The 114052-nt window shown below is 70.8% G+C and carries 98 protein-coding genes, 1 other RNA gene, 3 pseudogenes and 1 riboswitch (2 of these 103 cut by a window edge); of the genes and pseudogenes, 55 read left to right on the forward strand and 47 right to left on the reverse strand.

The genetic code is table 11. The features are described 5' to 3' along the window. The 4 genes in view from efeO to ACIGXX_RS11595 are tightly spaced (at most 21 nt apart) and all read left to right on the forward strand, a layout consistent with a single transcriptional unit that may run on beyond the window. Window positions 1-479: the end of an iron uptake system protein EfeO gene (efeO, locus tag ACIGXX_RS11580; RefSeq protein WP_351159765.1), read on the forward strand. The gene continues 685 nt to the left of window position 1, outside the view; only the last 479 of its 1164 coding nucleotides appear in the window; its start codon lies off the left edge, out of view; its stop codon occupies window positions 477-479. Between the two features lie 21 nt (window positions 480-500). Next, entirely contained in the window at window positions 501-1781 is a 1281-nt protein-coding gene (efeB, locus tag ACIGXX_RS11585) for an iron uptake transporter deferrochelatase/peroxidase subunit (RefSeq protein ID WP_351159767.1), read from the forward strand. A 16-nt stretch (window positions 1782-1797) separates the two neighbouring features. Further along, window positions 1798-2796, forward strand: coding sequence for an iron uptake transporter permease EfeU (gene efeU / locus ACIGXX_RS11590; RefSeq protein WP_361462804.1), 999 nt, complete (start codon window positions 1798-1800; stop codon window positions 2794-2796). Continuing rightward, the gene (locus tag ACIGXX_RS11595) at window positions 2699-3637 is read left to right on the forward strand and encodes a hypothetical protein (RefSeq protein WP_351160664.1); all 939 of its coding nucleotides are present in this window, start codon (window positions 2699-2701) and stop codon (window positions 3635-3637) included. The genes efeU and ACIGXX_RS11595 overlap by 98 nt, the downstream gene beginning before the upstream one ends. Before the next feature lie 38 nt (window positions 3638-3675). Here ACIGXX_RS11595 and ACIGXX_RS11600 read toward each other — a convergent pair whose 3' ends face one another. Beyond that, the gene (locus tag ACIGXX_RS11600) at window positions 3676-4419 is read right to left on the reverse strand and encodes a bifunctional DNA primase/polymerase (protein WP_351159771.1); all 744 of its coding nucleotides are present in this window, start codon (window positions 4417-4419) and stop codon (window positions 3676-3678) included. A gap of 170 nt (window positions 4420-4589) precedes the next feature. On the opposite strand from ACIGXX_RS11600, the gene ACIGXX_RS11605 reads away from it, so the two are divergent. Next, window positions 4590-5489, forward strand: a complete 900-nt coding sequence (locus tag ACIGXX_RS11605; RefSeq protein ID WP_351159773.1) for a glycerophosphodiester phosphodiesterase family protein — start codon at window positions 4590-4592, stop codon at window positions 5487-5489. 29 nt (window positions 5490-5518) lie between these two features. Here ACIGXX_RS11605 and ACIGXX_RS11610 read toward each other — a convergent pair whose 3' ends face one another. Then, window positions 5519-6151 (reverse strand): TetR/AcrR family transcriptional regulator, encoded by a 633-nt coding sequence (locus ACIGXX_RS11610; RefSeq protein ID WP_351159775.1) that lies wholly within the window; start codon window positions 6149-6151, stop codon window positions 5519-5521. 136 nt (window positions 6152-6287) lie between these two features. On the opposite strand from ACIGXX_RS11610, the gene ACIGXX_RS11615 reads away from it, so the two are divergent. Then, window positions 6288-6470, forward strand: coding sequence for a DUF6243 family protein (locus ACIGXX_RS11615; protein WP_351159777.1), 183 nt, complete (start codon window positions 6288-6290; stop codon window positions 6468-6470). Between the two features lie 163 nt (window positions 6471-6633). After that, window positions 6634-7458 (forward strand): dimethylargininase, encoded by an 825-nt coding sequence (ddaH, locus tag ACIGXX_RS11620; RefSeq protein ID WP_399974861.1) that lies wholly within the window; start codon window positions 6634-6636, stop codon window positions 7456-7458. On the opposite strand, the gene ACIGXX_RS11625 is transcribed toward ddaH, so the two are convergent. From ACIGXX_RS11625 to ACIGXX_RS11635, 3 genes are all read right to left on the reverse strand, one after another. Beyond that, window positions 7447-8466 (reverse strand): small ribosomal subunit Rsm22 family protein, encoded by a 1020-nt coding sequence (locus ACIGXX_RS11625; protein WP_383818442.1) that lies wholly within the window; start codon window positions 8464-8466, stop codon window positions 7447-7449. The two genes, ddaH and ACIGXX_RS11625, sit on opposite strands and share 12 nt — an antisense overlap. A 78-nt stretch (window positions 8467-8544) precedes the next feature. After that, window positions 8545-9723, reverse strand: a complete 1179-nt coding sequence (locus tag ACIGXX_RS11630) for a serine hydrolase domain-containing protein (RefSeq protein ID WP_399974864.1) — start codon at window positions 9721-9723, stop codon at window positions 8545-8547. Continuing rightward, window positions 9669-11024: a Bcr/CflA family multidrug efflux MFS transporter gene (locus ACIGXX_RS11635; protein WP_399974867.1), complete on the reverse strand. Its 1356-nt coding sequence runs from the start codon at window positions 11022-11024 to the stop codon at window positions 9669-9671. The genes ACIGXX_RS11630 and ACIGXX_RS11635 overlap by 55 nt, the downstream gene beginning before the upstream one ends. Before the next feature lie 127 nt (window positions 11025-11151). Between ACIGXX_RS11635 and ACIGXX_RS11640 the strand changes: the two genes are divergently transcribed. After that, a complete protein-coding gene (locus tag ACIGXX_RS11640; RefSeq protein WP_399975207.1) occupies window positions 11152-12132 on the forward strand; it encodes a Gfo/Idh/MocA family protein in 981 nt (326 codons plus the stop codon). A 21-nt stretch (window positions 12133-12153) separates the two neighbouring features. Here the strand turns inward: ACIGXX_RS11640 and ACIGXX_RS11645 are convergent, their stop codons facing one another. Beyond that, window positions 12154-13788: an alkaline phosphatase D family protein gene (locus tag ACIGXX_RS11645; RefSeq protein WP_351159786.1), complete on the reverse strand. Its 1635-nt coding sequence runs from the start codon at window positions 13786-13788 to the stop codon at window positions 12154-12156. 133 nt (window positions 13789-13921) lie between these two features. Between ACIGXX_RS11645 and ACIGXX_RS11650 the strand changes: the two genes are divergently transcribed. From ACIGXX_RS11650 to ACIGXX_RS11660, 3 genes are all read left to right on the forward strand, one after another. After that, window positions 13922-14773 (forward strand): SDR family oxidoreductase, encoded by an 852-nt coding sequence (locus ACIGXX_RS11650; RefSeq protein WP_351159788.1) that lies wholly within the window; start codon window positions 13922-13924, stop codon window positions 14771-14773. A 173-nt stretch (window positions 14774-14946) separates the two neighbouring features. Continuing rightward, window positions 14947-15414 carry a lamin tail domain-containing protein gene (locus ACIGXX_RS11655; protein WP_351159790.1) on the forward strand — a complete coding sequence of 156 codons (468 nt, stop codon included), beginning with the start codon at window positions 14947-14949 and terminating at the stop codon, window positions 15412-15414. A 58-nt stretch (window positions 15415-15472) separates the two neighbouring features. Further along, complete coding sequence (locus ACIGXX_RS11660) at window positions 15473-16381, forward strand: PhzF family phenazine biosynthesis protein (protein WP_399974871.1); 909 nt, start codon at window positions 15473-15475, stop codon at window positions 16379-16381. On the opposite strand, the gene ACIGXX_RS11665 is transcribed toward ACIGXX_RS11660, so the two are convergent. Continuing rightward, the gene (locus ACIGXX_RS11665; RefSeq protein ID WP_399974874.1) at window positions 16378-17373 is read right to left on the reverse strand and encodes an aldo/keto reductase; all 996 of its coding nucleotides are present in this window, start codon (window positions 17371-17373) and stop codon (window positions 16378-16380) included. The genes ACIGXX_RS11660 and ACIGXX_RS11665 overlap by 4 nt on opposite strands. Window positions 17374-17492: 119 nt before the next feature. Next, window positions 17493-17816 carry a nuclear transport factor 2 family protein gene (locus ACIGXX_RS11670; RefSeq protein WP_361462785.1) on the reverse strand — a complete coding sequence of 108 codons (324 nt, stop codon included), beginning with the start codon at window positions 17814-17816 and terminating at the stop codon, window positions 17493-17495. A gap of 222 nt (window positions 17817-18038) precedes the next feature. Here ACIGXX_RS11670 and ACIGXX_RS11675 point away from each other — a divergent pair, with 222 nt between their 5' ends. The 3 genes from ACIGXX_RS11675 (at window position 18039) to ACIGXX_RS11685 (ending at window position 19981) form a co-directional block, all read left to right on the forward strand. Beyond that, on the forward strand, window positions 18039-18590 hold the full coding sequence (locus ACIGXX_RS11675) for a DoxX family protein (protein ID WP_351159799.1): 552 nt from the start codon (window positions 18039-18041) through the stop codon (window positions 18588-18590). Window positions 18591-18663: 73 nt separating this feature from the next. Further along, the gene (locus tag ACIGXX_RS11680; RefSeq protein WP_399974879.1) at window positions 18664-19191 is read left to right on the forward strand and encodes an AAA family ATPase; all 528 of its coding nucleotides are present in this window, start codon (window positions 18664-18666) and stop codon (window positions 19189-19191) included. Window positions 19192-19210: 19 nt separating this feature from the next. After that, window positions 19211-19981, forward strand: coding sequence for an SAM-dependent methyltransferase (locus tag ACIGXX_RS11685; RefSeq protein ID WP_399974882.1), 771 nt, complete (start codon window positions 19211-19213; stop codon window positions 19979-19981). Here ACIGXX_RS11685 and ACIGXX_RS11690 read toward each other — a convergent pair. Continuing rightward, complete coding sequence (locus tag ACIGXX_RS11690; RefSeq protein WP_399974885.1) at window positions 19954-20955, reverse strand: aminoglycoside phosphotransferase family protein; 1002 nt, start codon at window positions 20953-20955, stop codon at window positions 19954-19956. The genes ACIGXX_RS11685 and ACIGXX_RS11690 overlap by 28 nt on opposite strands. A gap of 457 nt (window positions 20956-21412) precedes the next feature. On the opposite strand from ACIGXX_RS11690, the gene ACIGXX_RS11695 reads away from it, so the two are divergent. Then, window positions 21413-22174 (forward strand): hypothetical protein, encoded by a 762-nt coding sequence (locus ACIGXX_RS11695; protein WP_399974888.1) that lies wholly within the window; start codon window positions 21413-21415, stop codon window positions 22172-22174. A gap of 41 nt (window positions 22175-22215) precedes the next feature. Here ACIGXX_RS11695 and ACIGXX_RS11700 read toward each other — a convergent pair whose 3' ends face one another. Continuing rightward, window positions 22216-22722, reverse strand: coding sequence for a hypothetical protein (locus ACIGXX_RS11700; RefSeq protein WP_351159811.1), 507 nt, complete (start codon window positions 22720-22722; stop codon window positions 22216-22218). Window positions 22723-22963: 241 nt separating this feature from the next. Here ACIGXX_RS11700 and ACIGXX_RS11705 point away from each other — a divergent pair, with 241 nt between their 5' ends. The 5 genes from ACIGXX_RS11705 (at window position 22964) to ACIGXX_RS11725 (ending at window position 28684) form a co-directional block, all read left to right on the forward strand. Next, window positions 22964-23698, forward strand: a complete 735-nt coding sequence (locus tag ACIGXX_RS11705) for a FadR/GntR family transcriptional regulator (RefSeq protein WP_351159814.1) — start codon at window positions 22964-22966, stop codon at window positions 23696-23698. Continuing rightward, window positions 23695-25158, forward strand: coding sequence for an amino acid permease (locus tag ACIGXX_RS11710; protein WP_361462771.1), 1464 nt, complete (start codon window positions 23695-23697; stop codon window positions 25156-25158). Before ACIGXX_RS11705 ends, ACIGXX_RS11710 begins: the two co-directional genes overlap by 4 nt. An 89-nt stretch (window positions 25159-25247) precedes the next feature. Beyond that, the gene (locus tag ACIGXX_RS11715) at window positions 25248-26228 is read left to right on the forward strand and encodes an asparaginase (protein WP_366462114.1); all 981 of its coding nucleotides are present in this window, start codon (window positions 25248-25250) and stop codon (window positions 26226-26228) included. A gap of 80 nt (window positions 26229-26308) precedes the next feature. Next, on the forward strand, window positions 26309-27706 hold the full coding sequence (gene aspA / locus ACIGXX_RS11720; RefSeq protein WP_366462109.1) for an aspartate ammonia-lyase: 1398 nt from the start codon (window positions 26309-26311) through the stop codon (window positions 27704-27706). 42 nt (window positions 27707-27748) lie between these two features. Further along, window positions 27749-28684 (forward strand): glutaminase, encoded by a 936-nt coding sequence (locus ACIGXX_RS11725; protein ID WP_351159825.1) that lies wholly within the window; start codon window positions 27749-27751, stop codon window positions 28682-28684. A 556-nt stretch (window positions 28685-29240) separates the two neighbouring features. Here the strand turns inward: ACIGXX_RS11725 and ACIGXX_RS11730 are convergent. The 3 genes from ACIGXX_RS11730 to ACIGXX_RS11740 form a co-directional block, all read right to left on the reverse strand. Continuing rightward, window positions 29241-29861, reverse strand: coding sequence for a hypothetical protein (locus ACIGXX_RS11730; protein WP_399974894.1), 621 nt, complete (start codon window positions 29859-29861; stop codon window positions 29241-29243). A 173-nt stretch (window positions 29862-30034) separates the two neighbouring features. Next, complete coding sequence (locus tag ACIGXX_RS11735; RefSeq protein ID WP_399974897.1) at window positions 30035-31942, reverse strand: hypothetical protein; 1908 nt, start codon at window positions 31940-31942, stop codon at window positions 30035-30037. Window positions 31943-32079: 137 nt separating this feature from the next. Then, a complete protein-coding gene (locus tag ACIGXX_RS11740; RefSeq protein ID WP_399974900.1) occupies window positions 32080-32868 on the reverse strand; it encodes a hypothetical protein in 789 nt (262 codons plus the stop codon). 288 nt (window positions 32869-33156) lie between these two features. Here ACIGXX_RS11740 and ACIGXX_RS11745 point away from each other — a divergent pair, with 288 nt between their 5' ends. The 3 genes from ACIGXX_RS11745 (at window position 33157) to ACIGXX_RS11755 (ending at window position 38761) form a co-directional block, all read left to right on the forward strand. Then, window positions 33157-33651: a Pycsar system effector family protein gene (locus ACIGXX_RS11745; RefSeq protein WP_399974903.1), complete on the forward strand. Its 495-nt coding sequence runs from the start codon at window positions 33157-33159 to the stop codon at window positions 33649-33651. After that, complete coding sequence (locus tag ACIGXX_RS11750; protein WP_399974906.1) at window positions 33648-34373, forward strand: Crp/Fnr family transcriptional regulator; 726 nt, start codon at window positions 33648-33650, stop codon at window positions 34371-34373. Before ACIGXX_RS11745 ends, ACIGXX_RS11750 begins: the two co-directional genes overlap by 4 nt. Before the next feature lie 119 nt (window positions 34374-34492). Next, window positions 34493-38761 carry a tetratricopeptide repeat protein gene (locus ACIGXX_RS11755; protein ID WP_399974909.1) on the forward strand — a complete coding sequence of 1423 codons (4269 nt, stop codon included), beginning with the start codon at window positions 34493-34495 and terminating at the stop codon, window positions 38759-38761. 213 nt (window positions 38762-38974) lie between these two features. Here the strand turns inward: ACIGXX_RS11755 and ACIGXX_RS11760 are convergent, their stop codons facing one another. The 4 genes from ACIGXX_RS11760 to ACIGXX_RS11775 all read right to left on the reverse strand — a co-directional run bounded on the left by ACIGXX_RS11760 (window position 38975) and on the right by ACIGXX_RS11775 (window position 44633). Continuing rightward, window positions 38975-40873, reverse strand: a complete 1899-nt coding sequence (locus ACIGXX_RS11760; protein ID WP_399974912.1) for a UvrD-helicase domain-containing protein — start codon at window positions 40871-40873, stop codon at window positions 38975-38977. Window positions 40874-40876: 3 nt separating this feature from the next. Continuing rightward, the gene (locus ACIGXX_RS11765) at window positions 40877-42991 is read right to left on the reverse strand and encodes an ATP-dependent nuclease (RefSeq protein ID WP_399975211.1); all 2115 of its coding nucleotides are present in this window, start codon (window positions 42989-42991) and stop codon (window positions 40877-40879) included. Window positions 42992-43171: 180 nt separating this feature from the next. Beyond that, complete coding sequence (locus tag ACIGXX_RS11770) at window positions 43172-43681, reverse strand: helix-turn-helix domain-containing protein (protein ID WP_399974915.1); 510 nt, start codon at window positions 43679-43681, stop codon at window positions 43172-43174. Between the two features lie 619 nt (window positions 43682-44300). Beyond that, window positions 44301-44633, reverse strand: a complete 333-nt coding sequence (locus tag ACIGXX_RS11775; protein WP_399974918.1) for a hypothetical protein — start codon at window positions 44631-44633, stop codon at window positions 44301-44303. A 602-nt stretch (window positions 44634-45235) separates the two neighbouring features. On the opposite strand from ACIGXX_RS11775, the gene ACIGXX_RS11780 reads away from it, so the two are divergent. Continuing rightward, window positions 45236-46069, forward strand: coding sequence for a hypothetical protein (locus tag ACIGXX_RS11780; protein ID WP_399974921.1), 834 nt, complete (start codon window positions 45236-45238; stop codon window positions 46067-46069). Between the two features lie 278 nt (window positions 46070-46347). Here ACIGXX_RS11780 and rnpB read toward each other — a convergent pair. The 4 genes and pseudogenes from rnpB to ACIGXX_RS11800 form a co-directional block, all read right to left on the reverse strand. Then, window positions 46348-46755: RNase P RNA component class A (rnpB, locus tag ACIGXX_RS11785), an RNA gene on the reverse strand. Window positions 46756-46876: 121 nt separating this feature from the next. Further along, window positions 46877-47656 (reverse strand): annotated as a pseudogene (locus ACIGXX_RS11790) (DMT family transporter); the annotation flags it as partial. A gap of 10 nt (window positions 47657-47666) precedes the next feature. After that, window positions 47667-48632: an AraC family transcriptional regulator gene (locus tag ACIGXX_RS11795; RefSeq protein ID WP_399974924.1), complete on the reverse strand. Its 966-nt coding sequence runs from the start codon at window positions 48630-48632 to the stop codon at window positions 47667-47669. Window positions 48633-48747: 115 nt separating this feature from the next. After that, a pseudogene (locus ACIGXX_RS11800) lies at window positions 48748-49316 on the reverse strand (Uma2 family endonuclease). Window positions 49317-49554: 238 nt separating this feature from the next. On the opposite strand from ACIGXX_RS11800, the gene ACIGXX_RS11805 reads away from it, so the two are divergent. Further along, entirely contained in the window at window positions 49555-50385 is an 831-nt protein-coding gene (locus ACIGXX_RS11805; RefSeq protein ID WP_399975213.1) for a MerR family transcriptional regulator, read from the forward strand. Next, window positions 50382-51221, forward strand: coding sequence for a hypothetical protein (locus tag ACIGXX_RS11810; RefSeq protein ID WP_399974927.1), 840 nt, complete (start codon window positions 50382-50384; stop codon window positions 51219-51221). The genes ACIGXX_RS11805 and ACIGXX_RS11810 overlap by 4 nt, the downstream gene beginning before the upstream one ends. On the opposite strand, the gene ACIGXX_RS11815 is transcribed toward ACIGXX_RS11810, so the two are convergent. Next, window positions 51172-52614, reverse strand: a complete 1443-nt coding sequence (locus ACIGXX_RS11815; protein ID WP_399974930.1) for an RNB domain-containing ribonuclease — start codon at window positions 52612-52614, stop codon at window positions 51172-51174. The genes ACIGXX_RS11810 and ACIGXX_RS11815 overlap by 50 nt on opposite strands. 152 nt (window positions 52615-52766) lie before the next feature. Between ACIGXX_RS11815 and yaaA the strand changes: the two genes are divergently transcribed. Both yaaA and eda read left to right on the forward strand, forming a co-directional pair. Continuing rightward, a complete protein-coding gene (gene yaaA / locus ACIGXX_RS11820) occupies window positions 52767-53567 on the forward strand; it encodes a peroxide stress protein YaaA (RefSeq protein ID WP_351159833.1) in 801 nt (266 codons plus the stop codon). 81 nt (window positions 53568-53648) lie between these two features. Beyond that, complete coding sequence (gene eda / locus ACIGXX_RS11825) at window positions 53649-54275, forward strand: bifunctional 4-hydroxy-2-oxoglutarate aldolase/2-dehydro-3-deoxy-phosphogluconate aldolase (RefSeq protein ID WP_399974934.1); 627 nt, start codon at window positions 53649-53651, stop codon at window positions 54273-54275. 82 nt (window positions 54276-54357) lie between these two features. Here the strand turns inward: eda and ACIGXX_RS11830 are convergent, their stop codons facing one another. The 4 genes from ACIGXX_RS11830 to ACIGXX_RS11845 form a co-directional block, all read right to left on the reverse strand. Next, window positions 54358-55632 (reverse strand): bifunctional RNase H/acid phosphatase, encoded by a 1275-nt coding sequence (locus ACIGXX_RS11830; RefSeq protein ID WP_361462953.1) that lies wholly within the window; start codon window positions 55630-55632, stop codon window positions 54358-54360. A gap of 12 nt (window positions 55633-55644) precedes the next feature. Beyond that, window positions 55645-56388: a C4-type zinc ribbon domain-containing protein gene (locus ACIGXX_RS11835; RefSeq protein ID WP_351160675.1), complete on the reverse strand. Its 744-nt coding sequence runs from the start codon at window positions 56386-56388 to the stop codon at window positions 55645-55647. Further along, window positions 56385-57236 carry a Nif3-like dinuclear metal center hexameric protein gene (locus ACIGXX_RS11840; protein ID WP_399974938.1) on the reverse strand — a complete coding sequence of 284 codons (852 nt, stop codon included), beginning with the start codon at window positions 57234-57236 and terminating at the stop codon, window positions 56385-56387. The genes ACIGXX_RS11835 and ACIGXX_RS11840 overlap by 4 nt, the downstream gene beginning before the upstream one ends. A 77-nt stretch (window positions 57237-57313) precedes the next feature. Continuing rightward, the gene (locus ACIGXX_RS11845; RefSeq protein ID WP_399974941.1) at window positions 57314-58357 is read right to left on the reverse strand and encodes an ABC transporter substrate-binding protein; all 1044 of its coding nucleotides are present in this window, start codon (window positions 58355-58357) and stop codon (window positions 57314-57316) included. Window positions 58358-58578: 221 nt separating this feature from the next. Between ACIGXX_RS11845 and ACIGXX_RS11850 the strand changes: the two genes are divergently transcribed. Then, window positions 58579-59679 (forward strand): hypothetical protein, encoded by a 1101-nt coding sequence (locus tag ACIGXX_RS11850; protein WP_351159842.1) that lies wholly within the window; start codon window positions 58579-58581, stop codon window positions 59677-59679. A 405-nt stretch (window positions 59680-60084) separates the two neighbouring features. Here ACIGXX_RS11850 and ACIGXX_RS11855 read toward each other — a convergent pair whose 3' ends face one another. The 3 genes from ACIGXX_RS11855 to ACIGXX_RS11865 are packed head-to-tail and all read right to left on the reverse strand — an operon-like array spanning window position 60085 to window position 63030. Further along, the gene (locus tag ACIGXX_RS11855; RefSeq protein WP_351159844.1) at window positions 60085-61038 is read right to left on the reverse strand and encodes a 3-oxoacyl-ACP reductase; all 954 of its coding nucleotides are present in this window, start codon (window positions 61036-61038) and stop codon (window positions 60085-60087) included. 17 nt (window positions 61039-61055) lie between these two features. After that, window positions 61056-62132: a Zn-dependent alcohol dehydrogenase gene (locus ACIGXX_RS11860; RefSeq protein WP_351159846.1), complete on the reverse strand. Its 1077-nt coding sequence runs from the start codon at window positions 62130-62132 to the stop codon at window positions 61056-61058. Between the two features lie 43 nt (window positions 62133-62175). After that, window positions 62176-63030: a MaoC/PaaZ C-terminal domain-containing protein gene (locus ACIGXX_RS11865; RefSeq protein WP_383818479.1), complete on the reverse strand. Its 855-nt coding sequence runs from the start codon at window positions 63028-63030 to the stop codon at window positions 62176-62178. Window positions 63031-63391: 361 nt separating this feature from the next. On the opposite strand from ACIGXX_RS11865, the gene ACIGXX_RS11870 reads away from it, so the two are divergent. Next, window positions 63392-64621: a sensor histidine kinase gene (locus ACIGXX_RS11870; protein ID WP_399975219.1), complete on the forward strand. Its 1230-nt coding sequence runs from the start codon at window positions 63392-63394 to the stop codon at window positions 64619-64621. Continuing rightward, window positions 64618-65223, forward strand: a complete 606-nt coding sequence (locus ACIGXX_RS11875) for a response regulator (protein WP_399974947.1) — start codon at window positions 64618-64620, stop codon at window positions 65221-65223. The genes ACIGXX_RS11870 and ACIGXX_RS11875 overlap by 4 nt, the downstream gene beginning before the upstream one ends. Before the next feature lie 51 nt (window positions 65224-65274). Here the strand turns inward: ACIGXX_RS11875 and ACIGXX_RS11880 are convergent, their stop codons facing one another. The 3 genes from ACIGXX_RS11880 to ACIGXX_RS11890 form a co-directional block, all read right to left on the reverse strand. Continuing rightward, entirely contained in the window at window positions 65275-66711 is a 1437-nt protein-coding gene (locus ACIGXX_RS11880; protein ID WP_366462105.1) for an MFS transporter, read from the reverse strand. A gap of 127 nt (window positions 66712-66838) precedes the next feature. Further along, entirely contained in the window at window positions 66839-68029 is a 1191-nt protein-coding gene (locus ACIGXX_RS11885; protein WP_351159859.1) for a lipid-transfer protein, read from the reverse strand. A 23-nt stretch (window positions 68030-68052) separates the two neighbouring features. Continuing rightward, window positions 68053-70239 (reverse strand): acyl-CoA dehydrogenase, encoded by a 2187-nt coding sequence (locus tag ACIGXX_RS11890; RefSeq protein WP_399974951.1) that lies wholly within the window; start codon window positions 70237-70239, stop codon window positions 68053-68055. Window positions 70240-70477: 238 nt separating this feature from the next. Here ACIGXX_RS11890 and ACIGXX_RS11895 point away from each other — a divergent pair, with 238 nt between their 5' ends. From ACIGXX_RS11895 to ACIGXX_RS11915, 5 genes are all read left to right on the forward strand, one after another. After that, a complete protein-coding gene (locus ACIGXX_RS11895; protein ID WP_366462103.1) occupies window positions 70478-72211 on the forward strand; it encodes an MFS transporter in 1734 nt (577 codons plus the stop codon). Between the two features lie 259 nt (window positions 72212-72470). Beyond that, window positions 72471-73133 carry a class I SAM-dependent methyltransferase gene (locus ACIGXX_RS11900; RefSeq protein WP_351159864.1) on the forward strand — a complete coding sequence of 221 codons (663 nt, stop codon included), beginning with the start codon at window positions 72471-72473 and terminating at the stop codon, window positions 73131-73133. A gap of 22 nt (window positions 73134-73155) precedes the next feature. Further along, a complete protein-coding gene (locus ACIGXX_RS11905) occupies window positions 73156-74163 on the forward strand; it encodes an N-acetylmuramoyl-L-alanine amidase (protein ID WP_399974955.1) in 1008 nt (335 codons plus the stop codon). A 148-nt stretch (window positions 74164-74311) separates the two neighbouring features. Continuing rightward, entirely contained in the window at window positions 74312-75184 is an 873-nt protein-coding gene (locus ACIGXX_RS11910) for a hypothetical protein (RefSeq protein WP_383818487.1), read from the forward strand. A 109-nt stretch (window positions 75185-75293) separates the two neighbouring features. Then, entirely contained in the window at window positions 75294-76304 is a 1011-nt protein-coding gene (locus tag ACIGXX_RS11915) for an LLM class F420-dependent oxidoreductase (protein ID WP_383818932.1), read from the forward strand. A gap of 88 nt (window positions 76305-76392) precedes the next feature. Here the strand turns inward: ACIGXX_RS11915 and ACIGXX_RS11920 are convergent, their stop codons facing one another. Beyond that, on the reverse strand, window positions 76393-76938 hold the full coding sequence (locus tag ACIGXX_RS11920) for a hypothetical protein (RefSeq protein ID WP_351159872.1): 546 nt from the start codon (window positions 76936-76938) through the stop codon (window positions 76393-76395). A gap of 114 nt (window positions 76939-77052) precedes the next feature. Between ACIGXX_RS11920 and ACIGXX_RS11925 the strand changes: the two genes are divergently transcribed. Continuing rightward, on the forward strand, window positions 77053-77343 hold the full coding sequence (locus ACIGXX_RS11925; protein WP_344521026.1) for a hypothetical protein: 291 nt from the start codon (window positions 77053-77055) through the stop codon (window positions 77341-77343). 4 nt (window positions 77344-77347) lie between these two features. Here ACIGXX_RS11925 and ACIGXX_RS11930 read toward each other — a convergent pair whose 3' ends face one another. From ACIGXX_RS11930 to ACIGXX_RS11940, 3 genes are read right to left on the reverse strand one after another with little or no spacing between them, the layout of a single operon-like run. Continuing rightward, window positions 77348-78430 (reverse strand): prenyltransferase, encoded by a 1083-nt coding sequence (locus tag ACIGXX_RS11930; RefSeq protein ID WP_366462100.1) that lies wholly within the window; start codon window positions 78428-78430, stop codon window positions 77348-77350. Further along, complete coding sequence (locus ACIGXX_RS11935; RefSeq protein ID WP_351159880.1) at window positions 78427-79170, reverse strand: class I SAM-dependent methyltransferase; 744 nt, start codon at window positions 79168-79170, stop codon at window positions 78427-78429. The genes ACIGXX_RS11930 and ACIGXX_RS11935 overlap by 4 nt, the downstream gene beginning before the upstream one ends. Next, complete coding sequence (locus ACIGXX_RS11940; protein WP_399974961.1) at window positions 79170-80567, reverse strand: glycosyltransferase family 4 protein; 1398 nt, start codon at window positions 80565-80567, stop codon at window positions 79170-79172. Before ACIGXX_RS11940 ends, ACIGXX_RS11935 begins: the two co-directional genes overlap by 1 nt. Window positions 80568-80788: 221 nt before the next feature. Here ACIGXX_RS11940 and ACIGXX_RS11945 point away from each other — a divergent pair, with 221 nt between their 5' ends. Continuing rightward, window positions 80789-81424 (forward strand): TetR family transcriptional regulator, encoded by a 636-nt coding sequence (locus ACIGXX_RS11945; RefSeq protein WP_351159885.1) that lies wholly within the window; start codon window positions 80789-80791, stop codon window positions 81422-81424. 495 nt (window positions 81425-81919) lie between these two features. Further along, window positions 81920-82162 (forward strand): annotated as a pseudogene (locus tag ACIGXX_RS11950) (LuxR C-terminal-related transcriptional regulator); the annotation flags it as partial. On the opposite strand, the gene ACIGXX_RS11955 reads toward ACIGXX_RS11950, so the two are convergent. From ACIGXX_RS11955 to ACIGXX_RS11980, 6 genes are all read right to left on the reverse strand, one after another. Beyond that, window positions 82088-83977 (reverse strand): ATP-binding cassette domain-containing protein, encoded by a 1890-nt coding sequence (locus ACIGXX_RS11955; protein ID WP_399974964.1) that lies wholly within the window; start codon window positions 83975-83977, stop codon window positions 82088-82090. The pseudogene ACIGXX_RS11950 and the gene ACIGXX_RS11955 sit on opposite strands and share 75 nt — an antisense overlap. After that, the gene (locus ACIGXX_RS11960) at window positions 83974-85701 is read right to left on the reverse strand and encodes an ABC transporter ATP-binding protein (protein WP_351159889.1); all 1728 of its coding nucleotides are present in this window, start codon (window positions 85699-85701) and stop codon (window positions 83974-83976) included. The genes ACIGXX_RS11955 and ACIGXX_RS11960 overlap by 4 nt, the downstream gene beginning before the upstream one ends. A 155-nt stretch (window positions 85702-85856) precedes the next feature. Continuing rightward, a complete protein-coding gene (locus ACIGXX_RS11965; protein ID WP_351159892.1) occupies window positions 85857-85979 on the reverse strand; it encodes a SapB/AmfS family lanthipeptide in 123 nt (40 codons plus the stop codon). Between the two features lie 45 nt (window positions 85980-86024). Further along, window positions 86025-88652 (reverse strand): class III lanthionine synthetase LanKC, encoded by a 2628-nt coding sequence (gene lanKC, locus ACIGXX_RS11970; protein WP_351159894.1) that lies wholly within the window; start codon window positions 88650-88652, stop codon window positions 86025-86027. Window positions 88653-88858: 206 nt separating this feature from the next. After that, window positions 88859-89092 carry a ferredoxin gene (locus tag ACIGXX_RS11975; RefSeq protein WP_344521034.1) on the reverse strand — a complete coding sequence of 78 codons (234 nt, stop codon included), beginning with the start codon at window positions 89090-89092 and terminating at the stop codon, window positions 88859-88861. Further along, window positions 89092-90558 (reverse strand): aldehyde dehydrogenase, encoded by a 1467-nt coding sequence (locus ACIGXX_RS11980; protein WP_351159897.1) that lies wholly within the window; start codon window positions 90556-90558, stop codon window positions 89092-89094. The genes ACIGXX_RS11975 and ACIGXX_RS11980 overlap by 1 nt, the downstream gene beginning before the upstream one ends. 221 nt (window positions 90559-90779) lie before the next feature. Between ACIGXX_RS11980 and ACIGXX_RS11985 the strand changes: the two genes are divergently transcribed. The 7 genes from ACIGXX_RS11985 to ACIGXX_RS12015 all read left to right on the forward strand — a co-directional run bounded on the left by ACIGXX_RS11985 (window position 90780) and on the right by ACIGXX_RS12015 (window position 98570). After that, complete coding sequence (locus ACIGXX_RS11985; protein ID WP_351159900.1) at window positions 90780-91829, forward strand: MBL fold metallo-hydrolase; 1050 nt, start codon at window positions 90780-90782, stop codon at window positions 91827-91829. Window positions 91830-91910: 81 nt separating this feature from the next. Beyond that, window positions 91911-91990, forward strand: a riboswitch (cobalamin riboswitch). 144 nt (window positions 91991-92134) lie between these two features. Further along, on the forward strand, window positions 92135-93352 hold the full coding sequence (locus ACIGXX_RS11990) for a prenyltransferase/squalene oxidase repeat-containing protein (RefSeq protein ID WP_351159902.1): 1218 nt from the start codon (window positions 92135-92137) through the stop codon (window positions 93350-93352). Then, complete coding sequence (locus ACIGXX_RS11995) at window positions 93349-94029, forward strand: SCO2322 family protein (protein ID WP_399974971.1); 681 nt, start codon at window positions 93349-93351, stop codon at window positions 94027-94029. Before ACIGXX_RS11990 ends, ACIGXX_RS11995 begins: the two co-directional genes overlap by 4 nt. Window positions 94030-94037: 8 nt before the next feature. Continuing rightward, window positions 94038-95231 (forward strand): energy-coupling factor transporter transmembrane component T, encoded by a 1194-nt coding sequence (locus ACIGXX_RS12000; protein WP_351159907.1) that lies wholly within the window; start codon window positions 94038-94040, stop codon window positions 95229-95231. After that, window positions 95228-96919 (forward strand): ABC transporter ATP-binding protein, encoded by a 1692-nt coding sequence (locus ACIGXX_RS12005; RefSeq protein ID WP_399974974.1) that lies wholly within the window; start codon window positions 95228-95230, stop codon window positions 96917-96919. The genes ACIGXX_RS12000 and ACIGXX_RS12005 overlap by 4 nt, the downstream gene beginning before the upstream one ends. Further along, window positions 96916-97749 (forward strand): ECF transporter S component, encoded by an 834-nt coding sequence (locus ACIGXX_RS12010; protein ID WP_351159913.1) that lies wholly within the window; start codon window positions 96916-96918, stop codon window positions 97747-97749. The genes ACIGXX_RS12005 and ACIGXX_RS12010 overlap by 4 nt, the downstream gene beginning before the upstream one ends. 347 nt (window positions 97750-98096) lie before the next feature. Next, entirely contained in the window at window positions 98097-98570 is a 474-nt protein-coding gene (locus ACIGXX_RS12015; protein ID WP_399974979.1) for a transglycosylase SLT domain-containing protein, read from the forward strand. An 86-nt stretch (window positions 98571-98656) separates the two neighbouring features. On the opposite strand, the gene ACIGXX_RS12020 is transcribed toward ACIGXX_RS12015, so the two are convergent. Continuing rightward, window positions 98657-99826 (reverse strand): steroid 3-ketoacyl-CoA thiolase, encoded by a 1170-nt coding sequence (locus ACIGXX_RS12020; protein WP_344521044.1) that lies wholly within the window; start codon window positions 99824-99826, stop codon window positions 98657-98659. A 250-nt stretch (window positions 99827-100076) separates the two neighbouring features. Between ACIGXX_RS12020 and ACIGXX_RS12025 the strand changes: the two genes are divergently transcribed. Both ACIGXX_RS12025 and ACIGXX_RS12030 read left to right on the forward strand, forming a co-directional pair. Further along, the gene (locus ACIGXX_RS12025) at window positions 100077-101321 is read left to right on the forward strand and encodes a cytochrome P450 (protein WP_351159921.1); all 1245 of its coding nucleotides are present in this window, start codon (window positions 100077-100079) and stop codon (window positions 101319-101321) included. 161 nt (window positions 101322-101482) lie between these two features. Then, window positions 101483-103105 carry a hypothetical protein gene (locus tag ACIGXX_RS12030; protein WP_351159924.1) on the forward strand — a complete coding sequence of 541 codons (1623 nt, stop codon included), beginning with the start codon at window positions 101483-101485 and terminating at the stop codon, window positions 103103-103105. Here ACIGXX_RS12030 and ACIGXX_RS12035 read toward each other — a convergent pair. Then, window positions 103059-105119 carry a bifunctional glycosyltransferase 87/phosphatase PAP2 family protein gene (locus tag ACIGXX_RS12035; RefSeq protein WP_383818508.1) on the reverse strand — a complete coding sequence of 687 codons (2061 nt, stop codon included), beginning with the start codon at window positions 105117-105119 and terminating at the stop codon, window positions 103059-103061. The genes ACIGXX_RS12030 and ACIGXX_RS12035 overlap by 47 nt on opposite strands. A gap of 466 nt (window positions 105120-105585) precedes the next feature. Here ACIGXX_RS12035 and proP point away from each other — a divergent pair, with 466 nt between their 5' ends. Then, the gene (gene proP / locus ACIGXX_RS12040) at window positions 105586-107046 is read left to right on the forward strand and encodes a glycine betaine/L-proline transporter ProP (RefSeq protein ID WP_399974984.1); all 1461 of its coding nucleotides are present in this window, start codon (window positions 105586-105588) and stop codon (window positions 107044-107046) included. Window positions 107047-107163: 117 nt separating this feature from the next. On the opposite strand, the gene ACIGXX_RS12045 is transcribed toward proP, so the two are convergent. Further along, on the reverse strand, window positions 107164-108303 hold the full coding sequence (locus ACIGXX_RS12045; RefSeq protein ID WP_351159933.1) for a serpin family protein: 1140 nt from the start codon (window positions 108301-108303) through the stop codon (window positions 107164-107166). 134 nt (window positions 108304-108437) lie between these two features. On the opposite strand from ACIGXX_RS12045, the gene ACIGXX_RS12050 reads away from it, so the two are divergent. Continuing rightward, window positions 108438-109106 carry an O-methyltransferase gene (locus ACIGXX_RS12050; protein ID WP_399974987.1) on the forward strand — a complete coding sequence of 223 codons (669 nt, stop codon included), beginning with the start codon at window positions 108438-108440 and terminating at the stop codon, window positions 109104-109106. A 61-nt stretch (window positions 109107-109167) separates the two neighbouring features. Here the strand turns inward: ACIGXX_RS12050 and ACIGXX_RS12055 are convergent, their stop codons facing one another. Beyond that, window positions 109168-109560: a hypothetical protein gene (locus ACIGXX_RS12055; RefSeq protein WP_351159938.1), complete on the reverse strand. Its 393-nt coding sequence runs from the start codon at window positions 109558-109560 to the stop codon at window positions 109168-109170. Window positions 109561-109687: 127 nt separating this feature from the next. Between ACIGXX_RS12055 and ACIGXX_RS12060 the strand changes: the two genes are divergently transcribed. From ACIGXX_RS12060 to ACIGXX_RS12075, 4 genes are all read left to right on the forward strand, one after another. Beyond that, window positions 109688-110095, forward strand: a complete 408-nt coding sequence (locus ACIGXX_RS12060) for a DUF1992 domain-containing protein (protein ID WP_361462685.1) — start codon at window positions 109688-109690, stop codon at window positions 110093-110095. A 31-nt stretch (window positions 110096-110126) separates the two neighbouring features. After that, window positions 110127-110453 carry an antibiotic biosynthesis monooxygenase gene (locus ACIGXX_RS12065; RefSeq protein ID WP_351159944.1) on the forward strand — a complete coding sequence of 109 codons (327 nt, stop codon included), beginning with the start codon at window positions 110127-110129 and terminating at the stop codon, window positions 110451-110453. 100 nt (window positions 110454-110553) lie between these two features. Beyond that, window positions 110554-111195, forward strand: coding sequence for a LysE family translocator (locus tag ACIGXX_RS12070; protein WP_351159946.1), 642 nt, complete (start codon window positions 110554-110556; stop codon window positions 111193-111195). Window positions 111196-111254: 59 nt separating this feature from the next. Continuing rightward, entirely contained in the window at window positions 111255-111803 is a 549-nt protein-coding gene (locus ACIGXX_RS12075) for a GNAT family N-acetyltransferase (protein WP_361462682.1), read from the forward strand. A 39-nt stretch (window positions 111804-111842) separates the two neighbouring features. On the opposite strand, the gene ACIGXX_RS12080 is transcribed toward ACIGXX_RS12075, so the two are convergent. Beyond that, entirely contained in the window at window positions 111843-113912 is a 2070-nt protein-coding gene (locus ACIGXX_RS12080) for a DHA2 family efflux MFS transporter permease subunit (protein WP_399974993.1), read from the reverse strand. 133 nt (window positions 113913-114045) lie between these two features. Between ACIGXX_RS12080 and ACIGXX_RS12085 the strand changes: the two genes are divergently transcribed. Continuing rightward, window positions 114046-114052 carry the start of a peptidoglycan-binding protein gene (locus ACIGXX_RS12085; protein ID WP_399974996.1) on the forward strand. 1001 nt of this gene lie beyond the right edge of the window, so 7 of the gene's 1008 nt are visible here — the first part of the coding sequence; its start codon is at window positions 114046-114048; its stop codon lies beyond the right edge, outside the window.

Genomic DNA, 114052 nt, shown 5'->3' on the forward strand with positions numbered 1-114052 from the left:
GGAAGGACAAGAAGCTCGGGGAGCGCGACAAGGAGCTCGCCACCCGGCTGGACAAGGACCTCCTGGACTGGCAGAACCGCGTCGGCAAGGCGGAGATCACCCCGACCTCCATGGCCAACGGCGCCAAGGAGCTCCTCGACGAGGTCGCCACCGGCAAGGTCACCGGCGAGGAGGAGCGCTACTCGCACACCGACCTCGTCGACTTCAAGGCGAACGTCGAGGGCGCGGAGAAGGCGTACGGCCTGCTCAAGGCGGTCGCGTCGGAGAACGACCCGGCGCTCACCAAGGAGCTCGACAAGCAGTTCGCGGCCCTTGACGAGCTGCTCGGCAAGTACCGCAAGGGCGGCGGCGCGGACTCGTACACGTTCACGTCGTACGACAAGGTCGGCAAGGCGGACCGCAAGGAGCTCTCGGACGGCGTCAACGCGCTCGCGGAGCCGCTGTCGAAGCTGGCCGCCGCCGTCGTCACGACCAAGTAGCGGCAAGGGGGTTCCGGGACGATGACCGAGACCACGCGTGACACCGACACGGCCCGCGAGCCGGGCGATGAGCCCACATCCGGCTCCCCTTCCCGGCGTTCGCTCCTCGGCTGGGGCGGTGCGGGGCTCGCGCTCGGCGCCGCCGTCACCGGGGGCGCGGTGGCGGTGGCCAGGGCCGGGGACGAGGCGGTGCCCGCCGCGTCGGCGGGCGGCGCGGTCGCTTTCCGGGGCGAGCACCAGGCGGGGATCGCGACCCCCGTCCAGGACCGGCTGCACTTCGCCGCGTTCGACGTGAAGACGGACGACCGCGAGCAGTTCGTGCAGCTCCTGAAGGACTGGACGCGGGCCGCCGCGCGGATGACCGCCGGGCACCAGGTCGGCGAGGGTGCCTTCGGCGGTCTCTCCGAGGCGCCGCCGGACGACACCGGCGAGGCGCTCGGCCTCAAGCCGTCCCGGCTCACGCTCACCATCGGCTTCGGGCCGAGCCTCTTCGAGAAGTTCGGGCTCGGCGACCGGCGGCCGGAAGCACTCGTCGATCTGCCCAAGTTCCCCGGCGACAACCTGGACAAGTCCCGTGGTGGCGGCGACCTGTGCGTGCAGGCCTGCGCGGACGACCCACAGGTCGCCGTGCACGCCATCCGCAACCTCGCCCGCATCGGCTTCGGCAAGGTCGCGGTGCGCTGGTCGCAGCTCGGCTTCGGCAAGACCTCGTCGACGACTCCGGGGGCGCAGACGCCGCGCAACCTCTTCGGCTTCAAGGACGGCACCCGCAACATCTCGGGCGAGGACGGCTCCGCGCTCGCCGAGCACGTGTGGGTCGGCGAGAAGGACGGGCCCGGCTGGATGGTCGGCGGCTCCTACCTCGTCGCACGCCGCATCCGCATGAACGTCGAGACCTGGGACCGGACTCCGCTCGGCGAGCAGGAGGACATCTTCGGGCGCGACAAGGGCGAGGGCGCTCCGGTCGGCAAGGCCAAGGAGCACGACGAGCCGTTCCTGAAGGCGATGAAGCCGGACTCGCACGTCCGGCTCGCGCACCCGGACACCAACGACGGGGCGACCATCCTGCGCCGCGGCTACTCCTTCACGGACGGCACCGACGGCCTGGGCCGCCTGGACGCGGGGCTCTTCTTCCTCGCCTACCAGCGGGACGTCCGCACGGGCTTCATCCCGGTGCAGCGCAGCCTGGCGCGCGCCGACGTTCTCAACGAGTACATCCAGCACGTGGGTTCAGCGGTCTTCGCGATCCCGCCGGGCGTCCGCGACAAGGACGACTGGTGGGGCCGGGCACTGTTCGGCTGAGGGGGATCTGACAGACATGTTCGGCAACTACCTGATCGGCCTGCGCGAGGGCCTCGAGGCCAGCCTGGTCGTGTGCATCCTCATCGCCTATCTGGTGAAGACGGAGCGGCGCGACGCGCTCAAGCCCATCTGGATCGGCATCGGCGTCGCGTGCGCCCTCGCGTTCGGCTTCGGCTGCGCGCTGACCTTCGGTTCGCAGGAGCTGACGTTCAAGGCGCAGGAGGCGCTGGGCGGTTCGCTGTCCATCGTCGCCGTCGCCCTGGTGACGTGGATGGTCTTCTGGATGCGGCGTACGGCCCGTCATCTCAAGGCGGAGCTGCACGGCAAACTGGACGCGGCGCTGCAGATGGGCACGGCCGCCCTGGTCGCCACCGCGTTCCTCGCGGTGGGCCGGGAGGGCCTGGAGACGGCGCTGTTCGTCTGGGCCTCGGTCCGGGCGTCCAACGACGGCACGCCGGGCCCGCTGATCGGCGTGCTCCTTGGCCTGCTCACGGCGATCGCGCTGGGCTGGCTGTTCTACAAGGGCACGGTCCGCATCAACCTGGCGAAGTTCTTCACCTGGACCGGCGCCATGCTGGTGGTCGTGGCGGCGGGCGTCCTGGCGTACGGCGTCCATGACCTGCAGGAGGCGGAGTTCCTCGGCGGCCTCCAGAACAAGGCGTTCGACATCAGCGCGACGATCCCCCCGGACAGCTGGTACGGCACGCTCCTGAAGGGCATCTTCAACTTCCAGCCCGACCCGACGGTTGTCCAGGTCACGGTGTGGCTGCTGTACCTGGTCCCGACGCTCGCCTTCTTCTTCGCCCCGGTAGGGTTCGGGCCCGGGAAGGGGAAGGTGAACGCAACGCATGAGCAGGCTTCCAAGGCAGCGCACTCCGATGCGGCGGGGACGGTCTCGACGGCCGGTCCGGTTCGCGATGGCGGCGTCGACGGTGACCGTACTGACGGTGACGGCGAGCGGGTGCGTGACGGTGCACGGGGAGCGGGAGGTCGTCCCGTCGGCGACGAAGGCTGAGGCCGACCGCGCACTGAAGGACTTCCTCACCGCGTACAACAAGGCCGAGAAGGCGTACGACCCGGCCCTGGACGCGGCCCGGGTCACGGGCCCGCTGAGCGCCATCAACCAGGCGGGCCTGAAGTCGAAGGGCGCGCGGAACCCGGACGGCAACCCGAACCAGGTGCCGCTGGAGCTGACGGACGCGAAGTTCTCGATCCCCAAGAAGGCCGGCTGGCCCCGGTGGTTCGTCGCGGACACGAAGTCCAACCGCAGGGGCGACCTGCGCTGGCTGCTCGTCTTCACGAAGGGCAGCGCGGACCAGCTGTGGGAGGCGTCGTACCTGAACCTGGTGTCGCCCGACAAGATGCCCGAGCTGAAGAAGGACCAGGACGGCTGGGCCGAGCCGGTCGATGCGGGCTCCAAGGCCCTGGCGGTGGCGCCGAAGAACCTCGGCGAGCAGTACACGACGTATCTGAAGTCGGGCGGCGACACGTTCGCGCCGGGTGATCACACGTCGACGTGGAAGGCGTTCCGCGACAAGAACACCAAGCGTCGGGGCATCGCCGTCCAGTACATCGACGAGCCGAAGAACGACGGAGCGTTCGCGCCGGTGGGTCTGCGCACCCAGGACGGCGGGGCGATGGTCTTCTTCTCGACGCACCACTACGAGAAGCAGACCGCCGCGAAGGGCGTGAACCTCACCGTCGAACCCGAGGTGAAGCCTCTCCTGACGGGCGAGGTCAAACAGTCGGTGATGCTGGAGCGCGTCTCCAACCAGGTCGTCGTCGACCCGGCCGGCTCCGGCAAGGTGACCTTCCTGAGCCGCATCCAGGGACTGACGGGCGCGCAGGGCGAGTAGAGCGGCCGACAGCCACAGAACGCCTCGCGCGCGGGGCGTCAGCCTCTCAACGGCCAGGCGGCGACGTCGTGCTGGGGCTCGCCCGCGACACGGGCGCACTCGTCGGTGAGCGTCTCCAGCAGCGTCAGCGGGTCCGGCAGCGCGTGCTCGGGGCCCCGGATCCAGCTGACCGCCAGGTCACCGGGCAGCCGCGCGGGCGGCACCAGGACGTACGAACCACGGCAGTGCCAGCGGAAGCCCGGGTGTTCGTTCGTCGTCTCGGGGTGGCAGTCGAGCTCGCAGGGCCACCACTCGTCCTCGTCCTCGGGGGTGCCGCGCGTCAGCGTGAAGAAGAGCATCCGCCCCTCGTCCATGACGCCCTCGGACTCGGCTACGGGACCCACGTCGATGCCGTCGGCGAGCAGCCTGGCGAGCGCCTCGCGCCCGGCGGCGACCGGCACGTCGAGGACGTCGTGGACCATTCCCGTCGCGGTGATGAAGTTGGCCTGCGGCTGATGCCTGGCCCAGCGCTCGATCTGCCCGCGGTCGGTGGTGGACTGCGTCTGCCAGGCGAAGGAGATGGGGTGCCTGGCGGGGGTGGGACAGCCGATGCGGTCACAGGAACATCGGTACGCGGAGGGGTGCGCGGCCGGTGAGAGCGGCAGGCCCGCCGCCGCCGCGGCGACGAGCAAGGCTTCGCGGCCCGCCTCGTCACCTGCCGTGTCCTCCGGTCGGGGACGCCGGCGAAGCCACTGGGAAATCCTGCTCTGTCCGCCGGAACGGCGGCCGAACTCCGCGCCCATCTATCCCCTCACCTCGCATTTGTGCCGAGAAGCATGTCCCATGGTCGCACCATCCTGCTCCTCGGGGGGCCAGAGCCCACATCCGGGGTAGCTGGGGTGATGCAAGGCGCAGGGTGACATCGCGCGTCATTGCGTACTAACGGGGGATATACGCCCCTACCGTGTTCGCCATGGTCACCAGGACTGCGCTCACGGGACTCTCGGGGCTCATGAGCCTCACCACACTGGCCCTCGCGGCGCCCACCGGGGCCCTCGCCCCGATCGAGTGGGGCGGCGGCCCCCTGACGGTGGAGGCGCTCCCCTCCATCACGTACACCGCGCACCGCGGCGGCGCCCTGGAGGTGCCGGAGAACAGCATGTCCGGCCTGGTGGCGGCGTACGCACGCGGCACGGCCCAGGTCATCGACGTGGACACGCGGATACTGCGCGACGGCACGCTCGTGGCCATGCACGACGCGACCCTGGACCGCACGACGACGTCCAAGGGCCCGGTGCGCTCGCTCACCCTGCGCGAATGGAAGAACGTCAGGCTGCGGCCGAGCGCCGGGCTGCCCGGCAGCTGGCGCCCCGAGCGCCCGCCGACGGTCGCCGAGGTCCTTGACCGCTTCGGCGGGCGGATCGTGCTGATGCTGGAGGCGAAGGATCCGCGCAGCCTGCGCACGCTCGGCTCGCTGATCCGCGCGCGAGGTCTGACGCGCTCGGTCTTCGTGAACTCCAACGAGCCCGGTGTCGCGTGGCGCGCGCACCGGATGGGGCTGCTCGCGCAGCTGTGGCGCTCCAAGGCGCAGATGCGCACGGACCGGCCCGAGCGGTGGGCCGGGTTCGTGGACGTCCTGGACGTGGACCACAAGGCGCGGGACGCGGATCTCCTGCGGGCGGTCGGCTCCGGGGTCCCCCGGGTGTGGGCGCACACGGTGACCACGCCGGGCCAGCGCGACCGGGCGCTGCGGCTCGGCTGCAACGGCGTGATCACGGACCGGCCGGGGCTGCTCGCGCGCACGCCGGTGAAGGGCGTGAAGGGCGTGAGCGCCGCCGGCCTCCGGGAGCGGTGGCCGGTCAACGCCGCGTGATCGGCCGGGGGCCGGTCCGGGGACGGTGATCAGCGGGGCGCGATTCCGTAGAGGGCGTACTCGACGAGCTTGTCGGCGTACTCGTGCGTGAGCGGGCCGGTCCGCTGCATCCAGCGCTGGGCGAGCGGGCCCGTCCACAGCTCCAGGGCGATGCGGGGGTCCACGTCGGGGGCGACCTGGCCGGCCTCCTGGGCGATCTCCAGGCGCTTCACGTACATCTGGAGTCCGGGCTCCAGGAGCCTCTCCACGTACTCGGCGCCGAGCTCCGTGTTGAGCAGGCCCTCGGCGGCGAGCGCCCGCCAAGGAGCGTCGTACTTGGGGTTGTTGAACTCGTCGACGGTGGCCCGCATGACGAGCTTGAGGTCCGCCTCCAGGTCTCCGGAGTCGGGGATCTCGGTCGGGGCGAGGTCGTGGCCCGCGTTGTCGCTCGCCTCTTGGTGGGCCTGTTCGCCCAGGTCCACGAAGGCGTCGAGCAGGACGGCGCCCTTGGACGGCCACCAGCGGTAGATCGTCTGCTTGCCCACGCCCGCCCGGGCGGCGATCGCCTCGATCGTGAGCTTTCCGTAGCCGACTTCGGAGACGAGTTCGAGTGCTGCGTCATAGATCGCGCGGCGCGAGCGTTCGCTGCGGCGCTTGGAGTCAGGGGCGGATTTCTGGACCATGCCATCGAATGTAGCAGCGAACGAGCCGAGACGTACCGTCTCATCAACCCTTGACAAGACGATCCGTCTCGTTCAAAGTGGTCGAAGAAGCGAGACGGACCGTCTCGCCAAGGCTGTTCGATCCGGAGGTACGCAGATGTCGCGAGGCGGAGCAGGAAACATGCTGGGCGTGGGCGGTACGCGCACCAACCTCTCCCGCAAGGCGCTGCGCGGCTCGGGCCGCGGCGGCCAGGTCGGCGGCGGGCTGAGCCCGCAGGCGCAGAAGCGTGAGCTGCTGCGCAGGCTGCAGGAGGGACGCCCGGCGCACGGCCGGTCGTGAGACGGGGACGTGGACGGCGTCTTGACCGTCCGCCGACCCGGGTTGACCACTCGCTGAACCACCCGTTCAGATCACAGCGCGAGGGCTCCTCAGACCGCACCATGGGCAGCAACTGCCCCACTATGGGCAGTAACTGACCACCGCGGTACGTGAGGAGCCCTCGTTGAGTCGTTTTCCTCGTCGCGCCACACCCCGGCGCTATCTGATGTGCTCACCCGCACACTTCAAGGTCACGTACTCCATCAACCCCTGGATGGACCCCTCCAAACCGGTCGACGTCCCGCTGGCCGTAGCCCAGTGGGAGGACCTGCGCGACCGCTACCGCTCGCTCGGCCACACCGTCGAGGAGCTCACCCCGCTTCCCGGCCTGCCGGACATGGTCTTCGCCGCGAACGGCGCGACCGTCATCGGGGGCCGTGTGCTCGGCGCGCGGTTCGCCTATCCCGAGCGCGGCGACGAAGCGGTCGCCCACCTGGAGTGGTTCCGGGAGCACGGCTTCACGGACCTCCACGAACCGACCCATGTCAACGAGGGCGAGGGCGACTTCGCCGTCACGTCCTCGTACGTCCTTGCGGGACGCGGCTTCCGGGCCAGCCCCCTGTCGCACGGAGAGGCGCAGGAGTTCTTCGGCCGCCCGGTCCTGGGGCTCGATCTGGTCGATCCCCGTTACTACCACCTGGACACGGCGCTCGCGGTGCTCGACGACGCCACGGACGACGTCATGTACTACCCGCCCGCGTTCTCGCCGGGCAGCCGGGCGGTCCTGCGGCGCCTCTTCCCCGACGCGCTGATCGCCGCTGAGCCGGACGCGGTGGCGCTCGGGCTCAACGCGGTCTCGGACGGCCTGCACGTGCTGCTCCCGCAGGCCGCGGTCGGGCTCTTCGCACCGCTGCGGGAGCGCGGCTACGAACCCGTCGGGATGGACCTGGGCGAGCTGCTCAAGGGCGGCGGCAGCGTGAAGTGCTGCACGCAGGAGCTACGCGCCTAGCGCGTCGCCGTCGTGGGGCGGCCAGGCGTCGCCCCACTCCGCGTCACGGGCCGCGCGGTACAGCGGCCCGTGGCGCTTGGTCACCGTCTCGCGGCGCAGCGTCTCGTCCGCCGCGCACAGGTCGAGCAGGACCTGGCCCTTGCGGATCTGCGGCTTGCGTACGACACGCTTCGGCGCGGGAGCCGCATCGAAGCGGACGGCGGCGACGTAGCTGAACTTCTCGTCCTCGTACGCCAATGAGCCGCCCTTGACCTTCCGGTGCAGGGACGAGCGGCTGACGCGGGCGGAGAAATGGCACCAGTCCTCGCCGGGCACGATGGGGCAGGCGGCGCTGTGCGGGCAGGGGGCGGCGATACGGAAGCCGGCGGCGACCAGCCGGTCCCTGGCCTCGATGACGCGCGTGTAGCCGTCGGGGGTGCCGGGCTCGACGATGACGACGGCCTGCTGTGCCGCTGCCGCCGCCGCGTCCACGAGGGACCGGCGGTCGGCCTCGGTCAGCTCCTTGAGGACGTACGACACCGTGACGAGATCGGTGCTCTCGATGCTGAGCGCCGCTCCGATCCGGGAGCGCTGCCACTGCGCCGCCTTCAACCACGGGTTCGCGGCGGCCAGTTCACGCCCCAGGGCGAGGGCGGGCTCGGCCCAGTCGAGGACCGTGACGGGCCGCTCGCCGTCCCAGGTCGCGCTCACCGCCCAGGTCGCCGCGCCGGTCCCGCCGCCGACGTCCACATGGCTGCCGGGCGCCCATCCCGCGGGCGCCGCGTCCGCGAGGGCGCCGAGCGCGGAACACACCGCCTCGAAGGTCGCGGGCATGCGGTACGCGGCGTACGCGGCGACGTCCGCGCGGTCGCGCAGGATCGGGGCGTCGGTGGGGGTGAGGCCCCGGTAGTTGGCGATCAGCCGGTCCACGGCCTGCGTGGCCTGCTTGGGCCCGAGCCCGTCGAGGAGCCCGGCGAGGGCGGTGCGCAGGGTCTCGGCCGGTGCTACCGGAAAATTCGGGGCGTTCACCCCGTGATTCTAGAGGCGGACGAGACGGCCCCCGCCAGCCAGCGCTGCCGCAGGGCGCCCCCCCCCCAGCGGGAGCCCTCAGCGGGCGGCGCGGGCCAGCCGGGTGGCCGCGCGGGCCCGGGGGCCGCTGTCGGCCCGCCCCCGGCGCGGATGGACCGTGTTGGCCAGGAGGATCAGGTACGTGTCCGTGGCGGGGTCCATGACCAGGGACGTCCCGGTGAACCCGGTGTGCCCCGCCGCGCCGCGGCCCGCCAGCTCCCCCATGAACCATGCCTGGTCGAGTCCGAAGCCAAGACCCGGTGGCGTCAGCATCAGCTCGACGAAGTCCGGGCCGAGGATGCGCGCCGTGCCGTACGAGCCGCCGCACAGCAGCGCGCGGCAGAAGACCGCGAGGTCGCGTGCGGTGGAGAAGAGCCCGGCATGGCCCGCGACGCCGCCCAGCGCCCAGGCGTTCTCGTCGTGCACCTCGCCCCGCAGCATCCCCCGGTCGGCCTTGGCCCAGGGCCTGCGCTGGTCCTCGGTGGCCGCGGCGTCGGGGCGCGGCCCGAAGCCGGTGGCGGCCATGCCGAGCGGCCGGGTGATGCCCTCGCGGATCAGGACGTCCAGCGGGCGGCGCGTGATGCGCTCCAGGACGTGCTGGAGGAGCAGCATGTTCAGGTCGGAGTAGAGGTGGTCGCCCGGCTGGCCCGACGGGGCCTCCGCGCGCAGGGCGGCGAGGCGCGCGGCGTCGTCCGGGCAGTCGTACAGCGGGAGTTCGGGGCGCAGGCCCGAGGTGTGCGTGAGCAGTTGGCGCACCGTGATGCCGTGCTCGGCGGCGGCCCTGAACTCGGGGACGTACGCGCAGACCTGCGCGTCGATGCCGAGCGTGCCGCGCTCCAGCTGCTGCATCGCGGCGACCGTCGTGAAGAGCTTGGTCAGCGATGCCAGGTCGAAGGGGGTGCCGGTACGGGTCAACACCTGCTCGGCGGGCGGCAGTTCGACGCCCGCGTCCTTCTCGGGGTCGTACGCGGCGTAGCGCACCGCACGGCCCACCGCCTCCTCCACGGCGATCACCGGGCCGCGCCCGGCGAGCACCACGGCGCCGGAGCACCAGGGGCGCTCGCCGCGCGTCAGTGCGCGCACCTCGCGTACGAGGGCCGCCATCTCGTCCGTGTCGAGCCCCGCGCGATCCGGCGTCCCGGCGCGCAGCAGGCGTGGCGCGGTCAGTGGTCCGTCCCCTCCCGAGTCGTCCTGGCCGAGTGCTGCCAGGGGCGGCACATCCCCGCGAAGCAGGCGATGGCCGCCAGAGCGCAGACTAGCTGGACGACGGCCATCGGCACGGCCGTGGCCTCGCCCGCGATGCCCACCAGCGGCGACGCGATCGCGCCGACGAGGAACGAGGACGTGCCGAGCAGCGCCGACGCGGAGCCCGCGGCGTGCGGGGTGCGCATCAGGGCGAGGGCGTTGGTGTTGGGCATCGCGAGGCCCATCGCCGACATCAGGACGAAGAGCCCGGCGGCGACGGGGAACAGGCCGACGTCCCCGAAGACGCCCGAGGTCATCAGGAGCAGCGCGGCGGCGGCGAGCACGATGACCGCCAGGCCGAAGGCGAGCGCCTTGTCGAGGCTGACTCGGCCGACGAGGATCTTGCCGTTGATCTGGCCGACGATGATCAGGCCGATGGAGTTCACGCCGAAGAGCAGGCTGAAGGTCTGCGGGGACGCCCCGTAGATCTCCTGGATGACGAACGGCGAGGCGGAGATGTACGCGAAGAGCGCGGCGAACGCGAAGCCGCCCGCGATCATGTACCCGGTGAAGACGCGGTCGGCCAGGAGCGACTTCATGGTGCGCAGCGCCTCGACGGTGCCGCCGCTGTGCCGCTTCTCCGGGGCGAGGGTCTCGGGCAGGCAGCGCCAGACCACCGCGGTCAGGGCGATGCCGATCGCCGTGAGCACGACGAAGATGCCGTGCCAGTCGGTGAAGCGCAGGACCTGGCCGCCGATGAGGGGCGCGACGATCGGGGCGACCCCGGAGATCAGCATGAGGGTGGAGAAGAAGCGGGCCATCTCCACGCCGTCGTAGAGATCGCGGACGACGGCGCGGGCGATAACGATGCCCGCGGCGCCCGCCAGGCCCTGCAACAGGCGGAAGCCCACGAGGAGTTCGACGGTGGGCGCCAGCGCGCAGATCGCGGTGGCGAGGATGTAGACGAGCAGCCCGATGAGCAGCGGCCTGCGCCGCCCCCACTTGTCGCTCATCGGCCCGACGACGAGCTGCCCGAGCGCCATGCCGGTGAGGCAGGCGGTGAGGGTCAGCTGCGCGGTCGCCGCGGACGTGTGCAGCGAGCGGGTGACCTCCGGGAGCGCCGGCAGGTACATGTCCATGGAGAGCGGCGGGACCGCGGTGAGGCCACCGAGCACGAGGGTGACCATGAGGCCGGTGCGGCGCCGGGCGGTGAGGGCCGCGGCGGCGGGTGCGGGTGCGGCGGATGCGGGGCCCGGTTCCGGTTCCGGCGGCCGGGACTGCCGTATGAGGGGGTCGTTCGACCCGCTCGTCGTGCGGCTGCCGTGCTCCGGCATACGGATTCCTTCCCGATGAGGCGTGCGATTACCTATGCTCTCAGCTCAGCTGTGCTGGTTGAGACCATTTCCGCGGTACTCCGCGGTACGGACAGGGGCTCCAGTGGTGGAAGACAACCGTGAACCCGTGCGCTGGGGCATCCTCGCGACGGGTGGGATCGCCGCGTCGTTCACGGCGAACCTCCTCGACATGCCGGACGCGGAGGTCGTCGCGGTGGCGTCGCGCACCGAGGCGTCGGCGAAGGCGTTCGCCGACCGGTTCGGGATACCGCGCGCCTACGGGGAGTGGGGCGCGCTCGCCGAGGACAAAGGCGTCGACGTCGTGTACGTGGCGACGCCGCACGCCTCGCACCGGGCCGCGGCGGGACTGTGCCTGGAGGCGGGCCGCGCGGTGCTCTGCGAGAAGGCGTTCGCGCTGAACGCGCGCGAGGCGCAGGAGCTGGTGACGCTCGCCCGGCGGCGCGGCCTCTTCCTGATGGAGGCCATGTGGATGTACTGCAATCCGCTGATCCGGCGGATGAAGGCGCTGGTCGACGACGGGGCGATCGGTGAGGTGCGGACCGTGCAGGCCGACTTCGGGCTCGCCGGGCCCTTCCCTCCCTCGCACCGGCTGCGGGACCCGGAGCAGGGCGGCGGCTCGCTGCTCGACCTCGGGGTGTACCCGGTGTCGTTCGCGCAGCTGCTGCTCGGGGAGCCCTCGGGGGTGAGCGCGAGAGCGACGCTCTCGGACGAGGGCGTCGATCTCCAGACGGGCATGCTGCTCTCCTGGGAGAGCGGTGCTCACGCTCTGCTGCACTGCTCCATCAACGCGGGCACCCCGGTCACCGCCTCCGTCACCGGCTCACGGGGCCGCATCGACCTCCCGAACGGCTTCTTCTTCCCGGAGCGCTTCGTGCTGCACCGCGACGGCCGTGACCCCGAGGAGTTCACCGCCGTCCCCGAGCACGGCCCCCGCGACAGCCTCAAGCACGAGGCCGCCGAGGTCATGCACCGGCTGCGCGCGGGCGACACCGAGTCCCCGCTCGTCCCGCTCGACGGCACCCTCGCGGTGATGCGGACCCTGGACGCGGTGCGGGAGCGGATCGGGGTGCGCTACCCGGGCGAGTGAGCGCACCCCCGCCCCGCCGGGCTACGCGGGCTTCAGCCCCGGGTTCCCCGCCTCCGTCACGAAGGACGCGGCCGTGGTGATCGGCGCCCCGGGCGTCGTCACCGCGGAGACGGTCTTGAAATCGGCGCGCGCGGATTCCTGCCCGAGACCGACGGTCACGTATCCGCGCCGCCCGTTGTAGAACTTCAGGTGCGGGTTGGCCTTGGTGTAGGTGTCCCAGTTCGCGGGCTTGTCGGCGCCGTCCTTGCCGCTCGCGATCGACGTGGCGACGATCTCCGTGCCGACCGTCCTGGACGCCTGGTCGTCGAAGTCGGCCTTGATGTCGAAGGCGTACCCGACGTGCACGTCGCCCGTGAGCACCATCAGGTTCTCGATCCCGGCGGACTTCGCCCCGGCGAGGACCCGCTGCCGGGACGCGCGGTAGCCGTCCCAGGCGTCCATCGACAGCTTCGCCTCGGCGTTCAGGTCGAGCCGCCGCTCGGAGAAGGTGACCTGCTGCGGCACGACGTTCCACAGCGCACGCGAGCGGCGCCAGCCGTCGGTCAGCCAGCGCTCCTGCGTGGCGCCGGTGATGGTGCGCGCCGGGTCGTCCGACTCCGGGCCCGGGACGTGGGCCTTGTCGCCGTAGGCCTGGTCGGAGCGGTACTGCCGGGTGTCCAGGATGTCGAACTGGGCGAGCTTGCCCCACTGCACGCGGCGGTAGAGCTGGAGGTCGGGGCCCTGGGGCCGCTGGGGGCTGCGCAGCGGCAGGTTCTCCCAGTACGCGCGGTAGGCGGCGGCGCGGCGGACCAGGAACTCGGCGGGCGGGTTGCCGTTCTCGTCGAGGTCGTCCGCGTAGTTGTTCTCGGCCTCGTGGTCGTCCCAGGTGACGACGAAGGGGTGCGCGGCGTGCGCGGCGCGCAAATCCGGGTCGGACTTGTAGAGGGCGTACCGCAGGCGGTAGTCCTCCAGCGTCTGCGTCTCGCGGTTGTAGAGGGCGGGCAGGGTGCGGTCGGTGTAGTTGCGGGCGCCGCCGACCGCGTTGACCGCGTACTCGTAGAGGTAGTCGCCGAGGTGGAAGACGACGTCCACGTCGTCCTCGGCCAGGTGTTTGTACGGGGTGAAGTAGCCGTCGTGGTACGCCTGGCAGGAGACCGCGGCGAGCGTCAGGGAGCTGACCTTGCTGCCGGGCCCGGGGGCGGTGCGGGTCCGGCCCGTCTCGCTGATCCACGTGCCGGTCTTGAAGCGGAAGTAGTAGGTCCGCGCGACGCCGAGGTTGTTCACCTCGACGTGCACGGAGTGGTTGTACTCGGGGTGCGCGGTGACGGAACCGCGTCTGACGACGCGTCGGAAGCGGGCGTCCTGGGCCAGCTCCCACTGGACGGTGACCCGCTGATCGGGCAGACCGCTGCCCGGTTCGTAGGGGGCCGGGGCCAGGCGGGTCCAGAGCAGGACCGAGCCGGGCAGCGGGTCACCGGACGCCACGCCGAGCGTGAACGGGTCGTCGGCGATCTTCCGCGCGTCCAGCTCGGCGGCGCTCGCGGCACCGGCGGCCGGCAGGTTGGTGGCGAAGGCGAGCGCCGCCGCGGCCCCCGTGACGGTGAGGAAACGGCGGCGGCCAAGATGGCTCGCGGCGGCTCGTAGTTCGGCTGTGCCCTGCTGGCCTGCGGGTGTCATGTGGCCCTCCCCTGACGATTGGTGTCACGGGCATGCAAGTGGTGGGGGAAGACGCGCGACTGTCGCGTACACAACACCCGCATGGCGGGACGATGATGTCCGTATGGACGGGCCTCCCGTACGCTGCGGGGCCATGAACGCAGAGCTAACTGGGCATCCAACCGAGCAGACAAGGTCCGCGGTGGTCACCGGCGCGGGCTCCGGAATCGGCAGGTCCGTGGCGGTGGAGCTGCTGCGGGCCGGGTGGTCCGTGGCGCTCGCGGGGCGCCGTACACAGACGCTGGAGGAGACGGCGGCGATCGCCGCCGGGGTGTCGGAGGGCGCCGCGGTGCGGCCCGTCCCGCACGCCGAGGAGTCCACCGAGGTGAACGCCCCGGCCACGACCGACGCGCTCTGCGTGCGCACCGACGTGTCGCGGCCCGAGGACGTGGCCGCGCTCTTCGCGGCCGTGCGCGACCGCTTCGGCCGCCTCGACCTCCTCTTCAACAACGCCGGTACGTTCGGCCCCGGCGGTGTGCCCGTCGAGGAGCTGGAGTACGACGCGTGGCGGCACGTCGTCGACACGAACCTCAACGGCGCCTTCCTGTGCGCGCAGGCGGCCTTCCGTCAGATGAAGGAGCAGGACCCGCAGGGCGGCCGGATCATCAACAACGGCTCCATCTCCGCGCACGTGCCGCGCCCGCGCTCCATCGCGTACACGGCGACGAAGCACGCGCTGACCGGCCTGACGAAGTCGCTCTCCCTGGACGGCCGCCCCTACCGGATCGCCTGCGGCCAGATCGACATCGGCAACGCGGCGACCGACATGACCGAGCGGATGCAGACCGGAATCCTCCAGGCCAACGGGGAGCTGGCGCCCGAGCCGGTGATGGACGTGTCGGACGTGGCGCGGACCGTGCGCCACATGGCGGAGCTGCCGCTTGAGGCGAACGTGCAGTTCGCGACGGTCCTCGCGACGAACATGCCCTTCGTCGGGCGGGGTTAGCCGCCGGGGCTTCGAGCGCCCACGACGTGGCCGACCGTGACCCAGCCCTCACGGTCGGCCCACATCTTCACAAACGGAATATGAAGTCCCGCGCCAATTGCGGACATCGCGCCCCGTATGCTCAGCGTGCCCTCCACGAGAACTCCACATTCAGAGCACACTCGGAGCACACCTTGCGCATACGTTCCGCCGTCCCCGCCGTCCTCGCCACGGCCGCGCTCTCGGCCTCGCTGCTCGCCGCGACCCCGGCGTCCGCGGCCGCGCGCCACCAGGGCGGACTGCACCTCGGGTACATCCAGTTCGACAGCCCGGGCCGGGACACCCGATCCAACTCCTCGCTGAATGCGGAGTGGGTGAACATCCACAACAGCTCCGGCTCGGCGATCCAGCTCAAGGGCTACAAGCTGAAGGACAACACCGGCTACACGTACACCTTCGGCAGTTACAAGATCGGCGCCGGCAAGACCGTCAAGGTTCGCACCGGCAAGGGCACCAACGCGTCCGGCGTCCGCTACTGGGGCCGCGGTTCGTACGTCTGGAACAACACCAGCGACAAGGCCCGCCTCGTCAAGCCCAGCGGCTCACTCAAGGACTCCTGCTCCTGGACGAACAGCAACCCCGGCTACAAGAACTGCCACTGACGGGCCCCACGCGCCGGCAGCGGGAATGACCGGGGCCTCGGAACGGTTGCTCTGCGACATGACGACGAATGCACCCGGGGCCGCTTCTCCCGCCGTACTGCGCTACACCGCGTTCTCGGCCGACCCGGCGGGCGGCAACCCCGCCGGGATCGTGCTCGACGCCGCCGGTCTGGACGATGCGGCGATGCTGGGGATCGCGGCGGAGGTGGGGTACAGCGAGTCGGCGTTCCTGACCCCGGCCCCTGACTCCGCTTCCGCCTCCGCTTCCGCTTCCGGCCAAGCGGGCCGCGCCTACGACGTGCGCTACTTCAGCCCGCAGGCCGAGGTCCCCTTCTGCGGGCACGCGACGGTGGCGGCCGCGGTCGCCCTGGCCGAACACGGCGCCGGCGCGGGCGACTTCGTCTTCTCCACGCGGGCGGGCACGGTCCCGGTGACCGTGACCGACGCGGACGGCGCCCCGCGGGCCACGCTCACCAGCGTCGAGCCGCACGTCGACGAGGTCACGGCGGCCGATCTGACCGAGGCCCTGGCCTCGCTCGACTGGCCCGCGGACGACCTCGACCCGGCACTGCCGCCCCGCATCGCCTACGCGGGCGCCCGCCACCTGATCCTGGCCGCCGCGACCCGCGAACGCCTCGCCGACCTGTCGTACGACTTCGAACGCCTCGCCGCCCTGATGCGGCGCCTGGACCTGACCACGGTCCAACTGGTCTGGCGGGAGAAGGACTTGACCTTCCACGTGCGCGACCCGTTCCCGGTGGGCGGGGTCGTGGAGGACCCCGCCACGGGCGCCGCGGCGGCCGCGTTCGGCGCGTACGCACGTGAACTGGGCCTGGTGCCCGCCGAGTCGGAGCTCACCCTGCACCAGGGCGCGGACATGGGACGCCCCGGAGTGCTCACGGTGAACCTGCGGGACGGCGACGCGAAGGTGCGGGTGAGCGGGGCGGCGGTGCGGATCGAGGGCTAGTCCCCCCGCAGAATCCGCTCGACCTCCGCCAACTCCCCCTCCGTCAGGGGCCCGTACTCCATCGCCCCCGCGTTCTCCTCGACCTGCGCCACCGTCCGGAAGCCCGGCACGGGCACCATCAGCGGGCTCCGCGCCCAGAGCCAGGCGAGCGCTCCCTGCGTGAGGGTCCGCCCGCCACTGGTGAGCACGGACCGCACCGCGTCCACCCGCCCCAGCCACTCGGGGTCCGCTCCCCCGCCCGTCCCGAAGCCCGGCAGCCAGGAGGGCGGCGCGCTGCGGATGTCCCCGGCCACCGGAGCCTGCCCGGCGACGTACTTCCCGGTCAGCAGCCCCATGGCCAAGGGACTCCGCAGCACGCTCGCGAGCTCCAGCCGCTCGCAGAGCGCCACCATATCCGGGGCGTCCTGCAGCACGTTGCAGCGGTACTGCACCGCCGTGCAGTGCGGCCCCGCGGCGAAGACCGCCGCCCGCTCGGTGTCGTCGGTGCTCCACCCGTATGCCCGGATGAGCCCCTCACGCACGAACTCCTCGCAGGTGTCGCGCAGTTGCGCCGCCCGCTCCAGATCGCCGTCGGCGATGTGCAGCTGGTAGAGGTCGACGTGGTCCGTGCCGAGCCGCTTCAGTGACGCGGTCAGTGCACGGCGTGCGTACGCCACCGAGTCGTCCGCGACCCCGGCGGCGGTCCGCGTCTTCTCGTCGAAGAGGTTGCCCCACTTCGTGGCGATGACGACGTCGTCCCGCCGCGCACCCAGGGCGCGCCCCAGGATGCGCTCGCTGTGCCCGGTCCCGTAGTTGTCCGCGGTGTCGAAGAAGGTCACACCGAGGTCGACGGCCCGCCGGATCGCCCGTACCGACTCCTCGTCGTCGACCGCGCCCCAGCCCAGCGGTTCGCCGCCCGGCATCGACCACTCACCGCCGATGGCCCAGCAGCCGAGGCCGAGCGCGCTGACTTCGATGCCGCTGCGTCCCAATGTCCTGCGTGTCGTCTCCATGCCCACGGACGCTAGGAGTTGAAGCGCACGCGAAGACAAGCCCTCACGCGAAACGCGTCACTCGACGCCGACGCTCAGGGGCTGGGGCTGGGGCTGGGGCTCAGGGCCTCAGAGCTGCTTCAGGCCTGTCCCGTCTCGAACCGGGAGACCTTCCCGCCGTCGACGGTGAAGTGCCACTTCGTCCGCATCTCCCCCCACGTGTCGTTGCGGAACGTGACGATCAGCGCGCGCCCGGCGTCCGACTCGTTCTCCACGTCCATGTGGCCGTGCGAGGAGAAGATCTCGCGCTCCGTCCACTCGGCGATGTCCCGGTCGGAACCGTCGTCGGACATGGTCGCGTCGGGTGCGAGGACGGCCTGGAAGGCGGCCTGGTCGTGGGAGTTCACGGCGGTGACGAAGGCCCGGACCGTCGGGTCGGCGAGCCGGTTTACCTGAATGCTCATGCACCCACCGTCACATCGGCCGCCCCACCCCGCCACCGGACGGGGTCACCCGTACGGCCGCCCGAGCCGGGTGCGCGGCGGGGCTCTGACGGACGGTGGGGGGGACGAGCACCGACACGCACGGGCCTGCCCGCCCACGCCCGTCCCTCCCGCTCCCCCTCCCCAACCGCTCACCACCCATCGCCACCCGCTCACCACCCGCTCACCCCAGGAGACAGCGCCATGACCCGTTCCTGCTTCGACCGACGCGACCTCGGCCTCCTCCTGCTCCGCGTCACCACCGGCGGTGTCCTCGCGGCCCACGGCACCCAGAAGCTCTTCGGCTGGTTCGGCGGGCACGGCATCGAAGGCACCGGCGCCTTCATGGAGTCCATCGGCTTCGCGCCCGGCAAGGCGAACGCCGTCATCGCCGGGCTCGCGGAGGCGGGCGGCGGCACGCTGCTCGCGCTGGGCCTCGCGACCCCCGCTGCCGGTTCGGCGGCGGCGGGCGCCATGGCGGGGGCGACCGCGGTGCACGCCCCCAACGGCTTCTTCAGCCAGGGCGGCGGCTACGAGTACCCGGCGTTCCTCGGCCTGGTCTCCGCCGCCCTCGCCGTCACGGGCCCCGGCGCCTACTCCCTCGACAGCTCGCTCGGCCACTCCTTCAACCGCAACTGGATGGTGCCGGCGGCCCTGGCGGGCACGGCCGTCGGGGCGCTGGTGTCGGTGGGCTCGCGGGCGAAGAACGTACGCGAGCAGCAGAGCGCTGCGACGCCGGGCGACCCGGTCATGTGACGTCCGCGTCCCGCCGCGGACTGCGGGGCGCGGGCCGCAGACAGCTCACGGCGTACGTGGTTGCCTGGACCCCATGATTGTCTGGATCAACGGGAGTTTCGGCGTGGGCAAGACCACCACGTCCGAGAAGCTGGTCGACCTGATCCCCGAATCGCGCCTCTTCGACGCCGAAGAGGTGGGCTACATGCTGCACCACGTCCTCGGCCCCCTCCGGGAGGAGGCCGACTTCCAGCACTGGCCGCCGTGGCGGCGCCTCGTCGTCGAGACGGCGCGGCAGCTGATCGCGTACACCGGCGACACGCTGGTCGTCCCGCAGACGGTCCTGGTCGAGGAGTACTGGACGGAGTTGCACGCGGGGCTCGGCGAACTCGGCGTACCGGTACGGCATTTCGTGCTGCACACCGACCCGCGGACCCTCACCGGGCGCATCGAGGCGGACATCCCGGCGATCGCCCCCTGGCGCCTCGACCACGTCGCCGTCTACCAGGAGGCCCTACCGTGGCTGCGGCGCGCGGCCGAGGTGATCGACACGACGGACACTCCGCCGGACGAGGTGGCGCGGCGCATCGCCGCGAAAGTCGTTGTTCCGGAGCCGAGTTGACCAGATAGCGTCCTCGACCATGACCGAACCCACCACCTCTGACCTGCCGCCCCGCCTCACCGGGCTCACCTTCCACGGCCCGCTCTCCGAGGAGCGGGCCGCACGCCTCGTCGAGCGCGTCGCGCCGGGCACTGGCTCCGTCCTCGATCTGGGCTGCGGCTGGGGCGAGTTGCTGCTCCGGGTCCTCGAAGCCGCTCCGGACGCCACCGGTGTGGGCGTCGATCTGTCGGCCGACGACCTGGACAGGGGTCGCGCGCTCGCCAAGGAGCGCGGTCTGGCCAAGCGGGTCTCCTTCTTCGAGGAGTCGGCGACGGACACCACCCGCGGCCCCGCCGACCTCGTCCTGTGCCTGGGCGCGAGCCACGCGCTGAGCTCCGAGGAGCCGCCCGGCCACACCGAAGCGGCCCTGCGCGCACTGCGCGGCCTGGTCGGTCCCGGTGGCCGCGTCGTGCTCGGCGAGGGCTTCTGGCAGCGCACGCCCACCCCCGCCGAACTCGCCGGGATGTGGCCGGACGCCCACGTCGGCGAGCACCTCTTCCTGGGCGACCTGGTGGACGCGGCGATCGCCGCGGGCTTCCGTCCCCTGTGGGTGGAGACGGCGAGCACGCAGGAGTGGGAGGAGTTCGAGTCCGGCTACCGCACGGACGTGGAGCGGTGGCTCGCCACGCACCCCGGGCACCCGCTGGCCGCCGAGACCCGCGAGAAGGCGGACCGCCAGCGGGCGACCTGGCTGCGCGGCTACCGCGAGGTGCTCGGCCTGGCCTATCTGACCTTGATGCCGGTGGGCTGAGGACGGTCGTGCCCGAACCACGCCTGGGCCAGCGCGTCGAGCGTCGGCTCCGGCGGGGCGGGCAGCTCCCGCAGGTACCAGGGCAGGTTGCTGTAGACGTGGAGCAGGGTGTGGGCGAGGAGTTCACGCGGCTCGAAGGTGCGGCCGTAGGCGCGCGTGAAGCGGCTCAGGAGGCCCGGCTCGGCGCGCGTGACGAAGAGGCCGACGCCCACGAAGTCGTACGCCCTGTCCCCGATCATGGCGGGCTCGAAGTCGAAGAGCCCGGTGAGGCCGAGCCGCCCAGCCGGACCTGCGGGGCCTGCGGGACCTGGGGGGCCTGCGGAACCTGCGGGGCCGACCAGCAGATGCTGGCGCATGAACTCGGTGTGCAGGAGGACGCGCGGCGCGTCGGCACGCAGCGGCACCGAGTCCAGGAAGCCGGGGATCTGCTCCAGCCAGCTCTCCGGCAGCCCGCACTCCCGCTGTCGCCGTACGGCACCGGCGCGCTGCCTGCCGAGGAAGTCGCCCCAGTCGCCGGGCCCGAGGACGTCGGCGAGCGGCCCGGGGTCCAGGGCGTGCAGCGCGGCGAGCGCCTCGCCGGCCTCGGTGACCAGGCGCTCCCGGTCGGCGCGCGGAATGCGCGGCCAGGCAACGGCGAGGTCCTCGCCGGGCAGCCGTGACATCAGCACGTAGCGCCAGCCGTTCTCGTACGTCCCCGACGCGTGCACCCGCGGTGTGGGGACGGGCAGTCGGCCCTGAAGATGGCTCAACACCCGCTCCTCGACGAGGCCGTCGTCGGCGGCGGCGCCGGGGAAGAGCTTCAGCACGAGGTCGTCGCCGACGGCGTAGACGGGCTGTGTCCCCTCCGTGAACCGGTCGAGGGGCACTCCGGCGAGGCCGAGCCTGGCGCAGAGGTCCTCGACGCCGGGCCGCATGACGGCTTCGTCGGGGACGACGACGTCCCATTGCTCGTCGGTGTCCACGGTGGGCAGCATGATCGGCACGGTAGGCGGCGGGCGGTGCGGCGGCAACGTATTTGAGGGCCGCCGACCGGCCGCTTCAAGAGATGCCGACCGGCCGCTTCGACACCCGCCGACCCGCCGCTTCGAGACCCGCCGACCGTCCGCTTCGAGACCCGCCGACGTCCGGTTCGAGACCCGCCGACCCGCCGCTTCGAGACCCGCCGACGTCCGGTTCGAGACCCGCCGACCCGCCGCTTCGAGACCCGCCGACCGTCCGCTTCGACACCCGCCGACCCGCCGCTTCGACACCCGCCGACGTCCGGTTCGAGACCCGCCGACCCGCCGCTTCGACACCCGCCGACCGTCCGCTTCGACACCCGCCGACCGGCCGGACCGGACGCGCCGGAGCCTCGGCCCACCTACCGAAGTCTGCCGCCCATCGACTTTCGGCCGCTGCCCCGCGACCCCGTGCCCGCCTAGCGTCGAGGACATGACCAGCGAAGAGAGCCTCGGCCCCGTCTCCCTGCGCAAGGACCGCACGACGGTGCTCGGTTACCCGCGCGGCGACCTGCTGACCGTGCTCATCGGCATGCCGCTCCTCGGCCTGCTGCTCGGCCTCGCCCTGCCGCCCCTGGCCCGGTGGCTGAGCCGGTCGCCGGTGCTGCCCTGGCGCGGCGGCATCACGTTCGTCGGCTCGCTGGACAAGCCGTGGCAGATCGGGGTCGCCATGGGCGCGGGCCTGGTCGTCGGCCTGGTGGCCGGGTTCCTCGTCGCCGTCACGGAGACGGTCGAGACCCTGAAGCTGAAGCTGACCGACCAGGAGCTGGCGGCCGAGCTGCACGAGCGGACGCGGACCATCGGACGCGCCCGTGTCTCGGCGGTGTTCCTCGACGGCAAGGAGCTGGTGGTCCTCGACGAGACGTCACGCCAGTTCACGCGCGGCGTCCACAAGACGGCGGCACCGGCGCTGGCCGAGGCGTTCCGCTCGCACGGCTACCCGTGGCGGGAGGCCGACCCGCACGCGTCCCTGTTCCAGCGCTGGATTCCCGGCGTTCCGGGGCTGTCCGCCGAGGCGCAGGCGGTCCTCGCGGCACGGAAGATCGCGTTGAAGAGCGATGCCGGACAGGACGTCAGGGACCTCGCCGAGACGCTGCAGGGTCTGGGCCATGTCGTACGGGACGAGGGCAAGGACCAGTACTGGCGTCCGCTGGCAGGGGGAGCCGGCGGAACGGGCGGTGGCGCTCGGACCTGAGCGCCACCGCCCGCACACGGAGCACATGCCCCTGCCGGCCGTCAGAAGACGAACGGCCCGGGCGCCTGTGCCGATGTCGCGTTGCAGGTCACGGTGATCCCGAGGACCACGACCTGGAGGGACTTGCCCTCCAGGCTGTCGCCGATGGCGACGGTCCCGTCGAGCGGCCCGGTGGACACCTCGCCGCCGGCGGGGATGGCCGGGTTGGAGCTGCCGGTGAAGGTCGCGGTGTCCGAGCCGTTCTTGGTGAGCGTGAGCGTGGAAGCGACCGAGTTCGCGGCGATGTCGATGGGGGCGCTGATCGCCGACGTGGATACGCTGATGGTCGCGGCGGTCCCGTCCTGGGTGGCCTTGAGCGTCGCCGTGCCCGAGCCCCAGGTCCCGCAGTCGAACGAGATGGTCGCGGTGTCCGGGGTCACGGCGGTGGCGGCGGGCGCCATCACCATCGCCCCCAGGGCGACCAGACCGACGCCGAGCGCCGACCCCGCGCCGAGCCTGCGGACGCCGAATCTGTCCGGCCCGCCGATTGCGCGATTTCCATGCCTCATAAGGGTGTCCTGCCTTCAAGTGGGGGGATTGCGGGGGGAATTGAGACCCGGAACTGACGGTCAGTCAGCATCCGGAACCGTTGCCCATTGAGGCACGGGCCCCGCGGGGCGGCAAGGCACCCTTCCATGATTCTTGACATGCTACGGCCAATTTCAGCCGCTCCCGGCCCGGCTCCCCCGCTGCCCTCACCCTTCCCTCCACCCTTGACAGTCCCTCCCGTCCCCCCGCAGGATCACCCCCGTGAACCTGTCAGACAGCCAGACAGGTGACCCGGTACCGCGGCGCGTCAGCGCCATGGAAGCGGTACTCGGTCATCTGCGCAGCGCCATCGAGCGCGGCGACTACGCCGTAGGCGACAAACTCCCCTCCGAGGCGGAGCTCTGCCGTCGCCTGGAGGTCAGCAGGCCCGTGCTGCGGGAGGCGCTGCGGGCCCTGCAGACCATGGGCCTCACCGTCTCCCGGACCGGCAAGGGCACCTTCGTCCTGTCGAACGGGACGGTCGAGGACCCCACCTTCGGCGACTACGCGGCCAGCGACCTCCTGGAGGTCCGGCGGCACGTCGAGATCCCGATGACGGGCTACGCGGCAGCGCGCCGTACGCCCGAGGATCTCGACCACCTCGCCCACCTCCTGGAGCGGATGGAGCGCGAGACCGACACCACCGCATGGGTGGCCATGGACACGCTCTTCCACCTCGCCGTCGCGCAGGCCGCGCAGAACCCGGTCTTCCGCCGCGTGATCGAGGAGATCCGGGACGCGCTGGCCCGCCAGTCCGCGTTCCTCAACGAACTCGGCGACCGCCGCGAGCAGTCCAACCGCGAGCACCGCGCGATCGTCGAGGCGCTCGTCGACGGCAGCTCGCACGACGCGACCGAGGCCATGGCGCACCACCTCGACCGCGTCGAGACGACCCTCACCGCGATCGTGCGCCCCGAGCGCACGGACGCCCCACCGGAAGGCGGACATCAGGCGTGAGCGAACAGTCCCTCGAAGAGCAGTCCCTCGAAGACTCGTCGCGCATACGGAAACCGGCAGGTCACGTCGATGCCGGGGACGCGGGGTACAGCAAGTCCCTGAAGTCCCGGCACGTCAACATGATCGCCATCGGCGGCGCGATCGGCACGGGGCTCTTCCTCGGGGCCGGCGGCCGTCTCGCCGAGGCCGGTCCCTCGCTGTTCATCGCGTATGCCGTCTGCGGCGCCTTCGCCTTCCTGGTCGTGCGGGCCCTTGGCGAACTCGTCCTGTACCGGCCCTCGTCCGGCGCCTTCGTCTCGTACGCCAGGGAGTTCCTCGGCGAGAAGGGCGCGTACACCGCGGGCTGGATGTACTTCCTGAACTGGGCGACCACCGGGATCGCCGACATCACCGCGGTCGCCACCTACACCCACTACTGGGGCATGTTCTCCGACATCCCGCAGTGGGTGATCGCCCTGATCGCGCTCGCCGTCGTCCTCACGGTCAACCTCATCTCCGTGAAGATCTTCGGGGAGCTGGAGTTCTGGTTCGCGATCATCAAGGTCAGCGCGCTGGTGATCTTCATGCTGATCGGGATCTTCCTGCTCGTCACCCAGAACCCCGTGGACGGCCACACCCCGGGCCCGTCCCTGATCTCCGACAACGGCGGCATCTTCCCCAGCGGTCTGCTGCCGATGCTCCTGATCATCCAGGGCGTCGTCTTCGCCTACGCCTCCGTCGAGCTGGTCGGCGTCGCGGCGGGCGAGACCGAGAACCCCGAGAAGATCATGCCGAAGGCCATCAACTCCATCATGTGGCGCGTCGGCCTCTTCTACGTCGGCTCCGTGCTGCTGCTCTCGATGCTGCTGCCCTGGAACAAGTACACCTCCGGCGAGAGCCCCTTCGTCACCGTGCTCTCCAACATCGGCATCCCGGCGGCCGGCGGCGTGATGAACCTCGTGGTGCTCACCGCGGCCATGTCGTCGCTGAACTCCGGCCTCTACTCCACCGGCCGCATCCTGCGCTCCATGGCGATGTCCGGCTCCGCGCCCCGGTTCACCGGGGTCATGAGCCGCAGCCAGGTCCCGTACGGCGGAATCCTGCTGACCAGCGGCATCTGCGTGCTCGGCGTCGGGCTCAACTTCGTGGTCCCCGCCGACGCGTTCGAGATCGTCCTGAACTTCGCGGCCCTCGGCATCCTCGCCACCTGGGGCATGATCATGCTCTGCCATCTGCGGTTCTGGCGGAAGACGCAGGAGGGCGTCATCGAGCGCCCCGGCTACCGCCTGCCGGGCTCGCCCTGGACCCAGCTCGTCACCCTCTTCTTCCTCGCCGCCGTGCTGGTCCTGATGTACGCCGACGGGGGCGCCGGACGCACGACCGTGCTGTGCCTGCCGCTGATCGCGGCGGCGCTGGTGGCCGGGTGGTACTGCGTACGCGGCCGGGTCTCGGCCGTACGGAAGTCGGGAGCGGACGCGTGAACACCCTCGACACCACTCCTGCGTACGGGAGTTCATACGGGGGTTCATGCGGGCGTTCATACGGGAGTTCGCTCGCCGATGCGCCCGCGGTGCGGGAACCTCTGCACGCGCCCGTCGCCCGTCTCGTACGCGGCGGTGTCATCGAGGGCATCCACTACGGGTCGGTGGTCGTGCTGGCCGCCGACGGGAGCGTGGAGCTGCAGATCGGTGACATCGAGGCGGCGTTCTACCCGCGCTCGGCGATCAAGCCGGTGCAGGCCGTGGCGCTGCTGCGGGCCGGGCTCCCGCTCGACGGCGAACTGCTCGCGCTGACCGCGGCGAGCCACTCCGGCGAGGAGCGGCATCTCGCCGGTGCACGGCGAATCCTGGAGCTGGCCGGGCTCGTCGAGGACGACCTGCGCAATGTCGCGGACCTGCCCTTCGACCCGGTCGTGCGGGAGGACTGGATCCGCGCAGGACGGCTGCCGTCACGGCTCGCGCAGAACTGCTCGGGCAAGCATGCGGCGATGCTGTACACGGCGCGGCTGAACGGCTGGTCGCTCGACGACTGCCTCGATCCCGCCCATCCGCTCCAGCGGGCGATCGCGAGGACCGTCGAGGAGCTCACCGGGCAGGCCGTCGCCCGGGTGACGGTCGACGGCTGCGGCGCACCTCTGTTCTCCGTCTCCCTGCACGGCCTCGCACGCGCCGCGGCCAGGATCACCACGGCGCCGCCCGGCACCCCCGAGGCGCGGGTGGCCGACGCGATGCGCGAGCACGCCGAGATGGCGTCGGGCTCCGGCCGCGACGTCGCCGCCCTGATGCGGGCCGTGCCGGGGCTGCTCGCCAAGGACGGCTTCGAAGGGGTGCAGGTCGCGGCGCTGCCGGACGGCCGGGCCGTCGCCGTGAAGATCTCCGACGGGTCGGACCGGGCGCGCCTGCCGGTGACCGCGGCGGCGCTCGCGCGCTGCGGGGTCGATCCGGCCGCGCTCGCCGGGTTCGGCGACGCGCCGCTGCTCGGGGGCGGGGAGGTGGTCGGCTCCATCCGTCCGGCGCGGGCGCTTGAGCCGATCACGTCGGCGTCCGTCTGACACATCCGCCCCTCACGCCCCTCACCCCCAACTCGCCCAACTCGCCCAACTCGCGCAACCCAGAAGGAAGCCGCACCACCATGACCGTCCGCAGCGAGCACGACCTGCTCGGCCACCGTGACATCCCCGCCGAGGCGTACTGGGGTGTCCACTCCCTGCGCGCCAAGGAGAACTTCCCCATCACGGGGACCCCGATCTCCACCTACCCGCACCTCATCAAGGCGCTCGCCGCGGTCAAGGAGGCCGCCGCGCTCGCCAACGAGGAGCTCGGCCTGCTTGAGCCCCGCAAGGCGGCGGCCGTCGTCGAGGCCTGCCGGGAGATCCGCGAGGGCAAGCTGCACGACCAGTTCGTGGTGGACGTCATCCAGGGCGGGGCCGGCACCTCGACGAACATGAACGCCAACGAGGTCGTCGCCAACCGCGCCCTTGAGCTGCTCGGCCACGCCAAGGGCGCCTACCAGTTCCTGCACCCGAACGAGGACGTCAACCTCGGGCAGTCGACCAACGACGTCTATCCGACGGCCGTCAAGATCGGCACGGTCTTCGCGGTGCGCGAGCTCCTGGAGGCGATGGCCGTGCTCCAGGACGCCTTCGCGGCCAAGGCGGTCGAGTTCCGCGACGTCCTGAAGATGGGGCGCACGCAGCTGCAGGACGCCGTGCCGATGACGCTCGGCCAGGAGTTCTCGGCGTACGCGGTGATGCTCGACGAGGACCGCAGCCGGCTCGCCGAGGCCGTCGAACTGATCCACGAGATCAACCTGGGCGCGACGGCGATCGGCACGGGACTCAACGCGCCCGCGGGCTACGCCGAAGCGGCGCGCAGGCACCTCTCGGACATCACCGGTCTTCCGCTGGTGACGGCGGCGAACCTGGTCGAGGCCACCCAGGACTGCGGTGCCTTCGTCCAGATGTCCGGGGTCCTCAAGCGGATCGCGGTGAAGCTCTCCAAGAGCTGCAACGACCTGCGCCTCCTGTCGTCCGGGCCGCGCGCGGGCCTGAACGAGATCAACCTGCCGCCGGTGCAGGCCGGTTCGAGCATCATGCCGGGCAAGGTGAACCCGGTGATCCCCGAGGTGGTCAACCAGGTCGCCTTCGAGGTGATCGGCAACGACGTCACGATCACCATGGCGGCGGAGGCGGGCCAGCTCCAGCTGAACGCGTTCGAGCCGATCATCCTGCACTCCCTGTCCGAGAGCCTCACGCATCTGCGCGCCGCCTGCCTGACGCTCGCCGAGCGGTGCGTAGCCGGAATCACGGCCAACACCGACTCCCTTCGCGCGGCGGTCGAGAACTCCATCGGCCTGGTCACCGCGCTCAACCCCCACATCGGGTACGAGGCGGCAACCGCCATCGCCAAGGAGGCACTCGCCACGGGACGCGGCGTGGCGGAACTCGTCCTGGAGAAGGGCCTGTTGCCCGCCGAACGCCTGGCGGAGCTGCTCCGCCCCGAGGTCCTCGCGGGCTCACAGCGCGCCTGAGCCCCCGCGCCGCCCGACCGCCCCGGCCCACGACAGTCCAGAATGGCGATCATGAAGACGCCGTCCCCGACCTTCCAGCCGGTCCTCGACCGCATCGCGGCCGAGATGGAGAACACACCGGAACGCGGCAGACCCGCCGACTACATCCCGGCGCTCGCCGCGTGCGACCCGCGCCGGTTCGGCATGGCCGTCGCCGAGCCGGACGGCACGGTGTACGGGGTCGGCGACTGGCGCCAGCCCTTCTCCGCGCAGTCCATCACCAAGGTCTTCACCCTCGCGCTCGACCTGGCGCGCGAGGGTGACGCCCTGTGGGAACACGTGGGCCGTGAGCCGTCCGGCAACCCCTTCAACTCGCTCGTACAGCTGGAGTACGAGAACGGCATCCCGCGCAATCCCTTCATCAACGCGGGCGCGCTGGTCGTGACGGACCGCCTCCAGACGCAGACCGGCGACGCGGCCGCCGCGCTGCTCGACTTCCTGCGCGCGGAGAGCGGCAACGACGGGCTCGCCATCAACGAGGCCGTCGCCGCGTCGGAGTCCGCGCACGGGGACCGCAACGCAGCGCTCGGCCACTTCATGGCGTCGTACGGAAACATCGGCAACCCGGTCCCCGTCCTCCTGAACCAGTACTTCCGCCAGTGCTCCGTCGAGGCGTCCTGCGCCGACCTCGCCCTGGCCACCGGTTTCCTCGCCCGCCACGGCATCCGCGCCGATGGCACCCGCCTGCTCAGCGGCAGCCAGGCCAAGCAGGTCAACGCCATCATGCTCACCTGCGGCACGTACGACGCGGCGGGCGAATTCGCCTACCGCGTGGGCCTGCCCGGCAAGAGCGGCGTCGGCGGCGGCATCATCGCCGTCGTCCCCGGCCACTGCACGCTCTGCGTCTGGAGCCCCGGCCTGGACGAACGGGGCAACTCGGTGTCGGGCGTTGCGGCGCTGGACCGGTTCACGACGCTTACGGGGCTCTCGGTGTTCTGAGGCGCGGCGAGGCCGGGGCGCGGCGGGCCCGAAAGAGGAGTCCCCGGTGGGAGCCGGGAAGGGAGAAGCGGCAGACGAGTCGGGCTGTACGCCGGGTTTTTCTGACGCACCTTTCTGACCTGCGGCTTCGTGGACCGGATCGGCTGTGACCTGCTAGGTCGGGCTGCAGAGGCGACCGGAGGCAGTCAGAGGAAACCGCTCTGATTCGACCCGGCTTCGACCCGAGCTGCTCGGAGCCAGTCAGAGGCAATCGCCCTCTGCTTGGCCCTGAATCAGCCGAGGTCGGGGCGGTGACGAATGGGTCAGGACTCCTCTGACGGCACTCCGCGTCGTTCTCGGTCGGGCCGCGATTCCGCCTCACCTGATCAACACTGTTCGTCATGGGAGTCATCGGCTAGATGGCCGTGGTGGCGATACACCATTTCGTCGGGGTGGCGTATCACTCGTGCCAGCCGCCAGGCCGCGTCGTAGGACATGCGGCCTCGTTCTTGAGCACGAAGCCGCATGGCCAGGAGGCTGGTTGCCGGGTCGAGCAGCCAGCGCAGGGCGGGTAGCTTCATCGGGCCGCGCCCACCTCAGTGACGGAGCGTGGCTCTTCCCTGTCGCTGCCGACACCTACGGCCGAATCGGCAGCCACAGGTTCGCTCGGTGCCAGCCAGTCGAGCGCATCGTTCCACCCCATCTGATCCAGGACAGTGCGGACGGTGGCGGTGAAACGTGCATGTTGTCCCGGATTGTCGCCCAGTTTCTCCCACACGTACAGAAGGGTTTGGGAGATGCGTTCGGCCTTGGACTGGATGTCGTCGGCCGCTCCGACCAGCGGAAGGATCTTCTCCTTGAAGACGGCCCAGTCAAGGGAGCCGAGATCGTCCAGGTGGCGGTCGAGCCACCAGATGCGCGTGGCGTCCGGCGTCTCGAAGACTGCTTGTCTGAACCGTTCTCGGCGTTCGTGTTCCTGGGCGAGTTGGAGCGTCACCTCGCGTAAGGCGTCTTGGTATCGCTGAGCTCGGTCGGCGTCCTGCTCGGAGAGCATCAGGTTGATGCGTGCCTTCAGCCAGAGGCCAGGGGCTTCTTCGGGTGTGTGCCAGTGTGCCGCGGCGAGCGTGAGGCATTCCTGCGCGGTGGTGAGCTGTTCGGGTAGGTGACGCCCGGTGATGCCTCGGCCGAGTTCGTCCACGGCGAGCCGTGCGGCTGCTCGGGCCGTGGCTGAGCCGCCGGTCTGGAGAGATGCGTGGGCTCGGTAGGTGAGGGTGCCGTGGGCACAGAAGCGGATACCGGGCAGACAGGTTGGCCACTGGGCCCGGATCCGACTGCGCCGACGGCTCCACCACGGGCCAGGTCCGTCGATCGTCAAAGGGTCGATGCCTCCTCGGACGCCCGGTAGCGGCCGACAGCCCGTTCCAGGACCCCTCGCCAGAATGGATCGATCGCCTCCTCCGTCACCATGAGCCCGTCGAGACCGGAGCGGCGGCTGGGCGGGGCGAAGATATCTGTGAGCAGATCCAGCACCGGCTCCCGACGCTCAAGGTCGTCTTGGAAGCGCTCTTGCCACCGCCTCAGTTGCCTGTCGACGGCCTTCACGGCGGCATCGGTGGACAACAACTCCTGCCAGGCGCGGACCACTCGCAGCCGGGCCTCAGGCGTGGGTACATCGCTAAGGACCAGGTCTGTTCCCTCGTCACTGGAGACGAGGGCGAGGAAGGCCCCCAGAGTCTGGCGGCGCACAGTCGCATCAGCTTGTCCGCTTTCGACGTCACCGAGCCATTGGTCGACCGCCTTGCGCACCTCATCCGGCCGCCGGAGGGAGAGCTGCTGGAAGGCATGGACGACGGTCGCGGAGCCGAATTCCTTGTGGCCTGCCGCCTTGCCCAGCCGTGTCAGCGCGAGGACTGGTTGGTCGATGCCCCAGGCACCTGTGCAGATCTCAATGACGAGGTCAACTTTGTTGGCCGAGGGAGTTTTGGCATCCACCCATTGGCGCAGGCGATTACTGACGTAGCGGCCGAACTCGGGGTCCCCGGCTGCTTTGGTCAGGGTTTCCACGGCCAGGACCCGTCGGGGACCCGTGAGGTCACTGGCCAGCCCGTCGAGGATGGCCCGGTCGTGGCGGTGCACTGCCAGCGCCAACAGTGCGGTGGCGACCCGGCGGGCATCCTCTTCTGGAATGGTGCGATCTGCGGCAATGCCAATCGCCCATGCGCGCAGAAGGTCGCGTTGGGTGGGGAACTCATCCCACAAGTGGCGCAGGATGGCTGCGGGCAGGCCCTCCATCGTCTCGTCGTGGAGCGCCCGGTCCCCACTGCGGGTGATTTTCGCGGCTTCCAGTCGGCTCGATGTCGTGGCGTCGGTCAGGACGTTGGCCGGTTCGCGTGCGAAGTCAAGTTGGGCCAGAAGGTCGTCGGCTGCCTTGATGACGGACCTGCTCTGCCCTCCGTGGAGCAAGGCGCCGGCCCAGACCATGACCCGAGTGGACAGCAGCTGTGCATCGCTCCCTCGCACCCGGTCCTCACTGAGAAGGATCTCGATTTCGGTGTGCCAGTCGCCGAACTCCTTGACGATTTCTGGGATCTCCTCGGGGCCGGATGCCCGGATGAGACGGCCAGCCAGACGCCACGCCGCGCGTGCAGAGGGATTGGCCTTCCAGATGTCACCGAACTTCTCCTCCAGCCAGGCCACACGATCACCGCGATGATGCGCGCGCAGTTCGGCCGTGACGAGGGGCCTGGCGTCCGGAGACTCCAGTCGGACAGTGAATGGCAGGGTGGGTTCGGCCCAGTGGCCGTACCAGTCGGCGGGCGTGGCAAGGATGATGAGGAAGGAGTTCTTCTTGCGCAAGTCCTCCCCATGAGCAACCAGGTCGGTGCCCAGTCGGCCGTCTGGCCGCTCTGGAAGGTCGGAGAGATCGAGGACGTATCCCGTCGCCGCTTCTTCCGGCAGCGGCCGGACTGAGGGCTTGGACCATTCCGGGTCGAGGTCGAAGATCGCCGACACAGGGTTGGCCACCGTACGCAGTAGGCGCATTGCAGCGGTGCGTCGACCACTGCCCTGGGCTGCGCAGAGCACGACGATTCCGTATGCGTCCAGGAGTTTGGACGCGGCTACCCACTGGTCGGAGCTTCGCGGCGGGACGAACCGTCCTTCCTGGCTTGCCTTGTAGTCGGCATCGCTCTCAGTGATCAGGACAGGGATGACCTGATCACGGTTCAAGTGCAGGTTGTAGGCCTGGATACCGTGCTTGCCGGAGTGCGTGAAGTTCACTGAGTCGGGATGCGACTGACCGTTTGGCTCGCCGCCTTGCGATAGTGGAGGGTGACCTGCGGGCTCATTCGGTGCTGTGGGTTCCGCTGAGGGTGTGGTGGAGCCTGTACGGTCTTGCTGGTCCTGCTCGTGGTCGATCATCGCTGCCCCCGTCCAGCGCCGTAGTGGTTGTATGCCTGGATCCCGTGCTTGCCGGAGTGGTTGAAGCTCACCGCGCCCGGAGCCGAGGGAACGGCCTGAGCTACTACTCCAGGTGCAGGGACCGGCTGCTCCGCAGCCGCATCCGTGGTGTCGAGGGGTTCGAAGATGTCCGGGTCCGCGAGCCGCCAGTCGAAGCCGGGGATGTGGACATAGGCCGGCTGCTGGAACTTCTTCACCTTCACCAGGTGCCGCATGAACTGGTCGGGCAGGACATCGCCGTTGACGCAGCCGCTCTCGAAAACGTCCTCGTAGACGCGTTGCGAAATGATCACTGCGGTGTTGGTGATCTCCGGGTTCGCGCGGTTCAGCAGGGTGCGCAGTGCGTCGTCGTCCAGGAGCCGGTGGGTGTGCACCATCGGTACGCCCAGTCCGGTGTGCGGCAGCGGGCCGACGTGAATGCTGACCCTGAGCTGCAGGGGCGTACTGGCGGGGCTATCCGCGCGTCGACGCCCCAGAGCCTGCCTCAAGGCACCGGGGAAGCAACCCACCAGTGCGGGCAACACCTCCGGATCCATGCCGGCGACGTAGCTGTCTCCGGCATGCTGGCCGAACACCCGCAGCTGCCACTGAGCGCTCACGTTGCTGGCACTGAGCGCCTCAGACAGCAACGGCAGGATGTCGGCGTTCACTTGCTGCATGCCCTTGCTGTCCAGCGCGCTGAAGTTGCGGGCGTCCACAGCCAGTACGGCCCGATAGGGCCACAACGGTTCCCATGACGGCAACATGTGCCGCTCCTCTCGTCGGGTGCGGTGCCGCGAATCGCGGCGAACACGACCTTCGTGGAGCAGCAGGGCCGAGATGGTCCAGGATTGGACGGTACGAGCGTGCGCTGGATCACATGGCGGGTGTGTCGTCCTGGCAGGCGATGTCGCTGGGGCCTCAACACAAGGCACTCCGGAGAGTCCGTTCTCGGCCAAAATGCCATAAGTAGGTTTTCCGCCTAGTTACCGTGACCAGACTTCAGCCCGGGACCGGCGAGCGAACGCCTGGATAACAGCTAGGGGGACGGCTTGATGGCGGTTGAGCCGACGGAGACAGCGTGGCGGATTCAGGCAGCTGTTGCGGATTGGACGGCCAAGGCAGACTCAAAGGCATCATTTGCCCTGACGATGCAGTCCACGGCCTTGGCCGTTCTTGGGCTGCTGGCGACCTCCAAACGATCTGCTGGTGATTTCGACTCGACGGTGCCGCAGTTGTTGTTGTGGATCGGTGTACTGCTCATGGTGGCTGGAGTGAGCTTTGCAACTTGGGCGATCTCACCCAACCTCCGCAAGGAGCGACGCGGGCCGGAGAACGACGACGACTTCCTGTATTTCGGGCATGTTCGGCACTTGGATCCGGCAGTCCTGGAAGCAGCGCTTCGGGATAAGGACCCGTTGCCGTCGCTATCCCGGCAGGTGGTGGTGATGAGTGAGATCGCCTGGAACAAGCACCGCCGGGTGCAGTGGTCGCTACTGTTGGCGGCCGCTGGTTGTGCCGCCTTCGGCCTCGCGACAGTCGTCGGATGACACCGGAGGGCATCGTGACGAACTTCCGCTCCCTGGTATCCACCGACGTATGGCGTGACTTGATCGACCGCGGTCGCCCGCAAACGTACCCATACAATTCTGTGCTCCTCGCTCAGGGCGAGTCGCCCGACTGCGTGATCGCATTGGTCGACGGCCTCGTGAAGGTCGCGCAGAGCAATGAAGGCGGAGACCACCTGACATTAATGCTCCGTGGGCCGGGTGAAGTCCTCGGAGAAATGGGCGCCTTACTTAATCGTCCGCGCTCAGCCACCGTCACAGCGGCGCGCCGCTGTACCACAGTCGTTCTGGCCGCTCATGCCTTCCGGGGCTACGTGGAGCGCCATCGTCTAGAGACGGTCATCTACCAACTGACTGTGGAACGGCTGAACAGTCACGAACGCTTGCGAGCAGACCTGGTAAACCTGCCCTCCACAGCGCGTGTGGCCAGAGTGGTGAGCCTCCTCGCTGACGAAATCGGCCGTCCCCAGGGGACCGCAGGTCTACTCGTGGAACTAGGCATGCCGCGCACAGAGCTGGCCACCATGGCGGCGATGCGCCGCTCATCAGTACTTTCGGCCCTGGGCGAGCTCCAGTCCGCCGGCATCCTCATGCTCGGTCGTCGGCGCCTGGTCATCACAGACCTGCACCGCCTGCGGACGGTCGCGTGCGGCAAGGAGCTCCTCGGTTGCAAGAGCCGTGTGGATACGACGCCCGCCATGTGACTCACAGCACGCCCATACCGTCCAACGCTGGACCATTCCGTGTCCACTCCTGCACAAGGGTGGCGTTCGCCGTGATGCGCGGCGAAGCACACATCACCTAGTGAGAGGGGCAGCACGACATGGAGCCCACCGTGCCGCCAGCAAAGCCGACTGAGCCTGCAGGCGCGCAATCCCAGTCGGAGAACCGCGAACCGGACGCCCAGCCGCATCCCGACACGGTGTCCTTCAGACACCACGGAGAGTTGGGCATTCAGGCCTACAACCTGCACCTGACCTGCGACCAAGTCTTCCCAGTGCCCTTCGCCGGCGCCACTCCTGTCCTGCCAGGAAGTGCTGGTGGCAGGTTCGTCCCGTCACAAGACGGGGCTCAGGAAGTCTCCAGGCTCCCTAGAGAGGTCCGCCCTTTGGTTGGGCGCGAGGCCGAGGTCGCCGAAGGCTGCAGGCTTTTGGAAGAGCCGGGTGTGGTTGGCATGTCAGCGGTCGTGGTGACGGGACCGCCAGGTATCGGCAAGAGCGCTGTAGCCCTGCGGTTGGCGAAGCTCGTCGCAGGCGCCTACCCGGACGGCCAGTTCCAAATCGATCTCGCCCTGTCGGCTAGTGACGGGAACCCGGCTGATCTGGTGCCGGCCCTCTTGCACACTCTCCGTCCCGACGGTGACCCGCTTCCTGAAGGACGTGTACATCAACTGGCTTTGCTGCGCAGGACGCTGTCCCACAGCAGGGTGCTGCTGCTCGTTGACGACGCCGTCTCGGAAGAAGCGCTCCTCGAAGTCCTGCGCATGGAAGGGCCCTTCGGCCTTGTGTGCACGAGTCGCGCAAAGCTGAGTGGGCTCGCAGGGCTAGTGCACGTCATCGAGCTCGAACCGTTGCCCACACGGCACAGCGAGGAGCTGATACGAGAGGTCGTTGGCCTCACCCGTCTCACCGACGAGCAGGTGTCCTCCCTGGCAGAAGCATGCGCTGGCCATCCACTTGCCCTGCATGTCGCAGCCGCACACTTGGCACGTCGGCCCAAGATCAGCGTCGACCGCTTCCTTGACGACATCACCAGCCCTGATCGTGGCGTCCGGGCCCTCAAAGCCGGGCAGACCGCCTTAGAGCCCGTGCTCGAGCGAAGCTTCGAGGCGTTAAATCCCGACCAGGCAGAACTCTTCACCACGCTCGGCGCCCTGCCTCACATGTCCGTGACTACGGATGTCATCGCTGCTGCCATGGCTGCCTCACTGGAGCAGCTCGATGACGACCATACCGACGCTGTAACGGACCTGCTGGACTCGCTGTTCGAACTCAGCCTCATCGAGCAGATCGACGAGGACCGGTACGTCCTCCATGAGATCCTGCATCGCTTCGCCCGGCTGAAGTCCGCCTCCACTTTATTGGAACGCCGCAAAACCATTATCCGCCATGTATGTCTCATACTGGCCGCGCGGACGCAGTCATCGACGGAGTCGATCGGCTTCATGGACAAGGAAGCGATAGTTCCTGCGCAGAGCAACGCAGGCGCCTTGCGTGCCCTGAACGCGGACCGTCCAGGAGCTGTCGCCATGGCCGAGATAGCCCGGAAGCATGAGATGTGGGAGCCGCTGCTTCTCCTCGCTTCGCATCTCACGGACTCTCTCTGGCAGGGGAGCCACTGGACCGATCTGGAACGCGTCTACGAGTGCGTACTAGAAGCTGGTACCCTCGCCGACAAGCCGGGCTGGACGGCAGCGGCTCAGCACAACCTGGCCACAGTCGTCAGCCATCTCGGTGACAGCCAGCGTGCCACCGACCTGCTGCAGCGCAGCGCCGAGACTGCTCACGAAGCCGGCGATCCGCACCAGATGTTCCTGGCACAACTGGCACTGGGCACGCTGCTCATCAACCTCGGACGCGCCCGGGATGCCATCCCGTTCCTACACCATGGCCTGCGCTTCTGGCGGGTCATCGGCGATCGCCATGTTCTGGCCCATGCCCTGGGCACCCTTGGCCAGGCGTACATGGCCATTGGTCAGGTCCGTCGGGCCGAGGAGTATCTCCGTAACAGCAAGAACATGTCCTCGGCGGGCAGTGATGCCGACTTATCCAACCGCATGGCGATCACAACGCTGCTGCGGCGAACCGGCCGTATGGCTGAGGCCGCCCAGGAAGCCTGCCGAGACATCGAACGAGCGCGTGCTGTGGGGAGCCGAGAATGGGAAGCCAAGGCATTGATGGAACTCGCAGAAACTCCCCTTGAGGAGCGACCAAACTCGGCCCCACTGCAGCCTCTGGATGCTGCTTTGGCTATCTACCGGGACACAGGCGACATTCAAGGCCAAGTGAGGGTGCTCTTCCGGCTGGGCGATCAAGCAGCAGATCGCGCAGACATCCACCAGGCTGCTGAGTTCCTCGGAGAATGCGCCAACCTCGCCTACCAGATCGGGGACTACGAACACGCGGCGCGCTCGCTGGTCTACCTGGGCTCTTACCACGGAGGCATCGGGCAACTCGACGAAGCGGAGACGTACTTCACGGACGCACTGGACATGGCTCGGCACGTAGGGAACCCCGGCGTGCTGGCCCAGGCTCTGCAGAAGAGGGCCGAATACCTCTGGCACCTCGGTCAGATCGGCGCAGCCGTCAGCCACCTGAGCGAAGCAGCTCGCCACCTGGAGGCCACCGAGGAACAGCAAGCACTAGCCCAGATCAGAGCAGCTCTGGGGGAGGCGCTCGTCGTCGCGGGCCGATGGAAGGAGGGTGCCAAGATCCTGGAATCAGTCCTCTCTGTGGTGTCCGACCACGTCTCCCCTGCCACCACGGCCCGGGCATCCCGCGCGCTAGCCATCCTCTACTCACGCCGGGGCCTCCACACAGAAGCCATGTCCACGATCACTAGGGCACTCGATCAGAGCGAACGCGCTGGCGACACCTCAGGGGTCCTTCACTGCAGGATGGCGCTTGGCAACGTGCACGCCCGGAACGAAGAATGGTCCGAGGCACTCGACCAGTACGACAAGGCCGCCGAGCTCGCGGGAGAGCGAAGGGATCTTCACGTTCTTCTCGCCGCCCGAAGCCAAGCTGCGGTGTGTCGACTCCGCAAAGGCGACGATAAGGCTGCTGTCGCGGCAATGACCGAGCTCATCCCGCTGGCCGAGCAGTTGGGGATGCGATCGGCTCAGGCTGCCCTTCATTCCAACATGGGGGTCCACTACGCCAGCTCAGCTGACTACAAGAACGCGGCCACCCATTTCCTTACGGCCTTGTCTCTCAGCGAGCAGCTCGACGACGAACCGATGCGCGCCACCTGTCTACTCAACCTAGCGCGCGCTTACCGCGAGCTCGGCGACATCGACAACTCCCGCGCGCATGCGCGCCAAGCTTTCGCTCTCCACCACGACCTCGGCAATTGGTCAGAGGCAGGCGAGGCTCTGCTCCACCTGGGCGTGCTGCACTACGAGGTAACACCAGACGCCGGTGTACCCACTTTCCGGGAGCTGCTGGGTAAGGGTCAGCGCATCGACAACCGTGTCCTGGAAGCCCTCCGAACTCGTGTACACCGAGCTGTTCAAGACTCCGTCGTCAGTTCCAGCGCCAAGGCTGGTAGCTCGAACGCTCTCGCCGGCATGAGAAGGATCAATATCTCCGACTCCGTGCTGGAGGCACTGACCGGCGTCAACCTCAAGCCGCTCATCATTCGCCTCGGAAACTCGCGACAGACCTGTGCAGCCTGCAGTCTCTTGATCGACGAGACCGGAGAAGCCGAACTCCTCTTCCTGCACCACCCGCAGGTGGACCACGTCCTGTTGCGGCTGGCACACCCTCACTGCGTCCTCTCCAGGGTGATCCAGCTGAACGGTCCCGCGCCCGAACAACCGGGAGAGAGCGTCGAAGTCGAGTGCATACTGTTCGGGCAGGACAAAACAGGGATCATCGCCGACTGCTATGGCGGATGGGGCTCACTCAACGACAGCAGCACCATCGAGGACCTCGTTCTCAAGAACTACCTCGATGCAGGCTTCGCCAGCCTGCAGAGCATGCTCAGGCTGAAGGACGGCCAAACGCTCGACTTCCGTGACATTCCAGCCGCACGCGGTGGCAGTGTCGAGGCACGTCTCGAAGACAACAAGCTCTCAATCACCGGCCCTCACGGCCCGCTTCTGCCACCTATGCCACTCAACTTCTACCCGCACTGGTACGAGAAGGCACTGGAGGGGTCGTTGATCGTCATGCTGGGCAGGAACCTTCAGGGAATGACAGCCGATGACCCCTCCTACCTCCTTCGTGCCATGGCCCTGGGTCAAGCGGTGGGCGCCACGGTGCCCCTTACCGTCGTACGGCCCCGCAGAAACAGCCCCTGCCCGTGCATGATGCGCAGTGGACGCAAGTTCAAGCACTGCTGCGGAACGAGCAGCCGCTCACGTGGCTGATGCCTGGCAGGCCAGGACCCGCTGGGTTGGGTTGGCACGTCCGCAGGGTTCGTCACAATGCTGGAAAGACCTAGGGTGCTTCCGGTGAGCTGCACGCTCCGGTTTCCGACCAATGCCCTGACCACCGGCGCCGCCCAGAAGTACCCGACGACACTCGTGTCCCGAGGGCTCCCCTGAATCTGCCGAATCACTAGGTGGGCATCGTCTTGAGGCTCAAATGCCGTGAACAGTCCAGCCGCGAGTTGTCATCGCCTCGACGTACGGCGCGGCCCTTTTACGGTGCGCCGCGAAGGCGAGCAGGTGAGTGGGGCGGGTGGCGCCGACGAAGACGAGCTGCGCCGCACGCTGAATTGTGACCAGGGCCTGGGAGGCGTCCTGTTGCTGGCTCAGGAGTCCGAGGACCTCGTGTACGTCGTACTTCTTGCCGCTGCGTTCCAGGCATTCGAGGATGAGCGTGGCCGCGTGGGTTTCGCCTTTGGCGCTCTGGATCGATCCCGCAACCGACGCCACCACTCCCTGTTCCGCATCAGCCGCGGCCTCGGGCACGGGCGCTGGCTGGGCGACGTACGGGATGTGGGCAAGGGGGTCGGTGAGACGGGCGACGCCCTTCAAGGGGCTCTGGGTCAGGTCGGGCAGCAGCCGCAGAAGCCGGGCGGTGAGGACTGCCCATTCGACCTGACTGTCGAGTGGGTTCGTCAGCAGGTCGTGCAGGAGCAGACGTGCCCGGCCTCCGGCGGTGGCCAGGTCTCGGTCCAGTCGTCTCAGCGGGGGCAGGCCGCCGGCACTGGCGAGCCGGGCCACGTCACGGATGGCGTTCCACAGGAGCGTGACGGCTGCGTGGTTGTCGCCGGATTGCCGAAGCGCCTGGGCGGTACGTGCCGTCGTGATGAAACTGCCGGTTTTCTGGACCGGCGTGGCGGTGAAGCCGGGTACGTAGCAGGAGAGGGATTGCGGAAAGGCCTTGGCGCTTCCCTGGATGAGGCGGGCGCCCAGGACGCGGGGCGGGTTGTCCAGCAGCAGTTGGCGGGGGACCGTGATCGCTGCCATCCGTTCGAAGGCCGGTACGACCTCGGCGACGGTGTCGTCGTCGAAGAGCAGCAGGGCGACGGTCCCGTCGTGGCCGGCGCCGTCGATGTGCTGGCGGCGGTGGACCGTGAGGTCGCTGGCGAGTGCTGCGATCTTGCTGCCGAATCGGCGGCTGACGGGGAGTTGGGCGGCGTGAGGCAGGGGGAACGACGAGGGCTGTGAGGCATCCGGTCCGTCGGCGAAGATGCGCTGGTTGACGTCACCCACACGCTGGACGACCGTGCCCGGCGGGCCGAAGACCTTGTCGAGCAGGCGTTGCTGGAGGTCGCTGGTGTCCTGCATTTCGTCCAGGAGGACGAAAGGAAAGCGGTGGGCGACAGCCGGAGCGAGCTGTGGGTGATGAAAGAGGTAGTGCTCAGCCAGGGCGAACATGTCGTGGTAGCGGAAGACGCCTCGCTCCGTGAGCATCTCTTTGAGAGCGGCGAATTGTTGGCCACTGTCACTGGACGCTTTGAAGGGAGGTGTGCCGCCAGGTCCTGTCGCGATCAGCTCTCCGGCGTCGCACACGTAGCGGGCCTCGGCGACGAGTCCGGAGCCGTTCGTGCGATGCCCGAGCGCGGTGTTGAGTTTCCGGAACCGGGGCTGGCGTTCGAGTAGCCGGAGGGCTTCGTCCGCGTAGGCCTGGTCGTCGACAGTCTGGACTTCAATGCCCCGGGACCGCAGGGCCGGCAGGGCCAAGAAGGTGTTGGTGAAGGCCTGGATCGTGCCGATGAAGTGCGGGTACTGCAGGAGACGGCGTCCCGCCGGTGTGGCGGTGAGGCGGTTGGTGATCTCGTCCTTGGCCGTGTTGGTGTGGGACAGGACGCAGATGCCGCGCGTGGGCGAGGTCCATCCCTGGCTCAGGAGCGCGAGCTTGAGCCCGATCAGGCTGGTCTTGCCCGAGCCGGGAGCTGCTTGCAGGTCCAGAGATTCCGCGCTCTGGATGAAGTCCCACTGCTCCTGGTGCGGCAGTTCGAGTCCGAGTCGCTGGGCGAGTGCCTCGACCCTGTCCTTGATGAAGACGTTGGGGGCATAGAGGGGCGTCATCGCTCAGACCTCGCTGCACAGATATGTGAAGGCGGCCACGAGGTAGGACGGCAGATCGCCATCGGTCACCGAGGTGGTCTGCAGGAGGCGGGCCGCGTGTTGGGCAGCGATCGGCTTGTTGCCCCGGCCCATCCGCAGCGGCTCATAAATGTCCAAGGCCGCCTTCTCCAGGGGGACGTTGCTCTCTCGCCACTTCTTGACCTCCTCCTGCGCCAAGCGGTCCAGGTCGGCGAGCCTGTCCGCAGTGGGCCAGGTGGTCTTGGAGGCGACAGCAGCGCGGACGGCCTGGTGCATGAGGGTCGCCATGGTCCAGGAGGCCGCGGCCAGGTCGTACTCCAACGTCCAGTGGTCGGAGACGAAGGTGCGCACGTGACCGCTGTCCTTTTCCTTCAGCGCTGCGACGTGATCGGCGATCTGCTGCCCGGTCATCTCCGCCGAGCACTTCAGCTGCTTGCGCATCTCCTCCGAAGTGCCAGCGGGCACCAAGTCCCGGTCCCGGATGCAGGCCACCGCAACCGGTATCTGCTCACCCTCGCGCTGGAAGATCCGGCTGTAGCGGAAGAGACCGACGCCGCCGACATTGACGACGCTGACGCCGCATTCGCTGAAGGATCGGCCGACAGCCTGTGCGAGGGCGGGCAAAACGATGGCTTCGGCGTCGCCTTCGACGATGGCGACGCTGCGGGCGAAGAACAGGTTGGCCTTGGTCACGTCGAGGAAGCGGGTGAGGAAGGCGTAGTCGCCCTCGTCGAGACAGGTCAGTCCCGGTGCCAGGCGAAAGGCTGCCCCGCGGGCGACGAGGGTGAGGTGTTCCACCGGGATGGCCGAGGCCAGGTTCGGGCTGTGGGTGGTGAGGATGACCTGGACCGGCGGCGTCCCGGCTGTCCTGGCGGCCTCGGCGCGTTCGCGCAGCAGGTCCATGATGCGGGTCTGAAGTTGCGGGTGGAGGTGGGCTTCGGGTTCCTCGATCAACAGCAGGGGTGCGAAGGCGCTGTTGCCGAGCAGGAGCAGTTCGGCTGCCATGAACAGGGCGTTGTTGTAGCCCAGTCCGTGTCTGGTCCACTCCCCCGCGCCCGCGAACAGGGTGAGTTCCAGCCGTTCCAGGGCGCGGGCAAGAGTGGCGTCGCCGGCGACGCCGATCTCGGCGCGCAGGACGTCGGAGCCGATGGAGAACTTCTGCAGGTAGCCGGTGTTGATGTCGTAGCGGGCCGCGGCCACCGCCTCGTTGTCACCGATGTGGCGTTCCGCGCGGCGCAGGATGCCGACCAGGGTGGTGGCGCTGTCGCTCTCCTCGTCGAAATCGTCGTCACCTTGTACGCGCATGGCCGGGTAGCCGGCGAGGATCTGCGAGAGCCGCGATCCCCGGCCGGAGCGCAGTTCGGCCTCGGCATCCCGCAACGGGCGCAGGTAGGTGGCCTTCAGCAGTTCACGTGCGGCACCGTCCAGAGCGGGTCCCTGCCCGTCGCGTCCGGTGCGCGTGGTGACCGAGACCCTGTGGGGAGGCAGCGGCTCCATCAGCTCCGCTTTGACGGTGACATAGAGGGCGACGTTGCCGTCGTCGTCGGTGGTGAGCAGCTCCAGGAAGACCCCTTGTTCTTCCGTCGTCAGGTCCTTGAAACCGCAGGTGATCTTGAAGGTCCCTGCTCGGCCGTCCTGTCCGACGTGGAAGTCGTCACGCGTGATCCGGTAGAAGTCAGCCGCTGTGGTCAGCAGGCACAGGCGGATCGCGTCAATGATGGCCGTCTTGCCGCTGTCATTCTCGCCGACGAGGACGTTCGTGGCGGGACCGAACTCCAGGCTCAGACTGGCGTCCGTGTCGCCGCTCTTCTGCGGGGACGAGCCGAAGATCCGGAAGTTCTCCGCGTACAGCCAGGCAAGGTACAACGACGTCCCCCGAGCAATGCGGCCCGAGCCCCGGATGGCGCAGGCGGTTGCAACCGCATCAAGTGCCCCACCCGTACGCGGCTCTGACGCATCATACGATTCATCACAACACTTGTGTCTCGTTGGGAGAATCCACCCCCAAGGCTGGAAATGGACACGCCAGATACCCAACTCCGGCAGCAGGGCTGGACCGTCATCGCTGCGCGCCATCAGATGGGGATGATGAGCCTCCATGGCCGACACAACAGCAGGAAGGCACCTGCGCCCGGCCAGGCGACAGGGTGCGGATTGGGCGCCTCGGCGGGTTCACGCGCACCGCCTGCGTGGATCTTCTGGAGGAATCGCGACGCCCAACAGCCCCTACGAGCTCACCACACCCCAGAAAGAATTCGAGGACGTTCGATTGCCCCCGGACTACTGAGACCCGGGCTTGCCGGATTCCTCCCGGGGGATGTGGTTGACGAGTTCCCCCGGCTCTACATCGAGTCCAGCAGCGATGTCCAAAAGCGTGAGCACGCTGGGGCTGCGCTGCCCATGCTCGATATAGATGAGTCCGCGGAAACTCAACCCGCTGCGCTCTGCGAGCTCTTCCAAGGTGTATCCCCGGCCTTCCCTGAAGCGTCGAATCTGCATACCGAGGGACAGGAGTCGGGGATCTGGTGACGGTTCGCGTGGTGGCACACAGCGACACCACCCGCGCAACTTCCCCCAGACCATGAACAGCTGTGCATAATCGGGCTTCAGACTGGAAATCCTGCACGTGAGCACACGTGAATGATCGTGCGGCTGCGGCGCCACTCGCCCACACGCCTCGCCCGACGTAAACGGCCAGACAGGGTGCGACAGCAGGGCACTAGCTCGCGAGCAATGAACGAGAACACATGGCCAGACCTGTGTTGCCATTCGATCGATGGCACAAGTCATATCCAAAACCCCACCGAGGTGACACTCCCTGTAAGTGCGGGACCAGGAACCGCCCCCTTTACCCGTCAGCGGACCACGGACGAGGGCTCCGCTGGCAAGCTCGCTACGTCGATCACCTCAAGAAAGAGCACAGAGAGTCGTTCGCTACCTGGGAGGAAGCCCTGGACCGGCTCGGCCACCTGGCGAACCAAGACTCGACCGTGACGGGCGCGAGTCAGCCGGTACGCGGTGCACGGGTCGCTGCCAGACCTGCCGGTGGTCGGGACGAACGTCGAGCGTGATCTTCCATCCATTGGCTTCGAGCAACCATCGGCCCGACCATTCATGTTTGCCGCGAGGTGTCTCCTCTACCAGCCCCAATGGTCCATGCCAGTTGGGCAGGTTGAACCAATGAACGAGGATTCGACTCAAGGGAACATCGGAGTTCCCGAAAACGGCTCCGTTCGACCAACCGCCATCGACGTTCCGGGGGACCCCAGGCAGGGTCATATCGCCCATGGGGCGACGAAGCATCAGGGGAACCTGGTTTCGGTTGGCGAAGCCCGGCGTCGCGCCACCGCCAACTTCCCACTCAAGGTTGAACCCGTTTGAGCAGGTCAGCTCGACGCGGCCAGGGACATCAACTGTGCCGAGCGGCTTGCGGATCAGCATGCCCCTCCAGATACCTCACACCCGTCCGAAGGACTTCGGTGCTCCCGTCCGTTCCGCGCTTACCGCTGACAATCCGGCCGAGCAATTCGGTGGCATCGAGGGCGAGGAAGAGCGACCCGAGGTGGTAGTTGTGCTCGAAGTTGAGCCCAGAGGCCTGCATGAACTCGCGCATGACACCGCAGACGTACGAGGCCTTGCACACGTATGGGTCGAGCCCGGCGATCTGTGCGGCATCGTCCCACCGCGGCACGTCGTGGGTGAGCTGGACAGCGTGCTGAGCGAGGAGGGGACGATAGTCCATGACTCCATGGTCAGGCCGACTTCGGGCTTGGACAACCTCTTCACCCACTGAGCGGCGTCAAGACCCGATCACTACCAAGCGCCAGCAAGTGGGGCAGGTCCGAGCAATTCTGGGCGTGACTCATCCCTGCCACTTATCTCGCCGCAGGTCGCGGCCTTGGCACCACGCCCGACTGCCGACAGGTGTCAACTGCCCCATACCGCTGCTGGCCGGCACTGAATCTCTGCCGCTTTCGGATTCGGCGGCGAGCAAATGATGTCTGCAGAAATCTTCGGGACAGATCGGTTCAGCCCCTGTCACGCTTAGCCATGGCGACTGCATGGAGTTCATGGAGTTGGGACTGGCGGAGGCTGGACTGCCTCGCTGGTTGCGGCGAGCTCGTCAAGCGCGCTCGCGACTCATGGGTGGAGATCGGCGGCACGCGCTCTGGGAGCTGGTTGATCGGAACACGCGTCGACGTAGGACGCATGTTCTCGGATCCCCTTCCACCACCGAACGACGAACCGCTCTATATGTTGGGGGCAGCTCACCGCGCTTGCCTCGGAACGGCTGTCCAACTCCTCCGCGCGGGCAGAGCCCAACTGGCCGACATCCTGACCACGATGGATGTCGACACGAATCTCGAAGGCCGGGGCCACACGAACTGGATGGCCCCTCCACCAGGCCGATGCCCCTTCTGCCCGGACCCACACGCCCAGACTACCGACGAGGACATCTACCCCAAGTGGCTCGTGCGCGAGATGAAGCGCCACGGCGTGCGGAGCTCGGATCCCCATCGGCGGCGTATCAACTGGCCGACAACACCTGTCTGCCAGCATTGCAACAACACATGGATGTCAACGCTGGAGAACGACGTCAAGGACATCCTCGTCCCGATGTTCTTCCACGTGAGATCGCTGGACGAGCATGCCCAAGGCCGACTCGCCCTGTGGGCCGCCAAGATGGCCATCCTCTTCGATGCGATAGGCAGCAACATCGTTCCTCACGGGGCCGGGCAGAGCCTGGAGATCTTCCGCCAACCGCATCACGGGATGCGGGTCTGGATCGCCGCGTACCACGACGTGAACCCGCTGACTGTGGTGTCGCGCCCCATCTACATGCCAGGGAACGATTCAAGTGACGACTTCCTCGGCCTGTGCGTCACCTTCTCGGTGGTCAAGGTCGTGTTCCAAGTGCTCATCCCCTTCCACGAGGGAGACCTCGCCCCCCTAGAGGACTTCCACGGTTCTGCCGTGCCGATTTGGCCACCGGCCAATCCCATACTCGACTGGCCACCGCGATACCGGTTCGACGCCACCTCCATCCAGGCACTCGCCGCAAGGATCAACGACAACCGAGAGAACCTGACGATCGAGGTAAACCTCGACGCAGCGCAACGCGTGAAGCAAGCACCCCCCGAAAGCGGATCCACCAGCGAGTCACAGCGGACGGAATGACCTGCACCCAGTCCCGCCAACAGGGAGACACGCCGGACGATACTTTCGGAGACGTTCCAAGCGCCCCAACTCGCCAGCCACTGACTTGAGGCCACATCCTGCACCCAACAGGTGCCCTATATGCCCAGTACACCCCTTATCCACAGGACAGGATGGACGATACGAGCCGTATATCTACGCGTCGTCGCCCACCCACACGGCCCGGATTCGACCCAGATTCGACCCGGCCAAATTGTCAATGAGTAAACATGGCATCTGACCTGCGGAATGAAGAGCGGCAGACGAGTCGGGCTGTACGCCGGGTTCTGTCGCCCGGTCGCCTCGCGGCGGCCGGGGAGACGGCCATCCATCTAGGACCCGCATTGCTGCGGGCCTCGTGCGGTCTACCCGCGGACTCGGGCGGGCAGCCCTCGGTCGTCCGCGCAGAGCCACCGAAGTGGCTCCTTTTGACCTTGCTCCAGGTGGGGTTTACCTAGCCGCCTGAGTCACCTCAGGCGCTGGTGGTCTCTTACACCACCGTTTCACCCTTACCGGGGGCCGAAGCCTCCGGCGGTCTGTTTTCTGTGGCACTGTCCCGCGGGTCACCCCGGGTGGCCGTTAGCCACCACCTTGCCCTGTGGAGCCCGGACGTTCCTCGGGAAGAGCCCCTGGTGAGGGAAGCTTCACGCGGCCGTCCGCCCGGCTCGTCTGCCGTGTCGACCATGCTACCCGCCGCGACCCCGGCTCCCGGCCCGAGGATCCCGCCGTCGCCAGGAACGAGCCCGCCAGGATGAGGGTGAAGGCCGCCGCGATGCCCGCCGTGAAGGGCTCGGAGAGGAACGTGACGCCCGCCGCCACCGCCACCGCCGGGTTCACGTAGGTGAAGACGACCGCGCGGGTCGGGCCCGCCTCCCGGATCAGTTCCAGGAAGACGACGAAGGCCAGGGCCGTGCAGATGACGCCGAGGCCCGCGAGGGACGCCAGCGTCCGGGCGTCCGGGACGGTGGAAGGCCAGGTCATCGCGGCCGGCACGGCGTAGACCAGCGCCGCCAAGGCCAGGCAGGGGGCGATGAGTTGGAGCGTGGGGACCGACCTGAGGTGGCGGGCCACTATCAGGGGGGCGATCGCGTAGCCGAGCGCCGTGAGCAGGACCTCCGTCAGGGACCAGGCGTCGCCGCCCGTGAGGTGCGGGACCGTGAGGACGGCCACGCCGCCGAGGCCGAGCCCCAGGCCCGTGAGGCGGCGCGCGCCGAGGCGCTCCGTGTCGCCGAAGAAGCGGGCCAGGAGGGCGCCGATGATCGGTACGGCGGCGATCAGCAGGCCTGCCGTGGAGCTGGAGAGGCGGCGCTCGGCGTCCGTCAGGGTCCACCAGGGGCCCAGGATCTCGATGCAGGCGAAGGCCAGCATCGGTTTCCAGTGGGTGCGCAGGACGCGGGTCAGTCCCCCTTGCCGCAGGGCGAACGGCAGCAGCAGTGCGGCGCCGAGCGCGCAGCGGGTGAAGACCACCATCGAGGGCGAGAGGTCTTCGACCGCCACTTTGATCATCAGGTACGGGATGCCCCAGAGGACGCCCATGAGGGAGAAGAGGAACCAGCCGCGTGCAGTCATGCGGGCAGTTTCAGGCCGCTGGGCGCCCGCCGTCTTGAACGCTGTTGCGGCTGCCTCGAACGCTGGTGCGGTACGCCGCCGGGGTCACCCCGAGGACCCGGCGGAACCAGCGCGTCAGGTGCGCCTGGTCGGCGAAGCCCACCAGGGACGCCGCCTGCGCGGGCCGCAGCCCCGCTTCGAGGAGCGCGCGGGCCCGGGTCACGCGATGCTGGGCGAGCCAGGCGTAGGGCGGCATCCCCGTCGACGTACGGAAGGCGCGCAGGAGTTGGTAGCGGGACAGGCCCAGGGGGGCGGCCAGTTCGGCGAGGGAGGGCGGGGCGAGGAGTTCGTCCGCGAGGCGGTCGCGTACGGCGCGGGCGATGCGGTCGGCGCCGGGCACGGTGTCGCACAGGAGCCGGGCGGTGCCGTGTCTGCGGGCGAGGGCGGTGAGCAGCCAGGAGAGGCGTGACTCGGCCTCCAGCGGGTCCGACGGGCCAGGGCTGCCGCTGAGTTCGGTGTGCGCGGTGCGCAGGGCCGCGGCCAGTTCGGGGTCGTGCAGGACGGGGTCGCCGAAGTGCGGTGCGGTCAGGGTGCCCTCGGCGAGGAGGTGGGGCGCCGGGTACATCGCACGGTAGGCGTATCCGCCCTGACGGCCGGGGCCGCCGGTGTGCACTTCGCCGGGGGCGAGTACGACGATGCTTCCGGGCCCCACGTCGAGGCGTCCGCCCCGGTAGTCGATGACCTCGGAGCCGCCGACGCAGACGCCGACGGTGAACTCCTCGTGGTAGTGCGGGGCGTATCGGTGCTGGTCGAAGCGGGCGGTGAGGAGATCGAGGGGCGGCGCGCACGGTTCGAGCCGGGCACGGGTCCAGACCGCGTGCTCCCGGCTGCCGCCGGACGAAGCCGTGTGCGTGTGGCCGCCGTGCGGTGCCGCGTGCGTATGGCCGCCGTGCGCCGCCGTGTACGGATGGCCGCCGTGCACTGTCCCACCGTCCATGCCGCTCCCCCTCGCCACCGCTCTCAGGGGTGCAACGCCCGCGCGCCACTCTTCTATGCCGCGCGGGAGGGCGTTGCCACGCGGGGGCGTCGACGAACTGCCCGGCCGACGGCCCTCAGTCGAACTCCGCGGTCTCCAGCTCGAAGCCGAACGGTTCGGGCAGGGCCACCGCCTTGCCGAAGGGGAGCGTGCAGTGCTGGCGGTAGTCACCCCCTTCCGGGTCTCTGAACAGCGTCACCGAGGAGCCCTCACGGTCGATGAGCAAGTAGAGCGGGATGCCGCCGCGGGCGTAGCAGCGGCGCTTGGCCTCGCGGTCCGCCTGCGGCTTGGTGGAGGTGACCTCGACGACCAGGGCGACGCCTTCACGGGGCATCCAGGGGTCGGCGCCGCGGAAGAGCCGCAGCTCCCTTGGGGCGAATGTGCCGTCCGGGACGGCGTGGTTCTTCGGGCAGGCGCCCCCGCTCTTCGGCTTCAGGCCTTGTTCCCGGAGAACTGCATATCGGTCTGGGAACGCCTGATCACCTGCTCCACGACCAGGCCGATGCAGTCCTCGTGGTCCCCGTCCGGCGGCGGCGTCACGACGATCTCCCCCTCGATCAGCTCCGCCCGGTAACCCTCCGGGGTGTCCAGCGCGAGGAAGCCTTCCAGGAGGACCTCTGCCTGCGTGAGCGGCTCGTGTGCCATGGCAGTCATGTCACGCCCCTTCCTCGGTCGCTCGCCAGACTGGGACATCGCTTGATCCGCCGTCCAAGAGATCAGGAGTTGTTCCGTCGACCGTGGCACACGTTCCCGGGCCGCCGTCAGGCTTCGCCCGCCCGGCGGGTCCCGGGTCGGCTTCGCTTGACCTTGTCGCAGCGTCAACGTTTCTACTGGGCTCATGAACGGGATGAGCGGGCCGAACGGGCGGGGTGGGCGGGGCGGGATGCGGATCGGGGAGCTGGCCGGCATCGTCGGCGTCACCACGCGGGCCATCAGGCACTATCACCACCTCGGGCTGCTGCCCGAGCCCGAGCGGCGGGCCAATGGCTACCGGGAGTACGGGCTGCGGCACGCCGTCGTGCTCGCGCGGATCCGGCGGCTGACCGAGCTGGGGCTCGGCCTCGCCGAGGTGCGGGACGTGCTCGCGGACGACGCGGGGCGCGAGCTCGCCGAGGTGCTCGCGGAGCTGGACGCGGACCTCGCCCGGCAGGAGGCCGCGATCCATGAGCGGCGGGAGCGGCTGCGGGTCCTGCTGGGGGACGCGGAGCGCGGGGTGCTGTCCGCCGAGGGGCCCGTCTCCCCCGAACTGGGCGCGTTCTTCGCCGAGATGGCCCGCTCCACCGCGGGGCGCGAGGGGCCCGAGTCCGCGATGGCCGCGAAGGACCGGGAGCTGCTCGCCCTGATCGACACGACCGCGCCGCAGGAGGACCGGGACAGGCTCCTGGCCGCGATGAGCCCGGCGCTGACGTCTCCCGAAGCGGTGGAGCGCGCGCACGAGGTGTACGCGCTGCTCGACGCGCTCGCGGGCCCCGATGTCGCCGGCCTCGGCGACCCGCTTACGGAGGCCGCCGTGGACAAGGCGGCGCGGGCGCTCGCCGACGCGTTGCCCGACTCCCTCCTCGCTGAGCTGGGCACGGAGGGCGTGCGGGTGGCCGACGGGATCGGCCGTGGCCAGGACCGCTTCCTGGAGGCCTTCTTCGCCGACTTCGCGCCCGCGCAGGCGGAGGCCGTGCGCCGCGGGATGCGGCTGCTCATGGAGCGGGGCGAACAGTGAAGGGGCTGCGAGTGGAGACGCTGCGGGTGAGGGCGCTGGTGCGGGGGCTCGCCTGGGTGGTCGTACCCGTCGAACTCGTCCTTGTCGTCTGTCTGGCGGCGGGGGCCTCGCTCCCCACGGACGTACTCATCGGCGTGGAGGCCGTCGCCGCCCTCATGCTGGCCGTCGAGGGTGTGGCGCTCGCCGTGGTGTACCGGCGGGGCGGGCGCGCGGCGGTCAGGGACGTCGTGCCGGAGCCGGTGCGCAGGATCGTCGGGCACGAGCTGCGGGTGCTCGGCAGTCTCGTGCTGTGGGTGGGCCGGCGGCGGCACGGCGTGCGGGAGGGGGACCTGGCGTTCGGGCACGCCCGCGATCAGGCCGCGATGCTCTACGGCTTCGTCTTCGTCTGCGTCGTGGAGACCATCGGGATGGCCGTACTGCTGCGGAGCTGGCCCGCGGTCCATGCGGTGGTGCTCGTCGTGGACGTCTACTCCGTCGTCCTGATGCTGGGCATCCAGGCCGCCTCCGTGACCCGGCCGCACGTCCTGACCCAAGACTCGCTCCGCGTACGTCAGGGCGCCCACCGGGATCTGCTGATACCACTGGAGCGGATCGCCGCCGTCCGCGGTGAGCGGCGCTTCACGCACGAGGCCGCCGACGGGGTGCTCGACCTGCCCGTCGGCGCGCAGACCTCCCTCACCCTGGAGCTGTCGGAGCCCGTCACGGCGGTCGGTTTCCTCGGCAAGCGGCGCCCGGTGACGACGGTGCGGCTGCACGTGGACGAGCCGGAGCGGCTGCTGAGCGCCCTCAGGCAGGCGCGAACCGGACCTTCGCCGTCCCTGGCTCGGCCTGCGTGAGCCGCACCCGCAGCCGCTCCCCCAGCGGGAGACCGCCGGTGCCGCCCTCGACGCGGGCGACGATCGCGGGGGTGGTCAACTGCACGGTCCCCACGTCCGGTTCACGCTCCTGGACGTCCACGACCACCGCGTCGAAGAGCTCGCCGACCCGGTCCTTGAGCAGCGCCGCCTCGACGATGTCCACGCACTCGCGCTCCACGGTGTTGCCGCGCCGCGTGCCGTCCGCCATCTCCTTGGGCAGCTCGGGCAGCGCGTCGAGCACCCACTGGGGCGGCTCGTCCCCGGCCGCCGCCGCCAGGCACAGCTCGGCGGCGTAGCGGTCGACGAGGCGGCGGAGCGGGGCGGTGCAGTGGGCGTAGGGGGCGGCGACGGCGGCGTGCGTGGTGAGCTCGGGGACCTGGCCGCCGCTGAACGCGGTGTAGCCGGCGCCGCGCAGGAGCGTGGTGCACTCCTGGAGGAACGCGGCGTGGTGGGGCCGGCGCGGGTCGAGGGAGCGGACGAGCTCGGCGTACGGGACGTGGTGCGGCCAGTCGACGTCCAGGGCCTTCGCGGTGCGCCGGAGCCGGCCGACGGCGCCGTCGGGGGCGGTGGGCAGGGTCCGCAGGATTCCCGCACCGGACTGGATCATCAGCTCGGCGGCGGCCATGCCGGTGAGGAGGGAGATCTGGGCGTTCCACCCGTCGGCGGGCAGCGGCGCGCGATACACGAGTTCGTACGCGCCGTCCCGCTCGACGATCTCCTGCTCGGGCACGTTGAGGGAGATGCCGCCCCGCTCGACCTCAAGCCGCTCACGCAGCCGCCCGATGTCGGCGAGCAGCGCGAGGGCCTCCTCGGCGGTGCCGCCGTCGATGGCCTGCTGCACGCCTGCGTAGTCGAGCTTCGCGCGGCTGCGTACGAGGGCACGGCGCACGTCGGTGGAGACGGCGCGCCCCTCCGCGTCGAGGTCGATGGTCCACAGGACGGCGGGGCAGTCCTGTCCCGGCAGCAGACTGGCCGCGCCCTCGCTCAGGACGGTGGGGTGCAGCGGCACCTTCTCGTCGGGGAAGTAGAGGGTGGTGACGCGCCGGTGGGCCTCCGTGTCGAGGGGCGCGCCCGGTGTGACGTACGCGGCGACGTCGGCGATGGCGTACCGCACCCGGAATCCGCCGCCGTCCCGCCGGGACAGGTACATCGCCTGGTCGAGGTCGACGGAGGTGGGCGGGTCGATGGTGAAGAGGGGGATGTCGGTCGCGTCGTACGCGGGAAGCCGCGGAGCGGCGACGGCGCGCTGGGCATCGGCGAGGACGTCCCCGGAAAACCCCTCGGGAACATCCAACCTCACACGCAGCTCACGCAGCGCGCTCCGCAAGGGAGCTTCGGCTGCGGTGGTCACACGGAGATGGCGACGGGGCATGGGTCGAGCGTAGGCGGGGTGGGGCGGGGCGGCATGGCGGGGCGGCAGCCGGTCGCCCGCTCCGCCGGGGTCTTGCGGCGACGCGGGGGAGCCCGAGGCGATTACCCTGGCGCGGGGCCGCATCCCCTCTCGTCACCCTCCGAAGGAGACCCATGCTCGTCCTGCTGCCGCCCTCCGAAGGCAAGGCATCCTCCGGCCGCGGCGCTCCCCTGAAGCCGGAGTCGCTCTCCCTGCCGGCCCTCGCGGACGCGCGGCAGGCCGTGCTCGACGAGTTGGTCGAGCTCTGCGTGGCGGACGAGGAGAAGGCCCGTGACGTCCTCGGGCTCAGCGAGGGGCTGCGCGGTGAGGTCGCGAAGAACACCGAGCTCCGTACGGCGGGCGCGCGCCCGGCGGGTGAGATCTACACCGGTGTCCTGTACGACGCCCTCGACCTCGCCACCCTGGACGCCGCCGCCAAGCGCCGCGCGGCCCGCTCGCTCCTCGTCTTCTCCGGCCTGTGGGGCGCCGTCGGCGTCACCGACCGCATCCCCTCCTACCGCTGCTCGATGGGCGTGAAGCTGCCGGGCCTCGGCGCGCTCGGCGCCTACTGGCGCACTCCGATGGCCTCGGCCATGCCCGAGGCCGCCGGTGACGGACTCGTCCTCGACCTGCGTTCGTCGGCGTACACCGCCGCGTGGAAGCCGAAGGGCGAGGTCGCGGACCGCACGGCGACGGTACGGGTGCTGCACGCGCAGCTGGTCGACGGGGTCGAGAAGCGGTCCGTCGTCTCGCACTTCAACAAGGCGACCAAGGGGCGGATCGTGCGGTCCTTGCTGGAGACGGGTGCCCAGCCGAAGAACCCGGCCGAGCTGGTGGAGGCGCTGCGGGACCTCGGGCACGTGGTGGAGGCGCAGGCCCCCGCCAAGGCGGGCAAGGCGTGGGCGCTCGACGTGGTGGTGCGCGAGATCCACTGATCCCGCGGCCCGCGAAACCGCCGGTTGCAGCATGCGCAACGCCCTTTGCGCATGCTGCGTACACCGGGGCAGGATGCACCCATGACTTCCCCCTCCGCCTCCGTGCTCGATCTCGCCCCCGTCGTCCCCGTAGTCGTCGTGGAGGACGTCGCCGACGCCGTACCGCTGGCCCGCGCGCTGGTCGCGGGCGGACTGCCCGCGATCGAGGTGACCCTGCGGACGCCCGCCGCGCTCGACGCGATCCGGGCCATCGCGGCGGAGGTGCCGGACGCGGTGGTCGGCGCGGGCACGGTCATCTCGCCCCAGGGCGTCGCGGAGTCCGTCGACGCCGGGGCCCGCTTCCTGGTGAGCCCGGGGTGGACGGACACGCTGCTGGCCGCCATGAAGGCGTCCGGGGTGCCGTTCCTGCCGGGCGTCTCGACGACGTCCGAGGTCGTGGCGCTGCTGGAGCGCGGCGTGCACGAGATGAAGTTCTTCCCGGCGGAGGCCGCGGGCGGCACCGCCTACCTCAAGTCGCTGGGCGGACCGCTGCCGCAGGCCCGCTTCTGCCCGACGGGCGGCATCGGCCTCGCCTCCGCTCCGTCGTACCTCGCCCTGAAGAACGTCGGCTGCGTGGGCGGCAGCTGGATGCTGCCCGCGGATGCGGTCGCGGCGAAGGACTGGACCCGCATCGAGTCCCTGGCCCGCGAGGCAGCAGCACTGCGATAGGCGCCCCGTAAGGGGCGCGGGGAACTGCGCGCTCAGCCACGACGCACCCGCGGTGACTGCACGCCGCGAACCCCGCCAAGCCCTACCGCAGGTGCGACGTGTCGTTCAGCAGCCGCACCGACGCGTTCCCGTCCCCGTAGTACGCCACCGCCGAGACGGACGCCGCCGAGAGCTCCATCCGGAACAGGGACTCCGGCGGCGCGCCCAGCGCAAGGCGCACCAGCGTCTTGATCGGCGTGACGTGCGTGACGAGCAGGACCGTGCGGCCCGCGTACTCGGCGACGAGACGCTCCCGGGCCGCCGACACCCGCTGAGCCACCGCGGCGAAGGACTCGCCGCCCGGCGGCGCGGCGTCGGGCGAGGCCAGCCATGCGTTCAGCTCATCCGGCCGGCGCTCGCGCACCTCGCCGAAGGTGAGGCCCTCCCAGGCCCCGAAGTCCGTCTCGCGCAGCCCGTCCTCGATGCGTACGTCGAGACCGAGGCGGGCCGCGACGGCCTGCGCGGTCTCCTGGCAGCGCTTCAGCGGCGAGGAGACGATCGCCTGGATCGTGCCCCGCGCGGCGAACGCCGCCGCCGCGCGCTCGGCCTGGCCCCGCCCCACGTCGGAGAGCGACGGATCGGTCCCGCCGCTGCCGGAGAACCGCTTCTGGGGGGTCAGCGCCGTCTCGCCGTGCCGCAGCAGGACGAAGGTCGCGGGGGCACCCAGATCGGCCGGTGCCGCCCAGCCGACGGACGGGGCCTGCGCCGCCACGTTCTCAGCGGCGCGCACATCGGCGCCCGCGTCGGCCAGCGCCAGGGGGTCGGACTCCCGGCGTTCGGCCAGCGCCGCCCGCGCCTTGGCCGCACCCGCGGCGGCGTCACCCGGCGGGTCGGAGCGCACGTCCGCGCCCGCCCGCGAGGCGCCCGCGTCCAGCTCCGCCGTCGAATCCGACGCCGACCACCGCTCGCCCCGCTTGCCCGCGTCCATCGCCTCGTTGGCGAGACGGTCCGCGTGCTTGTTCTTCTCGCGCGGGATCCACTCGTACGTCACCTGGGACGACGGGTAGATCCGCGCGGCCTCGGCGGCGAGCGGCTTCATGTCCGGGTGCTTGATCTTCCAGCGGCCCGACATCTGCTCGACGACGAGCTTGGAGTCCATGCGGACGTGGACCGAGGCGGCCGGGTCGAGTTCGTGCGCCGCCTTCAGACCGGCCACCAGCCCCTTGTACTCGGCGACGTTGTTCGTCGCGACGCCGATGTACTGCGCGACCTCCCGCAGGGTCTCCCCCGTGGTCGCGTCGATGACGACCGAGCCGTAGCCCGCGGGCCCCGGGTTGCCCCGCGACCCGCCGTCGGCCTCGACGATGAACTCCCGCACGGCCACGGGCGCTTACAGACCCGACTCGGAGGTGCGGACCAGGATGCGGCTGCAGTTCTCGCACCGCACGACCGTGTCGGGGGACGCCGCCTTCACCTCGTTGACGCCGGTGATGTCCAGCTCGATGCGGCAGCCCTCGCAGCGCCGCTGGTAGAGCCTGGCCGCGCCGACGCCGCCCTCCTTGACCCGGAGCTTGTCGTAGAGCTTGAGCAGGTCGGCCGGGATCGAACCCGCCACGACCTCGCGCTCCTTGGTGACCGTGGCGGCCTCGCCGTCGATCTCCTCGGAGGCCGCGTCACGGCGGGCCGTGGCGTCGTCGATCTTCGACTGGACCGAGGAGACACGTTCCGTCAGCTCGGAGACCCGCTCCTGGGCGGACTCGCGGCGCTCCATGACCTCGAGGACCACGTCCTCCAGGTCGCCCTGGCGCTTGGCGAGCGAGGCGATCTCGCGCTGGAGGTTCTCCAGGTCCTTGGGGGACGTCACGGCGCCGGAGTCCAGGCGCTGCTGGTCACGGTTGGCGCGCTGGCGCACCTGGTCGACGTCCTGCTCCGCCTTGGTCTGCTCGCGGGAGCAGTCGCTCTCCTCGGTCGTCGAGGCGACGAGCAGGTCGCGCAGCTGCGCGAGGTCCTTGTTCAGCGACTCGATCTCGGCGTGCTCGGGCAGGGACTTCTTCCGGTGCGCCAGCTGCTGGAGGCGTACGTCGAATGCCTGGATGTCGAGGAGTCGGATCTGGTCGGCGGGCGCGGCGTTCAGTTGGGGGCTCCTGTGGTGTGGGTATTCGAGGCCGCGTGGGCGGTCCAGGGGTCGGTGACCGTCTTGGAGACGTGGATGCGAAGGCCCCATCCGTGACGGTCGGAGATCTGATCGAGCTGCGCGGCGGCCAGCTCGCACCACGGCCACTCGGTGGCCCAGTGCGCGGCGTCGAGCAGCGCGAGCGGAGTCTGTGCGCGGGCCTCGGACACCGGGTGGTGCCGCAGGTCCGCGGTGAGGAAGGCGTCGACGCCGGACGCGCGTACGTCGTCGAAGAGGCCGTCGCCGGAGCCGCCGCTGACCGCGACCGTGCGGATCAGCTGCTCCGGGTCGCCCGCGACCCGGATGCCCTGCGCGGTGGCGGGCAGCCGCTCGGCCGCGCGGGCGGCGAGTTCGCGGAGCGTCAGGGGGTGGTCGAGCTCGCAGATACGGCCGAGGCCGCGGCGGGCGTGCGCGTCGGCCGGGTCCGGTACGAGGGGACGGACGACCCGCAGGTCGAGCGCGCCCGCGAGGGCGTCGGAGACGCCGGGGTCGGCGCGGTCCGCGTTCGTGTGCGCGACGTGCAGCGCGACGTCGTTCTTGATCAGGTCGTGGACGACGCGGCCCTTGAAGGTGGCGGCCGAGACCGTCGTCGTGCCGCGCAGATAGAGCGGGTGGTGCGTGACCAGGAGCTGGGCGCCCAGCTTCACCGCTTCGTCGACGATGTCCTGGACGGGGTCGACGGCGAAGAGGACCCGGGAGATCTCCGCCTCGGGGTCGCCGCAGACCGTGCCGACCGCGTCCCAGCTCTCGGCGAGTTCGGCGGGCCACAGGGCGTCGAGGGCGGCGATGACTTCAGACAGACGGGGCACAGAGGAAAGGCTACCTGTCCTCTGCGCCCCACTGGCCATGGCTTACGTACTGCTACCGACCGCCCACGAGCTGCGCCCTACTTGACGAGGAAGCCCTTGAGGTCGCCGAGGACCTCGTTGGCCGCCGTCACGCCGAGGCCCAGGTACCAGGTCTCGTCCGGGACGTCCTTGGCCCGGCCCTTCTTGACCGCGTCGAGCTTCTTCCACAGGGGGTTCTTCTCGGCCTCGGTGCGGCCCGTCTTCTTCGCGTCGCCGTAGACGCCGGTGAAGATCCAGTCGGCGTCGGCCTCGTCGATCTTCTCGGTGCTGATCTCCGTGGCGAGGTCGTTGATCTGCTGGTTCTTGGGGCGGGGCAGGCCGGTGTCGTCGAGGATCGTGCCGATGAAGGACGCCTTGGCGTAGAGGCGGACGCGGTCCGGCATGTAGCGGAGCATCGTGATCGTCGGCTTGTCATCGCCGAGCTCGCGGCCCAGGCTGCGCGCCTTCTCCTCGTACTCGGCCAGCTCCGTCTTCGCCTTCTCGGTCTTGTCCAGCGCGGCCGCGTTCAGGAGGTAGTTCTCCTTCCACGTGAAGCCGGGGCGGATGGAGAAGACGGTCGGGGCGATCTTGGAGAGCTGCGGGTAGAGCTTGGCGGCGCGCAGTTCGCTGCCGAGGATCAGGTCCGGCTTCAGGTTCGCGATGGCCTCCAGGTTGAGGGCGTTGATCGTGCCCACGTCCTTGGGGTCGCCCGCGTCCTTCTTCAGGTAGCCGGGTACGCCGTCGTCGCCCTCGGTGGGGGCGTAGCCGACGGGCTTGACGCCGAGCGAGACGACGTTGTCGAGCTCGCCGACGTCCAGGACCACGACCCGCTTGGGCTCCGCCTTGAGCTCCGTCTTGCCGCGGGCGTGCGTGATGGTGCGCGGGAACGCGCCCGCCTTGGCGGTGGTGCCCATCTTCGCGGTCTGCTCGGCGGCCTTGGAGAAGTCGTCGCCGCCCTGGGCGACGGCCTTGCTGCCGCTGCCGTCGTCGGACGTGCCGCCGCTGTCACCGGACCCGCAGGCCGCGAGGGAGAGCGCGCCGGCCACGGCGAGGGCGAGGGCGGCGGTGGCACGCGTGCGGCGGGGTCGTACGGACGGGGACATCGGTGCTCCATGCTCCAGGGGGTGTGCCGCGGCTGCCGCTTCCGCGGGCCCGCAACCACTTAGGTTCGCCTTACTTTAAGCGCGCTCTCCCCACCCAGCACAACCACCCCCGCCCCCTCAGGCGAATCGGTACATCGCCACCCTTCTGTGTGAAGCGGGTGGCCACAGGTGCCACGGCAGTGCGTGCGAAAACTAGCTTCGGGGCCCGGAGGTACCCCCCTATGACAGCGCCCACGCTTGAGCCCGAGCCCATGACCGCGCCGACGTCCCGCCCGGCGCCCGCGACGCCCCCCGTGATCACCGCCAACGGCGCGTACGCCGCTCGCCTCGCCCACGACGGCAATTCCTGGTTCCCCGAGCGCTGGACCCTCGACTCCCCGGAGCCGTACGCGGTGCCGCTGCCCGGCAACCAGCCGGAGGAGCCCGGCACCGAGGTGCTCCCGATGGCCGACGGGCGGGTCCTGATCCACCGCGTCGTCGACGGACGGCACACGTTCTCGCTCCTGTACCCGACGGGGCCCGAGACCGGTGAAGTGCCGCTCGGCGCCGTGGAGTGCGGGGGGTCCCGGCTGACGCTGCTGCCGCCGTCACCGGTGGGCAGCCACGCGTACGCCCTCGCGGTGGGCCCGGGGTCGACGGCCCTGTGGCTGGTGGCGGGCGGCGCCTTCGGGCCCGAGCACGTCGCCGAGATCCCCGGGGTCTGCTCGGGCGGGGTCTGGCTGGACGGGGACGGCCGGATGCTGGCCCTGGACCGGGAGTTGGGCGGCCGGGTCAAGGCGGTCGCGGTGGACCTGGAGCGGCGCGGCGAGGTGTCGCCCCTCCTGCAGATCGCCGACGAGAGCGACGACCGGCTGCTGCTCGCGGACGCCGACAGCGGACTGCTCCTGATCCGCTCGAACGCGCCGGGCCACGACCGGCTCGGCTGGGGGGTGCTCGGCGGCACGCGCCCGGTGCGTTTCCCCGAGTGCCTGCGCCTGCCCGATCTCGCGGTGACGCCGTTCGCCATCCAGCCCGGCCAGACGCTGATGCCGGAGAGCTGTGCGGTGGCGCTGCGGATCGACGGGGCGCGGGGCAGCTGGCTCGGCCTGTGGCGCCCCACCGACCGACGGCTCCAGCAACTGGCCGCTCCGGAGGGGTGGTTGGCGGGTTCGGGGTGGTGGACGCGGGAGGGGGCGCTGCGTCTTCCGTATGTGACGGAGGCGGTTCCCTGCGGGGTCGCGGAGGCGGAGCTTCCGGCTCCGGCGGTGGCGCCCGCGCCGGTCGCCGCGCGGCCCGTTCCGTTGCAGCAGGCACCCCTGACGGGGCGCACGGGCGTTGGTTAGACTCGCCCGGCTACATCGAACGATCTTCTTTACAGAGTTACCGGTTTACGGGGTGAGTATGTCGATGAGAACCGAGATCAGTACGGAATCCGAGCGGAATCCCGAGCCGCGGGAGGCGGCGGGCAGTTCCGGCGCCGGTAGGCATCGGGGGCCTGTGGCCGAGCATGACGGGGATGCGGCGCCGCGGGGGCGGCACCGTCGCCCGGGCAACGAGAACTGATTCTTTCCCCAACCCCGCCCCTTCCCGAAAACCCGCTCGGCGCAGGGGCCTGATCGGGGCTCCGCCCCGGACCCGTACAAGATGGCCTCAAACGCCGGCCGGGCTGAACTGTCAGCCCGTCCGGCGTTTGAGGACGAACTCGGCGAAGCCGGTGATGACGGCCGAAAAGGGGCGGGGTTGGGGAACTATCCCCGCTTCAGCCCCAGCACCTCCGCCGCCGCGAACGTCTCGCTCGCAGGGCGCCCCGCGTAATAAGGCGAAAGCACCCCGTCCAGCTCCTCGTACGTGAAGACGTCCTTCGCCGTGTCGAACTTCGCCGCCACCTTGGGGCGTTCGACCACGGCGACCATGCCGCCGTGCACCACCAGCAGCTGACCGTTGACCCCGGCAGCCGCAGGCGACGCCAAGTAGCCCACCAGCGGCGCCACATGCTCGGGAGCGAGCGGGTCGAGCTCCCCCGCTCCCGGTTCCTGGTAGCCCGCGAAGACGTCCTCCGTCATTCGCGTCCGCGCTCGCGGACAGATGACGTTCGCCGTCACCCCGTACTTGCCCAGGGCCAGCGCGCTCGACGTCGTCAGGCCGACGATCCCGCCCTTCGCCGCCGCGTAGTTCGGCTGGCCCGCGGAGCCCGCGAGGAACGCCTCCGACGAGGTGTTGACGATCCGGCCGTACACCGGCTCCCCCGCCGCCTTGGACCGCTCGCGCCAGTGCACGGACGCGAAGTGCGTCGTGTTGAAGTGGCCCTTGAGGTGGACGTGGATGACCGAGTCCCACTCGCCCTCGCTCATCGAGAAGATCATCCGGTCCCGCAGGATGCCCGCGTTGTTGACCAGGATGTCGAGCTTGCCGTACGTGTCGATCGCCAACTGGACGAGCCCGCGCGCCTGTTCGTGGTCCGCGACATCGCCCAGGTGCGCGACCGCCTGCCCGCCCGCCGCCCGGATCTCGGCCGCGACCTCCTCGGCGGGCGTCGCCGACGCCTCGCCCGAGCCGTCGCGGCCGCTCTGGCCGAAGTCGTTGACGACGACGCTCGCGCCGAGCCGGGCCAGTTCCAAGGCTTCCGCGCGCCCCAGGCCCCGGCCCGCTCCTGTCACGATCGCGGCCAACCCGTCCAGTGGCCGTGGCAATGGCTGTGCCATCAGGGATCGAAGTCCTCTCAGATCTCGATGCACGTACGCAGCGCGACGCCCGTACGCATCTGGTCAAGCGCTTCGTTGATCTCGGAGAGCGGCACCCGGTGGGTGATCAGGCTCTCCAGGTCGATCCGGCCCGCGCGCCACAGCGCGATGGCCCGCTCGTAGGACTGCAGGACGTCGCCGCCGCCGTACATGGACGGCAGGATCCGCTTCTCGTCGAAGAACAGCTCGAACATGTTCAGCTGGAGGTTGTCGTCCATGGCGCCCGCGCCGACGATCACGAGCGTGCCGCCGCGCCGGGTCGTCTCGTACGCGGTGCGGGCGGTGGCGGACCTGCCGACGACCTCGAAGACGTAGTCGAAGCCCTCGCCCGCGGTCACCCGCTGCTTGGCGTCGGCGAGTCCGTCCGGCGCCACCGCCTCCGTCGCGCCGAACCGCAGCGCGGCCTCGCGCCGCGACGCCACCGGGTCGACGGCGATGATCTGCGCCGCGCCCTTGAGCCGCGCGCCCTGGATCGCGGAGATGCCGACGCCGCCGCAGCCGATGACGGCGACGGACGAACCGGCCTTGACGTCGGCGGTGTTGATGGCCGCGCCGAGCCCGGTCGTCACTCCGCAGCCGATCAGGGCCGCGATGTCGAAGGGCACGTCGTCCGGGATCGGCACGGCGCAGCCCGCGTCGACCACGACCTCCTCGGTGAAGGTGCCCGTGCCCGCGAAGCCGAAGACGTCTCCGCCGGGGCGCTTGAAGTTGGGGGTGCCCGCGTTCATGAACCCGGCCAGGCACAGCTGGCTCTGGCCGCGCTTGCACGCCGGACACTGGCCGCAGGCGGGCAGCCAGCAGACCAGGACCCGGTCGCCCTGGCTGACGCCGGTCACGCCGTCGCCGACGTCGACGATCTCGCCCGCGCCCTCGTGGCCGGGGATGAACGGAGCGGGCTGCGGCAGTACGCCGTTCATCGCCGATACGTCGGAGTGGCACAGGCCCGTCGCCCGCACCCGGATCTTCACCTTGCCGGGGCCGAAGCCCACCGTCTCGACGTCGTCGAGGACCTCGAGTTTGTCCTGACCTATCTCGTGCAGTACGGCTGCGCGCATGGTGCGGCTCCTCTCGTACGAAGCTTCAGGCGTGTCCGGGGCTTCAGGCGTGCTCGACGATCGTGTCGGCGAGGACCGGCGCGTCGTCCCGCTCGATGGCCGTCGCCGCCACGTGGACCCGGCCCTCGGAGCGCCACATCCGGATCCGCAGGGTCTCCCCGGGGAAGACGATGCCGGTGAAGCGCGTGCTGTAGCTCCGCACCCGTGACACGTCACCGCCCAGCTCGCTGTCGACGACCGCCTTGAGCACCATCCCGTAGGTGCACAGGCCGTGCAGGATCGGCCGGTCGAAGCCCGCGAGCTTGGCGAACTCGGGGTCGGCGTGCAGCGGGTTCCAGTCCCCGGAGAGGCGGTAGAGCAGCGCCTGCTCCTCGCGGACGGGGCGCTCGACGGTCCTCTCGGGCTCGCCCTCGGGGGCCGGGACGCGGGTGGAGGGGCCGCGTTCGCCGCCGAATCCGCCTTCGCCGCGTACGAAGATCTGGGCGTCGCTGGTCCACAGCGGCCCTTCGCCGTCGGCCACTTCGGTGCGCAGGACGAGGATCGCGGCCTTGCCCTTGTCGTACACGGCGGCCACCTTGGAGGTGGTGACGGCCTTGCCCTTGACCGGGATCGGGCGGTGCAGGGTGATGCCCTGGCCGCCGTGCAGGACCGCGGCCAGGTTCACCTCGATGCCGGGGGCCGAGAGCCCGCCGACGACGCCCATGCCCGCGCCGGCGACGGTCGCGAAGCTGGGCAGGACGTGCAGCCGGGACTCCAGGGTGTAGCGCAGCTCGTCCGGGTCGGTGGCGGGGACGCCCGCGCCAAGGCCCAGGTGGTAGAGCTGGATGTCCTTGTGATCCCAGGCGATCTCGGCCGACCTGGGCTCCGCGGCCAGTGCTTTCGCGGCATCGATGGGCATGGGGTGGCAGCTCCTTGGCCGGTCTGAAGACCTCGGTGCGGCCGTCCGCACCGTCGGTCGCACCGAGGTCGCAACAGGGCCGGAAGGAGCCCGTTCTAGAACGCGTTCCAGTCCGGCGATCCCATGTATAGCCGAGCGTCCGGAAGTTGTGAAGGCTCCTGACGTCACGTCAGATACGCCACTGATCAAGCGTGTGACATTTGTACCGGCCGAGTCCGTACATCCACATCTGCCGCCGCACGGCCCGGATTCGTACCGTCGGAACCATGACGAGGAGTTCGTACGCTGTGCCTTCGTACCGCCGGGCCGCGCGGACCACATGACGACGCCGACGATGCGCCCCGGCGCGACAGGAGAAGCGATGCCGGTGAAGGGCTTCTGGCGGAGGCACACACGCCTCGCGGGATGGACGCGCAGCGGCAGGGCGCAGCTCGCCGAGGTGCGGGCGCAGGAGAAGTGCGGGCGGAGCAACCCGCAGGACCTGGGCCCGCCCAACGGCTTCGCGATGCTGCCCTGGCTCCTGATGGGCATGGGCTCCTTCTCCAACATCCTCCAGGGCAAGACGGGCAACCCCTGGATCGGCGGGCTTGGCCTGCTGGCCTTCAACTCCCTCTACATCGCCGTGGTGTTCCGCGCCTTCGACAAGAGGGCCCGGGAGGCGGCCGTCACGAGGCGTCTGCTGCTCGCGCTGACCGCGGTCACCTTCGCCCTCGCCATCGGCTACGGCGACAGCTGGCTGATGTTCTTCCCGCTGCTCGGCCTGGCGACCGGCTCGGTCCTGCGGGGCAGGCAGCTGGCTCCCGCGGGGTTCACCCTGAGCATCGCGGCGGCGGTGGTCGGCGGGCTGAAGGACGGCTGGGACGCGGCGGGCATCGCGTACGGCACGTTCATCTCCGTCATGGTGACGGCGGCGATCCTCGCCCTCTCCGAGACGGTGAAGGAGCTGCGCGCCACGCGCGAGGAGCTGGCCCGCGGCGCGGTGGAGAAGGAGCGGCTGCGCTTCTCCCGCGACCTGCACGACCTGCTCGGCCACACGCTCTCGGTGATCGTGGTCAAGGCGGAGGCCACGCGCCGGCTCGCCCCCCGCGACCTGGACGCGGCGCTCGGCCAGGTGGCCGACATCGAGTCCGTCGGCCGCCAGGCCCTGACCGAGATCCGCGAGGCGGTCACCGGCTACCGCGAGGGCAGCCTGGCCACGGAGCTGGACCGGGCGCGCGATCTCCTGGACGCAGCGGGCGTCGACGCGGTCGTACGCCAGTCGGGGCCGCCGCTCGCGCCGCAGACGGCGGCGCTGCTGGGCTGGGTGGTCCGGGAGTCCGCCACGAACGTCGTACGCCACGCCAGGGCTACCCGCTGCGAGATCGAGGTGGCGGGCACCGCCGAACGGACCCGGCTGCTGATCACCGACGACGGCCGCGGCGTAGGCTCGACAGCGCCCGGCAGCGGGCTGAAGGGCCTGGCCGAACGCCTCGCGGCGGCGGGCGGCTCCCTGGAGTCCGGCCCCGCGCCTCGCGGCGGCTTCCGGGTCACGGCGGAGCTGCCGGTCACCGAGTTCAGCACCGGCCCCGTTGTGGAGGAGCGCACCCCATGATCAGAGTCCTGCTCGCCGAGGATCAGGGCATGATGCGGGGCGCGCTCGCGCTGCTGCTCGGCATGGAGCGGGACATCGAGGTGGTCGCGCAGGTCGGCGCGGGCGACGAGATCGTGGACGCGGCGCTGAACTCCCGCCCCGACGTGGCGCTCCTCGACATCGAGCTGCCGGGCCGCAGCGGGCTCGACGCGGCGGCGGACCTGCGGGAGGAGTGCCCCGAGTGCCGGGTCCTCATCCTCACGACGTTCGGCAGGCCCGGCTATCTGCGCCGGGCGATGGAGGCGGGCGCGGTGGGCTTCCTGGTCAAGGACGGCCCGGTGGAGGACCTGGCGGAGGCGATCCGCCAGGCACTGCGGGGCGAGACGGTGATCGACCCGGCCCTTGCGGCGGCCGCCCTGAGCGCGGGCCCGAGCCCGCTGACGACGCGGGAGGCGGATGTCCTGCGGGCGTCGGTGGACGGAGCGGCGGTCTGCGACATCGCGGGAAAACTGCACCTGTCGGAGTCGACGGTGCGGAACTATCTCTCGGGCGCGATCGGCAAGACGGGGACGCGAAACCGGATGGAGGCGGTGCGGGAGGCACGGCAGCGGGGTTGGCTCTGACTGCCCCCGGGCTTCGAGCACCGCCCAGCACCGGCTCCGCCGACTCCGTCCTCAGACGCGGGACGAGCTGACCCGCCCGTCCCGCGGCATCCACAGCAGCAGCACGAGCACCCCCACCAGCAGAATGCACCCACTGGTGCGGAACGCCATCGCGTACCCGGCCGTCAGCGCCTCCGGCGTGGTCGAGCCCCCCATCCGCGAGGCGGAAACCGTCGAGAGCACCGCAAGGCCCAGCGCCCCGCCCATCGTCCGCGACGTGTTGATGAGACCGGAGACGAGCCCCGCGTCCCCGGGCTCCGCCCCGGACGTGCCCAGCGACGCCAGCGGCGTCGTGGCGAGCCCCGCGCCGAACATCATCACGATGCCGGGCAGCATGATCGAGGTGACGTAAGCGCCGTCGGCGGTCATCAGGGACTGCCAGCCGAACCCCGCCGCCGCCACCAGAATCCCGAGCACGGACACGTTCTTCGCGCCCAGCACCCGCATGATCCGCGGCGCCAGCTTCGAGCCGATGACGATCGTCAGGGACGAGGGGATCAGCGCGAGGCCCGCCTTCAACGCCGAGTAGCCCAGGACGTTCTGCGCGTACAGCGTCATGAAGAACCACATGGCGAACATCCCGCCGCCGCACACGAACATCGCCGCGTTCGCCGCCGAGACCGACCGCACCCGGAACAGCTTCAGCGGCATCAGCGGAACCTTCGTACGCGCCTCGACCAGGAGGAACAGGCCGAGCAGCAGGAGCCCCGCGGCCAGCGGCACCAGGGTCGCCGAAGCGGTCCAGCCCTTCTCCTCCGTCTGCACGATCCCGTACGCGAGCGTCGCGAGCCCCGCCGTCACGAGCACCGCGCCCGGCACGTCCAGGCGGCGCGCCTCACCGGCCCGGCTCTCGGTGAGCCAGGCGACGCCCGCGACGACGACGAGGACGCCGATCGGCACGTTGATCAGGAGCACCCAGCGCCAGGAGAGCAGGTCGGTGAGGACCCCGCCGACGAGACCGCCCGCGGCCCCGCCGCCCGCGCCCACCGCCGACCAGGTCGCGATCGCCCGTATCCGGGCGGGCCCCTCGGGCACCGCCGAGGTCAGGATCGTCAGGGTCGAAGGGGCCAGGACCGCCGCGCCGAGCCCCTGCACCGCCCGCGCCACGAGCAGCTGCCACTCGGCCTGCGCGAGACCGCCCGCGAGCGAGGCCACCGTGAAGAGGCCGAGCCCGACCAGGAACATCCGCTTGCGGCCGAAGAGGTCGCCGGCCCGCCCGCCGAGCAGCATGAAGCCCGCGAAGGCGATCGAGTAGGCGTTGACCACCCATTGCAGTCCGACGGCGCTCATGCCCAGGTCGGACCGCATGGAGGGCAGCGCGGTGTTCACCACCGACACGTCCAGGACGACCAGGAACTGCCCCGCGCAGGCGGCGAGCAGCACCGCCCAGACGGGTGCGGACTTCCGCGAGGGGGCGGCTATGTAAGTGTCAGGGGGCGTCTGGACCATGACGGGCATGCTCTCAGGGATTGCGTGCCCCGTGCATCGGGGTTTCGACGCAAAGGTCCTCGGCCGTGGGACCTAGGTCTTCGGACCATCGCCCCCGTCCCCTCCCCCTCCCTTCCCCACTCGTTCCTCACCCCTTCCTCAGCAGCGTCACCACCGCCGCCCCGCCGAGACCGATGTTGTGCGCGAGTCCCACCCGCGCCCCCGCCACCTGCCGCGCCCCGGCGTCCCCCCGCAACTGCCAGGTCAGCTCGGCCACTTGGGCGATGCCGGTCGCGCCGAGCGGGTGCCCCTTGGAGATCAGGCCGCCGGAGGGGTTCACCACCCAGCGCCCGCCGTACGTCGTCGCCCCGCTCTCGACCAGCTTCCCGGACTCCCCCGCCGCGCACATGCCGAGCGCCTCGTACGTGAGGAGCTCGTTGACGGAGAAGCAGTCGTGCAGCTCGACCACGTCGACGTCCTCGATGCCGAGGCCCGACCTCTCGTACACCTGCCGCGCCGCCGCCCTCGACATCGGCTGCCCCACGACGTCGATGCACGAGCCGGAGTCGAAGGACTCCCCCGTGTCGGTCGTCATCGCCTGCGCCGCGATCTCCACGGCGCGCTCCTGAAGCCCGTGCCGCTCCACGAACCTCTCCGACACCACCACCGCGGCGGCCGATCCGTCCGAGGTCGGCGAGCACTGGAGCTTGGTGAGCGGGCGGTGGATGGTCTTGGCGGCGAGGATCTCGTCGACCGTGTACTCGTCCTGGAACTGGGCGTACGGATTGTGCACCGAGTGCCGGTGGTTCTTGGCGCCCACCGCGGCGAGCTGCGCCTGAGTCGTGCCGTACTTCTCCATGTGCTCGCGCGCCGCGTCGCCGAAGATCTGGGCGGTGGGCGGGGTCATCTCGAAGCCGTGCCGTGCGGCCATCACGCCGTAGTGCCGGGCCACGGGGGACGTCTTGAAGTCGCCGCCGTCGCTGCCGCCGCCCAGCGCGCCGCGCGCCATCTTCTCGAAGCCCAGCGCGAGCACGCAGTCGTTGACGCCGCCCTCGACGAACTGCCGCGCCATCATCAGCGCGGTCGACGCCGTCGCGCAGTTGTTGTTCACGTTGTAGACGGGCACACCGGTCAGGCCCAGTTCGTACACCGCCCGCTGGCCCGCCGTCGACGCCTGGAAGCAGTACCCGACCGGGACCTGCTCCACCTGCTCGTACGCGATTCCGGCGTCGTCCAGCGCCTTGGTGCCGGCCTCCTTCGCCATGTCCCAGTACTGCCAGTCCCGCGTCTCGGGCTTCTCGAACTTCGTCATGCCGACGCCGACTATGTACGCCTTCACTGTCCAGCTCCTCCTAGATGACGCTAGATGACGGGGCGGGGCTCGGGGTCCCTCGGCAGTCCCAGGAGCCGTTCGGCGACGACGTTCAGCTGCACCTGGGTGGTCCCGCCCGCGATGGTCAGACAGCGCGACATCAGGAAGCCGTGCAGCGCCCGCTCCCCGGCGCCCTCGCGCACCGCGCCCGCCGGGCCGAGCAGCTCCAGGGCAAGCTCGGCGACCTTCTGCTGGTGCGGGGTCTGCACGAGCTTGCGGACGGAGGCCCCGGCCCCCGGTTCCGCGCCCGCCAGCTGCCGCAGCGTCGTCCGCAGGCCGATGCAGGCCAGTGCGTGCGCCTCGGCGGCGAGCGCGCCGATCCGCGCGCGGCAGGCGCCGTCGAGGCCGGCGGCGCGCCCGATGAGCGCCTCCAGGCCGGTGTCGAAGGTCAGCTGGTCGGCCATGTGGACGCGTTCGTTGCCCAGCGTGTGGCGCGCGACCCGCCAGCCGTCGTTCACCTCGCCGACGACCGCGTCCGCGGGCAGCAGGACGTCGTCGAAGTAGACCTCGTTGAAGAGGGAGTCCCCGGTGATCTCCTTCAGCGGGCGGATGTCGACACCCTCGGCCCGCTTCATGTCGACGAGGAAGTACGTCAGGCCCTTGTGCTTGGGGGCGTCGGGGTCCGTGCGGGCGAGGAGGATGCCGTGGTCCGCCCACTGCGCCGCGCTCGTCCACACCTTCTGGCCGTTGATCAGCCAGCCGTCCTCGACCCGCTCGGCCCTCGTGCGCAGCGCGGCCAGGTCCGAGCCCGCGCCGGGCTCGCTGAACAGCTGGCACCACAGCACCTCGCCCCTGAGTGTCGGCGCCAGGAACCGCTCCTGCTGCTCGCTCGTCCCGTACGCGATGAGCGAGGGCACCACCCAGGTGGCGATCCCGAGATCGCTGACGCGCACCCCGGCAGCCGCCAACTCCTGCTGCACGGCGAGCTGTTGGACGGGGCCCGCGCCGAGTCCGTACGGCTCGGGCAGGTGCGGGGCGGCATAGCCGGTCGGCGCCAGTGCCTTGCGGGCGGCCACCGGGTCGAGCCCCCGGGCCTGCGCGACGGCCTCGCGGGCCCGCTCCCGGTAGGCGTCCGCCTCCCGCGGCAGCCGCATCCGCAGCTCCCGGCGCGCGCCGCCCTCCGCGAGGCGCACCGCCCGCAGCCGGTGCGCGTCGCCGGTGCCGAGCAGCTGCCGGGCAACCAGTGACCTGCGCAGATAGAGATGGGCGTCGTGCTCCCAGGTGAAGCCGATGCCGCCGAGGATCTGGATGGCGTCCTTGGCGCAGGAGTACGCGGCGTCGAGCGCGGACCCGGCGGCGAGCGCGCCGACCAGGCTCCGCACCTCCGGCGACGGATCGTCCGCCGCGCGCGCCGCGTCCCACGCGAGCGCCCGCGCCTGTTCGAGGCGCACCAGCATGTCCGCGCAAGTGTGCTTGACCGCCTGGAACTGCCCGATCGGCCGCCCGAACTGCTCCCGCACCTTCGCGTACGCGGTGGCGGTCTCCAGCGCCCAGGCCGCGACGCCGCACGCGTCCGCCGCGTACACGGCACACGCCAGGTCGCGCACGAGCGCCGCGTCGACGTCGAGCACCCGCCCGGCCGGGACCTCCACCCCGTCCGCCGTGACCTCGGCGGTGGGCCGCGTCGGATCGGCGCCCTCCTGCGTACGCACGGTCAGCTCGGCCGCGTCGACGGCGAGCCACACGGTTCCGCGCGCGGACTCGGCGGCCAGGATCAGCAGGTCGGCGTCCGCGCCGGAGAGCACGGGCGGCGCCGTGCCGTCGAGGACGCAGCCGTCCGCCACGGACACCGCGGTGAGCGTGCCCGCGCCGAGCGCGACGGCGCCGATCCGCTCCCCGGACGCCAGGTCGGCTGCGAGGTCACGGGCACCGGCCCGGTGCAGCACGAGCGAGGCCAGGGAGCTCGCCAGGTAGGGGCCCGGCAGCGCGGCCCGGCCCGCCTCCTCCAGGGCGACGGCGAGGTCCACGAGGTCGCCGCCCCCGCCGCCGTACTCCTCGGGCAGGTGCACCGCGAGCAGCCCCTGTTCGGCGAGGCCGTCCCAGTGGGCGGGCCTGCCGCCGGAGCCCGGCAGGGCGTCGAGCAGTTTGCGTATCTCCTCGGGCGGTACGGCGCGGGCGATCCAGCCGCGCACCGCCGCCGCCAACTCCCGCTGTTCCTGCGTGATTCCGATACCCATGCGCGTCCTCGCCGGTAGCAGCTTCCGGGACGGCGACAGACTAGAACACGTTCCAATCTGACGGAAGGTCAGATACGGGTCCGCTTCTCCCGCGACCGCGGGCCCCCTTAACCAACCGGTTAACAACAGGTCAAGACTTTCCCTCGTACGACATCCGTCGGAATAGTCGCCCCGGGAAACAGGTTCGTCTTGCACGTACCCCTGCCGACACCTGCACCGCCCCCGGAGGCCCCACGTAATGACGCAGCCGACGACCCACCAACGCGGCACCCGCGGAGTCGTCCCCGTACTCGCCTTCGCCGGCATCGTCGTCGCGGTGATGCAGACGCTCCTGGTGCCGGTCATCAAGGACCTGCCGACGCTGCTCGACACCACGCCGTCGAACGCCACCTGGGTCATGACGGCGACCCTGCTCGCGGGCGCCGTGTCGACCCCGATCATGGGCCGCCTCGGTGACCTCTACGGCAAGCGCCGCATGCTTCTGACGAGCCTGGCCGTGATGGTCGTCGGCTCCCTGGTCTGCGGCTTCACCGACGACCTCGTCGTGATGATCGTCGGCCGCGCCCTCCAGGGCTTCGCGATGGGCGCCATCCCGCTCGGCATCGGCCTGATGCGCGACGAGCTGCCCCGCGAGAAGCTCGGCTCCGCGATGGCCCTGATGAGCTCCTCCATCGGCGTCGGCGGCGGCCTCGCGCTGCCGCTCGCGGCACTGACCGCGCAGCACGCCGACTGGCACGCCCTGTTCTTCGGCGCGGCGGGCCTCGGCGTCATATCGATGCTCCTGACCGTCGTCTTCGTGCCCGAGAGCAAGGTGAAGGCGCAGGGCACCTTCGACGTGATCGGCGCGCTCGGCCTCTCCGCGGGCCTCGTCCTCTTCCTCCTGCCCATCACCAAGGGCAGCGACTGGGGCTGGACCTCGGGCCTGACCCTCGGCCTGTTCGGCGCGGCGGCGCTCGTCCTGGTCCTGTGGGGCGTGATGGAGCTGCGCCTCAAGGCGCCGCTGGTGGACCTGCGCACGACGGCACGCCCCGCGGTCCTGTTCACCAACCTGGCCTCGATCATGGTCGGCGTCGCGTTCTACGCCATCTCGCTCGTCCTGCCCCAGCTGCTCCAGCTCCCGACCGCCACCGGCTACGGCCTCGGCCAGTCCATGGTCGTCGCGGGCCTGTGCGTGGCACCGCTGGGCCTGACCATGATGTTCACGGCCCCGGTCTACGCCCGCCTCTCGGCGAAGTACGGCCCGAAGGTGACCCTCATCCTCGGCATGCTGATCATCGCGATCGGCTACGGCGCGGGGCTCGGCCTGATGAGCGCCGCCTGGCAGACGATCATCATCGCGGTGGTCGTGGGCGCGGGCATCGGCCTGGCCTACTCCTCGCTCCCGGCCCTGATCATCGGCGCCGTGCCCCCTTCGGAGACGGGCGCGGCGAACGGCCTCAACACCCTGATGCGCTCGATCGGTACGTCCGTGTCGAGCGCCGTGATCGGCATGGTCCTCGCCAACACGGCGGACCACGTGGGCGGTGTCGCCATCCCGACCATGACGGGCTTCCGCACGTCCTTCCTGATCGCCACGGGCGCGGTCGCCCTGGGCCTCGTCTTCGCCCTGTTCCTCCCCTCCGCCCGCCGCTCGGTCAAGACCCAGCTCCGGGCCAGCAGCGAGGAGGACGCGAACCTGCGCGCCGCGACGGAGGCGCTCGCCGGCTTCCACGGCCGGGTGCTGAGCCCTTCCGGGGCGCCGGTCGCACGGGCCAAGGTGACGCTGATCGACCGCCGGGGGAAGCAGGCCGGTTCGGCGTTGACGGACGACGGCGGGCGCTACGAGCTGGCGGTGCCGGGCGACGGTTCGTACGTCCTCGCGGCAACGGCCGCGGGCCATGCCCCGCTCGCCTCGGCGGCGGCGCACCGCGGGGACGACCGCGCGGTGGAGATGGACCTTCTGCTGCCGGGCGGGAGCGACGTGCTGGCGTAAGCGACGGGAAGCGCCGGACGGGCCGAAAGATCCCACCCCTGACCGGGGTGAATCCTTCGGCCCGTCCGGCGTTCGTGGACGGACTCGGCGGAGCCGGTGTCGGGCAAACTCCCTGGACAGCCCCGCCTCCATGAACGGCCGGGCCATGCGGCAGCATGGGGCGGCCCACAGTCGGGCCTCATCGCAGTCCCGACCTCACCGCATTCCCCGCTTCACCGCATTCCCGACCCCACCGCGTTCACGACCGGGAGGAACCCCCATGGCCGCCCCCGCCCCCGCCGCCCCTCAGCCGGAGATCCTCGCCGCCTTCGAAGCGGCCAAGGGATTCATGCCCGCCGACGAGGGCCTTGCCCTGTACGCGGCGGCGGCACAAGCGGCGGCGCTCGGTCTGCCGCTCCTGGAGGTCGGGACGTACTGCGGCCGCTCCACGATCCTGCTCGCCGACGCCGCACGCCGGGCGGGTGTCACGGCGATCACGGTGGACCACCACCGCGGCAGCGAGGAGCAGCAGCCGGGCTGGGAGTACCACGACCCGGCGACGGTCGACCCGGAGCTCGGCCGGATGGACACGCTCCCCACCTTCCGCCGCACGCTCCACCACGCGGGCCTGGAAGAGCACGTGATCGCGATCGTCGGCCGCTCGCCGCAGGTGGCGAAGGCGTGGGGCGGACCGCTCGGTCTGGTCTTCATCGACGGCGGCCACACGGACGAGCACGCGAGTGGCGACTACGAGGGCTGGGCCCCGCACATCGCCGACGGCGGCCTGCTCCTGATCCACGACGTCTTCCCGGACCCGGCGGACATCATGACCGGCCAGGCACCGTACCGCGTCTACCTCAGGGCACTGGAGTCCGGCGCTTTCACCGAGGTCTCGGCAACCGACTCGCTGCGCGTCCTGCGGCGAACGGGAGCGGGGATCTGACCTCGCGGTTAGAGTCGCTCTCGTGTCGTACGTAGGTCCGGACAGCCAGCCCCCACGCCCGCCCCGCCGTTTCACCGGCGGCCCCCTCACCGTGACGCTCGCCGCGCTGGTGCCGACGTGCCTGGCGGGGTGGCTCATTTACGAGGCGACGAGCGGCCCCGGGGGCAGCGAGCCGCCGAGATCGCTCCCCGCCACGAGCCAGTCCGCGCAGGGTTCGTCGTCCCCCCAGCCGTCCCCGTCGACGTCCGGGAAGGACGACAAGGACGAGAAGGGGAAGGGCGACGAGGCCGACGGCAAGGCGAGTGACGAACCGAGCACGACGAAGCCTCCGTCGTCGGGCCGCCCCGCCGCGTCCGGTCCCCTCAAGGGCAAGGTCGTCGTCGTCGACCCCGGCCACAACACCGGCAACGGCAGGCACACGGCCGAGATCAACCGTCTGGTGAACGTCGGCACGCACCGCAAGGAGTGCGACACCACGGGCACCTCCACCAACCACGGTTACACCGAGGCCCAGTTCACCCTCGACGTCTCGCGCCGCCTGCGCACGCTGCTCGAGAAGCAGGGCGCCACGGTCAAGTTCACCCAGGACGGCGACCGCCCCTGGGGCCCCTGCGTCGACGAGCGCGCCCGCATCGGCAACGACGCCCACGCCGACGCCGTCGTCTCCGTGCACGCCGACGGCTCGGGGTCGGGCAACCGTGGCTTCCATGTGATCCTGCCCGCATCGGTGAAGTCCGGCGCCGCGGACACCTCCAAGATCGTCGTCCCGTCACGCGACTTGGGCGAGCGCATCGCGGGCAAGTTCCTGCTCGCGACGGGCAGCGCCCCGTCCAACTACATCGGTGACGGCACGGGACTCGACGTACGCAAGGATCTGGGCGGCCTGAACCTCTCCACCGTCCCCAAGGTGTTCATCGAGTGCGGGAACATGCGGGACGCGAAGGACGAGGCGTTGCTCACGAACGGCGCCTGGCGGCAGAAGGCGGCGCGGGGGATCTCGGACGGAATCGTGAGCTTTCTGCGGGGATAACGGGTCGGTAGCTCTTTATGCCGAGCAGACACCCCACCCGTGCGAACGATAATGTCCTCCGTACGATGGGGGGCCATCCCCGCGCTCCGCGCCGCGACCTGGGGCGAGCGACGCCTCCACCGACGAGACGACTTACGAAGGACCTGAAGTGAATATCCGCTCTCTCACTCGAGGCGACGGCGTGGTGATCGGGGCAGCGGTGTTGCTCTTCATCGCCTCTTTCCTCGACACCCTTGACGCCGACGGCGGCGACAGCGACAAGCTCCCCAACGCATGGGAGAACGGCAACCTGCTGCTGAGCGTGTACCTGCTCGGCATCATCGGCGCCGCACTCATTGTCGTGGGCCGTGCGCTCCCGCAGCCGCGCAAGGTTGCGGGCCTCGACCTGGGACAGCTCGGCGTTGCCTTCACCATCGCTGCCGCGTGGAGCTCGCTGGGCGCGATCTTCGATGCCGACCAGTCCTACGGCTTCCTGTTCGACAGCGGCCTGAGCGGCGGGGATGGCGGGCCTGACGCCGGTATCGGTCTCATCCTGGGCCTGATCGCCGCCCTGGTCCTGGCCGCCGCCGCGGTCACGACGGCGCTGGTGCCTGCCCTGAAGGCCCCCCTCATGGGCGCCCCCCGCCCCGCCGCCCCCCAGCCCTACGGCGGCCAGCCGCAGGGTGGGTACGGGTACCCCGGTGCGCAGGGTCAGCCGCAGCAGGGCCAGCCGTACGGCTCACAGGCCGGTCAGCCGCAGCAGGGTCAGCCCTACGGCGCCCAGCCGGGTCAGCCGCAGCCGGGGCAGCAGACGCCGCCTCCCGGGCAGGCGCAGGCCACCGGTGACTTCTCGCCGTTCTGGTTCGCCGTGCCGGTGCCGCGTCCGCTGTACGCGGAGGACGGTTCGCCGACGCCGATCGCCGAACTGGCGCCCGGCACCTGGTACTTGGCCGTCGAGCAGCGCGGTCCCGGCCTGGTGGCCCAGACGCAGGACGGCCGTCGCGGCGTGCTGCAGGACACCACGGGGATTCAGCGCGGCTGATCTCCGACGCACCTCGCGGCCCCTCGCCCTTCCGGGCGGGGGGCCGTTGTCGTACAGTCGCCACCTCGCGTCGAACTGACGACTCGTCAGAATGAATCGGGGTATGGGCATGCGCCTGGGACTCGCACTCGGCTACTGGGGGCGCGGCCCCGATCCCGGGCACGTGGAGCTCGCCCAGGAGGCGGAGCGGCTCGGCTACGACTCCGTGTGGACGGCGGAGGCGTGGGGCTCCGACGCCTTCACTCCCCTGACCTGGATCGCGGCGCAGACCTCACGGATCAAGCTGGGCACGGCGGTCGTGCAGATGGCGGCGCGCTCGCCCGTGACGACCGCGATGCACGCACTGACCCTGGACCACCTGTCCGGTGGGCGGATGATGCTCGGGCTCGGGCTTTCGGGGCCGCAGGTGGTGGAGGGGTGGTACGGCAGGGCGTTCCCGAAGTCGCCGCTGACCGCGACGCGGGAGTACGTCGACGTGATCCGCCAGGTGCTGCGGCGGGAGGCCCCGGTCGCCCTCGACGGCCGCTTCCACTCGCACCCGTACCGGGGTGACGACGGCAGCGGTCTTGGCAAACCCCTGAAGCCGATCACGCACCCGCTGCGGGCGGAGCTGCCGGTGCTGCTCGGCGCGGAGGGCCCGAAGAACATCGCCCAGACGGCGCGGATAGCGGACGGCTGGCTGCCTCTCTACTGGTCGCCGATGCGGTCCGACGTGTACGAGGCGTCGCTCGCGGAAGCGCGGGAGGGCTTCATGGTCGCGCCCATGGCGCGGGCGAAGGTCTGCGACGACGTGGCGGAAGGCTTGCTTCCGGTCAAGGCGATGCTGGGGTTCTATATCGGCGGAATGGGGGCCTCCGCGCGAAACTTTCATGCGGATCTGATGGCGCGCATGGGGTTCGAGGAGGAGGCCCGGCGAATTCAGGAGCTGTTTCTGGCGGGGCGCCGGGAAGAGGCGGTCCTGGCGGTGCCGGACCGGTTCGCGGACGAGATCTCCCTGGTCGGCCCCCGGGAACGGATCGCGGAGCGGCTGGAGTTGTGGCGCAAGGGCCCGGTGACGGATCTGCTGGTCCTCGCGCCGGACCGTCATACGTTGCGGGTGCTGGCGGAGCTGAACGGCTGACTCCTCAGCCCGTCCGGCGTTCGGGGACGGACTCGGCACAGCCGGTGATCGACGCAGACAAAGGGTGCGCGAGGCTCCGGAGCCGGGCTCAGCCCTTCGCCAGCTCCCCCGCGGACGGCACCTTGTTCTTGACTTCCGCCCCCGCGCTCTTCCCGGCGTCCTTCACCTGGTTGATGACGTCGTCGAAGGAGTTCACCACCGAGTCCGTGGAGTCGCCCTTGCGGAGCTTCTTGGGGAGATCCTTCAAGGCGTCGATGCCCGCGGTCAGCGGAGCCACCGCCTTGGACAGCGTCGGGTCGCCCTTGGCGTTCTTCGTCGCCGCCTTCAGACGGTTGTAGGCGAGCGTTCCCGCGAGCCCGGCCTTGATGAGGGCGAACTTCCGCCCGTCGGCGCCCTTCTTGAACTTCCCGGCCCGGAACGGCTTCACGATCCACTGGTAGGTGGCCCCGGCGGCGATCCCCGCGTTCGCCACGAACCGCGTCTTCGCCCACTTCTGCTTCTCGGCGGAACTGGAGGCCGAGGGCGCCGATGCCGCGTCGGCGTCGTCGTTGCACGCGGTCGCCCCCGCGAGCAGGGCGCCGCACAGCACGGACGCGACGAGGGGCCGGCGGACGGCCGCAGCGGACAGCGACACGGGGACCTCCAGGAGTGGACAGCTCTCCCGGCAGCCTCACCCCTGGCGGCGGGACCCGCCACTCGGGCGAGCCCGTACGGGTTTCAACCGGCCCGATCCCGGTACACGGCTCTTATGTCCACCCGACAAGCACGTGGCAGCACTGCAGCGAGGGTCGTCGTCATCGTCGCGGACGTGATGGCCATCATCCTCGGCCTGTGGATCCTCATGTATCTGTTGGACGCGAACCGCGCCAACGACCTCGTCCAATTCATCCACGACGTGGCCCGCTGGCTGGCCGGCTGGTCCCATGACTTGTTCACCTTCGACGAAGCATGGGCCCGCGTCGTCTGCGGCTACGGCCTGGCGGCTCTCGTGTACGTCTTCGTCGGCCACGCCATAGCGGGCCGTCTCCGCCGCTACTGAGCGCCTACTGGGCCGCCCCGCAGCACTCCGGCGCGAGGCCCACCGGCAGGCGTTCGCCCGAGAACACCGCGCAGGTGGCCTCGTCGCCGCCGAGTGCCGCCACCGCGAGCAGCAGGGAGCCCGCCGTCCATGTCGTCAGTTCCTCGGGCCAGATCGCCTTGTCGTCGAAGACGTAGCCCGTCCAGTAGAGGCCGGACTCCGCGTCCCGCAGGTGCTGGATCGACTGGAGGATCTCCAGGGCCCGGTCGGACTCGCCCAGCACCCACAGGGCCAGGGCGAGTTCGGCGCTCTCGCCGCCCGTCACCCAGTTGTTGGGGATGACGCAGCGCACGCCGAGGTCCGGCACCACGAAGCGGTCCCAGCCCTCCTCCAGGCGGGCCTTGGCCTGCGCGCCCGTCAGCGCGCCGCCGAGGACCGGGTAGTACCAGTCCATCGAGTAGCGGTCCTTGTCCAGGAAGCGCTCGGGGTGGCTGCGTATGGCGTGGGCGAGGGCGCCCGTCGACAGCTCCCAGTCCGGCTGCGGCTCCTCGCGCTGCTCGGCGATCGCCAGGGCGCAGCGCAGCGCCTGGTGGATCGATGAACTGCCCGTCAGGAGCGCCTCGTCGACCGGCTGGCCGCCCGGCTCCCGCTTCCAGCCGATCTGGCCGCCCGGCTGCTGCAGCGCGAGGACGAACTCCACCGCGGCCACCACCGTCGGCCACAGCCGGTCCAGGAACGTGTCGTCGCCGGTCGAGAGGTAGTGGTGCCAGACGCCCACGGCGATGTACGCGCAGAAGTTCGTCTCGCGGCCCCGGTCCGTCACGTCGTGCGGATCGCCGTCGGCGTACGCCGCGTACCAGGACCCGTCCGGATTCTGGTGCCGCGCCAGCCAGTCGTAGGCGCGGGCCGCCGCCGCGTGCTCGCCGGCCGCGTCCAGGGCCATGGCGGCCTCGGTGTGGTCCCACGGGTCCAGGTGGTGGCCGCGGAACCACGGGATCGCGCCGTCCTCGCGCTGGACCGCCAGAATCCCGCGGACCGTCCGGGTGGCCTGATCGGCCGTCAGGACACCGGGCAGGACCAGGTGTTCCGTCCGCTCCGGGCTCGTCACGCGTCGGTCTTCGCGTCGGTCTTCGGCAGGTGCGGCTTCGTCGCGTACGCCACGAAACTCTTGCCCACGACCGGGTTGAGCAGCTGTTCCGCCACCTTCGTGGCCAGCGGTTTCTTCATGATGTCCCAGACCAGGAGCTTGTGGTACGCCCGCACCGGCAGCGCCTTGTCGTTGTCCACGCCGAACGCGCACTTCAGCCACCAGTACGGCGCGTGCAGCGCGTGCGCGTGGTGCGTGCCGTACGGCTTCAGCCCCGCTTCGCGCATCCTGCCGAGCAGTTCGTCCGCCTTGTAGATGCGGATGTGGCCGCCCTCGACCTCGTGGTACGCGTCGCTGAGCGCCCAGCAGATCTTCTCGGGGCCGTAGCGCGGCACGGTGACCGCGATGCGGCCGCCCGGCTTCAGGACGCGGACCATCTCCGCGAGCACGCCCTTGTCGTCGGGGATGTGCTCCATCACCTCGGAGATGATGACGACGTCGAACGAGGCGTCGGGGAAGGGAAGGTTGAGCGCGTCGCCCTCCATGGCGGTGGCGGTCGCGCCGGCCGGCGCCTCGCCCGCCTCCTTCATCGCGGCGAACCACTTGGCGACCTCGCGGATCTCCTCGGCGTTCTGGTCGAGGGCCACCACCTGGGCCCCCCGCCGGTAACACTCGAAGGCGTGCCGGCCCGCGCCGCAGCCCAGGTCCAGGACGCGGTCGCCCGCGGCGAGCGGGAAGCGGGTGAAGTCGACGGTCAGCATCAGCGATGGCTCCCGGAGTACGTCGGGGTGGTGGCCGCGGGGCGGCCGGATTGCGGGGCCGCGATGGGGGTCCCCCCGCGCGAGTTGGTTCGGGCGTGGGGGGCGGCGATCGCCGCGCGGTACAGCTCTGCGGTGCCCTGGGCGGCGCGGGCCCAGGTGAATTTGGCGAGAACACGCTCACGGCCCGCCGCGCCGAGGCGGGCCCGCAGCTCGCGGTCGCCGAGCAGCCGGCTCAGGCCCGCGGCGAGCGCGCCGGGATCGGCGGGCGGCACGGCCAGGCAGGTCTCGCCGTCCGGGCCCGCGACCTCCGGGATCGCGCCGCCGGTCGTGGCGAGCAGCGGCGTGCCCGTCGCCATCGCCTCGGCCGCGGGGAGCGAGAAGCCCTCGTACAGCGAAGGGACGCACGCGACCTCGGCCGAGCGGACCAGGTCCACCAGCTCCTCGTCGGTGATGCCCTTGACGAACTCGATGGCGCCCTGGAGGCCGTACTTCCCGATGGCCTGCGCCACCGGGCCGTCCTCGGCGCGCTTGCCGACGACGACGAGATGGGCGGCCGGGTTCTCGGCGCGGACCTTGGCGAGCGCCTCGACGAGGTAGATCAGGCCCTTGAGCGGGACGTCCGCGCTGGACGTCGTGACGATCCGGCCCGGCACCTCGGCGACCGCCGGGTCCGGCGAGAAGAGGTCGGTGTCGGCGCCGATGTGCACGACGTGGATGCGCTCGTCGCGTACGCCGAGGTGGTCGACAATCTCCTGGCGCGAGGTGCCGGAGACGGTGAGCACGGAGGGCAGGCGGCGGGCCACGCGCTTCTGCATGCGGGTGAACGCGTACCAGCGGCGCACCGACATGCGGCGCCGCCAGCTGGGCGCCGCCTCCAGGTCCAGCCTCCGGTCCACGGTGATGGGGTGGTGGATCGTCGAGACGAGCGGGGCGCCGAGGTCGCCCAACAGGCCGTAGCCGAGTGTCTGGTTGTCGTGCACGACGTCGAACTCGCCCCGCCTGGCCCGCAGATGGCGGCGGGCGCGCAGGCTGAACGTCGCGGGTTCGGGGAAGCCGCCGGTCCACATCGTCGCCACTTCGAGCGCGTCGACCCAGTCGCGGTACTCGTCGCGCTTCGGCGTGCGGAAGGGGTCGGGCGAGCGGTAGAGATCGAGGCTCGGCAGCTCGGTGAGCGTGAGGCCTTCGAGGCCCTCGTCCAGGACGGGGTAGGGCTGCGCGCCGATCACTTCGACGCTGTGGCCCAGGCGGGCCAGCTCGCGCGAGAGGTGCCGCACGTAGACGCCCTGACCCCCGCAGAACGGGTTTCCCTTGTACGTGAGGAGAGCGATGCGCAACGGACGCTCCCCATCGGCGCCCGGCCCCGTCCGGGGGCCCGCCTCCATGGCCTCAGCGGTCACTCTCGGCCCCCTTCTCCCTGCGGTTGTCCGCGAGGTTACGCCGGGACGGTAATCTAGAACAAGTTTCAGACTTGATCGTTGAATGATCGCTGAACGAGCTTTGAATCTACCGGCAGGTAGCCGCGCTGTAAGGCCCGGATCAGGTGATTCGCGCCACGGCTGGCCCCCTGCCATGCTGGCCCACCACCTCACCGGACCGGGACGACGGAACAACGGGACCTATGACAGCGGAAGCCAAGGCAGCGGAAGTCGCAGCAGCTGATCCGGCGTCGCCGCCCCTGACCGAACGGCAGGAGGCGCGCCGCCGCCGCATCCTGCACGCCAGCGCCCAACTCGCGAGCAGGGGCGGGTTCGACGCGGTGCAGATGCGCGAGGTCGCGGAGTCCTCCAGCGTGGCCCTGGGCACGCTGTACCGCTACTTCCCCTCCAAGGTGCATCTCCTGGTCGCCACCATGCAGGACCAGCTCCAGCACATGCACACGACGATCCGTAAGCGCCCGCCCGCGGGCGAGACGCCCGCCGAGCGGTGCGCCGAGACGCTGATGCGGGCCTTTCGCGCCCTGCAGCGCGAGCCGCATCTGGCGGACGCGATGGTCAGGGCGCTGACCTTCGCCGACCGTTCCGTGAGCCCCGAGGTGGACACGGTCTCGCGGCTGACCACGGCGATCATCCTGGACGCGATGGGCCTGGCGGAAGCGCCGACCCCCGAGCAGCTCTCGGCGGTCCGGGTCATCGAACACACCTGGCACTCCGCGCTGATCACCTGGCTCTCGGGCCGTGCGTCGATCGCACAGGTCAAGATCGACATCGAGATGGTGTGCCGCCTGATCGACCTGACGTCTCCTGATACCGCATAGAGCTTCGCGTATTGCCCGGAACCGCCCGGTCCACACCCCCTGAATCGGGGCACGGGGGGCGCACGCGCGCCTGGCAATTGCGCCCCTGAGCCTCTCCTGGTCCCGCTTGGCCAGTTCTCGCATCCGTACGGGCCGTCGGCGCCGCTATGAATGGTCTACGTGCTGAATGAAGCGACCGGGACCGAAATAGGCGGAGACCTGGAGGAGCGAGACGTGATCCGGGTACTTCTCGTGCACGACGCCTGTCTGTTGCGATCGGCTCTGGCGGAACGCCTCGCCCGTGAGCCGGATCTGGAGGTGTCCCATGCACCGTGGCACAACGTCCGCGAACGAACCGTCGCGGTGCGTCCCGACGTCTGTGTGGTCGACCCCGACGGCGACACGGCGTACGCGTCCGTCGAGTTCGGGGAGCAGTCCCATCCGGTCAGCGGCGGGCTCGGCAGCCCGCTCCTCGTCCTGGTCTCCGGGAGCCGGCCAGGGCTGCTCCGGCGCTGCATGGAGGCGGGCGCCCTCGGCTATGTGGACAAGGCGAGCCCACCGGACCGGCTGCTCACCGGGATAAGACAGGTGGCGGCGGGCCTGCGGTTCGTGGACGAGTCCCTGGGTTTCGGCTTCCTGAAGGCCGCTCAGATGCCGCTCACGCACCGGGAGTTGATGGTGCTGTCACTCGCCGCCGGCGGCGCGCCCGTCGCCGAGATCGCGCACCGCCTGCATCTGACCAACGGCACGGTGCGCAACTACATGGCCGCCATCACCCGCAAGACGGGGGCCCGCAACAGGATCGACGCCATACGGATCTCGCGCGGGGAGGGCTGGGTGTGACGCCCTGTCCTTGGGGTCGGCGGGGCTCCAGTTGCCGGAGAGTTCGCGGTAGAGCGAGGAACTCTCCAGCAGTTCCTCGTGGCCGCCGCACAGGGTGTGCGTCCCGTCCATCACCAGGATCCGGTCAGCGCGGCGGGCCGAGCTGATGCGGTGGGCGATCACCACGAGGGTGCCGCCGGGCCGCGCCGCGAACGCCCGCTCGGCGCGGGCCTCCGCCACCGGATCGAGGTGGCAGGTGGCCTCGTCGAGCAGGGCGAGGGGCGCATACGAGACATAGGCGCGGGTCAGCGCGACCAGCTGCCGCTCACCGGCGGAGAGCGCGGCGGGGTCGACGGCGGCCTCGAGCCCGCCGAGCCGCTCGATCACGCCACCGAGCCCGACGGCCGACGCGGCGGCCAGCAGCTCCGCGTCGCCGACGGCGTCCGCCCGCAGGTATTCCAGGTTCTCCCGCACCGTCCCGCTGAAGACGTACGCCTCCTGAGGGATCAGCACCCGCCGCCCGACGGCCTCCTGCCCCCGCACCGGCCGCCCGCCCACACGGACCACCCCCTCCCCCGGCTCCAGCAGCCCCGCCACCAGACCGGCCAGCGTCGACTTCCCGATCCCGCTGGGGCCGACGACCGCCAGGTGGCCGCCCTGCGGGACGGTGAGCGTCAGGTCCCGTACGACGGGCTCGGCGAGCGGGCCGTAGGCGAAGGTGACGGAGGAGAGCTGGAGGGCGGGTTCCCCGTCGGGCACGGTCGCCCGCACGCCCTCCGGGTCCGGCTCGGGCGCCCGCGCCCCCGGGGACCACGTCAGGCGGCGCAGCACGATGGCCAGGCGGGAGCCGCTCGTGCCCAGGCCGTTGATCAGGTTGTGCAGGGCCGGGAGCAGGGCCTGGGTGACGTAGGCGATCGCCCCGACCAGGGCGCCCGGTGTCACCCCCTGGTTCAGCAGCCAGGGAGCCGTGACCAGGAGCAGCACGAGCGGGAGCTGGCCGCCGGTCGCGAGGGCCGCCGTGCGCAGGACGCCCCAGCGGGCGAGGGCGCGGGCCGCCGCGTACTCCGTGGCGATACCCCGGTCCAGGTCCTCCGCCACGCCCTGTTCCGCGCCCGCCGCGGCGACGTCCCGCAGCCCCGGCGAGATCGCGCCCAGTTGGCCCGCGATGCCCTCGTCCGCGTCGAGGAACCGCTCCTGGCGCCGGGCCAACGGGCGCAAACTCGCCACGAACAGCGCGACACCGGCGAGGAGAGGCGGCGCGACCACCAGGAGGAGGAGCGGCGCCAGCGAGAACAGGCCGATCAGCGCGCCCACCGCCGTGAAGAGGAAGGAGCGCGAGACGAGGACCAGGCCCGCGAAGGTGTCCCTGGCGATCTCCACCTGCTGGGTGAGCCGGGACACGGACCCCCCGTCCGCGTCCCGCAGCCCCCGGCCGACGACCTGCCGCACCAGGGTGTCCCGCAGCGGCTCCACCAGATCGGCGACCGCGCGGTACACCCGCCCGGTGCCGTACGCGGCCACGACCACGCCGAGCCCGGCCGCCCCGAGCCACCCCAGGCCGACCGACTCGCGCCCCGCGAGGAACCCGTCGTCCAGGGCTCTGGCCAGGGCGTACCCGGTGAGGAAGGTCTGCCCGGTCTCCAGTACGGACCAGAGGGCGAGCCGCAGCACGACCGGCCACCTGCGCCGCAGGAAGCGGACGCCCCGGCGGTAGGGGCCCCGCGGGGGCCCGCCGAAGGCCTGTCCCTTCACGCGCCGAACACCTCCCGGTACTCCGGCCGCTCCCACAGCTGCGCGTGCGTCCCCACCGCCCTGATCCGGCCTTCGTGCAGCCAGGCCACCGTGTCCGCGCGGGCCGCCGTCGCCGCACGGTGGGCGATGATCAGGCGGCTGCGGTGCGGGGTGTGGTGGAGCACGGCCTCGGCGATGTGGTGTTCCGTCACGGTGTCCAGGCTCGACATCGCGTCGTCCAGGATCAGGATGCGCCCGCCCCGCGCGAACGCCCGCGCCAGGCCGAGGCGTTGGGCCTCGCCTCCGGAGAGGGGCGCCTCCCCGCAGGGCGTGGCGTAGCCGCCGGGGAGGCGGGTGATGAAGGGGTCCGCGTGGGCGGCGCGGGCGGCCTCGCGGATGCGGGGCGGTGCCGGGCGCGGTGCTCCGAAGCCGATCGTGTCCTCCAGGGTCGTGCCGAGCAGCGCGGGCCGCTCGAAGGCGTAGCCCACCTCGCGGCGCAGCTCCTCGCGGCTGAGGGCGCGCAGGGGGACGCCGTCGAGTCGTACGTCCCCTTCGTCGGGGTCGGCGAGGCGGCCGGCGACGGACGCCAGAAGGGACTTGCCCGCGCCGGAGCGCCCGACCACGGCGAGCGTGCCTCCGGCGGGCACGGTCAGGTCGACGCCGTCGAGCACGGTGCGCCCGCCCCGGGTCACCTTGACCCCTCGTATCTCCAACTTCCCGTCGCCCGGCGGGAGTTCCTCGTCCCCGTACGCGGTCGCGGGCTCCGCGAGCACCTCCCCCAGGCGCCGCGCCGCGGCCCTGGCCCGGACCAGCGCTCCCAGCTGTCCGACGAGCATGCCGATGCCGGTGGCGAGCACCGCGTACCGGGAGGCGGCCAGCAACTCGCCGACGCTGATGCGATCTTGGACCACCAGGTGGCCCGCCACCGCGACGACCGCGATCTGCAGGAGGGGCGCGACCGCGACGGCCTGCGCCTGGGAGCGGCCCTGGACCCGCCACATCCGGTGTCCCTGACGGGAGAGTTCGGGCAGCGCCCCCAGGACGCGCCCCGCCTCCTTCTCCTCGGTGCGCGCGGCCGCGATGGTCCTGGCCCCGCCGATCGCCTCGCCCAGGCGCCCCGCGATGTCACCCTGGACCTGCTGGTAGCGCGCCACGCAGTCGGACGAGACGCGCACGAACGCCCGCAGGAGCAGGACGAGGACGGGCGCCCCGACGACGAACACCACGGCGAGCCGGCCGTCGATCAGGGCGAGGGCCACCACGGCGCCGACGGGCGCGACCAGGGCGGCGCCGAGCGCGGCGAGGGTGGCGGGCGCGACGCCCGCGTGTGCCGCGTTGTCGATGAGGCGGGCCACCAGGTCGCCGGGGGCGAAGCGCGCGGTGGCGCGGGGCCCGACGGCAAGCACATGGCGTCCGACACGGCCGCGCAGCCAGGCCGTGGTGCGGGCGTTGGTGGTTCCGGTGAGGACGCCGTCGCAGGCGTCCAGGAGCGCGCTCGCTGCGATGAGCGCCGTGCACACGAGGAGCCAGCGGGTGGCGTCGGCGCCGACGTGGCCGGCCGCGTGCCCGGCGAGGACGGCGTCGAGGGCGCGGCCGATCGCGAACGGCAGGAGGAGGCTCGCGCCCGCTCCCGCGACGCTGCACAGCGCCAGGGCCGCGCAGCGGGCGGCGCTGTAGCGGGTCGCGGCCTTCAACAGGCCCGCGTCGTGGTCGGGTCGGGGAGGCCGGGTGGTCGTGGTCGCCATGCGGTCCGGGTCCTCGCAGTCCTCGTGTCCGTGGCGGAGTGGCCGTGGCGGCCGTCCGTGACGGGTGTCCGTGGCATCGATGGATCCGGGCGGTGCCTCTGGATGAGGCCCCGCCCGGTCCCTCACGAACCGTGCCGATCAGGCACGGGTCGGCGTCACAGACAGAGCAGCACGCTCGCGTCGCTCCAGCACAGCAGCAGGCTCACCTGGCTGCCGCCACCGCCGCCGCCACCGGTCATCTCGTCGGACTCCATGCTCTGCAGGTCGAGAAGCGCCATGATCTTCCCTCTCATTTGGGGACGCAATTGTCCTTATGGGTGGTGTCACGACCCCGCTGGGTGGCGGGACCGGCTCTGGGGCCGCCTGAGCGGCGGCAGGAAGGGGACGTGTGCTCCGCCGTCCCCCAGGGCGGCGGCGAGCGCGAGGAGGCAGCCCGCCGTTCCGGTGTGCAGGTCCATGGACAGGCGCAGCATCTGGTGTCCGGGGAAGGCGAGTTGGCCCGCGTACGGCATGGCGAACCAGCCGAGTCCCTCGATCTGCGCGGCGACGTCCTCGGGGGTGATGCCGGGCGCGGTGCTGCGGTTGATGTGCAGCAGCAGTCCGGCCCGCCCCTGGAACAGACCCGGCTGTACGCAGAAGCGTGAGCGCGCGGTGGCCAGGATGCCCGGCCGCGCGGCCTCGAACCCGGCGTCGTCCCGGTGCGCGAGGTAGTCGTCGACGACCATCCCGATGCCGACGCTGCCGTCGCCGAGGTAGGGCATCGTGCGCCAGCCCTCGTCCACGCCGAGGCTGCCGTCCGCCCGTGCCACGCACCGGCCGAGGTCGGCGCGCAGGGCCCGCTCCGCCAGGTCGAGGAGCGCGGGGTCGCCGCTCCGCTCGTGGAGCCGCAGGAAGAGGAGTGCGGGACCGGTGGCCCCGTGCAGCAGTCCGGCCCGTGGCCGCCCCTTCGGGGGGCTCTCGGAGGTCAGCCGCTCGCCGATCAACTCGGCGGCGCGTAGGGCGTGTTGGGCCAGTTCTTCCTCGCCGGTGCTGTGCGCGAGGGAGTCGAGGGCGAGGCCGAGTCCGGCCAGGCCGCCGTCCAGGTCGGAGGGGAGCCGCTGCCAGTTCTCCCGCAGGACGAGCTCCATCAGGTCGAGCGCGCGGGTGCGGTGACCGAGCCGGTCCAGTACGTGGGCGATGCCCGCGAGGCCGTTGTTGAGCCCGAGCGGCGTGCCGGGCGGGGCGGGTTCGGTGTGCTTGAGGAGCCAGCGCTCGCCCTCCTCGTAGCGTTCGGCGCCGCTCTCGGCGAGGGCGAGCAGCACTCCGGCGGCGCCGTGCGCGAGTCCGAGCCCGCCGCCGTCGGTGAACTGCGCGATGTCGCCGGGGAAGAGCCGGTCGTCGCGCTCCGGGGTGGCCGACGCGAGGATCGCCTTGACCATCGAGTCCCGGCTGTAGGGCCAGTCGGCGACGTCGACGAGCGGCGCGCCCGGCCCTCCGGTCGTCTTGACCGCGCCCTTCGCGCGGGCCTGCTCCTGGCCGCCGCGCTCGATCTCCGCCACCGCATCGGCGAGGAACTCGCCCGGCACATCGGGGAATTGGGACGCGATGACCTCGGCGAGGTGCGCCGCCTTGCCCCGGTCGACGGCGAGCAGGGTGGTGATCGGCAGGAAGAGGGCGAGCCGCAGACAGGCGAGGGCGTAGCGGTCGACGTCCACGCCCTCGCGGTCGGCGGGTGCGATGAACCCGGGGTGGGCCACGACCTGCCGGCCGCCCTCGCCGACCCGTGTCGCCGCCTCGAAGTCGAGGAGGGAGACGGACTGTTCGTCGGGCGCGACCATGATGTTGAACATGTGGAGGTCGTTGAAGACGACGCCCCGCTCGTGCACGGCCGCGACGGCCTCCTCGACGGCGCGGTGCATCCGCAGCGCCCAGGCGGTGTACGTGGCGATCGCGTCGGCGTCCGGCTCGCTGACGAGCAGCGGATGCCGGTCCGCGAAGAAGGAGTTGAGGGTGCGGCCCTCGACGAAGTCCATGACGAGGAAGCGGTGGCCGCCGAGCTCGAACCAGTCGCGCACCTCGGGCGCGACACCGAGGCCCGCCAGCCTCTCGAGCGCGTCCCGCTCGCGCTCCAGGCGGGCCACGGCGTCGGCCCCGTCGGATGCCAGGCCCGCGTGCGGCCGGCCTTCCTTCAGGACGACCTTGCGGCCGTCCCGGGTGTCGGTACCCGCGTAGACCCCGCCGCCGTTGGAGAAGTGCAGCGCCTTCTCCATGCGGTACGGCAGGTCGGTGGTCGTCGTGTTGTTCCGCGCCGCCAGCTGGGACTCCAGGAACGGCGGCAGCTTCACCCACTCGGGGACCCGGAAGGCCGGGTCGCGCGAGTCGGGGACGAGGACGCCCCGGTCGTTCTCGATCGCGGGGACGAGGCTGCCGCGCTCGTTCACGCACATGCGGCGGGTGAAGGCGCCGTACCTGACGTACAACGGGCCCTCCTGCCACCGCAGGTCGGTGAGGATGTAGGGGCCCTCATGCCCTTCGAGCTCGCGGCCCAACTCGGCGAGGATCGCGTGCAGTTGTTCCTCGTCGGCCGGGTAGATCGTGGCGAACTTGCCGCTGCCGTCGCGTCCCGCGTACTTGCTGTTGCGCAGGTGCAGCAGGTGCCGTCCGGCGATGAACTTGAAGGGGACGGAGCGCGGCACGCAGTGGTCCCAGACCGCCGCGGCGATCCGGTCGGCGTTCTCCAGCGTGGCGGACACGTGGATCTTCCAGCCCTGCTGGGGCGCGGGCCGTGCGTGCCCGTCCTCGTCGACGGGGATGAAGGTGAGCCAGTCGCCCTCGCGGGCCGACCGCCATCCCTGCGGGACCGGACGTCCCGCCGTGCCGAACTCGGGGGCGGCCTTGCCCGCGGACAAACGGTCCGGAGTCTCGTAGAAGTACCTGTCGGCCAGACAGTAGACCTCGTACCGCTTGTCCACTGCGTCCCCTCCCCATGTCGTCTGGAGGAGAGATTTCCAGGCCGCAAAGGGGAGGGACAGTCACGGATGTCATCGATCGGGCATGCGGAACGCATGGGTAAAGTCCTGTTCGCACACGTTCGAGCACACATAATGGGCACAAGGCATACACAAATCGGCTCGGACGGCGTCACGGAAGCAAAAGTCCACCGCCCGGACGGACCCCGTCAGTCCTCCGGCGGGAAGACGACCTCCCCGCTCCCGGACAACGTGATCGTGATCGCCTCGACCGGGCATCCCTCGGCCGCTTCGAGCACCTTCTCGTTGGCGTCGGTCTCGGGGTCCGCGGGGTGCGACTGGCGGGCGGAGTCGAGCGCGAACCCGCCCGGCGCCGTGATCACGCACATCCCGGAGCCGATGCAGACCGAGCGGTCCACCTCGACGTGCCAGCGGTCACCCATCAGGCACCGGTCCCCTCATAGCCCGCGGGGAGGTGGATCATCTTGTGCTCGAAGTACTCGCCGTACCCCTCGGGCCCGAACTCCCGCCCCAGACCGGAGTTCTTGTAGCCGCCGAACGGGCCGAGCATGTCGAGGCTGAAGGTGTTCACCGAGTACGTTCCGGTGCGCACCCGGCGCGCCACGTCGATGCCGCGCTCCACGTCCCCCGTCCACACGCTGCCGCTGAGCCCGTAGTCCGAGTCGTTGGCGATCTTCACCGCCTCGCTCTCGTCGCCGTACGGGAGAAGGCAGATGACCGGGCCGAAGATCTCCTCGCGGGCCACGCGCATCGAGTTGTCCACGCCGCCCAGGAGCGTCGGCTCGACGTACCAGCCCTCGTCGAGCCCGGCCGGACGGCCGCCGCCCGTCAGGATCTTGGCGCCCTCCTCCTGGCCGATGCGGATGTAGTCGAGCGAGCGCTGCTGCTGGCGCCGGGCGACGAGCGGGCCCAGTTCGGTCTCCGGGTCCAGCGGGTCGCCGACCTTGAGCGCACCGGCCGCGGCGGCGAAGGCCTCGGCGAACTCGTCGTAGCGCGTGCGCGGCACGAGGATGCGGGTCTGGGCCACACACGCCTGGCCGTTGATCATCCAGGCGAAGGGGACGATGCCGGCGACCGCGGCCGACGCGTCCGCGTCCGGCAGGATCACCGCGGCCGACTTGCCGCCCAGCTCCAGGGTCACGCGGGTGAGATTGCGGGCCGCGACCTCCATGACGCGCTTGCCCGCGCCGACGGAACCGGTGAAGGACACCTTGTCGACGCCGGGATGCCCGACGAGGTACTCGCTCACCTCGCGGTCCGCCGAGATGATCGAGAGCACGCCCTGCGGCAGCCCCGCCTCGGTGGCGATCTCGGCGAGTATGTACGCGTCGAGCGGCGCCTCGGGCGAGGTCTTGAGGATCACCGGGCACCCGGCGAGCAGCGCGGGCGCGAGCTTGGCCGCCGCGGTGAACTGCGGGACGTTCCACGGCACCACGGCCGCCACGACGCCGACCGGTTCGCGCCGGACGAGGATCTTGCCGAGCGCTCCGTCGCGCGCCTCCTCGTACGTGAAGTCGCGCGCGACCGTGAGCGCCGAGTCCCAGACCATCATCGCGGCGAGGGCCTGCACCATGACGCTGGAGGTGTACGGGGTGCCGTTCTCTGAGCTGATGACGCGGGCGATCTCCTCGTGCCGCACGGCGAACGCGTCCTTGATCCTGGTGATGACCTCGATCCGCTCGTCCAGCGTCATCCGGGGCCAGGGACCCTCGTCGAAGGCCTTGCGCGCGGTGGCGACGGCCCGGTCGACGTCGGCGGGCGCGGCGTGCGGCACCCGCGCGAAGACCTGGCCGGTGTGCGGCGAGATCACCTCGATGACGCCCTTGCCGTGCGGGTCCACCAGCTCCCCGCCGATGAAAAGCTGTCCGTGTTCCACGAGCTCGGTCATGGCTGACTGCCTCCTGCGGGATTCCGCCTGCGCGCGGCACGCTTTCTGACACTGTTTCAGAACTGATACCAGTTCTAGTTCCACTAGTCCACGGAGGGCAAGACTCAAGTAGCCTGACGAAACGGTCGACTTGGGCGATCATTGGAACTAGTTCTAGTTAGGGTGACGACGGCCGTGGTCGTGGCTGTGGCCGTGCGACGGATACGAGATGAGGGCGCCCGATGACGCAGGTGACCGATCCGCAGGTGACCGAGCACGGCGGGGGCGTGTGGAGCATCAAGGTCCCGATCCCGGACAACCCCCTGGGCTTCACCCTCGTCCACCTCCTGGACACGGACGCCGGCCCGGTCCTCATCGACACGGGCTGGGACGACCCCACCTCCTGGGACGCCCTCGCCTCCGGCCTCGCCGCCTGCGGCACGTCCGTCGAGGCGGTGCACGGCATCGTCATCACCCACCACCACCCCGACCACCACGGCCTGTCGGCCAAGGTCCGCGAGGCATCGGGCGCGTGGATCGCGATGCACGCGGCGGACGCGTCGGTCGTGCGCCGCACCCGGAGCGGGCCGCCCGCGCGCTGGTTCGACTACATGGTGGAGAAGCTGACGGCCGCCGGCGCCCCCGCCGACCACCTGGCCCCGCTGCTCGCCGCCCGTGACGCGGGCCGCTCGCCCCGCCTCCCCGGCATGGCCGCCGCGCTCCCCGACCGCGACATCACCCCGGGCGAGCTGCTCGGACTGCCGGGGCGCAGACTCCGCGCGATCTGGACCCCCGGCCACACCCCCGGCCACGTCTGCCTGCACCTGGAGGAGGAGCACCCGGCGCGGCTGCCGGGCCACGGACGTCTGTTCTCCGGCGACCATCTGCTCCCCGGGATCACCCCGCACATCGGCCTGTACGAGGACCCCGACGACGACACCGTCACCGATCCGCTCGGCGACTACATCGACTCCCTGGAGCGCATCGGCCGCCTGGGCCCCGCCGAGGTGCTCCCCGCCCACCAGTACGCGTTCACGGACGCCCCGGCCCGCGTGCGGGAGATCCTGGACCACCACGAGGAACGCCTGACGGATCTGCTCGCCCTCCTCGCCGAGCCCCTCACGCCCTGGCAGCTCGCCGAGCAGATGGAGTGGAACCGCCCCTGGGCCCAGATCCGCTACGGCTCGCGGAACATCGCGGTCTCCGAGGCCGAGGCCCATGTGCGGCGCCTGGTGAAGCTGGGGCGGGCCGAGGCGGTCGGCAACGATCCGGTGCGCTACCGGGCGGTGTGACCCTCCGGCCGGGGGCGGGCACCCCCGGCCGCTCCCCCTACGGGCCGGTAGAGTGGCCCCGTCGTCATCATGCCCGTACGGGGGGAAGCCGGTGCGAATCCGGCGCTGACCCGCAGCCGTGATCCACGGTCCACCAGGACCGGTGGAGAGCCGGATTGCCCCGAGCGGAGCATGACCGGCTCGCGTCGTCGGAACCTCCGACGACCGGCACCGTCGAGGTATACGGAGCCGGAGCCGCCCGGTGCCCGTGCCCGCTACGCGCCCGTGCTGCCCCGCTCCCCGCAGGGAGAGGCACCCGCCGCATCATGAACGTTCGCCGCAGCGCAGCGGTCCTGGCCGCCGTCGCCGTGTTCGGTTCGGTCGCCGCACCGGCCGCCTTCGCGGAGAGCGCGTCCCCGTCGCCTTCCGCCGCCCTTCCTTCCGGTCTGTACGGCGACGCGGACCCCAAGTTCGACGGGGTGTTCCGGCAGTCGTACGCCCTGCTCGCCCAGGACGCGGCCGGCGTGCAGCCCGCCGCGAAGGCCGTCGACTGGCTCACCGGACAGCAGTGCGCGAGCGGCGGCTTCGCCGCGTACCGCGCCGACGCGGGCGAGCCGTGCGACTCCAAGACGATGTTCGACAGCAACGCGACGGCCTCCGCCGTGCAGGCGCTCGCCGCGCTCGGCGGTCAGAAGAAGACGGTCGACAAGAGCGTCGGCTGGCTGAAGTCGGTGCAGAACAAGGACGGCGGCTGGGGCTACAGCCCCGGCATGGACTCCGACGCCAACTCCACCGGCATCGTGATCGGCGCCCTCACCGCGGCGGGCGAGAAGCCGCAGTCGGTGAAGAACCAGGACGGCAGGTCCCCGTACGACGCGCTGCCCGCCCTCTCGATGAGCTGCGACAAGGACGGCGGCGCCTTCGGCCTCGCGGACGTCAAGTCCGGCAAGCTCTCGCCGAACGCGGACGCCACGGCGGCCGGTGTCCTCGGCGGCCACGGCAAGGGCCTGGTCGTCGACGCCGCGAAGAAGGAGACCGCCGCCCCGAAGTGCGAGAAGGCCGACACCGCCGAGCAGGCGGCCTCGAACGGCACGGGCTACCTCCTGAAGACCCTCGCCAAGGGCGACGACCACCTGATGTCGTCGATGCCCGGCGCCAAGAACATGCCCGACCTGGGCAACACCGCTGACTCGGTGCTCGCGCTCGCCGCGGCCGGTCAGCAGGACCAGGCCGAGAAGTCGGCCAAGTGGCTGGCGAAGAACTCGGCCGACTGGGCCAAGAAGTCCGGCCCCGCCGCCTACGCGCAGCTGATCTTCGCCGCCCACGCATCGGGCATGGACCCGCGCGACTTCGGCGGCGCGGACCTGGTCAAGCAGCTGAACGCGACGGGCCCGGCCCCGCAGGCGACCGAGCAGGCCGACGCGAAGAAGGACAGCGACGACGACGGCGGCGTGAGCATCTGGTGGATCATCGGCGTCGGCATGGTCGCCGGTATCGGCATCGGCTTCCTGTACAGCGGCAACAAGAAGAAGCAGCAGCTGTGACGCGGGGTCGCGCGCGGTGCGGACGCCTGGTGACCGGGGCGTTCGTCGCCGCCCTGCTCGGTGTCCTCGCCGCCGCCCCCGCCCAGGCCGCCGGCTACCGCTACTGGTCCTTCTGGGACCGGGACGGCTCGAAGTGGGCGTACGCGAGCCAGGGGCCAAGCACCGCGCGCCCCGACGACGGGGCCGTCCAGGGCTTCCGGTTCTCCGTGTCCGACGACTCGCAGGACTCCGCGAAGCCGCGCGGCGCCGCGGACTTCGACACGATCTGCGCCAGGACCCCCGCCAAGGACGACCGCAAGCGGATCGCCCTGGTCATCGACTTCGGTACGCCGGGTGACGCCCCCGGCGGCGAGACCCCGCCGAAGCCGCGTACCGCCTGCGCGCAGGTGGCCGACGACGCGACGAGCGCCGACGCCCTCGCCGCGGTCGCCAAGCCGCTGCGCTACGACAGCAACGCCCTGCTGTGCGCCATCGCGAACTACCCGAAGTCGGGCTGCGGCGAGCAGGTCGCGGGCAACGGTGAGTCCGAGGACACAGCGAAGAAGCCGACCGCGAGTGAGGCGGGCGATGAGGAGAGCGGCTCCGGCCGCCCCTCCGTCGGCCTGATCGCGGGCGTGGCCGCCGTCGCCCTGCTCGGCGGGGCCGCGCTCTGGCAGGCACGCCGCCGACGCGGCTGACCCGCACCATGAACGATCACCCGAGCACCGCTCCCGGTGCGCTGCGGCGGCGCCTGGCCCCCGAAGCGCACCGGAGCAACGCGCTGCACCCGGGCGCCTGGTGGGTGTGGGCGCTGGGGCTCGGTGTCGCGGCGTCCCGCACCACCAATCCCCTGCTGCTCGGGATGCTGATCGGGGTCGCGGGCTATGTCGTCGCGGCCCGCAGGACCTCCGCACCGTGGGCGCGGTCGTACGGCGCCTTCGTGAAGCTGGGCCTCGTCGTGATCGCGATCCGGCTCGTCTTCGCCGTCGTCCTCGGCTCCCCCATCCCCGGTTCGCACGTCATCGTGACGCTGCCCGAAGTGCCGCTGCCCGACTGGGCGAAGGGCGTGCGGATCGGGGGCCGGGTGACCGCCGAGGGGCTGCTCTTCGCGCTCTACGACGGGGTGCGCCTGGCCGGTCTGCTCATCTGCGTCGGCGCCGCCAACGCGCTCGCCAGCCCGGCCCGGCTGCTCAAGTCGCTGCCGGGCGCGCTGTACGAGGTGGGGGTCGCCATCGTCGTCGCGATGACGTTCGCACCGAACCTGATCATGGATGTGCAGCGCCTGCGCGCCGCGCGGCGCCTGCGCGGGCGCGCGGACAAGGGCATTCGCGGGCTGCTCCAGGTCGGCCTTCCGGTCCTGGAGGGCGCGTTGGAGCGGTCGGTCGCCCTGGCCGCGGCGATGGACGCGCGCGGTTTCGGCCGCAGCGCGCCGGTGCCCGCGGGGGTGCGCAGGGCGACGGCCTTCCTGACGCTGGGCGGTCTGATGGGCGTCTGCGCGGGAACGTACGGGCTGCTCTCCGCGGACGGCACGGGCTACGGCCTGCCGGTCCTGGCCGCCGGACTGGTCGCCGCCCTCGCGGGCCTTCGCCTCGGCGGCCGGCGCTCCGTGCGCACCCGCTACCGGCCCGACCCCTGGGGCGTGCGCGCCTGGCTCGTCGCCGGGTCGGGGATCGCGGTGGCGGGCCTGATGATCTGGGCCGCCACCTACGACGCGGCCGCCCTGCACCCCGGAGTCGTCCCCCTGACGGCGCCGACGCTGCCGCTGTGGCCCGCGGCCGCGGTGCTCGTCGGCCTGCTGCCCGCCTTCGTGGCGCCGGTGCCCGCCGACTCCGCCGCCGCTGCCTCCGCTCCCGCCTCCACTCCCGTCTCCACCCCCGTTCGCCCCAAGGAGCCCTCATGATCCGCTTCGAGGATGTCTCCGTGACGTACGAAGGGGTCGCGGAGCCCACCGTGCGCGGGGTCGATCTCGACGTGCCCGAGGGCGAGCTGGTGCTCCTCGTCGGGCCTTCCGGGGTCGGCAAGTCGACCCTGCTCGGCACGGTGAGCGGGCTCGTTCCGCACTTCACCGGGGGCACGCTGCGGGGGCGGGTGACGGTCGCGGGGCGCGACACCCGTACCCACAAGCCGCGGGAACTCGCCGACGTCGTCGGCACGGTGGGCCAGGACCCGCTCTCGCACTTCGTGACGGACACCGTCGAGGACGAGCTCGCGTACGGGATGGAGTCGCTGGGGCTCGCCCCCGACGTGATGCGCCGCCGGGTCGAGGAGACGCTGGACCTCCTCGGTCTCGCCGATCTGCGCGACCGCCCCATCGCCACGCTCTCCGGCGGCCAGCAGCAGCGCGTCGCCATCGGCTCGGTGCTCACGCCGCACCCCCAGGTCCTCGTTCTCGACGAGCCGACGTCCGCGCTCGACCCGGCCGCCGCCGAAGAGGTGCTCGCCGTACTGCAGCGCCTCGTGCACGACCTGGGCACGACGGTCCTGATGGCCGAGCACCGCCTGGAGCGGGTCGTGCAGTACGCGGACCAGGTGCTGCTGCTCGCGGCGCCCGGCGAAGCGCCCGTGCTCGGCGATCCCGCCGCGCTGATGGCGGTCTCGCCCGTCTACCCGCCGGTGGTGGGTCTCGGCCGCCTCGCGGGCTGGTCGCCGCTGCCGCTGACGGTGCGGGACGCGCGGCGCAGGGCGGGCGCGCTGCGGGAGCGCCTGGCGCTCGCCGGAGCCGGGCCGCGCGAGGAGACCGCGGCGGCGCCTCCCGCCGAGGGCCCCTCGACGCGCTGGCCCGGTCTGCGGAGACGTACGAAGACCGGCGCCCCGGAAGCAGCCGCCGCGAGGGTATCGGGCCTTGCCGTCCGCCGGGGCCGGGTGGAGGCCCTGCGCCGCGTGGACCTCACCGTCTCCGCGGGCGAGACCGTGGCCCTGATGGGCCGCAACGGCGCCGGGAAGTCCACCCTCCTGTCGACCCTGGTGGGCCTGCTCGAACCGTCGGCGGGCACGGTCCGCGTCGGCGGCGCGATCCCGCACCGCACGGGCCCGCGCGAGCTGATCCGCCACGTGGGCCTTGTCCCCCAGGAACCGCGCGACCTCTTGTACGCGGACACGGTGGCCGCCGAGTGCACGGCGGCCGACCACGACGCCGGGGCGGCGCCGGGCACCTGCCGCGCCCTGGTCACGGAGCTGCTCCCCGGCATCGCGGACGACACCCACCCCCGCGACCTCTCGGAGGGCCAGCGCCTCACCCTGGCCCTGGCCATCGTCCTGACGGCCCGCCCGCCCCTGCTCCTCCTGGACGAGCCGACCCGCGGCCTCGACTACGCGGCCAAGGCCCGCCTGGTCACGCTCCTGCGCGGGCTTGCCGCCGAGGGCCACGCGATCGTCCTGGCCACGCACGACGTGGAGCTGGCGGCGGAACTGGCCCACCGGGTGGCGATCCTCGCCGACGGCGAGATCGTCGCGGACGGCCCGACCCCGGAGATCGTGGTCTCATCGCCCTCCTTCGCCCCGCAGACCACCAAGATCCTGGCCCCGCAGCAGTGGCTGACGGTCACGGAGGTACGGGACGCGTTGCGCACGGCGGGTGGGACCACGTGAGCGCCGCTCCCGCCACCCGCCAGGCCAGGGCCATCCGCCTGGGCCCGCGCTCCATCGGCGCCCTCGCGCTCGTCAGCGCGGTCGGTGTCGTGGCCTTCGGGTGGCCGCTCATCGCGGGCGGGGAGTCGGGGCTGAGCGCGCACGCCCAGGACGCGCCCTGGCTGTTCGCCGCCCTGCTGCCGCTGCTGCTCGCCGTCGTCGTGGCGACCATCGCCGACGTCGGGCTCGACGCGAAGGCGATCGCGATGCTCGGGGTGCTGGCCGCCGCCGGGGCCGCGCTGCGCCCTCTGGGGGCGGGGACGGCCGGGATCGAGCCGATGTTCTTCCTCATGGTGCTCAGCGGGCGGGTGCTCGGACCCGGGTTCGGGTTCGTGCTCGGTGCCGTGTCGATGTTCGCCTCCGCGCTGCTCACCGGGGGCGTCGGGCCGTGGATGCCGTTCCAGATGCTGTCCATGGGGTGGGTCTGCATGGGCGCGGGGCTGCTGCCGGGACCCGACACCCTGCGCGGGCGGCGCGAGCTGTGGCTGCTCGCGGCCTACGGGGCCGTCTCGTCCGTCCTGTACGGCACGGTCATGAATCTGCAGGGCTGGCCCTACCTCGGCGGCCTGGCGACCGGCGTCTCCTTCGTGCCCGGCGACCCCGTCGGCGAGAACCTCGGCCGCTTCATCGCGTACTGCCTGGCGACCTCCCTGGGCTGGGACCTCCCCCGGGCGGTCGTCACCGTCCTGCTGAGCCTGGCCCTCGGGCCCGCCGTCCTGAAGGCGCTGCGCCGGGCCACGCGCCGGGCCGCCTTCGAGGCCCAGGTCACATTCGAGGGGCCGAAGGCGTGAGCGGCCGTCGGCTCTCCGTCACGTAGAGGGTCCCTTCGCGGTGAGGCGGCCCACAGGACTTAGGTCCTCTACTAGGTGGGGCCGTAGATCATCCACCCTGACGCGGACGCGTCAATATACGGCCTGACCTGGGGATTGAGAGCCACGTCACACGAAGGACCTTTCGCCTACATGCGACATCCACTAGTAAAAGGGGTCATTGCGAAGGCGTGACAGCCCTGCTTCTCTGGATCGAGTCGCACGGCGCTACAGGCCTCGAGGCCAAGGGCGCCGACGCATTCCCCCCGCCACATCCCCGTGGCCCACGGCGTGCCCGCGACACCCTGTTCCCCACGGAAGGTCACGCTTTGTCCGCCACGCTCCTCCGCCGTATCGCCACCCCGAAGAAGGCCCTCACCGGTGCCGCCGTGGCCGCCGCCACGACCGGCATGGTGTTCATGGCGGGTCCGGCCCAGGCCGCGGCCCCCACCGCGGCGAAGGCCGCCGCTCCGGCCGCCGCCCCCGCTCCGGCCGCCGCCCCCGCCGCGGCTCCTTCCTCGGCGCAGGCGATCGCGAAGAAGATGATTCCGGACCCCGCGCAGTACAAGGCGTTCAGCAAGATCGTCGAGCACGAGAGCCACTGGAACCACAAGGCGACGAACTCCTCCTCCGGCGCCTACGGCCTGGTCCAGGCTCTGCCCGCCTCGAAGATGTCTTCGGCGGGCGCGGACTGGAAGACCAACCCCGAGACCCAGATCAAGTGGGGCCTCGACTACATGAACGACCGCTACGGCAGCCCGACGGGCGCCTGGGCCCACTGGCAGGCCAACGGCTGGTACTGAGCCGGCCGGACGTTCTGAGCCACACGAAGGCGGCCACCCCTCTCCAGGGGTGGCCGCCTTCGTCGTACGCGAGGGAAGCGAACCCCTCACAGCCGCTGAATGATCGTCCCCGTGGCCACCGCCCCGCCCGCGCACATCGTGATCAGCGCGAACTCCTTGTCGCGGCGCTCCAGCTCGTGCAGGGCCGTGGCGATCAGCCGCGCCCCGGTCGCCCCGACCGGATGCCCGAGGGCGATCGCGCCCCCGTTCACGTTCACCTTCTCCAGGTCCTGCTCGAAGACCTGCGCCCAGCTCAGGACCACCGACGCGAACGCCTCGTTGATCTCCACGAGGTCGATGTCCTTCAGGGACATCCCCGCTTTGCCGAGGACCGCCCGCGTCGCGTCGATCGGCCCGTCCAGGTGGAAGTGCGGGTCGGCCCCGACCAGCGCCTGCGCCACGATCCGCGCCCGCGGCTTGAGCTTCAGGGCCCGCGCCATCCGCTTCGACGCCCACATGATCGCCGCCGCGCCGTCCGAGATCTGCGAGGAGTTGCCCGCGGTGTGCACGGCGGTCGGCATCACCGGCTTGAGCCGCTCCAGGCCCTCCATCGACGTGTCCCGCAGCCCCTCGTCCCGGTCGACGAGCCGCCACATGCCCTGCCCGGCGGCCTGCTCCTCCTCCGTCGTGGGGACCTGGACGGCGAACGTCTCGCGCTTGAAGCGCTCCTCGGCCCAGGCCGTGGCGGCGCGCTCCTGCGAGATGAGGCCGAGCGAGTCGACGTTCTCCCGCGTGAGGCCGCGGTTGCGGGCGATGCGCTCGGCCGCCTCGAACTGGTTGGGCAGGTCGACGTTCCACTCCTCCGGGAACGGCTTGCCGGGGCCGTGCTTGGAGCCCGAGCCCAGCGGCACCCGTGACATCGCCTCGACGCCGCAGCTGATCCCCACGTCGATGACGCCGGCCGCGACCATGTTGGCGACCATGTGGCTGGCCTGCTGCGAGGAGCCGCACTGACAGTCCACCGTCGTCGCCGCGGTCTCGTAGGGAAGGCCCATCGTGAGCCAGGCCGTGCGCGCGGGGTTCATGGACTGTTCCCCGGCGTGGGTCACCGTGCCGCCCACGATCTGCTCGACGCAGTCGGCGTGGATGCCCGTGCGGCCGAGGAGTTCCCGGTAGGTCTCGCCGAGCAGATAGGCGGGGTGGAGATTGGCGAGCGCGCCGCCGCGCTTACCTATGGGGGTGCGTACGGCTTCGACGATGACAGGTTCCGCGGCCATGGGCGTCCTCTCCATCCACATCCCGCGGGAGTGTCCCGGCACCCGCGCGGAGAACTAGTACGCGTTCTAGTTCTGCAAGCAGTCTGCTGAGCCCGACCCCACCGCCGCAAGGGGCTTGCACGCACCTTGCGCACGACCTGCACGAAAGCGGACCCGTCACGGGCCTTGCCACTTGTAGAACCCGTTACTACCTTGCGGGGCATCTCCTGATGGACCGTCAGAATCAAGAACTGAACTCCTGGAGTTGCCGATGCCCTGTCCAGCGCTGCCCGACGGGTTCGACTTCACCGATCCCGACCTGCTCCAAGAGCGCGTACCCCTCCCGGAGTTCGCCCAGCTGCGGCAGTCCGAACCGGTGCGCTGGATCGCCCAGCCGCCGCGCATCTCCGGCTTCGACGACTCGGGATACTGGGCCGTCACGCGGCACGCGGACGTCAAGTACGTCTCCACGCACCCGGAGTTGTTCTCCTCGAACCTCAACACCGCGGTCATCCGATTCAACGAGACGATCAGCCGGGACCAGATAGAGGTCCAGAAGATGATCATGTTGAACATGGACCCGCCCGAGCACACCCGGGTCCGCCAGATCGTGCAGCGCGGCTTCACCCCCCGCGCCATCCGCTCCCTGGAGGACGCGCTGCGCGAGCGCGCGGGCTCCATCGTCGAGACGGCCCTGGCGAACGCGGCGGCCGACGGGTCCTTCGACTTCGTCACCAACGTGGCCGTGGAACTTCCCCTCCAGGCCATCGCCGAGCTCATCGGCGTGCCCCAGGACGACCGGACGAAGATCTTCGACTGGTCCAACAAGATGGCCGCCTACGACGATCCGGAGTACGCGATCACCGAGGAGGTCGGCGCCGAGGCGGCCATGGAGATCGTCTCGTACGCGATGAACCTCGCCGCCGCCCGCAAGGAGTGCCCGGCCAAGGACATCGTCAGCCAGCTGGTGGCCGCCGAGGACGAGGGCAACCTCTCCTCCGACGAGTTCGGCTTCTTCGTCATCCTGCTCGCGGTGGCCGGGAACGAGACGACCCGCAACGCCATCACCCACGGCATGCACGCCTTCCTCACCCACCCCGAGCAGTGGGAGCTCTTCAAGCGCGAGCGCCCGCAGACCACCGCCGAGGAGATCGTGCGCTGGGCGACGCCCGTGGTCTCCTTCCAGCGCACCGCCACCCAGGACACCGAACTCGGGGACGTCACGATCAAGAAGGGCGACCGCGTCGGGATCTTCTACTCCTCGGCCAACAACGACCCCGACGTCTTCGACGAGCCGGAGAAGTTCGACATCTCCCGCGACCCGAACCCGCACCTCGGCTTCGGCGGCGGAGGCCCGCACTTCTGCCTCGGCAAGTCGCTCGCGGTCCTGGAGATCAACCTCATCTTCAACGCCGTCGCGGACGCGCTGCCCGATCTGCGCCTGGTCTCCGACCCCCGCAGGCTCCGTTCGGCCTGGCTGAACGGCGTCAAGGAACTGCAGGTCAGCACGGGCTGACCTGCTGCCAGGGAGGCAGGGGCGATTCCCCCCTACGCCCTGCCCCTGCCTCCCCCGGGCACATATCCGGCCATGCGCTGTACGGAGCCAACGTTTCTGTTGCGTCCCGCGTCTTGAGAAGCAAACGTTGCCTCTCCAAGACTTCGAACGGAAACGGTGCCGTGGTCTCCGCAGGTCTCTCTCTCGCGCCATCGGGCAGCACACCCTCGGAGCGGAGGACATCCTTCCGGGACTTCTGCCGACGCCACCGCGTTCCCCTCCTGGCCACGCTGCCCACCCTTCCCCTGTACGCGGTGTGGGCGGCGTTCCTGGCCACCGGCGGCGGCGACCTGGCGGCGCAGGAGGCCTGGGCGCGCTTCGCGTCCGAGCACGGCGCCTCCGCCTACGGCCTGTTCTGGTACGGCGGCATGCACACCGCCAACTACTCCCTGATCTCGCCCTACTTGATGGCCGCCGTGGGCGTGAAGACGGTGACGGTGGTGTCGGGCGTCGCCGGTGCCTGGCTGGTCGCCGCGCTGGTCGAACGCACCGGGGTGCGCAGGCCGCTGTGGCCCGCGGTGCTCGCCTCGCTCGCGGTGTGGTGCAACGTCGCCTCGGGGCGCACGACGTTCGCGCTCGGCATCGCCTTCGGGTTCGCCGCGTGCCTGGTGCTCGTGCGGGAGCGGCGCGTGGGGGCGGCCGTGGTGTGCGGGGCGCTGGCCACCATGTCCAGTCCGGTGGCGGGGCTCTTCCTCATGGTGGCGGGCGCCGGCTATTTCTTCGTACGCGACTGGGGGCGGGCCGCTGCGCTGCTCGTGCCGCCGGTGGTGGTCGTGGGGATGACCACCCTGCTCTTCCCGTTCACCGGGGAGCAGTTGATGCCCTTCGACCGGGTCTTCCCGCCCGTGGTGTTCAGCCTGGCGCTCATCGTGGCGGCTCCGCGCGAGTGGCGGGTGCTGCGATGGGGAGCCGGCGCCTACGCGGCGGGGACGGTCCTGACGTATCTCATCCCGTCCCCGATCGGCACGAACGTCGAGCGCCTGGCCGAGCTGCTCGCGCCCACCGCGCTGCTCGCCGCGCTGCTGGTGCCCGCGCTGTCCCGCGTACGCAAGGCCGTGCTCGTCGTCGCGCTCGTGCTGTCCACGGCCTGGGTGACGCAGAAGACGGCGGACGATCTGACGGTGTCGACGACCGTGCCGAAGTGGGCCGCCGACACCCAGGGCGTGGTCGCGGAGCTGGAGCGGCTCGGCGCGGACCGGGGGCGCGTGGAGGTGGTCCCGGCCCGCAACCACCGCGAGGCCACGGCCCTGGCGCCGTACGTGAACATGGCGCGCGGCTGGAACAGGCAGCTCGACATCGAGCGCGGCCGGCTCTTCTACGACGGGTCCTTCTCGGCCACCACCTACCGCGCGTGGCTGGACAAGTGGGCGGTCGGCTATGTGGTGCTGCCCTCGGGCAAGCCGGACGGCTTCGCGGAGGACGAGGCCGCGCTGGTCGCCAGCGGCCCCACCTGGCTCGAACCGGTGTGGCGGGACGCGCACTGGCGGGTGTTCCGGGTGAAGGACGCGGTGCCGATGGTGTCGAAGCCCGCGTCCGTGGTCCGCTCCACCGGCTCGACCATGGAGGTCCGCGTCCCCACGCGCGAGCCGGTGACGCTGCGCCTGGTGTACTCGCCGTGGCTCCGGGCGGAGGGGGCCTGCCTGAAGCGGCACGGCGACTTCACCCGGCTGACGGTGTCCGCACCGGGGACGTACAGGATCAGCTCGGGGTACGGTCCTTCGCCGAGTCCTTCGACATGTCGATGACCGGCTCCGCGCCGGTGCCCGCCTTCAGGGCCTTGCCCACCCGGGGCCCGGCCAGGAGGTAGCCGAGGCCGAAGCCCGCGCCGACGACGGTCGCGCCGCCCACCGCGTCCAGGACCCAGTGGTTTCCGGTGGCGACGATCGCGGAGACCGTGAACAGCGGGTGCAGCAGGCCGAGCGCCTTCATCCACCACTTCGGCGCGAGGATCACGATCACCACACCGCACCACAGCGACCAGCCGAAGTGCAGCGAGGGCATCGCCGCGTACTGGTTGGTGAGCGCGGTCAGCGTGCCGTAGTCCGGCTGGGTGAAGTCCTGCACGCCGTGCACCGTGTCGATGAAGCCGAGTTCGGGCATCAGACGCGGCGGGGCCAGCGGGTAGAGCCAGAACCCGACCAGCGCGAGGACCGTCGCGAAGCCGAGCGCGGAGCGCGCCCAGCGGTAGTCGGCGGGGCGCCGGGCGTAGAGCACACCGAGGACGGTCAGCGGCACCACGAAGTGGAACGACGTGTAGTAGAAGTTGAAGAACTCCTCCAGCCAACCCACCTTCACCACGGCGTGGTTGATCCAGTGCTCGATGTCGATGTGCAGGAACTGCTCGATCGAGTAGATCTGCTCGCCGTGCCGCTCGGCGGTGGCCCGTCCGCCCGAGTTCGTGCCGCCCGTCGCGGCGAGCCGCGCCTGCTGGTAGGCGGAGTAGCCGACGCGGATCAGGAGCAGTTCGAGCAGCAGGTTCGGCCGGGTGGTGACCCGCCGCCAGAACGGCAGCAGCGGCACCCAGCTCCAGCGGGCGGGCACGGGGCGCGCGTAGTCCGTGGGGACGGGCGCTTGATACCGCGGGTCGGTGCGGGAGAGGAACGGCACGACGGTGGCCGCGGCGAGCGCGGCGATCAGCACGACGTTGTCGCGGATGGGCTCCACGACCGGCATGTTCGGCAGCATCATCTTCGCCGGCAGCGTGGAGGCCAGGACGACGGCCACCGGCCACATGTACCGGTCGGACTGCTTCTTCCCGGCCCTGCCGACCACCGCGAGCAGCACCCACAGGAGCTGGTGCTGCCAGGTCGTCGGCGACACCACGACCGCGACGCAGCCGGTGATCGCGACGGCGAGCAGCAGCTGCCCGTCCTTGGCGTAACGGACGGCACGGCGCAGACCCAGCCAGACGACAGCGGCGCTCAGGACGATGAAGAGGCCGATCTCCAGCGGCCCCTGGAGGCCGAACCGGAGCAGGGCACCGTGCAGCGACTGGTTGGCGACGCCGTCCGGGCTCGCGCCCAGGCCCGCGCCCGCCAGGTGGTGCACCCAGTACGCCCAGGAGTCGTGCGGCATCGCGGCCCAGGCGAACGCGGTGACGGCGAGGAAGGTGGCGCCGGTGGAGGCCGTCGCGCGCCTGCGGCCGGTGAACCAGAAGAGGGCGGCGAAGAGCAGGAGGGTGGGCTGCAGGGCGGCCCCGATGCCGATGAGGACGCCGCTGGCGCGCTCCCCGCGGACCGCGAAGCACCCGAGCAGGACGAGCAGGACGGGGATGATGCTGGTCTGGCCGAGATACAGCGTGTTGCGCACCGGGAGCGACAGCATCAGGAGGCAGATCGCGACGGGCGCGGCGAGCAGCGAGGTCCGCCGGGTCACGGGCTGCGGCAGCGCCCGCGCCGCGACCATGCCGAGGATCACGACCAGGGTCAGCGTGCCGAACGTCCAGCCCCAGCCGAGCGCCTGCTCGGCCGCGCGCGAGAAGGGTTTGAGGACGAGTCCCGCGAATGGCGTACCGGTGAACTTGTCCGCGTCGTAGAAGGAGCCGTTCACATGCAGGACGCCGTCCGGCCCGATCCAGGTCTCCAGATCGGTGAGCCGCTCACCTTTCGGCGTACTGAGGACGACGGCCACCTGGCGTACCGCCAGTACGGCGGCGATCAGCCAGAGGGCGGCACGGACCGCCCCGATCCGCGCCTTCGGTGTGCCGGACGCCCCCGGCCCAAAGGCATTTCCCGGTCCTCCGTGCTCGACATTCGCCACTCGCCGTCGGCCCTCCCGCCCCGCTCGTCATGTCCGCTCGGTTCCGCCCGGCCCCGACGTGCTGTCGGCTCCGAGAGGCGCGCGCCCTCGGATGAGACGCGTACAACCCCATTTCACCTGTCAGCCACACCGCTTTCTACCGGCTTTTACGCGAACTTCCCAACCGCCCGGTTTCGTCCGGTCCGCCGCCAGGCCTCCACAAACCGTCCACCACCTGTCCATGGGACAACTGCCAGGACCCCCTTGCCCGGTTCCCCGGGCCGGGCGCGACATAGATCACAAGGGCGACTTCCCGCCACCGCCGGAAGCGGAACCATTTGCCCTGGATAGCGGCACATTCCGAACATTGCGCGGTTGACCGGACACCGTACGTAATGGTGCTGCCTACACCTATGGTCGCTTGCGGGCCGCCCCTCGCCGGGCGGCTCTGCCCTTGTCGTCAACCGAGAGGCAGGCGAGCGAACCCTTGCCGGCAGCCGCACCCGTCGCACCTGTAGCTCCGCGGACCCAGGCCCCTCCGTCGGCTGCGCCCGATCCGTCCGACGCGTCCGCGCAGGCGTCGGGGGAGGTCACCGTCGTCGACCCGGCGCTGGTCAAGCGGGCGGTGAAGGCGGCCGCGCTCGGCAACGCGATGGAGTGGTTCGACTTCGGCGTCTACAGCTACATCGCCGTGACGCTCGGCAAGGTCTTCTTCCCCTCGGGCGACCCCACCGCCCAGCTTCTCTCCACCTTCGGCGCCTTCGCGGCGGCGTTCCTGATCCGCCCGCTAGGCGGCATGGTCTTCGGCCCGCTCGGCGACCGCATCGGACGCCAGAAGGTCCTCGCCCTCACCATGATCATGATGGCGGCGGGCACCTTCGCGATCGGCCTGATCCCGTCCTACGCGACGATCGGCGTGGGAGCGCCGATCCTGCTCCTCCTGGCCCGCCTGGTGCAGGGCTTCTCGACGGGCGGCGAGTACGCGGGCGCGTCCACCTTCATCGCCGAGTACGCGCCCGACAAGAAGCGGGGTTTCCTGGGCAGTTGGCTGGAGTTCGGCACCCTCGCGGGCTACATCGGCGGCGCGGGCCTCGTCACCCTGATGACGGCGCTGCTCTCCTCGGAGGACCTGCTCTCCTGGGGCTGGCGCATCCCGTTCCTGATCGCGGGCCCGATGGGCCTGATCGGCCTGTACCTGCGGATGAAGCTGGAGGAGACCCCGGCGTTCGCGGCGGAGCTCGCCAAGGCGCACAAGGACGAGCAGTCCCGCCCGAAGATGCGCCTGCGCGAGATGGTCACCGGCCAGTGGAAGGCCCTGCTCCTCTGCATGGGCCTGGTCCTGGTCTTCAACGTCACGGACTACATGCTGCTGTCGTACATGCCGAGCTATCTGACGAGCGAGCTGAAGTACGACGAGACGCACGGGCTCCTGGTCGTGCTCGCCGTGATGGCGCTGATGATGTGCGTCCAGCCGTTCGCGGGCGCGCTGACGGACCGGGTGGGCCGCCGTCCGGTGATCGCGGCCGGCTGCGCGGGCTTCCTGCTCCTCTCGGTCCCCGCCCTGCTCCTGATCCGGGAGGGCTCGCTCTGGGCGATCGGCCTGGGCATGGCGGCACTGGGCCTGCTCCTGGTCTGCTTCACGTCGTCGATGCCGTCCACGCTCCCCGCCCTCTTCCCGACCAAGGTCCGCTACGGCTCCTTGTCGATCGGCTTCAACATCTCCGTATCGATCTTCGGCGGCACGACACCGCTGGTGGTGACGGCACTGATCGGGGCGACGGGAAACATGATGATGCCCGCGTACTACATGATGGCGGCGGCCGTGGTGGGCGGGATCGCGGTGTGGTTCATGAGCGAGAGCGCGGGCCGCGCGCTGCCGGGATCGCCACCCGCGGTGGAGCCAGGTTCCCCCGTCCCGGCGGGATCATCCAGCCCGTCCGGCGTTTGAGGACGAACTCGGCGAAGCCGGTGATGACGGTACGCAAGGCCCCCGCGCCGGAGCGGCCCGCGGCGGAGCCGCAATTGTCACAGCCGGGAAGGGGCGGGGTCGGGGAAGATCCCGCCCCTACCCCGGCACCCCAGCCTGCCAAGCCGTGAACAAGGGCACCTCCCCCGCCCCATCAAGCACCACCACCCCGAACGGCCGGTTGAAGGCGATCCACTCGATCCGCCGAGGGAGATACGCCCCGCCAGGAGCCATCGGCACGGCCGTGACCGCCGCCGCCTCGACCCCCTCCTCGGCAATCTTCACCACCGCCTCCTGCACCACCTGCGATATCGCGAGCCGCTCCGGCGACATCCCGGAGAAGTCGGCCCCCTCGCTCATCGCCCACCGCACCCCCAGCGCGGCCAGCTGCTCCGTGGCATCGATCCGCGTCCGCAAGGACATCCGCGGCACCGCCATGTTGATCTGCTCGGCGTCGATCCCGGTCCACCGCCCCTCCGGCGCCCAGGCGAGCGGCAGCACCTCGGCGGCCCCCGCCCCCGGCTCACCGAGCACGAACCGCACCCGGGCGGGCGCCCGCCCGCCCCGCGCCCGGCACTTCAGCTCGACGACGCTCGCACCGCCCACCGTCCAGGCGCAGTTCAGCGGAACGGGCCGGTGCATGGTGGGCACCCGGTGGCGCACGCCGAGCGCGTCCGTGAAGTCCTGATCGCGCGTGCCCGCCCCTTCGAAGGGGATCTCCCAACGCGCCTTCAACGCGAGCGCGTTCACGAGAACCAGCAGCACATCCGGGGTGATCACCACCGGCAGCCGCTCGATCAGACCGTCCGTCGCCTCCGCCACCCAGGCGTCGATGCCTGCCGGGTCCATCGGCCCGAACCCCACGTCCGGCAGCGCGTCGCGATGGGCGCGGTACACCGGGACCCGGCTCCACACCCGCGTGGCGACCGCCACCGCGTCCGTGCCCGCCAGCGCCCGCGCGGCTCCCGTGACCACACCGGCGGCCTCCTCGCCCGCGACGCCGAGCAACTCCCGCAGCTCCCCGGCGGTCTCCTCCCGCGCGCCCACCGCGACGGCGGCCAGCGCGAGCCACAGCCCGGCGGGCGAGCACACGAAGTCCCCCGCACCCGCGCCTTCGCCCGCGCTCCGGCCCTGCCCCCGCTCGTCCCCCGTCCCCGGCGAAGCCATCAGCGGCAGCCACCGATCGGCGAGCCCCCGGATCACCGAGGCGGGCAGCACCTGCCCAGTCCCGTACGTCATCTCAACCCCCGCAGCCCACAGCCCACGTCCCGCCATCACAGACCGACGACCCCAGTATGCGAGTCCCCACTGACAATCGACCCCCATCCCACTAACATCGTTAGCGAACCTAACGAACGCCCGGAAAGGCCCCCATGACCCAGCAGCAATGGACCGCGGTGGACACGTACTTCACCGATCTGCTCACCCCCGCCGACGAGGCCCTGACCGCCGCCCTGCACGACAGCGACGCCGCCGGCCTGCCGCAGATCAGCGTCGCGCCGAACCAGGGCAAGCTGCTCCAGCTCCTCGCCCAGATCCAGGGCGCGCACCGCATCCTCGAGATCGGCACCCTCGGCGGCTACAGCACGATCTGGCTGGCCCGCGCCCTGCCCGCGGACGGCCGCCTGGTCACCCTGGAGTACTCCCCGGTCCACGCCGACGTGGCCCGGGGCAACCTCGCCCGCGCAGGCCTCGACAAGCTCACCGAGGTCCGGGTGGGCCCGGCCCTCGACTCGCTGGCCGCACTCGCGGCCGAGGACGCGGCCCCCTTCGACCTGGTCTTCATCGACGCGGACAAGGCCAACAACCCGCACTACGTGGAGTGGTCGCTCAAGCTCACCGGCCCCGGCAGCCTGATCATCGTCGACAACGTCGTACGCGGCGGAGAAGTGGCCAACGCCGACAGCACCGAGCCCAGCGTGCAGGGCACCCGTAAGGCGCTCGAACTCATCGCCCGGCACCCGAAGTTGAGCGGCACGGCGCTGCAGACGGTGGGCACGAAGGGCTACGACGGCCTGGCACTGGCCCGCGTACTGGACTGAGCACCCCCCGGACGGATCACCCCGCCCAGGAGCCTCACTCCTCGGCCGCACCCCTCCGGCCTCACCCCTCCAGATAGAACCCGACATGCACGCTGCGAGGCCCGGCCCGGTCCCCGATGACGACGTCACCGGACCCGCCCCGGGCCAACGGCGCCGTCCCCCCGTACTCAAGAGGCTCCGCCGCCCCGTCCACCGTCAACCGCACCTGCGACGCGGGCTCGGGATGCGATCCGCGCAGCCAGGTGACGGTCCAGGCCCCGCCGGGCCCGCAGCGGAACTCCAGGTGGGTGCGCGACACGAACAGCCAGTCGTCGGGCGGCACCAGACGGCACGTGCCGGGATCGCGCCCCACCCGCAGCACGGACCCGGGTGCGCTCGGCGCGTCGGCCATGAGCATGCCCGCCGTCGCCCCCTCGTCCGCCCCGGACAACAACGCCATGGTCAGCTCCAGCACGTAACGCTCCCCCACTCTCCACGACCGGACGCGCACCCCCGGAGCGTGGCTCGCCCGCTCCGCACCGCGCCGCCGCATCCTAGAGCGCCCCTCGCACGAAAGCACGGGCCCTTGGAACAATGGACTCATGACCGAACGGAAGCCACCTGGAGTCAACTTCGAGTCGTGGATCGACAAGCAGATCCGTGAGGCGGAGGAGCGCGGCGACTTCGCCACCCTGCCGGGCCGCGGCAAGCCGCTGCCGGACGGCCTCGCCGACGCGTCGTACGACGAGCAGTGGTGGATCAAGCAGAAGATGGCCCGCGAGGGCCTCTCCCACCTCCCGCCGACCCTCGCCCTGCGCAAGGAGGCCGAGGACGTGCTCGCCGCCGCGCCCGATGCCCCCTCCGAGCGAGCGGCCCGACAGCTCGTGACGGACCTCAACGCCAAGATCCGCGAGTCCCTGCGCATGCCACCACCGGGCCCGCCCCTGGGCCTGAAGCCCTTCGACGTCGAAGAGGTGGCCCGCACCTGGCGCGAGCGCCACCCGGGCTGAGCACACGGGGGCCATGCGCGAGGATGGGCGCATGAGCATCGTGAAAATCAACGTCCTGACCGTGCCCGCCGAGCAGCGAGAGGTCCTGGAGCAGCGCTTCGCGTCCCGCGCCGGTGCCGTGGAGAACTCCGACGGCTTCGAGTGGTTCGAGCTGCTGCGCCCCATCGAGGGCACCGACGACTACCTGGTCTACACGCGGTGGCGTGACGAGGAGTCCTTCAAGGCGTGGATGGAGGGCCCCATGAAGTCGGCGCACCAGGGCGGTGGCGCGGGCGGCGGCGAGCGGCCGAAGCCCGCGTCCAGCAGCGCCGCCGTGTGGTCGTTCGAGGTCGTGCAGCAGGCCTCGCCCAAGAGCTAGGGCCAGAGCCAGAGCCGGCAGGCAGGGCGGCCGGGCGCGGGAAAGCGGTGCCGGGAAAAGCGGTACCGGCTCGCGCCTCCTCCGTGGTGCGATGGGGCCCATGATGTCCACCGACCGGATACTCGCCTTCGCGGCCATGTCGTTCCTGCTGATCGTGGTCCCCGGGCCCAGCGTCCTGTTCGTGGTCGGGCGGGCGCTGTCCCAGGGGCGCCGTGCCGCGCTGACCACGGTGGTGGGGAACACGATCGGCGCGTACGTCCTCGTCGTCGCCGTCGCGCTCGGCGTCGGGTCCGTGGTCGAGCGCTCGGTCCTCGTCTTCACCACGCTGAAGCTGCTTGGCGCCGCCTACCTGATCTGTCTCGGAGTCAAGGCCGTGCGCCAACGCGGCTCGCTGCACGCCGCGTTCGGCGGGGACGGGCCCGCGTCGCGCGGTGGGCTGCGCACGTTGTGGGAGGGGTTCGCGGTCGGCGTGGCCAACCCCAAGACCATCGTCTTCTTCGCCGCCGTGCTGCCGCAGTTCGTGGACCGGGCGCAGGGGCACGTCATGCTGCAGATGCTGGTGCTCGGGCTCGTCTTCAACGCCATCGCCGTGACGTGCGACAGCGTGTGGGGGCTGGTCGCGGCCACCGCGCGCGGCTGGTTCGCGCACTCGCCGCGGCGGCTCTCGATGATCGGCGGGGTCGGCGGGCTCACCATGATCGGACTCGGCGTCGGTGTCGCCGCCACCGGGCGCGAGGACTGAGCCGGGTCGCGGATTAATTCGCTTGTGGGGTGCGGTGGTTGCGTTCGCAGAATGACCCCATGAGCCATACCGAGACCAGCACCGCGGGGCCCGCCTCCTGGACGGTCGCCCCCGAAGCGGTCGACTCCCCTGCCGCCGCCGCGCTCTGGCGCGCGTACTACACGGAGGTGAGCGACCGGTACTACCTCCTCCATGAGGGGCGCAGGACCGAACCCGGGGAGCTGGAGCGCGAGATCGCGGCGGAGACCGGCGACGACCTCCGCGCGCCCACCGGCGTACTCCTTGTGGCCCGGTACGGGGGCGAGCCCGCCGGGACGGCCGGGGTACGGCTCATGGGCGACATGAAGGGCATCGACACCGCCGAGCTCAAGCGCGTCTTCCTCCGTGAGGACATGCGCGGCAAGGGCGGCGCCGCGCTTCTCCTCGCCGCCGCCGAGGACGCGGCCCGCGCGCTCGGTGCCGAGCGGCTCATCCTCGACACGCGCCTCGATCTGGTCGAGGCCAGGGCGCTCTACGCGCGGCACGGCTACGAGGAGAGCGAGCCGCTCACCGAGCGGATGTACGCCGAGTGCTGGTACGCCAAGAAGCTTGCGCCTGCGGCCGGTTGAGCCGCTCGGCGGCCCGCCCGAGCGGCGTTGCGGCGCCGCTCAGGCCGCAACGCCGCGCTGTGGTGGCCTGCCGTTGTGCGGCCGCTCGGCGTCGGAGCCGCACATCTCGGCGCCCAGTTCCTCGACGAGCTTGACCAGGTCGGTCGGCCGGTCGGGGCCCCACCAGTCGCCCAGCAGCTCCGACAGGGACTCCTCACGGGCCTTGGCCAGCTTGGCGACCGCCGCGCGCCCCTCGTCGGTCAGCGTCAGCCCCATGCCCTCGCGCCGGGCGAGGCGGCGCTCCTCGACCTGGCGGGACGCCGCCGTGATCACGGACAACGGCACGGTGCTGCGCTCGGCGAGCGTCGCCGGTTCGACGTGGCCGTGGCGGTGGATCCGCAGCAGGAGCCAGCTGGACGCGGGCAGCAGGTCGTAGCCCGCGCGCTCGGTGATGCGTACGTAGATCTCGCGGCGCCCCTCCCGCGTGCCGAGGACCGAGAGCGCCCTCGCCACCTCGTCGTACGACGAACGTTCGACGGGGTTGCTGGCGAGCGTCTGCGTCGGGTCGGGCGCCGTGACCGAGCCGCGCAGCTTGTCCTCGCGCAGGAACCAGGCGAGGACGAAGGCGACCAGGGCGACCGGAGCCGCGTAGAGGAAGACGTCCGTGATGGACGAGGCGTACGCGTGCACGACGCCGGGTTGCAGCGACGCCGGGAGTTCGGAGATGCCCCGCGGGTCGGCCTTCAGCGAGTCCGCGCTGACGCCGGGCGGCAGCTGCTGGCCCGCGACGGCGTCGGAGAGCTTGGTGACGAGCCGGTTGGCGAAGATCGTGCCGAAGATGGCGACACCGAACGAGGCGCCGATCGAGCGGAAGAACGTCGCGCCGGACGTGGCGACGCCCAGATCCCCGTACGGCACCGCGTTCTGCACGATGAGCACCAGGACCTGCATGACCAGGCCGAGCCCGAAGCCGAAGACGAAGAAGTAGGCGCTCATCTCGCCCGTGCCGCTGTTCTCGTTCAGCTGGTGGAGCAGGAGCAGGCCGATGGCAGTGACGCCGGTGCCCGCGACCGGGAAGACCTTCCAGCGGCCCGTACGGCTGACGATCTGGCCGGACCCGGTCGACGCGATCAGCATGCCGATGACCATCGGCAGCATGTGCACGCCCGACATGGTCGGCGAGACGCCCTGGACGACCTGGAGGAACGTCGGCAGGTAGGTCATCGCGCCGAACATCGCGAAGCCCACCACAAAGCTGATGATCGCCGAGAGCGTGAACGTCCTGACCCGGAACAGCTTCATCGGGATGACCGGTTCGGCCGCCCTGCGCTCGATGGCCACGAAGGCCACGGCGAGCACGACGCCGAGCACGGCGAGCGCGATGATCTGCGGCGACGTCCAGTCCCAGGTGGTGCCGCCGAGCGAGGCGACGAGGACGAGGCAGGTGGCGACGGCCGCGATGAGGAAGGTGCCGAGGTAGTCGATGGTGTGCTTCGTCGAGCGCACCGGGATGTGCAGGGCCGCGGCGATGACGACGAGCGCGACGACGCCGATGGGCAGGTTGATGTAGAAGACCCAGCGCCAGCTGAGGTGTTCGGTGAACAGGCCGCCGAGCAGCGGCCCCAGGACACTCGTCACACCGAAGACCGCACCGAACAGGCCCTGGTACTTGCCTCGTTCGCGCGGCGAGACGATGTCGCCGACGATCGCCATCGACAGGACCATCAGACCGCCGCCGCCGATGCCCTGAAGCGCGCGGAACCCGATGAGCTGCGGCATGTTCTGCGCCATGCCGCAGAGGGCCGAGCTGATCAGGAAGATCACGATGGCCAGCTGGAACAGCTTCTTGCGGCCGTACTGGTCGCCGAGCTTGCCCCAGAGCGGCGTCGCGGCCGTCGCCGCGAGCAGATAGGCGGTGACGACCCACGACAGGTGCTCCATGCCGCCGAGCTCGCTGACGATGGTGGGCAGCGCGGTCGAGACGATGGTCTGGTCGAGGGCGGCGAGCAGCATCCCCAGCAGCAGCGCGCCGATGGAGACCAGTACGCCGCCGTGCGCGTGCTCGTCCGGTGGCCCGGGGACGGGATCCGGCTCCGGCCCCACGGGGCGGGCGCTGACGTCCTGCGTCATGGACACCTCCTGAGGTCTCCCGCGTGTCCTGCGGGGCCTCTCCCTCTCCATCCTGGTCCGTGTGACCCGTTATGGCCTGTTGAAGCCAGGGTCTGCATAATCGCTGGAGTTCTCTAGGGGTGGGGTACGGCGAGTGAGCA

Origin of the sequence: Streptomyces sp. NPDC055243 (assembly GCF_044544025.1) — a bacterium.
GTDB lineage: Bacteria > Actinomycetota > Actinomycetes > Streptomycetales > Streptomycetaceae > Streptomyces.

Coding starts and splice junctions, on each gene's coding strand:
- ACIGXX_RS11775 (WP_399974918.1), bottom strand. CDS start 44,633: ATGGACTATCGTCCCCTCCTCGCTCAGCACGCTGTCCAGCTCACCCAC.
- ACIGXX_RS11795 (WP_399974924.1), bottom strand. CDS start 48,632: ATGGACGGTGGGACAGTGCACGGCGGCCATCCGTACACGGCGGCGCAC.
- ACIGXX_RS11875 (WP_399974947.1), top strand. CDS start 64,618: ATGATCAGAGTCCTGCTCGCCGAGGATCAGGGCATGATGCGGGGCGCG.
- ACIGXX_RS11595 (WP_351160664.1), top strand. CDS start 2,699: ATGGCGGCGTCGACGGTGACCGTACTGACGGTGACGGCGAGCGGGTGC.
- ACIGXX_RS11740 (WP_399974900.1), bottom strand. CDS start 32,868: ATGTTGCCGTCATGGGAACCGTTGTGGCCCTATCGGGCCGTACTGGCT.
- ACIGXX_RS11750 (WP_399974906.1), top strand. CDS start 33,648: ATGACACCGGAGGGCATCGTGACGAACTTCCGCTCCCTGGTATCCACC.
- ACIGXX_RS11855 (WP_351159844.1), bottom strand. CDS start 61,038: ATGGCACAGCCATTGCCACGGCCACTGGACGGGTTGGCCGCGATCGTG.
- ACIGXX_RS11985 (WP_351159900.1), top strand. CDS start 90,780: ATGACGCAGGTGACCGATCCGCAGGTGACCGAGCACGGCGGGGGCGTG.
- ACIGXX_RS11890 (WP_399974951.1), bottom strand. CDS start 70,239: ATGGGTATCGGAATCACGCAGGAACAGCGGGAGTTGGCGGCGGCGGTG.
- ACIGXX_RS11845 (WP_399974941.1), bottom strand. CDS start 58,357: ATGTCCCCGTCCGTACGACCCCGCCGCACGCGTGCCACCGCCGCCCTC.
- ACIGXX_RS11700 (WP_351159811.1), bottom strand. CDS start 22,722: ATGAGGCATGGAAATCGCGCAATCGGCGGGCCGGACAGATTCGGCGTC.
- ACIGXX_RS11900 (WP_351159864.1), top strand. CDS start 72,471: ATGGCCGCCCCCGCCCCCGCCGCCCCTCAGCCGGAGATCCTCGCCGCC.
- ACIGXX_RS11925 (WP_344521026.1), top strand. CDS start 77,053: ATGTCCACCCGACAAGCACGTGGCAGCACTGCAGCGAGGGTCGTCGTC.
- ACIGXX_RS11650 (WP_351159788.1), top strand. CDS start 13,922: ATGAACGCAGAGCTAACTGGGCATCCAACCGAGCAGACAAGGTCCGCG.
- ACIGXX_RS11665 (WP_399974874.1), bottom strand. CDS start 17,373: ATGGAGACGACACGCAGGACATTGGGACGCAGCGGCATCGAAGTCAGC.
- ACIGXX_RS11600 (WP_351159771.1), bottom strand. CDS start 4,419: ATGGGCGCGGAGTTCGGCCGCCGTTCCGGCGGACAGAGCAGGATTTCC.
- ACIGXX_RS12000 (WP_351159907.1), top strand. CDS start 94,038: ATGAACGATCACCCGAGCACCGCTCCCGGTGCGCTGCGGCGGCGCCTG.
- ACIGXX_RS11615 (WP_351159777.1), top strand. CDS start 6,288: ATGTCGCGAGGCGGAGCAGGAAACATGCTGGGCGTGGGCGGTACGCGC.
- ACIGXX_RS11760 (WP_399974912.1), bottom strand. CDS start 40,873: ATGACGCCCCTCTATGCCCCCAACGTCTTCATCAAGGACAGGGTCGAG.
- ACIGXX_RS11965 (WP_351159892.1), bottom strand. CDS start 85,979: ATGGCGCTTCTCGACCTGCAGAGCATGGAGTCCGACGAGATGACCGGT.
- ACIGXX_RS12020 (WP_344521044.1), bottom strand. CDS start 99,826: ATGGCCGCGGAACCTGTCATCGTCGAAGCCGTACGCACCCCCATAGGT.
- ACIGXX_RS11755 (WP_399974909.1), top strand. CDS start 34,493: ATGGAGCCCACCGTGCCGCCAGCAAAGCCGACTGAGCCTGCAGGCGCG.
- ACIGXX_RS11770 (WP_399974915.1), bottom strand. CDS start 43,681: ATGACTTGTGCCATCGATCGAATGGCAACACAGGTCTGGCCATGTGTT.
- ACIGXX_RS11645 (WP_351159786.1), bottom strand. CDS start 13,788: ATGACACCCGCAGGCCAGCAGGGCACAGCCGAACTACGAGCCGCCGCG.
- yaaA (WP_351159833.1), top strand. CDS start 52,767: ATGCTCGTCCTGCTGCCGCCCTCCGAAGGCAAGGCATCCTCCGGCCGC.
- ACIGXX_RS11895 (WP_366462103.1), top strand. CDS start 70,478: ATGACGCAGCCGACGACCCACCAACGCGGCACCCGCGGAGTCGTCCCC.
- ACIGXX_RS12070 (WP_351159946.1), top strand. CDS start 110,554: ATGATGTCCACCGACCGGATACTCGCCTTCGCGGCCATGTCGTTCCTG.
- ACIGXX_RS11610 (WP_351159775.1), bottom strand. CDS start 6,151: ATGGTCCAGAAATCCGCCCCTGACTCCAAGCGCCGCAGCGAACGCTCG.
- ACIGXX_RS12025 (WP_351159921.1), top strand. CDS start 100,077: ATGCCCTGTCCAGCGCTGCCCGACGGGTTCGACTTCACCGATCCCGAC.
- ACIGXX_RS12050 (WP_399974987.1), top strand. CDS start 108,438: ATGACCCAGCAGCAATGGACCGCGGTGGACACGTACTTCACCGATCTG.
- ACIGXX_RS11805 (WP_399975213.1), top strand. CDS start 49,555: ATGCGGATCGGGGAGCTGGCCGGCATCGTCGGCGTCACCACGCGGGCC.
- aspA (WP_366462109.1), top strand. CDS start 26,309: ATGACCGTCCGCAGCGAGCACGACCTGCTCGGCCACCGTGACATCCCC.
- ACIGXX_RS11635 (WP_399974867.1), bottom strand. CDS start 11,024: ATGCCGGAGCACGGCAGCCGCACGACGAGCGGGTCGAACGACCCCCTC.
- ACIGXX_RS11850 (WP_351159842.1), top strand. CDS start 58,579: ATGACAGCGCCCACGCTTGAGCCCGAGCCCATGACCGCGCCGACGTCC.
- ACIGXX_RS12005 (WP_399974974.1), top strand. CDS start 95,228: ATGATCCGCTTCGAGGATGTCTCCGTGACGTACGAAGGGGTCGCGGAG.
- ACIGXX_RS11675 (WP_351159799.1), top strand. CDS start 18,039: ATGACCCGTTCCTGCTTCGACCGACGCGACCTCGGCCTCCTCCTGCTC.
- ACIGXX_RS11945 (WP_351159885.1), top strand. CDS start 80,789: ATGACAGCGGAAGCCAAGGCAGCGGAAGTCGCAGCAGCTGATCCGGCG.
- ACIGXX_RS11960 (WP_351159889.1), bottom strand. CDS start 85,701: ATGGCGACCACGACCACCCGGCCTCCCCGACCCGACCACGACGCGGGC.
- ACIGXX_RS11935 (WP_351159880.1), bottom strand. CDS start 79,170: ATGCTGACCGTCGACTTCACCCGCTTCCCGCTCGCCGCGGGCGACCGC.
- ACIGXX_RS11860 (WP_351159846.1), bottom strand. CDS start 62,132: ATGCGCGCAGCCGTACTGCACGAGATAGGTCAGGACAAACTCGAGGTC.
- ACIGXX_RS11880 (WP_366462105.1), bottom strand. CDS start 66,711: ATGGTCCAGACGCCCCCTGACACTTACATAGCCGCCCCCTCGCGGAAG.
- ACIGXX_RS12065 (WP_351159944.1), top strand. CDS start 110,127: ATGAGCATCGTGAAAATCAACGTCCTGACCGTGCCCGCCGAGCAGCGA.
- eda (WP_399974934.1), top strand. CDS start 53,649: ATGACTTCCCCCTCCGCCTCCGTGCTCGATCTCGCCCCCGTCGTCCCC.
- ACIGXX_RS11865 (WP_383818479.1), bottom strand. CDS start 63,030: ATGCCCATCGATGCCGCGAAAGCACTGGCCGCGGAGCCCAGGTCGGCC.
- ACIGXX_RS11695 (WP_399974888.1), top strand. CDS start 21,413: ATGACCAGCGAAGAGAGCCTCGGCCCCGTCTCCCTGCGCAAGGACCGC.
- ACIGXX_RS11765 (WP_399975211.1), bottom strand. CDS start 42,991: ATGGAGGCTCATCATCCCCATCTGATGGCGCGCAGCGATGACGGTCCA.
- ACIGXX_RS11975 (WP_344521034.1), bottom strand. CDS start 89,092: ATGGGTGACCGCTGGCACGTCGAGGTGGACCGCTCGGTCTGCATCGGC.
- ACIGXX_RS11605 (WP_351159773.1), top strand. CDS start 4,590: ATGGTCACCAGGACTGCGCTCACGGGACTCTCGGGGCTCATGAGCCTC.
- ACIGXX_RS11680 (WP_399974879.1), top strand. CDS start 18,664: ATGATTGTCTGGATCAACGGGAGTTTCGGCGTGGGCAAGACCACCACG.
- efeU (WP_361462804.1), top strand. CDS start 1,798: ATGTTCGGCAACTACCTGATCGGCCTGCGCGAGGGCCTCGAGGCCAGC.
- ACIGXX_RS12075 (WP_361462682.1), top strand. CDS start 111,255: ATGAGCCATACCGAGACCAGCACCGCGGGGCCCGCCTCCTGGACGGTC.
- ACIGXX_RS11745 (WP_399974903.1), top strand. CDS start 33,157: ATGGCGGTTGAGCCGACGGAGACAGCGTGGCGGATTCAGGCAGCTGTT.
- ACIGXX_RS11660 (WP_399974871.1), top strand. CDS start 15,473: ATGACGACGAATGCACCCGGGGCCGCTTCTCCCGCCGTACTGCGCTAC.
- ACIGXX_RS11870 (WP_399975219.1), top strand. CDS start 63,392: ATGCCGGTGAAGGGCTTCTGGCGGAGGCACACACGCCTCGCGGGATGG.
- ACIGXX_RS12060 (WP_361462685.1), top strand. CDS start 109,688: ATGACCGAACGGAAGCCACCTGGAGTCAACTTCGAGTCGTGGATCGAC.
- ACIGXX_RS11980 (WP_351159897.1), bottom strand. CDS start 90,558: ATGACCGAGCTCGTGGAACACGGACAGCTTTTCATCGGCGGGGAGCTG.
- ACIGXX_RS11780 (WP_399974921.1), top strand. CDS start 45,236: ATGGATGTCGACACGAATCTCGAAGGCCGGGGCCACACGAACTGGATG.
- ACIGXX_RS11990 (WP_351159902.1), top strand. CDS start 92,135: ATGAACGTTCGCCGCAGCGCAGCGGTCCTGGCCGCCGTCGCCGTGTTC.
- ACIGXX_RS11670 (WP_361462785.1), bottom strand. CDS start 17,816: ATGAGCATTCAGGTAAACCGGCTCGCCGACCCGACGGTCCGGGCCTTC.
- ACIGXX_RS11815 (WP_399974930.1), bottom strand. CDS start 52,614: ATGCCCCGTCGCCATCTCCGTGTGACCACCGCAGCCGAAGCTCCCTTG.
- ACIGXX_RS12045 (WP_351159933.1), bottom strand. CDS start 108,303: ATGACGTACGGGACTGGGCAGGTGCTGCCCGCCTCGGTGATCCGGGGG.
- ACIGXX_RS11690 (WP_399974885.1), bottom strand. CDS start 20,955: ATGCTGCCCACCGTGGACACCGACGAGCAATGGGACGTCGTCGTCCCC.
- ACIGXX_RS11685 (WP_399974882.1), top strand. CDS start 19,211: ATGACCGAACCCACCACCTCTGACCTGCCGCCCCGCCTCACCGGGCTC.
- ACIGXX_RS11915 (WP_383818932.1), top strand. CDS start 75,294: ATGCGCCTGGGACTCGCACTCGGCTACTGGGGGCGCGGCCCCGATCCC.
- ACIGXX_RS12080 (WP_399974993.1), bottom strand. CDS start 113,912: ATGACGCAGGACGTCAGCGCCCGCCCCGTGGGGCCGGAGCCGGATCCC.
- ACIGXX_RS11725 (WP_351159825.1), top strand. CDS start 27,749: ATGGCGATCATGAAGACGCCGTCCCCGACCTTCCAGCCGGTCCTCGAC.
- efeB (WP_351159767.1), top strand. CDS start 501: ATGACCGAGACCACGCGTGACACCGACACGGCCCGCGAGCCGGGCGAT.